The following is a 113,198-nucleotide window of genomic DNA, read 5'->3' on the forward strand; positions in this document are numbered from 1 at the left end:
CGGGGGGGGGGGGCGGCCAGGCACGGTGTGGTGGGGTGGGGGGGGGGGGGCCCCGGCGGCCCCCCCCCCGCCCCGGGGCCGCGGCCGGGGGGGGGGCCCCCCCCGCGCCCCCCCCCCCACGACTGGGCAGGCGTACGTTGTGATCCGGATAGGCTGAGGTTGCCTTAACGGAGTTTTGTGGACACCAACCGGGACAATCCGGAGCGGCAGGTGCGGTTGAGCTTCCTGGGCTGACCGGGATCGTCCAGCCGGGGCGTGCCGCCGGTTCTCCGTCCTGCGCGCGCTCGGACGGGGAGAGGGAGTGCGTGGCAGGGACCTCAGGGCGATCGGACGACCCTGCGACGGTCGCGGGAAGTCGCTGCTCGGGATGCGGCGTGAACTTCCCCCGGCTCGGCCTGCGGCAGGCGTGTGCCGCTTCCGCCGCTTCGCGGCCCGTCGGGTGGTGTGCGCACACCACCCGACGGGCCGCTCGCGTTCAGCGCGGGACGTGCCGGCCGGTCACCGCTTCGCGGCCAGTGAGCCGCAGTTGGTGCCGTTCTTGCCCGCGACCTCGCCGGAGATCTCGCCGCGCCACGTCACGCACAGGCCGCGGGCGTCGAGATACACCGGTCCCGCGTACGTGGTGAAGTACCCCGTGTCCGTGACCGTCGTGGTGGGCGAGGCGAAGCCGAGCGAGGCCGTCATGTGCACGGCCTTGCCGGGCTTGGTGCGGACGGTCACCACGCAGTTCTTGCCGGTGGCGGAGCTGTACGTGAGGAAGACCGTGCCCTGGGTGCCGATCTGGGCGGAGTTCACCACGGCGTAGCCGCTGCCGCAGGCCCCGTTGTACTGCGCGGCGGCGGCCTTCTTCGCCGAACCGGTCGGACGGGCGGTCGGCTCCGCCGCGGCGGCGGCCGGTGCGAGGACCATCGCCGCGCAGGCGGTGGCGGTGGCGGCGGCTCCGATGGCTGATACGCGTCGGATGTTGATCATGTTGTTTCCCCGGTTTCTCGTTCGGTCACTGCGCGACGCCTGGTCGGGCGCGCGGCTCCCCACTCTGCAGCTGTGGTGCGGGTCACACATCGTCAGACCGGCTGTGACGCGCAGGAGTTGTACCGTCAGCCCGCTGTTACGAATTCAGGACACAGCGGTGCGAGATCGTCTTTCGGGGAATCGGTGTTCCGCTCCGGCCCGGTGACCTCCGGACGCCCGCTCGGCCCCGCGGCGGGCTTCCCGAAGTCCCGCAGGGCGGATCCGGTGGCCGGGGCGCGATGCCGGTGATCGCCGTCATGTCCCGGCGCCACGACCCCGTACGCGGGCGACCGGACGCCGTCGTCGTCGCGGCCGGCGTCGCTTTCAGCCGGCGGTTCCGGCGGTCGTGCTGAAGGAGATCCAGACGTCGGGCGCCAGGTCCGGATGGTTCGGCACCGGTCTGCGCTCCTCGGTCCACGCGTCACCGGCGATCTCCGTGGCGACTCGGCGCCAGAACCGCACCGCGCCCCTGTTCGCATCCTGGAACGCGATCTCCCACGCCCCCGGATGCCGGGCCACGAGGTCCTGAGCGGCCTGCGTCCCGGCCCCCGCCCGACGGGCCCCGCGTACCACGAAGAAGCTGTTCATCACGCGCGTCCGACCGGTCAGACCGCGGACCACCGCGAACCCGGCGGGGCGGTCACCGCTCATCAGGAGATACGGCGCCCGGTCGGGGTCGGCGAAGGCCCGGTGGAGTCGTGTGTCCCGGAAGGACCCGTCGGGGGCGGGCAGTTCGCCCTCCACCTCCGACATGTCATGCCGGAACATCAGCCACAGGCGTTCGGCCACGGGTTTGTCGGCAGGTCCGGCGAGGCGCAGGGAGATGTCCGGCATGGGACTCCATGGTGAGGGCGGTCGGCTTCACCCGGAGACGAACTGACTCCGGGGGCGAGGAGGCCTCCCGGCCGATTCGGACTCCGGACCGGGAAGGCCGGTTGCTCAGGAAGAGTCTCACGCACCTGCGAGGGGCATGAGGGCGGTCGGGTCGCGACCGCATACGTACACGGGAGTGAGGTGCGGTCGCGCGGCCAGGGAACGGTAGGGGGAGGAGGCAGGCGTCCCCGCGGACAGGTCATCCGCCAGCTCATGGGCGCCGCGGTCCTCCGGTGCCCGCGTGCAGCAATACTGTGACGCAACGTGTCCACGGCATACGGGTACTTCAGGACATACCCCAGCTTCCAGGGTGGGTGGGACGCCCGGCCGAAGGGTCGGTTCCACGGACCGTTACGGTTTCGGGGATCCGGGTCCTTCGGCCTGTCCTGGAGGGTCCTTGGTCCCTTATCCGCCCCATACGCGCCCGTGGAGCATGTGAGCCATGAAGAAGACCAAAGCGGCATTGTGGGAGTTCCTGCAAGGTCTGGGAAAAACGTTCATGCTGCCGGTCGCGCTGCTGGCCTTCTGCGGCATCATGCTGGGCGTCGGCGCCTCGCTGTCCAGCGAGGCGGTGACCGACAACCTCACCTTCCTGCGCGGTGAGGGGTTCCACCTCGTCTTCACCTGGATGTCCAGCACGGGCCAGGTCGCCTTCAGGTTCCTGCCCGTGCTGTTCGCGATGGCCATCCCGCTGGGCCTGGCCAGGGAGGACAAGGGCGTCGCCGCCTTCTCCGGCTTCGTGGGCTACGCGGCGATGAACCTGGCGGTGAACTTCTACCTCACCGCGAAGGACGTCGACCTGGAGAGCGAGAAGGAGATCGCGCACTATGGGATCGCCGACGTCATCGGCGTCCCGTCCATCGACACCGGCTTGCTCGGCGCGGTCGTCGTCGGCATCATCGTCTCCCTGCTGCACCGGCGCTTCCGTACCCAGCGGATGCCCGACGCCTTCGCCTTCTTCGGCGGGCTGCGCTTCGTACCGATCGTCTCCGCCCTGGTCCTGAGCGTCGTCGGCCTGGTCATCCCGCTCCTGTGGCCCACGTTCAACAGCGGCATCAGCTCCGTCGGCCGCGCCATCGGCCACGCGGGCGTCTTCGGCCCCTTCTTCTTCGGCATGGGCGAGGTGCTGCTGCGCCCGGTGGGCCTGCACCACATCCTCGTCGCGATGTTCCGCTTCACCGACGTCGGCGGCTCCGGCGCGGTCTGCGGGGACCAGGTCAGCGGCGCGCTGAACATGTTCTACGCCCAGCTCAACTGCTCCGGCGCCCCCTCGGAGGCCGTCCGGGACGCGACCGGGTTCCTGGCCCAGGGCAAGATGGCCGTCTACCTCGGCGGCCTGCCGGGCGCCGCCCTGGCGATGTACCACTGCGCGCGGCGCACCATGCGCCCCGAGATCAAGGCCCTGCTGGTCTCCGGTGTGGTGGCCTGTGCCGTCGGCGGTGTGACGGAGCCTCTGGAGTTCCTGTTCCTGTTCATCGCGCCCTGGCTGTATCTGATCCACGCCGTCCTGGTCGGCCTGGGCTTCCTGGTCGCGGCCCTGCTCGGCGTCTTCATCGGCAACACCGACGGCAACGTCATCGACTTCCTCGTCTTCGGCGTCCTCCAGGGCACCACCACCAAGTGGTACCTGGTGCCGGTGATCGCCGCGATCTGGTTCGCCGGTTACTACTTCCTGTTCCGCTGGGCGATCCTGCGGTTCGACCTCAAGACCCCGGGGCGCGAGGACGATCCGGAGCCCGGGACCGAGAGCGCCGAGGCCCTCTCCGGCGAGGAGTCCGGGGCGTCCGGAACGCCCGACAGCGACTCCGCCGCGCCCGCCCCCGTGCTCGTGGCGGGAAAGTACGACGCGGCAGCGATCCTGGCCGCCATCGGCGGGCCGGAGAACATCACCTCCCTCGACAACTGCATCACCCGGCTGCGGATGACCGTCGAGGACGCCGACCGCGTCGACACCGACCGGCTGAAGAAGCTGGGCGCCGTCGGCGTGATGAAACTGGACGCGCACAACGTGCAGGTCGTCATCGGTCCCCAGGTGCAGTCCGTGAAGGACGCCATCGCCGAGCTGACCCCCGCCCGCTGAAGGCCCACGGGCGGCCGGGCTTTGGTGAGCGCGGTCGCCTCCCCACCCCCTGGATGAGGCAGTGATGACCACGTACGACTTCGACACCCCGGTGGACCGGCACGGCACCTGGTGCACCCAGTGGGACTACGTCGAGGACCGCTTCGGGGTGGCCGGTCTGCTGCCCTTCACCATCTCCGACATGGACTTCGAGACGGCCCCCGAGGTGCTGAGCGCACTGCGCGGCCGCCTGGAGCACGGGGTTCTCGGCTACTCCCGCTGGCGGCACGCCGACTTCCTCGGCGCCGTCACCGACTGGTTCGCGGTGCGGTACGGCGCCGAGGTCGCCCCGGAGTCCGTCGCCTACGCCCCGGCCGTGCTCTTCCAGGCGGGCGAACTGATCGACCTGTGGTCGGCTCCCGGTGACGGTGTCGTCGTGCACACGCCCGCCTACGACGCCTTCCCCCGGCTCGTCGGGGCCCGGGGCCGGGAGCTGCGGGGCTGCGCCCTCGACGACTGGACGGAGTTCGAGCGACTGATCGCCCTCCCCGACACCTCGGTGCTGCTGCTGTGCTCCCCGCACAACCCGACCGGGCACGTGTGGACCGAGGCCGAACTGGACCGGATGGCGACCCTGTGCGCCCGCCACGACACCGCGGTGATCAGCGACGAGATCCACGCCGACCTCGCCCACGTGCCGTTCTCCACCTGGGTGCGCCAGACGAACGGCCCCGGACGCTGGGCCGTCGTCACCTCCGCTTCCAAGTCCTTCAACATCCCCGCCCTCACCGGCTCCTACGGCATCATCGGGGACCCGCCGACCCTGGAGGCCTACCTCACCCGTCTGAAGGACGCCCACGGCCTGTCCTCACCGGCGGTGCTCGGCCTGGTCGGCCATGTCGCCGCCTACCGCTCCGGCGCACCCTGGCTGGACGAGTTGCGGGGCTACGTGCACGGCAACCTCCGCCTGGTCGCGGACCACCTGAACACGGCCTTCCCGGCCCTCGCCTGGCAGCCGCCGGACGCCGGCTACCTCGCCTGGATCGACCTGCGCCCGCTGGCGGTGGACGACGCGGCGCTCCAGCGCGAGCTGGTCGAGCGGGAGAGGACGGCCATCATGCCGGGCACCGCCTACGGAGCCCCCGGGTTCGTGCGCCTGAACGTCGGCTGCCCCCGGACGAAGGCCGAGGCCGGGGTACGGGCGCTGGTCTCGGCGCTGCGACGGCTCACGGCCTGAGGACCGGACCCACCGCGCCGGACACGGGCCGGGCCACCGGCCCCGGCCAGGCCCGCGCCCCGGCCCCGGCACGGGTGCCCGCAGTCACCGCCCGGGCCGCGCGCAGGGGAGCGAGCCGAGGCGGTCAGGAACCGGACTGCACGGGCTCCAGCCGGATGCTGAAGTGGCGCAGGATCGGTGACTGGGCTGTGACGCGGTAACCGCCCACCGACTGGGGGTTCTTGGCGATGTCCGCCAGGGTGGCGGCCACGTGGTCGTAGTGGCTCCGGGTGTAGACCCGGCGGGGCAGTGCGAGGCGTACGAGCTCGTAGGGCGCGGTCTTGACGGGGTTGCCGTGTTCGTCCTCCTCGCCGAGGTAGAGGGAGCCCAGCTCCGCCGAGCGGATGCCTCCGCGCAGGTAGAGCTCACACACCAGTGCCGTGCCGGGGTACTGGTGCGGGGGGATGTGCGGCAGGAGACGCCCTGCGTTGACATAGAGGGCGTGGAGGCCCGCGGGCTCCACGATGTCGACGCCGCTCTCACGGATGCGGGCGGCGAGGTAGGCGGCGATGTCGGCCCGCTCGGCGAGGTAGGCCGGTTCGGTGACCTCCAGGAGGCCGCGGGCCATCATGTCGAGGTCGCGCCCTGCCAGGCCGCCGTAGGTGGTGAACCCCTCGGTGGCGATGAGCAGGCCCCCGCACTTCTCGGCGAGTTCCGGGTCCTTGAGGCCGATGAAGCCGCCGATGTGGACGATGCCGTCCTTCTTCGCGCTCACCACACAGCCGTCCGCGAGCCGGAACGCCTCCTCGGCCACCTGGCGGGGGGTGCGGTCGGCGTAGCCGGGTTCGCGCCGGGTGACCAGCCAGGCGTTCTCGGCGAACCGGGCCGCGTCCAGGATGAGGGGGACTCCGTGGCGGCGGCACAGCTCTGCGGTCCGGTGCAGGTTCTCCATGGAGACCGGCTGTCCGCCGCCGCCGTTGTTGGTGACCGTCATCACCACGGCCCCCACGGGCGTCCGGTGCGCGTTGCGCAGCGCCTCTTCGAGCGCGACCAGGTCGATGTCGCCCTTGAAGGGATAGTCGCTGTCGAGGTCCTTCGCCTCCGCGCAGGGCAGGTCGTACGCGTGGCAGCCGGTCAGCTGGACGTTGGCGCGGGTGGTGTCGAAGTGCGTGTTGGACAGCACGCTCGCGCCGGGCGCCAGCAGCGAGGAGAACAGGATGCGCTCGGCGGCGCGACCCTGGTGCGTGGGCAGGATATGGGGGTATCCGGTGAGGGCGGAGACGACCTCATGCCACCGGTAGTAGCTGCGGCTGCCCGCGTAGGACTCGTCGCCGCGCATACCGGAGGCGAGCTGGTCCGCGGAGATCGCCCCGGTCCCCGAGTCGCTCAGCAGGTCGATGGTGACTTCGTCGGCACGCAGGTCGAAGGGGTTGTAGGCGACCCGCTTCAGCGCGGCCTCGCGCTCCTCCCTGGTGGTGAAGGCGATCGGTTCTACGACCTTGATGCGGTACGGCTCCACGTGTCTTCCTTCGGTGTAGTGGCGGCTGGGGCGTCCTGCGGCCCGGTACGAGGGGCGAGGTGCGCCGCGCCGGTGTGCGGGGAGGCGGGATCGGCCCGCGGGAACTGCTGCTGCGGCGGCCGGACGGAGTAGGCCTCGGAGGACAGGTAGGCGGTGATCCGGGGGGGCCGGTCCCGTTCGTACACGAGGGCGAGGTAGGCGATCAGCCCCACCCCCTCGGAGAGCTCTCGTCCGGTGAGGGCGCGCAGACTCCGGCCGAGGACCGAGGCGTCCATACCGAAGCGGGTCAGCAGGGCGGTCGCCCGCGCGAGGGCGGCCTCGTCGTCGCGGACGTAGTCGCGTACCGGGATGTGGAGGGTGAAACCGTCCGGGCGCGGCGTGCCGTCGGTGAAGGAGTGACAGGTGAGCGCGGGCCTCCGCAGAAGCCGCGGCGCGCCTGCCTCGCCCCATGCGGAAGGCGGGGACCCGGTCACCACGTGGAAGAAGTACCGGGTGTCCTCCGCCGCGGCACCGAAGCCGTGGGCGAGCGCCTGGGCGTCGTCGGCCGACATCCTCGGGTGGCGCACGTACACCTTGGTGCGCGGGGCGCTCCAGGCGCCCAGGTCCAGCGCGAGGAACGGGTATCCGGCCGCCTGCGGGAGCCGCGCGAAGGAGTCGCCGTATCCGAGCCGGCGCAACGCCTCCTCCACGGTGCGGGCGGCGTGCTCGGGTCCGGAGGCGGAGGGGTTCAGGTAGACCTTGACACCGGGAGCCTCCCCGGCGCGCAGGTCCAGGGCGTACCAGAGAGCCAGGGGTCCCTGGGCTCCGGCCGGGAAGAACAGGTCCTCCAGGGCATCGAGCCGGTCCGTTGCGAAGTTCCAGCGCTCGGCCATCGCCCGCACGGCCGCAAGCCCGGCGACGCCGTTCCCGCCCGGGGTGCCGTGGGCCCAGCCGGGTTCCACGAGCATCCGCAACGCCGGAGCCGCGTCGGGCGTGCAGGCCAGGGAGAACTCGACGGGGGAGTGGTCGTCGGCCAGGAAGCTGGGCGACGCCGGAGGCAGGGACAGCGGTCGCCGGACCGCGTCCCCCAGGGAGTCGAGCACGGCCTGCCCGCACCGTGCCGTATCCGACGCGCCCAGTCCCACCGTGGCGCCGAGCCGCCGGAGTTGGCCCAGTACGTGCTCGCCGACCGTCGTCCCGCCGGGTTCGGCCGACGGTATGCCGGGTTCCCGAGAGGTGGTCATGGCGTTCCCCCTGGTGCTCGATGCCGAAGGCGTCCGCCGGGGGCACCGCCACCGGTCCCGCCGGGAGAGGGGGCGGGATGCGGCCCGTCGGAGCGAGCGGGTATCCGGCCCTGGGGTCCGTCGGGACCGCGGTGCTCGCGCGAACCCCTTCTTCTCCCCGTGACACGCCGCTGACCAGGATGTCTGTCCCGGGAACAGGGCGCGGAGGTTGCGGGGTCCACTGCCTCTCCTTTCTCTTGTGTCACTCCGGACACTCCGCGCTGCTCTACCCCAGTTGTTGATCATTCATGCAAGTCGCCGCGACTCCTCGTGTCACCCACGTCACAGGAGGTTCGACGGCTACGAGCCCGTCAGCCACCTCACGAAGCTGCTCCAGCGTCCCGCCCTGGCACCGGTCGGCGAGGGTGCCGCGGCGGGGGCGGGGGCGTCGGGGAGGCGCGCCTGGCCGTAGTGCGACGCGTCCTGCGGCTGCGGCTGGGCCGGCGCGGGACGGGCCGAGACCGCCGAGAAGCGCACGGGCAGGGCGGTCAGAGCCCGGTTGAACGGACCGGGACGCCACACGAGGCTGTCCGCGGGGACGGCCAGCTCGACATCGGGCAGCGCGTTGAACAGCGCCTCCAGACCGGTCAGGGCGATGAGCCGGGCCGGTTCCTTCGAGGGGCACGAGTGCGGGCCCGCGCTCCAGGCGAGGTGCCCGCGGGTGTCGGCCCCCTGCTCCACCAGCGCCGCGTTGGCGGCACCGAAGGAGACCAGGACCAGCTCACCGGCGCGCACCTTGTCGCCGCCCACGTCCGCGTCGGCGACCGGGTAGTGCGGCGCGTAGTTGGACATCGGCGCGTTGCGCCACAGGGTGTCGTCCAGCGCCTTGTCGAACTGCCCGTTGCGCGCGTACTCCTCGTTGGTCAGCATCGTGTAGAAGCCGTTGCAGATCAGGTTGCCCTCCGGCTCGCCGCCCGCGCCGAGGAGCAGCACCAGCGTGTGCGCCAGCTCCTCGTCCGTCAGCCGGGAGTGATGCTGCATCAGGTAGGACGTGATGTCCTCGCCCGGCTGGGAGCGCTTCAACGCCACCAGTTCACCGACCGCCTGGAGCAGCACCCGGCTCGCCTGCTCGGCGTTGACCCCGTCGAACATGCCGGCGATGCCGAAGAGCACCCGGTCACCGATCTCCGCCGGGCAGCCGAAGAGCTCGTTGAAGACGTAGAGGGGGAGTTGCTGGGCGTAGTCCCTCAGCAGGTCGGCCGAACCGCGGGAGCTGAACTGGCTGATGAGGAACTGGGCGGCCTGGTTGACGATCTGGCTCAGCCGCCCGTTGCTCACGCGGGCGAACGACTCGGTGATGGCCTGACGCAGCCGCAGGTGCTCGGCGCCGTCGGTGAACATGCAGTTGGGCCGGTAGGCCAGCAACGGCAGGACGGGGCTGTCGGGGCTGATCAGGCCCTCGTTCAGCGCACGCCACCGCCGCGAGTCCTTGCGGAAGGTCGACGGGTCCTGAAGGAGATCGAGGGCGGCGCTGTAGTCCGTCACCAGGGTCGCCTCCACTCCGGGGGCGATGGTGACGGGAGCGGTCGGGCCGAACTGACGCATGTACGCGTAGTAGGCATGCGGGTTGGCCGCGAACTCCGGTGTATCCAGGGGTATGCGTGCACCGCTGCCGTGTGCCGGGCAGCCGGGTGGTGGTGCGGAGGGGGTTGTCATGCGTGCTCCAGAGAGGCGCGCTCTTGCAGGTAGCGGACCATAGTGATCAGTGCGTTGACGGACGACTTCTTGTCGCGCGCGTCGATGGTGACGACCGGGGTGTCGGGCAGCAGGTCGAGTGCTTCCCGAACGGCGGTGGGGGTGTGCTCCGTGCCGCCGTCGAACTTGTTGATGGCCACGGCGAAGTCGAGGCCGTAGCTCTCGACCAGGTCGATGACCTCGAAGCTGTCCGCCAGGCGTTCGGGGTCCACCAGGACGAGGGCGCCCAGCGCTCCCCGGGCCATGTCGTCCCACAGCTCGACGAACCGCTGCTGTCCGGGGGACCCGAACAGGTACAGCACGATGCGTTCGCTGAGGGTGAGGCGGCCGAAGTCCAGGGCGACGGTGGTCGTCGTCTTCCCCTGTACTCCCTTGAGGTCGTCCACGTTCTCCGAGAGGCTCGTCATCCGCTCCTCGGTCGACAGCGGTGCGATCTCGGAGAGCGAGCCGATCAGGGTGGTCTTGCCGACGGCGAAATGACCCACGACCAGGATCTTCACCGCGGTCTGCTGTCCGCCGCCGCGCACGTACGCGTCCTCAGACAGAGAGAGCCCGGAGACCATCGAGCACCTCCTGGAGGAGAGTTGAGCTGGCGAGGCGGGCTTCGGGAACCGGTGCGCGGGTCACGAGGTAGCCCCCCTCCGCGAGTGAACTGAGCAGGACCTTGACGACGCCCAGCGGCAGCTGGGAGTGCCCGGCGATCTCCGCGACCGACAGATAGCCGTTGGAGCACATCTCCATGACCTGCCGCTCCTCGGGGGAGAGGCGCTGGGGACGCTGCCGTTCGTCGGTGGCGGTCGTGACGAGGGTGATGAGGGAGAACGTGTCGTCATCAGGCAGGTCGCGCCCGCAGGTGATGACGTAGGGGCGTACTAATGCGCCGGTCTCGATCTCGGGCTCGGTGCGGTCGGAATCCGTCATGAGGTGACCGCGTCGTTGCGGAGGCCGGAGGACATCGCCTTGCCCAGCCGGCTGACGAGCTGCTGCATCCGGTAGGTGATGTCGCCCATGTCGACCTCGACGGAGGCCGCCACGGCCAGATAGGAACCGCCGCCCGCGGCGTTCAGGAAGACCCAGCCGCCGTCGAACTCGATCAGCGTCTGGCGCCAGGCCGTCCGTTCGTCACCGCAGAAGAAGCCGACGGACCGGCTGAGCGACTGGAGCCCGCTCACCGCGGCGGCCACCTTGTCGGCGTCGTCCCGGCCTATGTCCGCCGTGCGGGACATCTGCAGGCCGTCGGCGGAGATGAGGACCGCGTGCAGGGCGTGGGGAATCGCCAGCGCGTCCTCAAGCATCCAGGACAGGTCGTCGCTCACGGGGCATCGGTTCCTTTGTGTGAATCGGCTGGACTGGATGCGCGTTCGACGTCCGGTACCCCCGTGCTCCGGCCGTTGGCGGTGCCGCGCTGAAAGGCCCCCATGACCGCGACCCTGGACTCCGGCGACCGGGGCGGCGGCGGGGACGCGGCAGCGGTCTGGTTGTCCGGCACGAGTGCCATGCCGCGCTTGTTCCGCCGCTGGGGCAGCCCGTTGGGCGTCGTCGCGGGCATCGAACCGCGCGCCTCCGGCTGCGGAACATCCCCCGCGGAAGCGTCCGGGCGGCTGGGCTCCGGCATGTCGGTCAGCAGCTCCCTCGGTACCATCACCACCGCGCGGACACCCCCGTACGGAGAGGTCCCGTCGATGTTGACCGTGAACCCGAAGCGCGCGCACAACGCGCCGATCACCGCGAAACCGAAGGCCGGAGGGTTGCCGAGCTCGGAGACGCTCACCGTGGCGCCCCTGCTCAACAGGAGCGAGGCGTTGGTCTTCTCCTCCTCGCTCATGCCCACGCCTGCGTCGTCGATCACGACGCAGATTCCCTTGGGCACCGTCCGCACGTTGACCTCGACCGTCGAGGCCGGCGCCGAGTAGCTGGTGGCGTTGTCGAGCAGCTCGGCCACCGTCAGGGCGACCGGTTCGACGGCCCGGCTGGTCACCGCCAGGTCTATCTGCGACAGGACGTCCACCCGCTGGTAGTGCCGGATACGGCCCTGAGCCCCGCGGATCACGTCGTACAACGACGCCGCCTCCCGCTGTCGCCCGAGCCACCCGCCGCACAGCACGGCCACGGACTGCGCACGCCGGTTGAACTGCGCGTTCATGTGGTCGATGTCCAGCATGTCGCGCAGGACGGGGGAGTCGCCGTACTTCCTCTGCAGCCCGGCGATGGCCCGCTGCTGCTCCGCGGCGAGTCCCTGGAGCGTCTGCATCGCGGACTTGAGAACGGTGTTGGTGGCGTTCTCGGCCTCGGCCTTGGCCTGCCGGACCACTTCGGCGTAGCCGTTGCGCAGTTCCTCTATTCCGGCTTCGAGCTGGAAGCGGTTCTGCTGAAGCTGCCCCAACTCTCCCTCCACTCCCTGCTTCTGGCGGCGCAGCTCCCTGATCGTCTTTCTCTGACGGACAACAACCGTGGTGGCGACAGGGACGCCGGCAGCGAGCGCCCAGACTGTCGGATCCTGCCAAAAGTTCGTCATGTAACTCTCTTTGAGCGGCTGGAGCCCAGTTCCCGCAAGCGGTCTGGGCGGACCCTCGTCTGCGGGCAGCCTGCACCACTCGGAGGGCCCCCTGGCTGTAGCCATGCCAAGGAGAATGTTCACCGGGCATGTGCCGGAATCGTATCACCGGAAGATCAAGATGATCTGTCAAGTCAGCCACGCCATCGCACCCCCTTGGCGCAAAAGTGACGTTGCCGCCGGGCGTATCCGAGCGCCGAGCGTGACGAAGGGCCTGATCCGGGTCACGGACCGGCCGCGTGGGTCCCCGTGCCGCCCGGCCGCCTTTGGCCTACTCCCGCTTGCCGGATGCTCAACTCCTGTGTGGTACACGGGAGATGGGGTGTGGGAAATCTCGGATTTTCTCAACATTCGTGTCACCGCGGGCCCTGCCGCAGGGGTGGCGGTCAGCGCCGCGAAAGCGACTCCGGAGCCCGGTGGTCGGCACCGTCCCGCCCCCTCGCCGCTACCGGCGCGACGCGTGCCCGTCAGGCGGCCGTGGCCGGGAACCGCTGAGTCCGTCCCGCCCCGGGGGCCTGTTCTGACCGGTAAGGCCACCCTGACCTGCGACGGCCTGGGCGGACCGTCGGCGTTCCCGCCCACCGGCGGCACCGCGACCACCGCATCCGGGCCGAAGCGTCGTCGGGCGCATCCGTGTGACACACAATGGAAGCCGGTGCGGCGGCCGGTTACCCAGCTCTCCGCGTCCGGGCTCTCCGCGTCCGGCGTGGTCCGGGCCGGTCCGCCTGAGTCGTCGCGTGGTCCGATGTGGTGAAGGAAACTCTTGTGAACATGCCTCGCACTTTGATCGTCGGGGCCGGTATCTCCGGCCTGGCACTGGCCAAGGCTCTACTGGACCGCGGATTCCCGGTCGATGTCGTCGAGCGCCGTGCCGACGACGGACAGGCCTTGGGCGCAGGCCTCTACCTTCCGGCGAACGCCGTCCGCGCGCTCCAGGGCATCGGCGTGGGGGACGAGGTGGACAAGCGCGCGGAGCCCGTGACGCGGCAGAGCCTCCACGACCGGCATGGGCGTCCGCTCGCGGAGTTCGAAGTGAGCCGGATCTGGGGCGGGGTGGGCCGCTGTCTGGCGATCACCCGGGGCGATCTGCACGAGGTGTTGCGTACGGCCGTCGACGGCACCGTCGTCCGTCACGGCACCGAGCTGAGCTCGGTGGCAGAGGGCGGCACCGTGACCTTCGCGGACGGGACCACCGAGGCGTACGACCTGGTGGTGGGTGCGGACGGCATCCATTCCGCCGTGCGACGCTCCCTCTTCGGCGGGCCGGAACCACGCTTCCTGAACCAGGTGTGCTGGCGGTTCATCGCCGACGACACCGCGATACCGGGCCTCACCGACTGGACCGCGCGCCTGGGGAGCAACGGCCGGACCTTCCTGACCGTCCAGCTCGGCGGCGGCCGCGTCTACTGCTACGCCGACATCAACAGCTCCGGCACCACGGCTCCGGCCGGTGACTGGCGCGGGCTCTTCGCCGACTTCGGCGGGCCGGTACCGCACGTGCTGGAGCAGGGTGCCGACGCGCACTTCGCCGCACTGCACGAGAGCGAGAACACGGTCTGGACGCGTCCCGGTGCCGTCCTCATCGGCGACGCCGCCCACGCCTTCTCCCCCAGCATGGCCCAGGGCGGCGCGATGGCCCTCGAAGACGCTCTGGTGCTCGCCGACACGCTCACCACCGCACCCGACGTCACCGCGGCCCTCGCCGCCTTCACGACCCGCCGTGCCGAGCGGGTCGCCTGGGTGGTGTCGCAGAACCACCGACGCGACAGGACCCGCAACCTGCCCACCCCGCTGCGCAACGTGATTCTCCGCCGGGCCGGGGAGCGTCTTTTCCGGGCCAACCACGCGCCCCTGCACGCCCTGCCGTAGCCAGACCCGCAACGGCAGGGGGCCGGGGCGAGGGGCCCGGCGAGCGGAGAGGCGCCGACCCGTGCGGCGCGGCCCCCCGTTCGGGCGGGCGCCGCGCCGGTCCGCGGGTCCGGCCTCCGGGGCGCTCTACCCGGCAGCGGAGTCCAGGGCCATCGCGGTCTCCAACGGGATCAGCCGCGCGTTCTGGAGGGTGACGACCTCCCAGCGGTCGTTCTGCCACACGAGGACCAGGAGCTGCATGAAGCGGCGGCTGGATCGCTGCTCGTCCTCACCCGGCATCACCAGGGTGACGCGGTGGTGCACCACCGCCTCTCCCGGGCGGACGATCCGGGTGAACGGCACCTCGCTCCGCACCATCCGGGAGCCCTTCAGCACGGTGTCGAAGACCGGCTGGTTGAACGCGACGACTGCCGCGCGGCCGTGGTGAACGGTCCCCTCGAAATCCACCAGCACGATGTCGTCCGCGAAGTCGGCGGTGAACGCGGCGGCGTCCCCGTTGTTCCAGCCTTCGTTCATCCGGGCCGGGATGGTGCTCAATGCCTCGGCCGACTGTTCCATGGAAGTGCCTCTCCGTGTCCTGTACGTTCACCCGCCATCCTGGGCCGACGGGACGGGAGACGCGTTGTCCACCGGCGCACGGTTCTTGGACATCAGTGCCGTCGCGTTGTATCCGTAGGTGGCCTTGAACAGCCGGCTGAAGTGCGCCGGGTCGGTGAACCCCCACCCGGCGGCGACGGCCGCGACGGTTCGGCCGCTACCGGCCAGATCCGCGTGGCAGCGGGCCAGGCGCTCCCGGCGGATCAGGGCCGCCACCGTCAACGGCTGGTCCTCGAAGAGCTTGTGCAGGCGGCGCACCGAGATGTGGTGCGCGGCGGCCACCTTCGCCGGGCTGAGGTCCCGGTCGGCCAGCCGCGCGCTGATGAAGCCGGTGATCCGGGTGCGCAGCGCATCGTCCGGGACCGGGCGACGCGCCTGGCCCAGCCGGTCCGCCAGCGCGGCCGAGATCAGCTCGGTCACCGCCGCCGCCGACCGGTCCGCCTCCCCGGCGGGGAAGCCGTCCAGGGACCGCACCATGTCCCGGGCGAGGGAGAACACCAGGGCCGCGGGACCGCGGTCGCCGGGCACCCGGACCCCGGCCAGCCGCGCGGCGTCGTCCGGCCGCAGGCGCAGGGAGTCCCGCGGCAGCAGCAAGGTCACGTGGGTGGTAGCGGTGCTGGCGAAGCGGACGGGCCGCGCCGGGTCGATCAGGATCAGGTCGGCGGGCCCCAGCTCGGCGGTGCCTCGGCCCTGCTGAGCGCGCACCCGCCCCCGGGTCACCAGCTCGACCTGCCAGAGCGCGCTGTCGGCGGCGCGGGCGGACCGCTCGTCCCGGAAGCACTCGCCCGCCGGGGTCACCAGCTCCGCCATCCGCAGCGGTCCCAGCCGGCGGGTGACCACATCGGCCCGGAAGACCTCACCGGTGTGCCGCCCACCGCGCAGGGGCGGCAGACCGCTCGCCGCGAGGGTCTCCACGAAGGTGTCGACGGCGTTCATACGATGTCAGTGCCCGGCCCGCCGGTGCGGTGGGCGCTCCGGCGTGCGCGCCGTTCGGCCGCGTTCGTCATGTCCCACCTCATCCGTGTCCGGCAAAAGCCGGCCCGGCTTTCCCGGCCGACCCTACCGGCCTGGTGCCGCGCCCGTCGGGCCCCGCCCCACCGGCCCGGCGAAGCGAGAATCCGACGGGCAGGGCACGAGCTTCGACGGCCGGCCGCCCGCGACGCCTGGGCCCGGGGCCAGGTCAGCGGCCGGTCTCCGCTTCCTCCCGCGTCGCGAACTCCTCGCGTGCGCGTTCCACAGCGGGCATGTTCTGCGAGGCCCAGGCCAGCAGGACGTCGACGGGGTGCCGGAGGGTCTTGCCGAGGGGGGTGATCCGGTACCGGACCGCCACGGGGCGGACCGAGACGACCTCGCGTTCGATCACCCCGTTCCGTTCGAGCCGCCGCAGGGTCGCGGTCAGCGACTTCTGCGTGACCTGGGGGATGGCCCGGCGCAGTTCGTTGAAGCGGCACGGGCGTTCGCACAGCTCGTTGAGGACGCTGAGCGACCATTTGTCGAGGATCTGGTCCAGCAGTTCACGGTGCGGAGCGTCGATGCGGAGTTCGTCGTCGGTATCCACGGTGAAACCTGGTCTCGTTGAAGTGTCTTTCTCCTACTAGGTAGCTTATCGATACCTGTTGAGAAGGAGAGAACCCATGACCGTTCAGCACTTCACGCCGAAAGGCCTGCTGCAACCGGCCCCCTACCACCACGTCGCCGTGGGCACCGGGACGCGGCACATCCACGTCAGCGGGCAGGTCGCGCGCCTGGCCGACGGAACTCCGGTGGCACCCGGGGATCTGGCCGGGCAGGTCGCCCAGGCGCTGCGCAACACCGCCGTCGGGCTGGCGGGCGCGGGGGCGTCGTTCGCGGATGTGCTGCGTCTGACCCTCTACGTGACCCGGTGGAGCCCGGAGAAGATCGGCGACCTCATGGCCGGTGTGGAGGCCGTCGCCGAGGAGATCGGCCTCCCGCTCCCGATGCCCCCGGCCTCCCTCATCGGCGTCGAGTACCTCTTCGAGCCGGACGTCCTCGTCGAGGTCGAGGCGACCGCGCTCCTGGACTGACCCCTTCGAGGCGGACGCGGTCGGCACCGGCACGCGCCGAGCGGTGTTCGGCTGCCGCGCGGCCGCCCGCTCGGTGGTCACTCCGACGGGAAGGCGCGCGAAGCCGGGCGGTGCCCCTGCGGTCCGCTCCGGCTAGCGGCGTCGGTCCGGGCGCTGCGGCGCCTCGTCCAGGACGGTGGAGAACAACGCGTCCCGCAGGGCCACCTCACGAGGGTCGTCCCACAGGTGGAATCCGGCCCGGTTCATGGCGTAGGCGAAGCCGACGCCGGTGTCCGGATCGGCGAAGGCGAACGACCCGCCCAGGCCCATCGTGCCGAACGCCGTACCCGCGGAGGAGCCGAAACGGAACCGTGGCGACGGTTTCATGTAGCCGAGGGAGTAGGCGGTGTCGACCCGCAGCACCTGGTCCCGCGGTCCACCGCTCGGCGGCCGGGCCGTGCCGGTGAGGGCCCGCACCGTGCCCGCATCCAGCCCGAGGGCCCTGCCGCCGGTCGCGGCGTCGCCGTACAGCTTGGCGATGGAGCGCACCGCGCCGATGCCGTTGACGGCGGGGATCTCCAGCGCACGCACATCGGGGCGGTTGAACGCCTCGACCTTGCCCAGAGCCCGCGGGTTGCCGAACGCCCGGGTGGCGAGGCTGCGTGGATTGCTCAGGGCCAGCACGAACGGCAGAGGCATCTCGCCGATGTGCAGCAAGGTCTCGATGGTGGCGAAGCCGTGGATGTGCGCGATCCGGTCCGGATCCACGGTCGGTGGCAGCCCGATGTGGAACTCGGCGTCGAGCGGGGCGGCGATCTCCTCCGCGAAGTAGCGCCCCAGGCCGCGCCGACGAGGGTCGACGCGCCGGATCAGCTCGCTCTCGTAGTAGCCGAGGGACTGGCCGTGATAGCCGTGCCGTGTCCCGGGTGTCCAGGCCGGCCGCTGGGCGGCCAGCGCCGCGGACAGCACGGGCGGGTCCGCCAGGTCCGCGAGGCTCAGCGGGCGGTCGATCACCGGCAGTCCCGCCTGGTGCGAGAGCAGTTGGCGCACGGTGACATCGCCCTTGCCGGCCTCGGCGAACTCGGGCCAGTAGGCGGCCACCCGTGCGTCGTAGTCCAGCTGCCCGCGCGCGTGAGCGAGGGCGACGGCCAGTGACGCGACCCCCTTGGTGGTGGAGTACACCGGGACCAGCGTGTCCTCCTCCCAGGGAGCTCGGGACAGCCCGTCGCGGTACCCGCCCCAGAGGTCGACGACCTTGACCCCGTCCCGGTAGACGGCGCACGCGGCGCCGACCTCCCGGCCGTCGGCGAAATTTCGCCGGAACGCGTCCGCGACCGGACCGTAGCCCTCGTCCACCTCCCCTCGGACGAGTGCTGCCGGCACGTCGACGGTGAACACCATGTCTCAACCTCTCCAGGGCGGGCCGCAGATGGTGGCCGATGACACCCAGCCTGCCCGAACTCCGCCCGGCACGGGTTCGCGGACGGCGCTGGGAGGCCGCCCGGTGTGACATACAGCACCTTGCGCCGACTGTTCAACTGGGCGCCACCGAACCGTCGAAGGAGCTCAGCAGCGTTCGGCCTGGCCGAATACATCGCATCGAAGCTGGAGCAGTCATGGGCGCGGAAGAAGAGCAGAACCCCGTAGTGAGACGTGCGCTGCTGCGCGCCGCGGTCGCGGTGCCCGCGGCCGGTGCCGCCGGCATGGCCCTCTCCGGGCCGACGCCCGCACACGCGCAGCCCCGGGCGGCGGCCCGCGGTGGACGGTTCGACCCGCGGAGCCCGCGCTTCGCCCTGGCGGTCCTGCCGGACACGCAGTATCTCTTCGACGCCGACAGCGCCGATCCGACGCCGCTGCGCGAGACCTTCCGGTACCTCGCCGCCGAGCGGGCCTCGGCGAACATCGCGTTCATGACGCACCTCGGCGACGTCACCGAGCACGGCACCGAGGACGAGATCGAGCTCGCCGCCGACACCTTCCGCACCCTGCACGGCAAGGTGCCCTACAGCGTCCTGGCGGGCAACCACGACATCCGCTCCTCGACGGACGACCAGCGCGGCGACTCCGCCTACCTCGCCGCCTTCGGCCCCGCCCGGTACGCGTCCATGCCCACCTACAAGGGCGCCTCGCCCGACGGCTACAACACGTTCCACGTGCTGCCGGCCGGAGGCCGCGAGTGGCTCGTTCTCGCCCTCGACTGGCGGGTGTCGGACAAGGGGATGCGCTGGGCGCAGCAGGTGCTGGACACGCACCCCACCCTGCCCGCCGTCCTGACGACGCACGACATCGCCTGGGCCGACGGCGAGGGCCGTGCCACCCTCTCGGGCAACGGCGACCGCCTGTGGAACGGCCTGATCAAGGGCAACGACCAGATCTTCCTCGCCCTGGGCGGCCACAACTGGCCCCCGGGACGCACGGTCCTGACCAACGACTTCGACAACGATGTCCACGTGCACGTCACCAACTACCAGGACCGCTACTACGGCGGCGCGGGGATGATCCGCACCTACGGCTTCGACCTGGCGCGGGGCGTCATCGACGTGGAGACGTTCTCGCCCTGGTTCCTGTCCCGGGAGCCGCGGAAGCGGTCGGCCCTTGAGGCCGAGACCGTCGAACTCACCGGTGACGTGGACCGGTTCAGCCTGGCCGTCGACTTCGACGAGCGCTTCGCCGGCTTCGCCCCGATCCCGGTGCCCGCCCCCCGTCCGCCGTCGGCCGTCATGCCGCGCGGCACCCTCGCCTACTGGCGCTTCGACGCCACCGGCACCAGGGCGCCCGGAGCGGGCGGCACCCCCGTGGCGGACGGTGTCGTGATGCGGGACCTGTCCGGCAACGGGAACGACCTGACGGTCAGCCGGCTCCACGCGGGCGGGCCCGAGGCGCTGACCTGGTCCACGGACCACCACCTCGGCCAGCCCGCGCACGCCAGTATCCGATTCGACGGCGGCAAGAACCCCGACCGCGGCGCGATTCTGACCACCGGCGCCCGAGCGCCGCTCAACGCCGAGAAGTTCCCGCGCGGCTACACCATCGAGACCTTCATCCGGCTGCCCGAGCCCTTCGAGGGCGATCACGACTGGATGGGTGTCCTCAGCTGGCAGGGCCGCAGCGGTGACGCGGGCAAGACCACCGGCTGGTCCCCCCTGGAACCCACGTGCAGCCTGAACGTGTCGCCGGAGCGCTACCTCCAGTTCGTGGTCTACCCCCACCGCCAGGACGCCGACCCCACCTCCTGGAGCCACACGGTGCCCGTCGGCCGCTGGATGCACATCGCCGTGGTCAACGACGGCCGCCGCACCACGCTGTACGTGGACGGCTCGAAGATCGCCCGCAACCCCTCCCAGCCCTCGACCGGCATCGCCACCCTCGGCAAGCCCTTCGTTCTCGGAGCCACGTCCTTCGACGAGAGGTTCGGGCAGGGCTTCTACGGTTCGATGGGAGACACCCGCATCGTCGGACGGCCCCTGTCCCGCAGGGAGTTCCTGCTCCCCGCCGACTGAGCGGGGGGGGGGCGGGGGGCCGGACCGGCGGGCGGGGCGCGCGGCGGGCCGGGCGCGGGGGGCGGGTGAGGGGCGGGGGCGGGGGCCGGGGCCCCGCGCCCCCCCCCGGGGGGGCCCCCCCCCCGCCGGCGGGGGGGCGGGCCCCCCCGGGGCGGGGGGGGGGGGGGGGGGGGGGGGGGGGGGGGACCGGACCGGCGGCCGGGGCGCGCGTCGGTCCGGTCGCGGTGTGCGGTTCAGGCGCGGGGGCGGGTGCCGGAGACCGCGATCCGCCGGCCGTGCCGGGTGTGCGGGAAGTAGTCCCAGATCGCGTGGTGCTGCACGCAGCGGTTGTCCCAGAGCACCAGGGTTTTGGGCTGCCAGCGGACCCGGCAGTGCAGCAGGGGAGTGGCCGCGATGTGGCGGTAGAGCAGCGCCAGGAGGGCCTCGCTCTCCTGACCGGAGAGCTGCGGGATGTGGGAGGTGTAGGGGCCGTTGACGAAGAGCAGCCGCCGGCCGGTGTCCGGGTGCCGGACCACGACCGGGTGCTCGTTGCGCGGGACGTCGTACTCGGGCGGCGGGGTCTGGCCCGCCGTCTTCCACGGCATGGCCCCGTCGTGCACCGCCGTCAGCCCGTCCAGGAAGGAGCGGAACGCGGGCGAGAGCAGTTCGTAGGCGAGGTGCATGTTGGCGAACAGGGTGTCCCCGCCGCTTCCGCCCTCCGGGACGGTGGTGATGTGCAGCAGGGAGCCGAGCGACGGCTCCGGGTCGGCCGTGCCGTCGGCGTGCCAGCCGTTGCCCGCCACCATGCGCGAGTCCCGGTCCGCCCGGATCTCCAGGATGTACGGGTCGGAGCCCTCGGCCGGCAGGGAGACCGGGTGCAGGTCCCCGAAGAGCGACGCGAAGCGTTTGTGCTCCTCCGGGGTGATGTCCTGGTCGCGGAAGGCGAGCACGTGGTGGGTGAGGAACGCGTGCTTGATCTCCTTCTCCTGCTGCGGAGTCAGCTCGCGCGACAGGTCGATGCCGGAGACCTCCGCGCCCAGCAGGGGGGTGATCGGGGAGACGGACAGCGTCTCGTACGGTTCGGCGGGGCGGGTGGTCAGCCGCTCGACGGCTTCGCGTGCGTACTCTTCCACGGGGTTCCTCCAGGGCTGTTCGGTCGGTCGGAGTGTGGTCGACGCTCAGTCGGACCAGGCGGTGGGAGCCTGCGGCCCCGGCGCCGGGAGTGTCGTCCGGCCCTCGGACGCGTCGGGTGCGTCAGGCGCGCCGGGCGGGCCGGAGCGGAGGACGTGCGCGTCGATCGCGGCGGCCACCGTGCCGATGTGCGGTGGTGCGACCAGCGCGTAGTGGTCGGTGTCGGCCCGCAGGACGCGGGCCGACGCGGGCAGGTGCGGTGCCCAGTCGGCGGCCGTGGCAGGCCGGGGGGCCAGAGGCGCCACACCGGGGGAGGGCCGGGCCGCGAGCCACACCAGCGCGGGGGTGGCCGCCGGGAGGGGCAGCCGGTGTCCGGCCATCGCGGCGAGGTTGGCCCGGCAGCACCGGGCGAGCCGTTCGGCGTAGTCCCGTGCGCCGGAGCCGAGTTCCCGCCCGCGGTTGCCGGACAGCTCCCGGGCGAACACCGCCTCGATCTCGCGGTCGTCGTAGGCGGCGGCCCGCTCCCCGCTCCCCGGCGGTGGTGGGTCCAGCAGGTAGAGGCCGTGCGCCGGGACGCCGTCCCGTTCCGCGAGGGACGCCATGGACAGGGCCACCCACGCGCCGAACGACCAGCCGCCCAGCCGCAGACGGGTCGCGGGGTGCGGGAACGCGCCGCGCAGCGCGGCGAGGTAGTCCCGTGCGCGGTCCTCGACCGTCCGCACCGGGCCGCCCGGCCGGCGGAGCGCCGGGTCCGCGATCAGGCACACCGTCAGCCGGTCGTCCAGGAGGGACACCAACGGGCGGTACGCCTGGATGTCGCCGCCTATCGGGTGGACCAGGCACAGCACGTCGTGGCCGGTACCACGCTGCCAGACCTCCACCTCCACGGCCGAGGCGTCCCGGCCGGAGGGCGGGGCCGCGCCGAGGTGGTCCAGGATCTCGGTCAGGCTCACCCGGTGGCCCAGCCGGGACAGGTCCAGGTCGACGCCGTGCCGGATCTTCAGCTCGTCCACGAGCTCCAGCAGGGTCAGCGAGTCCGCGCCGAGGTCGTAGAGCGAGGCGCCGGGGTCGAGTTCCGTGACCCCGAGCAGCTGGGAGAGGTACGCCGAGACCTCCGCCGCCGTGTCGTCCCCGGCCTCGTGGCCCTGGCTCCGGGACCGCTGGTGCCGTGAGGCGGACACGGGCGGGCGCACGGGGTCGTAGAACCGGGCGGCCTCCCGCAGCGGGACGGTGCTGACCAGCAGGTGGGGGAGTTGCAGATCGAGCGCCTGGTCGAAGACCCCTACTCCCTCGGCAGGGGTCAGGGCCACCGTCAGGTGTGCCTGGTGGCGTTCGTCCCTCTCCAGCGCACCCCAGGCCATGCCGACCTCGCGCCAGGCGTCCCAGCCGATGACGCAGCGGACCGGCGGCTCGCCCGCCCCGTCCCCCTCGTACTGGGCGAACGCGTCCAGTACGCCGTTGGCCGCCGCGTAGTCGAACTGGCCCACCCCGCCGAACACACCGGACATGGACGAGCAGAGCACGATGTGCCCGGCCCCGTGCCGTTCGGCCAGCCGTTCGGCCAGCAGAGCACCGCGCAGCTTCGCCGCCACGGACCGGCCGGCGGCCGAGGCGTCCCGCCGGACCAGCAGGGCGCCCTGTGCAGTACCGGCCGCGTGCACGATGCCGGTCAGCCCGGCCAGATGGGGAGCGAGGCGGGTCGCGATCGCGTCCAGCCCCTCGTCCGCCAGGTCCGCCGTCACCAGGGTGACGCGGTCGGACCACGGGGCCAGCGCGGGCGGCAGCACCGCACGGCGGGCCAGCAGCACCACCCGGTTGCCCGGCTCGCGCAGCAGCCGGGCGGCCAGCGCCGTGCCGATGCCTCCGGTGCCGCCGAGGACCAGGTGGGTACCCCTCCCGAGGGGCGGCCCGGCGCTCTCGGCGGTGGGCGCCGGGTCCACGGGCCGCAGCTCGCGCCGCCACCAGAACCCGTCGCGCAGCGCCACCGGCTCCTCGCCGCCGCCGTCGCCGGTCAGCGCGGGCAGCCGGTCCGCCCAGCGGGCCGGATCGGCGCACGGCAGATCGACCCAGCGCGGCGCCCGCAGACCCAGCTCCTGGCGCGGGGTCGCGACCGCGCCCGCGAGCAGCCCCGCCTCCGGGCGGCTCACCGGGCCGGTGACGGCCTGGGCCCGTTGCGACAGCAGCAGCACCGAAGGGCGGGCCGCCTCCGGGAGGTCGGCGAGCGCCCGGCAGAGCGCCGCCACGGCGTCCAGGCAGACCCGGCGCGCGACAGCGAACGACTCCTCACCGACCGCGCCCGTGATCGCCAGCGGGAGCGCGTGCAGCCAGTCGCAGCCCGGCCCTCCGGCGGCGGTGACCTCCGCGAGGACGGCCGCGAGATGGCCGGTGTCGCACGGGTCGACCTGGTAGCCGTCGGCCAGCCGCGCGAACCGCGGACCCGGCCGCACCCGCACCACCCGGGCGTACGCGTCCTCCAGCGCACGCCACGCCCGCGGGTCGCTGTCCGGAGCGAGGACCAGCACCGCTGTCCGCCCGCCGGGTGCTCCGCCGGGCCGGGCGCGGCGGGTGCGTACCCACTGCGGCTGGTGCAGCCAGCGGTCGGCGGGCAGCCGCTCCGGCACGTCCGCCGCGGACTCCTCCGGTACGGAAGCGGCGGCCGCTCCGTCCTCGGGCGCAGGGGCGGCAACGGGGCGCGGGAGACCGTACTCGACCAGCTCCAGGGCGGGCGGGGGGAAGTCCCAGGGCGGCTGCGCCGGTCCCGGCTCCCACGCCACGTCCTGCCCGGCCGACCAGGCGCGGGCCAGCTCCGCAGGGCTCCGGGAGCCCGGCGCGACGGGCTCCCCGGGGCCCGGGGCCGCCGGGGGCGTGCCCGGGACGGGACGCGTGGCCAGGTCCCGCAGCCAGCGGACGGCGGACGGCGCGTCGGCGCAGACCTCGGCCGCCCGGTGGTCCAGCGCGGGCCGCCCCGCCTGGAGGTGACGCAGCACCGCGCGGTAGGCCTGAGGACGGGCGTCCAGGTACGCCGCGATCCGGGCGGCGTCCGTCCGCAGCGCGGCCGGTGACGCGGCGGACAGCACCAGGCACCCCGGGACCGCGCCCGCGGCGCCCGTCTCGGCTGTGCCGGGCTGTGCCGCCGCCCCGGTTTGCCCGGCCGGAGCGGCGTCGGGCGTTTCCAGGAGCAGGTGCGCGTTGGTGCCGCCGATGCCGAAGCTGCTCACCGCCGCCACACGCGGCCCCGGAAGCGGCCAGGGCTCGGCCTCGGTGGGCACGCGGAACACGTCGTCGATCGCGGGGTTCAGCCGGTCGAAATCGACCGTCGGCGGGACCGTCGCGTGGTGGACGGCGAGCACGGCGCGGACCAGTCCGACCACGCCCGCCGCCGCACCGAGGTGCCCGAGCTGGCTCTTGACCGACGACAGGGCCAGCCGCGAACCCGGGGCAAGGCCGTAGGCGCGGCGCAGGGCGTCGGCCTCGACCGGGTCGCCCAGCCGGGTGCCGGTGCCGTGCGCCTCCACGTACCCCACCTCGGTGGGGTGGCGTCCGCTGCGCTCCAGCGCGGTACGCAGCGCGGCCCGCTGTCCGGCCGGGGAGGGCGCGCTGTAGCCCTGCTTGTTCGAGCCGTCGTTGTTGATGCCGCTGCCGGTGAGGAGCGCGTAGACGGTGTCCCCGTCCCGGCAGGCGGCGGAGAGCGTCTTGAGCACGACGACGCCCGTCCCGCTCGCGCCGACCGTACCGGCCGCGTCCGCGCTGAAGGGGCGGCAGTGCCCGTCCGGGGAGAAGATGTGCTGCGGCCGGTAGGCGTAGCCCGCCGTCAGCTCCGGATCGATGAGGACGCCGCCCGCCAGCATCGCGTCGGCGTCGCCTTGGCGCAGCAGCCCGGCGGCGACGTGCACGCCCACCAGAGAGCTGGAGCAGGCGGACTGCACGGTGAACGCGGGTCCGGTGAGGCCGAGATGGTAGGCGGCCTTGGTGGCGAGGAAGTCCTTCTCCTGGTGCAGGGCCATCCGGAAGCCGTCCGGCAGCGCCGCCGGGTCCGCGTCGCGCAGGACGGCCCGGCCGTAGGTGTTCTCGCCGCAGGAGGCCACCACGCCCACCCGGAGACCGCCCGTGGCGCCGATGCCGGCGTGCGCCAGGGCCTCGACGGACGCCATGAGCAGGTGGCGCTGCTGAGGATCCATCAGCCGGGCTTCCCGCGGGCTGATGGTGAAGCGGCCCGCGTCGAAGGAGAGCATCCCGGCCGGCTGGCTGCGAGCGCCCACCAGTCCGTCGTCCGCCGCGAAGTGCTCGATGCCCCGGCCACCGGAGACGGTCAGCTGCCAGAAGGAGGCCAGGTCGTCCGCGCCCGGCAGGCGGACCGCCATGCCCACCACGGCGATCGGTTCGTCGGTCGGAGTGGACCCGGTCCCGGTCCCGGGCGGTTCGGCGGCGGCCGGTGTCTCCCCGGCCCCGGACGGGCCGCGGACCGGGACGGCGGCGGGCGCGGTGCCGCCCGATGCGGCCGGGGCCGGACCGGTGCGCCCCGCCACCAGCAGGGCGAGGGCGCGGATGGTGACCCGGTCGAAGAGGTCCGGGACGCCGAACGGGAGGTCGCCCTCGTCGGCGCAGCGCAGGTGGAAGCGCATCAGGTCCAGGCTGGTGGCGCCCGCGTCGAAGAAGCGCTGGTCCACGCCGATGTCCCGGCCGGTCGCGGCCGTGAAGAGCGCGGCGAGCCGGCGCTCCAGCGCCGACCCGGTCGGCGCGTCGGACGCGGCGCGCAGGTCGTGGCCGGGGGCGTTCGGGGCGGCCTGGCGGTCCAGTTTCCCGCTGGGCGTCCGGGGCAGCACGTCCACCCGCCGGAACCGGGAGATCCGGACGAACGACGGCAGGAGCTGGGCCAGATGGCGTTCCAGAGCCACCGGGTCGGGGTCGCTGCCGTCATGGGTCTGGAGGCAGGCCACCAGCCCGCCGTCGGTGACCGTGACCACCGCGTTGGAGACACCGGGCGACCGCAGCAGCGCGGCCTCCACCTCGCCCAGCTCCAGCCGTCGGCCGCTCAGCTTGACCTGGCCGTCCTCCCGCCCCGCGTAGTGCAGGAGCCCGTCCGCGTCGAACCGGGCCAGGTCGCCGCTGCGGTAGCACAGGCCCGCCTCGCGATCCTCCACGAACCGGGTCCGGTTGAGCTCGGTGTCGCCGAGGTAGCAGCGGGTGGCCATCGGGCCCCCGATCAGCAACTGCCCGGTCACACCGGTCGGCACCGGCAGCCCGGCGGCGTCGACGACCCTCAGCAGCGCCCCCGCCGCGGGCCGCCCGATGGCCGGCCGCGACGGCCAGCCGCGCGGGTCGCCCTCCAGGCACAGCGCCGAGACGACATGGGTCTCCGTCGGACCGTAGTGGTTGAACAGCCGGGCGCCCTCCAGCCCGGCGAACCAGCCGGTGATCGCCTCGGTGCACACCAGCTGCTCGCCAGCGGTCACCACGTCACGCAGCCGGGGCGGATGGATCGCGGACCGCACACCGTGCTCGGCGAGCAGCTGGAGCGCCACGTACGGCAGGAAGATCCGCTCCGCGCCCCCGACCGCCAGCTCCCGCAGCAGCGTGGGCATGTCCTGCCGCCACTCGGGCCGCACCAGCCGCAGGGAACCGCCCGTGCACAGGGTGGAGAAGATCTCCTGGAAGGAGACGTCGAAGGAGAGCATGGAGAACTGCTGGGTGACCGCGGCCCCGCCGAGACCCCCCTCCGTGGCCTGCCAGACCAGCAGGTCGCACAGCGTCCGGTCGAAGACCCGTACGCCCTTGGGGACACCGGTCGAGCCGGAGGTGAAGAGGGTGTACAGCGGTCGAAGACCATGGTGTGCCACTTCGGGGGCGGCCGGGGCGGCCTCGTGCGCGAGCTCCACCAGGTGGCGCGGCGGACCGGACGGCGCGAGCTCGTCCAGCGCGGCCACCCGGTCGGAGGTGAGCAGCACACAGACCGGGTCCGCCTGCTCCAGGACGTGCCGCAGCAACGTCCCGGGGTAGGCGGGATCGAGCGGTACGACGGTCAGGTTGAGCCGGGCCGCCGCCAGCAGGGCCACCACATGCTCCACCGAGGGTTCCATGTACAGGGCCGCCGCGGCGGGCGCGGCCGGGTCGGCGGGCAGCTGGCTGCGGAGCTCACCGGCGAGCGCGGCGGCCCGCGCGTCCAGCTCCGCGTAGGAGAGCGTGATCGGGCCGGACACCACCGCCGGGGCGTCCGGGACACGGGCCACCTGGCGGGCGAAGCCGTCCGCGACCGTCGTGAACCAGGGGGCGACCGGCGCACCCCGGCCGTGGTCGGGCAGCGCCCGCCGGTAGGGGCCGACCAGCGCCTTCAGCGTGGTCCCGGTCTCGTCGGCCAGGTGGTCCAGTGCCTGCCCGAACAACCGCTCCACGGCCTCGACCCGGTCGGCGCCGAAGTCCTCGCGGTGCTCCCACAGACACTCCAGCCCCTCCCCGCTCTCCAGCACCGACAGCGTCAGCGCACACTTGGCGCCCGGTGGAGCCAGATGGACGGGAGCGACGGCGCAGCCGGGCAGCCGCAGCGCGGAGAAGTCGGTGTTCTCCAGGACGAACAGGAAGTCGAACAGCGGGTCGCGGTCGGGCAGCCCCCGATCGGCCAGGGCATGGCCCAACGCCACCTCCTGCTCGTTCAGCACGCTCCGGATGCTCTCGGCGTGCCGCTCCAGCAGCACCCGCAGAGGCTCCTGTGCGTCCAGGGCGAAGGGCAGCAGCACCGTGTTGGCGAACATCCCGACCGTGGTGTCGAACTCGGGCCGGGAGCGGCCCGCCACCGGGGTGGCGATCAGCGGCCCGCCCTGCCCGCTCACGCCGTGCACGGCCCAGGCGAACGCCGACACCAGAATCTGGAACCGGGTCACCCCGAGCCGGGCCGCGAGCCGGTCCACCCGCGCGGTACGGACCGGATCGAGCGCGCTGCGGAAGAGCCGCGCGGTGCGCGGCGGTGGCCCGTCGGCCGGCTCCGGCGGCGACACCTCGGCCACGGTGCGGTAGTGGTCGAGCAGCCGCCGGCGACGGGCGGCGTAGCCGGGGCTTTCGTGCCACGCCCGCTGCCAGTGCGCGAACTCCGGGGTTCCCGGCCGGTAGGCCACCGGGGCGGTCGGCCGTCCCGCCGACAGGGCGGCGTAGTCCTCGGTGAGATCGCCGAGGAGCACCCCGATCGACCAGCCGTCGACGGCGATGTGGTGCAGGTGCAGGACGAGCAGGCCGCCGTCGGCGCCGGGGAGCCAGCCCGCGCGCAGCAGCCGGCCCCCGGAGAGGTCGAAGGCCGGGGCGCACAGCCGTCCGGCCGCGGCCTCGGCGCTCTCACCCTCCGCGGGGGCCGCTGGGACCCACGGGTCGTAGGGCTCGCACACCGTCTGGGTCAGCCCCCGCGGGGTGGCGGCGAAGCGGGTACGCAGGGCGGGGTGCCGCTCCACCAGGCGGCGCAGCGCGCCACGCAGCGCCGCCCGGTCGACGGTCCCCTCGATCCGGAAGGCGAGCGGGACGTCGTAGGAGCGGTCCTGGGGGTCCTGGCGGTTCAGCAGCCACAGGCGTTCCTGTTCGCTGGTGGCCGGTGCGTCGGCCCCGACCGGTCCGGGCACCGGCGGATGCCCCCCGGTCGTCGGCCCCGACGCGGCGACGGCGTCCGCGAGGGTGGCGAAGTCCGCTTCGAGCAGCAGCTCCTGCGGGATGTCCGCGCCGAACCGGCGCAGCAGCGCGAAGCGCAGCCGCAGACCCTTGAGCGAGTCCCCGCCGCTGGGTATCCAGCGGTCACCGGGGCGCAGCCCGCTGGTGCCGAGAACCTCCTCGGCCAGGTCCAGCAGCCGCCGCAGACCGCCGCCGGGGGAGAGCGGTTCGGCGGCGCCGGGGGCGGGCTCGCTCTCGCGCCAGGGCTGTTCGGCCCCCGCCAGCAGCGCCTCCTGGTCCACCTTGCCGTTGGCGGTCAGCGGCAGCGCGTCGATGAGGAACGTGTGGTGCGGGCGCATGTAGGCGGGCAGCGCGGCGGACAGCTGCCGCTGGTAGGCGTCGTGCGTGAGCGGGTCCCCCAGCACCAGGAAGGCCAGGAGTTCGGTGGAGCCCGACCCGGTGCGCCGGGGGCAGACGTGGGCGCGGCGCACCGCCGGGTGGGCGGCGATCCGCCGCTCCACCTCGCCGCACTCGATACGGAAACCCCGTACCTTGACCTGCCGGTCGGCCCGGCCCAGGTAGGTGATGAGGTTGTCGCCGCCGCGCCGCACCAGGTCCCCGGTGCGGTACCAGCGGGTGGGCCGCTCCTCGCGGTCCCCCGCCTCGGGTCCGGAGCCGAGGAAGCGCAGCGCGGTCTCCTCGGGGAGGTTGCGGTAGCCGAGCGCCAGCGCGGGCCCGGACAGCTGGAGCTCCGCCGGCTCGCCCGGTTCGGCGGGGCGGTCCCCGTCCAGGGTGCGCAGCCGTACGCCGGTGCCGGGCAACGGGACGCCGATGGGCACCAGATCGCCGTCGAAGTCCCGGGGGACGGGGTGGCAGAGGGCGAACGTCGAGGCCTCGGTGGGACCGTAGGCGTTGTACAGCACGGTGGGCGCCGCCGGGTTGTCCGCGTACCACCGCCGGATGGTCCGCGCGTCCAGTTGGTCCCCGCCGACCAGCACCTGTTCGGCCGTCGCGAAACAGTCGGGGACCGCGTCCACCACGGCGTTGAACAGGGCCGCCGTCACGAACAGCGTGTCCACCCGCCGCTCGCGCAGTTCGGCGGCGAGCAGGTCCGGGGCCCCGGCCGCGCGCTCGCCGACGATCACACAGGTGCCGCCGGTGAGCAGGGGCGTCCACACGTCGAAGCTGAGCGCGTCGAACGCCGGGTTGGCCAGACAGCCGAACCGGCGCCCCGGCCCCAGCGCGATGTACCCGGGCCGGGCCAGGCGCAGCACCCCGGCGTCCGTCACCTCGACGCCCTTCGGCTGTCCGGTGCTGCCGGAGGTGTAGAAGACGAAGCCGTTGCGCCCCGCTTCCACGGTGTGCGGCGTCTCCGGCGCTCCGCCGGGCCGGGTGAGCCGACCGGCTGCCAGCGCCACCACCCCCTCCGGAGCGGACGGCCGGGCCTCGTCGTCGTGGACGAGGACGCGCGCTGCGGAGTCCTCGACGATGTGCTGCTGCCGGTCCGGCGGGCTGAGCCGGTCCAGCGGGACCACGACCGCCTCGGCCAGCCGGATGCCGAGCATGACGCTCACCAGGCGCCAGGAGCGGGGCAGACGGACGGCGACCGCCTGGCCACGGGTCACGCCCGCCGCGCGCAGCCGCTCCGCCACCCGGCAGGCGCCGCGGACGAGTTCGGCGTAGTCCAGCACGGTGTCCCCGTCCTCGACCGCCGGGGCCCCGGGGGTGGACCGGGCCTGGGCGAGGACGGCAGCGGCCAGGGACGTGCTCATGTCGGCCGTGTGCGGGGGCAGGGAGGCGCCCATCACCGTGCCTCCGCCGGGCTCGTGCCGAGGGACCGGGGCCGTGGAGGCTGTGGGCCCGGTGACTCGGTACGCCCGGTGTGGTGGGCGAGTTCGGCCGTCAGGAGATCCGCCACCCGGGCCGCGCCCGCGCTCTCCAGAACCTCCCAGTGATCGCACTCCAGCGTCTCCACCCGGAAGTCGCCCGCCGCGCGGGACGCCCAGAACTCCCGCACCCGCGCGTTGAGCGGGGTGTCCTCACCGCCCGGCACCGCCTCGGCCAGGACCGTCCGGACCGGTGAGAGCACCGGGAGATGCTCGCGGGCGGTGAGCCGGTTGTGGTTGTAGATCCGGAAGTACCGCTCCACCTGTGCGTCCTCGATCCCCGGGTACATGCCGTTGAACCGCACGAGCTTGTCCCGGAACTCGGCCATGTCCACGCTGGTGATCCCGGCCCGCGCGCTCTCGTCGTCGGTGGCCTGGGTGTCGAGCAGCACGACGCTCACGTCCTCGCGTCCCGCCTCCGCCAGCAGCCGCCCCATCTCGTGGGCGACGAGCCCTCCGTAGGACAGCCCGGTCAGGACCACCGGGCCGCCGTCCAGCCCTCCCAGCAGCCGCAGATACGCCTCTGCCATCGCCGTGACCGAGGGCAGCGGCTCCTCCCCGGGGTTCACGCCGGGCGACTGCACGCCGTACACCCCGGCCGCCTCCGGCAGCAGTGCGACCAGCGGCAGGTAGCAGAACGCGGTACCACCCGCCGGGTGCACGCAGACGACCCGGGGACCGAGCCCGGCCCGGAACTCCACCACGCTGCCGGGCACCCGGTCACCGCCACCCTCGCGCACCAGACCGGCCAGTGCCTCGATGGTGGGGCGCAGCATGATCTCGGCCACCGGGACGCGACGCCCGAAGGTCTCGGTGACGGCGTGCGCGACCTTGATCGCGGAGAGCGAGGTGCCACCGATGTCGAAGAAGTTGTCGGTGATGCCGATCGCCGGATGCGGCAGGATCTCCCGCCATATCCGGTACAGCGCGTGCTCGACGTGGTCGCGGGGCGTCGCCGTGTTGACCTGGTCGGATCCCGTCTCCGCCGCCAGCCGCAGCAGTTCGGCGCGGTCGGGTTTCCCGCTGCGGGTCAGCGGCAGCTCGGGCAGTTCCACGAAGACCCCGGGGATCATGTAGTCCGGCAGCCGCCGGGCGAGCGCGGTACGCCAGCCGTGCACCCCGCGCGCCGGGGCGTCACCGAGCCCGATCCCGGCCACCAGCCGCTGCTGGCCGGCGGCGTCCTTCCCGGCCAGGACGATCGCCTCCCGCACGTCGGGGAGCGCGCCGAGCGCCGCCTCCACCTCGCCCAGCTCGATCCGGAAGCCCCGCAGCTTCACCTGGTCGTCGCCGCGTCCGACGTAGTGGGCCTGCCCGTCGGACAGACGGCGGGCCAGGTCGCCGGTGCGGTACACCCGCTCACCGGGGACGAACGGATCGGGCAGGAACCTCTCCTCGGTCAGCTCCGGGCGGCCCAGGTAGCCCCGCGCCAGCCCCGCTCCGCCGAGGTACACCTCGCCGACCACACCGGGCGGCACCGGCCGGAGCCGGGCGTCCAGCACGTACAGCCGGGTGCCGGGCAGAGGACGGCCGATGGGGCACGGCCCCTCCACCGGACGGGGATCGTAGTAGGCGGTGCTGTAGAGGGTGGCCTCGGTGGGGCCGTAGCCGAAGCAGACGCGCAGTCCGGGCAGCGCCCGCGTCATCCGGTGCAGCGCCGCCTCGGTGAGCGACTCCACCCCGGTCAGCAGGCGCCGCAGCCGCAGCCCGCGCAGCCGCTCCTCCGGCGCCTCGTCGATCCACCGTATGTACGCGGGCGGCAGGAACGCCTGCTCGACCCCGCCGCGGCGCATCCACTCCAGCACCTCCGCCGGGTCCGCGCGCAACTCCTCCGGCACGATGTGCAGTTCGCCACCGGTGGTCAGCGGCAGCAGCAACTCGTGCACCGAGGCGTCGAATCCGATGCTCGACCAGGCCGAGCCGATCTCGCCGGCGGGCGCACCCATCCGCTCCTGCCAGACCCGGAAGAGGTTCAGCACGCTGCGGTGCTCCACGGCCACCCCCTTGGGCCGGCCCGTGGAGCCCGAGGTGAAGAGCACATAGGCCAGCGCCCCCGGGTCGCGGTCCTGTGCGGGTGCCCGCACCCCGTCGGGGCTTTCCTCCTCGACCGCGGTCAGCCTCAGCCAGGTGTCCGGAAGCCCGGAGAGCTCTTGATCACTGAGGACCACCGGACAGTGAGCGTCCTGGACCATCCCCGCCAGCCGGTCCGCCGGGAGCGACGGGTCCAGCGGCAGATAGGCGGCGCCCGCCATCAGGACGGCCAGGACCCCCACGGCCAGCTCGACGTCCCGTCCCAGGTGGAGCCCGACCACCTCGCCCGGGCGCACGCCGCGCGTGACCAGGGCGTGCGCGAGACGGTTGGCGCGGCGGTCCAGGGCCGTGTAATCCAGCGACCGGAGCGCGCAGACCACGGCCGTCTGGTCGGGCCGCGCCCGGACCTGCGCCTCGAACAGCTCCACGATTCCGGAGGCACGGTCGAACGGCACCGGCGCCGGGGACGGCACGACAGCCTGGTCGGCGGTGTCGGCGGTGTCGGCGGTGCCTGTGGTGTCCGGGTCGTCGGCCGCGGCGGCGCCGCGCGGGTCCGGACGGAGCCGGGCGGGATCCGTCGCCGCGTCCCAGTCGGCGACGAGCTCACGCTGCTCGCTCTCTCCCATCAGCTCCACAGCGGCGATGTCCCGGTCGGGGTGACGGGCCATGTCCGCCAGGAGGCGGGCGAGGTGGTCCACCCAGCGGCGCACGGTGGCTTCGTCGAAGAGCGCCGTCGCGTAGTCCAGGCGGCCGACGAACCCGGCCTGCGTGTCGGTGACCGCCAGCGAGAGATCGAACTTGGCGGGGGAGTGGACCAGCGGCAGCGTGTCGGCCCGCACGCCGGGCAGATGCAGGAGGCCACCGCGCTCCGGCTGCCACGCCAGCATGGTCTGGAAGAGGGGCGAGCAGGACGCCGAACGCGGCGGGTTGACCAGCTCCACGATCCGCTCGAACGGCAGATCCTGGTGGGCCAGCCCGGCGCGGACCGCCGCCTTCGTGCGAGCCAGCGCCTCCGCCACCGTGGGCGAACCGGACAGGTCCACGCGCAGGGGCAGCGAGTTCACCAGAAAGCCGATGAACCCCGAGGCCCCCGCCCCGCGCCGATGGGCGACCGGAGTTCCGACAACGATGTCAGTGCTGCCGCTCAGCCGGTGGAGCAGGATGGCCCACCCGGTCAGCAGCGTCACGTACGGGGTGGCGCGGTGCTCGCGGGCCAGCGCACGCAGGGCCGTGCTGACCGCCGGGTCCAGAGTGAAGTCGATGTGCTTGCCGACGAAGCTCTGCTCGGGCGGCCTGGGACGGTCGGTGGGCAGGTCGATCGCCGCGGGAACCCCGTCGAGCGCCTGCTGCCAGTAGGTCTCCTGTGCTGCCAGACTGCCGTCCAGGACGGCTTCGCGCTGCTGGGCCGTGTACGCGGTGTACGCGCCGGTCACCGGGGGCAGGCCGGGCTCACCGCCGCGCAGCAGCGCCTCGTACACGATGCCGAGCTCGCGCATCATCACGTCCATCGACTGCCCGTCGTAGACGGCGTGGTGAAACGTCAGGAGCAGGGCGTGGCGCTCCGGCCCCAGCACGACGAGACGGCCCCGGGCCAGCGGCCCGACCGCCAGGTCGAACGGTGCGGAGGCCTCCTTTGACCGGGCGTTCGCGAAGGAGGCGTCAGGGTCCTTCGCACCCGTCAGGTCCTGCACGGTCAGGGCGTACGTACCACCTGGCGGGGCGATCCGCTGGAGGACCGTGCCCTCGGATTCCACCAGGGTCGTACGCAGCGCCTCGTGCCGGTCCGCCAGAAAGCTGAGCGCTTCGACGAGCACATCGGCGCGGACCGGGCCGTCCAGCGTGTGGCAGACCGACTCGTTGTACGCGGCCGCACCACCGGGCAACTGGGCGAGGAACCACAACCGCTGCTGGGCGAAGGAGGCCGGACTCGTCGGCGCTCCCGGTCCGCCCGCCGCCGCGTCCCCCACGGGTGTCGGTGCGGCAGGGGCGGATATGTCCGGTGAGTGGGGGAGCTGCACCTGGTGGTACCTGGCCTTTCGAGTCCGTACGTGTGAGGGGAGGACCCGTGGTGGTGGGCGCGGGAGGGCTCCGGTTCGTCGCCGCTCCCGGCGCGAGGCACTCACCACCGCGTCGGACCCCGGAGAGCCCGCGTTCCCGCGCGCCCGTCGCTGCGGTGAAGGCCTTGGGGATGCAGGCAGGTCACGGGCTGCGACGTGGAGCGTGCCGCTGTCGAGAAGTGATCCTTAATGAACAGGTGAGGCATGTCAATGGCGAGATTTCGTGCGGAGCCTGTCCGGATACATCCGCGACCGCGAACGGGGCCCGCCCCGCCGAGGGGGACGCACTGCGGCGAAAGGGTCCGGGCTCTGGCAAGAGGGTCCGGGCGCCGGGCCTCTGCCGAGGGTGGCCCTGTCCCTGCCGAAGGACGTGGGCGAAGTCCGCCAGCTCATCGAGGACGTCTTCGCCCCGCTTGACCGGTTCGAGCGTCCGTGAACGGCGCGTGGACACCCGCCCGGAGGCGGAGGCGGAGGGGCAGGCGGAGGTGCGGGGGCTCGGCTGCTTCCGGGCTGTCACCCCCGAGTGGTCCATGCCACCTCAAGGACCGGGCAGGTCGGTGGCATGGACCTCAGGAACACGCGTTCATCGTCGGTCGACCAGGTCGATCACGTACGCGGGTCAGTCCTCGATGTCGACGAACACCTGGGTGCCCTTGCTGCTGATGTCGTAGGCGGGATCGGCGGCTCCGTCGGGTGCCACTATGCCGATACCCACAGACATCTCACCTTCGAAGGTCATGAGGTGCCGCACCTCCAGCACCCGCTCGTTCGGGGCCGGAGAGGCGAAGTGGCTTTCCGGGTCGATGCCGATGAAGGCCACCCGGAGGAACTTGCTGCCCTTGATCTCGACCGGCTTGCCCTCCGGGCCGCTCAGTTCCTTCTCGTACGTGTCCAGATGCTCGGGCGCGGGAGCGTCGAACGTGAAGGTGACGCGGTCACCCTGCGCGGTGTCCGTCACCTTCACGTCCGTGACCTTCGGCAGTTGCGCGGCCTGCTCCTCTTCCCACTCCTCGCCCGACCGGCTGCTCGCGCTGCTCTGCGGCGTGGTGGAGGGCGCCGGGGACGAGGCGGCCGCGACGGGTTCGCTCTGCGTCTCCTTCGCCCCGTCGTCCTCCCCGCCGCCACACGCGGTCAGCGCCACCACCATCGTTGACGCCAGCGCCACGTTCGACCAACCAGCTATGCGTCGTACTCGCATGAAGCCCTGCCTCCCGGATTGCCCAACTCGTGCACACCACCTGCCCCTTGACCGTTCCTTTACTCGAACAGAAGTGAACTCGAACGCGCAAGGGCACTCAACACCGGCCACCCGAGAACATGCGCCCGCTGACGTCCTCGCCCGTACGGATCCGTACACGCGGCGCAGACCCTGATGGTCCCCGCCCTTCCTTCCGCTCAACTCCCGCTCAGCCCCCGCGGGTTCCGACACCACGGCGGGTTCCGGTCCGGCGCGGTGGTTCCCGGGTCGAGCGACGGTCGAGGTAGGTGGTCACGGGGGCCGCGGTGATCCCGTGGAGCACCACCGAGATCAGCACGGCGAAGACGACGACCGCCCACATCTCCCGTTCGTACCGGCCGAAATCGCCCTCGCCGCAGGCGTAGGCGAGGTAGAAGAACGAGCCGATGCCACGGATCCCGAAGAAGGCGGTGGCCGCGCGCTCGTGCGGGCGGCCGGGACCGCGCACCTGGGCCAGCCATCCCGACACCGGGCGGACGACCAGAAGCAGCAGCACGCCCACCGCCGCGCCCTGCCAGGTGAGTGCGGCCAGGCCGCCCGAGGCCACGCAGGCGCCCAGGGCGAACAGGAGCAGGGCCATCAGCAAGCGCTCGATCTGCTCGACGAAGGCGTGCATCACCCGCTGGTAGCCGTGGCTGTGCTCCGACTTGCGCAGGGCGCACGCGGTGACGAAGACCGCGAGGAAGCCGTAGCCGTGCAGGGCTTCGGTGAGGCCGTAGGCGAGGAAGGTCGCGGCCAGCGCGACGAAGCCCTCGCCCTGCTCGGCGAGCCGCAGTGACGTGGCCCGCGACCGGAAGAGCAGCCTGCCCAGCAGGAAACCCATGGCGAGACCCGCCGCGACGCCCACGCTGATCCGGACGAGGACGTCGCTCCAGACCCAGTGCACCATCCAGCCGCCGGTCCAGTCGTTCCCGGCGGCGGCCAGAGCGAGGGCCGCGAGGACGAAGGGGAAGGCCAGGCCGTCGTTGAGACCGGCTTCGCTCGTCAGGGCGAAGCGGACCTCGTCCTCGTCCTCCTTGTCGGCGGTCGGTTCTCCCACGCGCACCTCGGAGGCGAGGACGGGGTCGGTCGGAGCGAGGGCCGCGGCCACCAGGAGTGCCACGGAGACCGGCCAGCCGAGCAGCGCCCAGGCGGCGAGCGCCGTCGCCCCGATGGTCAGCGGCATCGCCAGCCCGAGGAGCCGCCAGGCCGCGGCCCACGAGCGGCGGCCGAAAGGGCGGTTGATGGCCAGCCCCGCCCCCATCAGCGACACGATCACGCAGAGCTCGGTGAGGTGGTGGACCCAGACCCGATCGGCGACCGGGTCGAACGCGGGCAGCGGCAGCGGTGTCAGGTAGAGGACGACCCCGGCGGCGAGGAAAACGATCGGCACGGACACCGGTAGCCGGGAGAGCAGCCGGGGCAGAGCCGCGGCGAGGAGAGCTCCGATGCCCAGGCACGTGTACACCGCGCCCTCGGTGGTTATCTGCACGGGCGAGTTCATCCTCCGAGTGATGGCGAGATCGGGCCCCGGGCAGCGGTTTCGCGCACACTGATCGGCGGGGTCTGCGCCATGTGTACCCCCGTGAGCAGGTTCAAACGAAGACGGAACCGATCTCGGGGTCCACGGCTCGGGCCGCCCGGCGCGACGGAGTGAATGGTGGGTGACTTTGGGCGTACGGCGCGCGTTCGCGGGAACCCCTGGGGAACCACCCCCTGACGAAGGAGCGCACCGTGTCGCAGGTTGAAGAGTCCATCGAGGTCAACGTGCCGGTCAGCGTCGCGTACAACCAGTGGACCCAGTTCGAGAGCTTCCCGCAGTTCATGGACGGGGTCGAGCGGATCGAGCAGCGTTCGGACACGCTCACCCACTGGAAGACGAAGATCGCCGGTGTCGAGCGGGAGTTCGACGCGGAGATCACCGAGCAGATTCCCGACGAGCGGGTCGCCTGGACCAGCGTCGGCGGGGAGGCCAAGCAGGCCGGCGTCGTGACATTCCACTACATCGACGGCAACACCACCAAGATCATGCTCCAGCTCGATCACGACCCCGAGGGCCTGGCGGAGACCGTCGGCGACAAGCTCGGCTTCGTCAAGCGGCAGGCCGTCGGAGACCTCAAGCGGTTCAAGGAGTTCATCGAGTCCCGCGGCGCCGAGACCGGCGGCTGGCGCGGCGGCGTCTGACGCCTGCACCCAACCCGCCCACCAGGTGCACCGTGACCCCGGAGAAGCCTCCGGGGTCACGGCTGTGATGCGGCTGTGCGGTGCCCGGCGCACCCGTCGGCCGGGCGGCCGGGCGGTGTCGGCGGCCCGGCGTACGGCATCGAGAGGCGATCGTCGTCGGCGAGCTGCTTTCCCGGTCCGGGAGAGGGCTGACGCGCGGGTCACCTCCCCTGGCGAGGCGGCGGGACCCTCGGCAGAAGTTCCCACAGCGGGCGGCCGCCGCTCGCCCAGGCCGCCAGGGTCCGCCGGTCGGCGAGATGCATACGCAGCTGGGCGGCGAGGGGTGCGCAGCGGGTGGAGAAGCGGCCGTTGGTGACGACGAGGACGATGTCGGCTCCGTAGAGCTGGCGGGCGGTGCCGTTGACGCGCTGGAGGTCGGGGGTGCCGACCGGGGAACCGCGGTCGCCGTCGCGGCGGTGCTTCACCTGGATGACCCAGGAGCGCCCCAGGGGATCGGTGGCCAGGACGTCGGCGCCGTTGTCCCCGGCCCCGCCGATCTGCCGGGCGTCCGTACACCCGTCGCGGCGCATCAGGTCACGGATCGCGTACTCGAAGTCGCGGTGGTGCAGGGCGTCCAGCTCGGAAAGCCCGTACCGTAGCGCCTGCTGCCGCACCCGGTCCCCCTCCTGCTGCTGACGGTACCGGTGCACCCATCCCGTCCCACCGACGGCAGCGAGCGCTCCGAGCACGATCAGCGCCCACCAGTTCACCAGCAGCCAGGCGATCACCGCCCAGATCAGCGCGAGTCCCGCGACGGCACCGAACCCGAACAGGAGCATTTCGGCGTCGCGGCGCTGCTGGCGACGTGGGCGGCGTCGGCGCGGGGGTGCGCCGCGGCGTACGGGACGCCGTGCCCCGGATCGGCGGCGAGGCGGTGGGCGGCGGTTGGCCATCGGGCGCGCTCCGGTTTCAGCGGGAGGATGCGGTGACGCCGGAGGCGAGCTGGCTCAGGAGGTCACCGATGCCCTCGCCCAGAGGGGTCGGGGCGATGACGATGCCGAGTGCGAGCACGATGACGACGGTCAGCTTCTCGTCGTTCCGGCTCCGGGACTCGGTGCGCCGACGCAGACGCAGCAGAACGATGACAGCGAGCAGCACTCCCACATTGATCGTCAGCACGTTCTGCCGCCCCCTGGTCACCCTTGGTCTCGTTTCGACTCCTCTGTGTATCCGCATCTCTTGATCCGCGCCGTACGGTTACCGAATGATGACGCAAAGAGACTGCTTGGCTGGATCCGCGAAGAAGGCGCGGGCGGGAGCGTCAGGGCTGACGGTGGCCGCGGGCCGGAGGCTCCTCTCGCGCGGCCCGGTTGTCAGGTCGCGCGAGAGGAGCCTCCGGCCCGGATCGGCACCCGGAACGAGCCTCAGGTGAAGTCGTCGGGCACGATGCGCATCTTCTCCGCGATACGGGCGAGGGCCTTCTGGTCGGTGGCGTTGAGGGAGTCGAGGACGAGACTCCGCACGGCGCGCAGGTGGGTGGGCGCCGCCCCGCGCACGATGTCGAAGCCCGAGTCGGTGAGCCGGGCGAGGGTGTAGCGCCCGTCGGCCGGATCGGGGCTCCGGACGACCCAGCCGCGCTGCTCGCATCGCTTGACGACGTTGGACAGCCGTGACAGTGATCCGCTGGCGAGGAAGGCGAGTTCACCCATTCGCAACTGGCGCTCCGGAGTCTCGGAGAGATGGCTGAGCACCAGGTACTCGAACAGGGTGATGCCGTGCCGCTCCCGCAACGGCGACTCCAGCTTGCCCGGCAGCAGCAGGACCAAGGAGATCAACCCCGTCCACGCCGCCTTCTCCTGCTCGTCGAGCCAGCGCGGCTCCTCGTCTCCCGCACGCTCCGCCATGTCGCTCACGCATCCTCCTCCCGGGTCTGCCCCGGTTCCCGAGCAGATCCTGTGATCACTTTGCGCTTGAAGTCATCGCCTGGTAGATTCACTTTACGCGTGAAGTTAAAGGATGGGCAACAAGCCCTGCGGACAGGAAGAGGGATCACCATGAGCACCGTCACCTTCGGCATCATTCCGGGCTACGGCGAGAAGCTGCACGCGGCCCTCGGCTACAGCGCGGCCGTTCGCGTCGACGACCGGGTCGAGATCTCCGGCCAGGCAGGGGTGGACGACGACCTGAACCTCCCCGACGCGCTGGAGGACGAGATCGTCCAGGCCTTCGAGAACGTGGAGCGCGCGCTCGCCACGGTCGGCGCGAGCTGGCCGGACGTCATCCACGTCAACTCGTACCACAAGGTCGCACCCGGGGAGGACGTCATCGGCGAGGACGTCAACCGCGTCATGGCCGAGCAGTTCCGTCTCCGCCTCGACGGCCGCGCGCCGATCTGGACCGAGACCGGAGTCACGGCCCTGGGCCTCGCCGGTATGCGGGTGGAGATCCGCGTCACCGCGATCGTCGGCTCCCGGAGCTGAGCGGACGCGGCACCGTGCGGGCAGCCGAACGGGGGTGCGGGCGCTGCGCCTTCACCCGCCCCCCCCGGGGGGGGCAGGGTCACCGGGGCCTAGGAGTGGCCGGGGCCCTCAGCGCAGAGCGCCGTTTCCAGGGCGGCGCGCAGGTCGTCGCTCTGCGCGTCCGGGCCGCCGGGGCCGAGGTTCACCATGATCGAGGCCTGCCGGCCGTCGGACGTGGCGCCGCCGGCCGTCTCGTAGCCGAGGAAGTCGCCGGTGTGGCCCCAGGAGACGCCGCCGCAGGGCAGCGGCCTGCTCTCCAGGCCGAGGCCGTAGCGTCGGCCGTCGTCGCCCCCGGTCGGCCGGGTCCGCCGCATCTCGCGCAGCTGGGCCGGGCGCAGCAGCCCGCCCCGGATCAGCGCGTCGAGGAACCGGTTGAGGTCGTTGCCGCTGGAGATCATCTCGCCCGCCGCGCCACCGATGGCCGGGTTGACCGCGGTGATGTCCTTGAGCGGCGCGTCCGCGCCGGGGCGTACGTATCCGCGGGGATGCGGTCCGGGGATGCGCGGGTCGGTGCCCGGTACGGAGGTGGCGTGCAGGCCGAGCGGTTCGATGACGCGCCGTCGGATCTCCTCGCCGTAGCCGTGTCCCGTCACCCTCTCGACGATCATGCCTGCCAGGAGATAGCCCGTGTTGGAGTAGCGCCAGCCGGTGCCCGGCTCGAAGTCCGGGCGATGGGCGAGGGCGAGGTTCACGAGGTCACGCGCATCGTGGTGGGCGAGCGGGTCGGCCACGATGTCCTGCGGGCGCAGGTGGGCCAGGAAGTCCGGTACGCCACTGGTGTGCTGGAGCAGTTGACGCACCGTGATGCGCCGTCCGTCGTTGCCGTGGCCGCGCACCACACCCGGCAGATAGCGCTCCACCGGCGCGTCGAGGGCCACGCGGCGCTCTCCCGCCAACTGGAGCACCACCGTCGCCACGAACGTCTTGGTCATGCTGCCGATCCGGAACCTGCTGTCGCCGCGTACCGGCACACCGCTGCGGATGTCCGCGACACCGCTCGTCAGGACCATGCCGCCACGCCGGTCACGTGTCTCGATGAGCGCGCCGGGGCCGCCGTCGACCGTGGTCAGACGGTGCAGGATCGCGCGCAGGCGGGCGTGGTCGCTGGTCCGGGCGGCGGCCGGGACGCTGTCGCCCGCGGCTGTGTCGTACGCGGTCGCCGCGCTCGCCCCGACGCCGATCACGACGGTGAGGGCGAGGGCCGCGGCGCCGAACGCGTGCCGGTGTCCGATCATGTCTGTTTCCCCGTTCGTGACAGCGGTGGGTGGGGCACACGGCGCGTAAGAGCCCCGCGCGGACTCGGCCCGCACGCCCTGTCCTCATGGTGGGCGAGCCGCACGGCTCCCGGCGATGGTGCGGTCACCCGGCCACGGGTGGGGTTACCCCCAGGCCTACCGCACGAAGTCGCTCCGGACCGGCCGCTCGCGGTCTCGGGGAACGGCGGTACGACCATCGGCGCGCCGCTTCAGTGGCCCTCCCACGCCACCCGGGGACGGCCTCACCGCGTGCCCCTGCCCCGGTGCGCCTGCCCTCAGGCCGGGCCCGGCGTCCGCGGTGAGCGGAGGACCAGGAGGGTGATCTCGCTGGGGGCGAAGACGCGGAAGGGCGGGCCCCAGAATCCGGTGCCGCGGCTGGTGTAGAGCAAGGTGCGCTCGCCGTGGCGGCTGAGGCCCGCGAGGGCCGGCTGGTCCAGGCGGACCAGGTGGTGGAAGGGCCAGATCTGGCCGCCGTGGGTGTGGCCGGAGAGCTGGAGGTCGACCCCGTGGGCCGCCGCGCGGTCGATGAACGCGGGCTGATGGGCGAGGAGCAGGACGGGCAGGTCCGGGTCGGCGCCCTGGAGGGCGCCGGGCAGGTGGGCGCGGTGGCCCGCCAGGCCGGAGGACTCGGCGGTGACGTCGTCGACACCGGCGACGACCAGGGTGTCGCCGCCGCGTTCGAGCAGCAGATGGCGGTTGCGCAGCGGCTCCCATCCCAGTTCGCCCATCAGGTCGACCCAGCCCTGGGCTTCGCTGTAGTACTCGTGGTTGCCGGTGACGTAGACACGGGCCCGGGTCGCCCGCACGGTGCCCAGCGGGGTGGCCTGCGCGCGACGGCGTTCGGCTGTGCCGTCCGCGATGTCGCCGGTGTGGCAGACCAGGTCGGCCTCCAGGGAGTTCACCGTCTCGCAGACCCGCGCCGACCAGCGGGCCCGGTCGAGCGGGCCGTAGTGGGTGTCGGTGATCAGGGCGACCCGGGTGCCGTCCAGACCGGCGCCCAGCCGGGGGAGTAGCACCTCGAGACGGCGTACGCGGGGCACACGCCGGGCCTCGGCGTACCCCCAGGCCAGCAGCACGGCGCTCACGCCGAGGACCGCCCAGGTGACGACACGCGCCCGGTCCTGGCCGTCGCCGACCCCGGCCAGTGCCAAGGCGGGCCGCAGCAGCACGCCGAGCAGGACGGACCAGGTGAACAGGACCCACACGGCGCCCAGCAGCGTGTCCCCGAGGATCGCCGCCCCGTCCCGCTGGCGGCGGCCGTGGCCGCGCGCCATCGCGAGCGGCATACCGACCAGGCCCAGCACGGACAGCGCGGTGCCCGCCAGCGCGACGGGAAGCGGCCAGCCCTGGCCCGTGTGCAGCAGGACCCAGCACGGCACGGCCCACAGCAGGACGGGGGCGACCAGCGGGAGGTAGCGCATGACGCGGTGGAGCCGGCTCGGTGGCGGTGCTCCGTCCGCCCCGCTCGCCGCGGATCGGATGTTGCCGGTCTCGGTCACGCGCTTCCCTTTCTGCGGTGCTGTCCGGCGGATCGTCCCGCCCACGGGGCGGGCCGGGGACACGGGCCCGCCTCCGTGGCCGTGGTCAGCCCGTGACACAGGTCCGATCCGCCGCCCGTCCCCCCTATTCTGCGCCGGACGCCGGACGCCGGACGCCGGACGCCGGACGGTTCGGCGCACGGCGGTCAAGGACACTGTGGCCCGGCACGGGCAACCGGCACCCGGCACCGGCGCCTGGCACCCCCGGGGGCTCAGCGGGCCGCGCCCACCGCCGTCGTCACCAGGGCCCGCACCTGGCGCACGATGTCCGACCGGTTGCGTTCGAAGTCCGGATCGGTGACGGCTCCCGTCGCCGGATCGCTGTTCTCCGCGCCGAACTGGAGGACCGGGGTGTGCAGATGGCCGCCGGGCAGCTTCGGCAGCCCGAGCCGGTCGCGCAGCAGGGTGGCCCGGTAGGCGATCTCGTTGGAGAGGTAGTCGCCGCCGCCCCCGGCCCGCGCGGCGGAACCGGGGGTGGGGCCCTCCGGCCTGGTCACCGGCTGGGTGGCGCCCGCCGGGACCTCGGTGACCTCGGTGTTGTCGTACACCGGGAAGCGGCCCGTGTCCGCTTCGGCCAGCTGACGGTACGGGAGGGTCGTGGAGGTCCACTGCGGCTGCGACGCGGGATCGGTCACCGGAACGGTCCCGGTGGAGGAGAGGTTCTCGTTGTCGGCGAACCCACCGCGCCAGGCCCCGTTGGTGCGCTCGACGTCGAACCGGCCCTGGCGGCCCTGGCTGACGGTGGTGAACAGGTCCAGGCGGGGCAGCTGCGGGGCGAGGGCCCGCTCGACGGCCCCCTCGGCGAAGTCCGTCCAGCGCACCGGGAAGACGACGGCCTCGATCCGGGCCGTACCCGTGGCGGTCCGCACCAGCGTGCCGTCCAGGGCGAGCACGCTCGCGCCCGACGGGTTGCCGATCCGCACGTCCCGGTCCAGCGTGAACGGGTCGAAGCCGGTGACGAGCACCCGCTTCACCTGACGGCCCCGGTAGCGGATGTCGTCCTGGCCGCGCGACGAGGTCTCCAGCGCCGAGAGCAGCGCCTCACGACGCCGGTCGTCGACTGCGAACCGCGGCTCCCAGGAACGCAGTTCGCGGCTCAGGGCCAGGCGTGCCCAGTACAGCGGTCGGTCGTCGCCCCGGCTCAGGTCGCCCGTCACAGGACCGCGGCCCTGGGCCCGGTCCACCGCGCGCCGCCACAGCGCCGAGCCGTGCCGGGTCACCGCCCGCTCCGCCTGCGCGTAGCCGCGGGAGCCCTCCAGGGCGCGGGCGAAGCGCGGGGCGAGCGCGTCGAACCCGCTGCGCCGCAGGATCTCCCGCGGGGCCGCCCGGTCGAGGCGCTGCTCCTCGACGGTCGTCCGCACGGGGCCGGAGGCGGGGGCGGCCGGGGACGCCGAGGCGGGCAGCGCGGAGCCCGTGAGGGCGAGCAGGAGCGTCACCCCGCCGATGCCGAGCCGGGTGATGGAGGGGAACTGGTGCCTCACGTGAGCCCTTTCGACGGAACGGTCGGTCCCGCGCAGTATCGCGCCCCCGGGGCGGAGGACGCCATGGGGGCAGCACTGTGCGGGTGGAGTCCGGCCCCGTGGCAGAGTGGCCGGCGAACCAGGCGGGGACCGTGCCCGGTCCCTCGGGGCCGGGCTGACCGGAGGGCGTGCTGACATGAGCGGGGAGCGGGACCGCTGGGCGGAGCTGACCGGAGGGCGGGCCGGGGAGGAGTACGCACGGCGGTTCGCGCGGCTGGCCGCGTCGGGCCAGGACGTGCACGGTGAGGCCGCCTTCTGCGCCGCGCTGCTGGAGCCCGGCGCCCGGGTGCTCGACGCGGGCTGCGGCACCGGCAGGGTCGCCGTCCGGCTCGCCGCCCTGGGGTTCCGGTGCACCGGTGTGGACGTGGACGCCTCCATGCTCGCCGTCGCCCGCCGCGAGGCACCCGGGCAGGACTGGTTCCTCGGCGACCTCGCCCGTACGGACACCCTCGGGCTGGAGCCGGACTTCGATCTGGTGCTCGCCGCCGGGAACGTCGTCCCGCTGCTGGCCGCGGGCACCGAGGCCGCGGTCGTCGGTCAGCTGTCGGCCCTGCTGCGGCCCGGTGGTCTGCTGGTCACGGGCATGGGACTGGACGCCGCGCACCTGCCCCTGCCCGAGCCCCCCTTCGGGCTCGCGGACTTCGACGCCTGGTGCGAGCGGGCCGGGCTCGTCCTGCGACGGCGTCACGCGACCTGGGACGGCGAGCCGTACGTTCCCGGGGGCGGGTACGCCGTCAGCGTGCACGCCCGCCCGGACGAGCGGTGACCTTCTTCCCGGACCGGTGAATTCCGGGAGCGCGGACCCATGAATTCCGAAAGTCCGGACGCGATGAGTTCCGGGAGCCCCGGAGACGATGAATTTTGGGAGTCCGGGTGCGATGAGTTCCGGGGGCCGGGACAGTCTGCCCGGGTATGAAGACGTACACGCTCACGACGGCCGATGCCGATCTCGTCCACGACGTCCACGGGCCGCTGCCCACGGCCGACGGGCGCCCGCCGCTGTTCCTGATCGCGCAGCCCATGGACGCCTCCGGATTCGCCGCGCTGGTGGCCCGTTTCCCCGAGCGGACGGTGGTCACCTACGACCCGCGCGGGCTCGGCCGCAGCGTCCGCAGGGACGGGCGCGACGACTACACCCCCGAGACGCTGGCCGACGACGCGCACGCCGTGATCGAGGCGCTCGGGGCCGGGCCGGTCGAGATGTTCGCCAGCAGCGGCGGAGCGGTCGTGGCGCTCGCGCTCGTCGCGAAGTATCCCGACGCGGTGACCGTTCTCGTCGCCCATGAGCCGCCGCTCATCACCCTCACCCCGGACGGCCCCGCCGCCGTGCGGGCCCGCGCCGCCCTCCGGGAGACGTACGAGCGGCGGGGCTGGGGCGCCGGGATGGCCGCCTTCATCGCGATGACCTCCTGGGAGGGGGAGTTCACCGACGCGTACTTCGCGCAGCCGGAGCCCGATCCCGCCACCTTCGGGCTGCCCGCCGGGGACGACGGGTCGCGGGACGACCCGCTGCTGTCCGACCGCTCCTGGGCGGTCACCGACCACCGGCCGGACGCCGGGGCGATCAACCGTGCCGCCACCCGGGTGGTGGTCGCCGTGGGGGAGGAGTCCCGCTCCGTCCTGACCGGGCGTACCTCCGACGCCGTGGCCGGGCTGCTCGGGCTGGCGGTGACCGTCTTCCCCAGCCACCACGGCGGCTTCGCCGACGGCGAGTTCGGCTACCCCGGCAAGCCGGACGAATTCGCCCACCGGCTGCGCGAGGTCCTCGACGGCGCCTCCTGAGCCCGCGGACCCGGGGCCGGGGCGCCCCGACCCGGGCCCGCGGCCGCCCGAGTGATCGTTCCGGGCCGGGGTAGCGAACAGGTATGAACACCGACAGAACAGTTCCCGCCCCCGCCGGATACGTCCAGCCAGAGATCGACGTCCCGGCGCTGACCGGGACGCTCGACGGCCCCTACGCCGGGATCCGCGACCTGGTCCGCGCCAACCTGGTGACGTACGCCTCGATCCTCGAGGAGGCCGAGGAGCTGTCGGTCGACGCGTACCGCGAGCGGGTGCGGGACATCGTGGTCGCGATGGCGCGGACGGGGCAGACCGGCATGGGGTTCCCCAAGGAGTACGGCGGGGGCGGTGACGTGGGGGCCTCCATCGCCGCGTTCGAGACCCTCGCCCTCGGCGACCTGTCGGTGCTGGTGAAGGTCGGCGTGCAGTTCGGGCTCTTCGGCGGGGCGATCCTGCACCTGGGCACCGAACGCCACCACGACGCCCATCTGCCGGACCTGGTCGCCGGGAGGCTCATGGGGTGCTTCGCGATGACCGAGACCGGGCACGGCTCCAACGTGCAGGCGCTCGGCACGGTCGCCCGCTACGACGCCGCCGCGCGGGAGTTCGTCATCACCACCGAGGGCGACCAGGCGCGCAAGGACTACATCGGCAACGCGGCCCGCCACGGCCAGCTGGCCGTGGTCTTCGCCCAGCTGGAGGTCGGCGGCACCGCAGAGGGCGTGCACGCGTTCGTCGTGCCCATCCGGGCCGGCGGGAAGCCCGCACCCGGCGTGTCGATCGAGGACGACGGGCGCAAGATGGGGCTCAACGGCGTGGACAACGGGCGGCTGCGCTTCGACGACGTGCGGGTTCCGCGCGAGGCGCTGCTCAACCGCTTCGCCGACGTCACCCCCGAAGGCGTCTACGAGAGCGCCATCGACAACCCCGACCGCCGCTTCTTCACCATGCTCGGCACCCTGGTGCAGGGCCGGGTCAGCGTCGGCGGCGCCGGGGTCAACGCCGCCAAGGTCGCCCTCGCCGTCGCCGTGAAGTACGCCCTGCGACGCAGGCAGTTCGCGGCCGGGTCCGACGGGGAGGAGCAGCTGCTCCTCGACTACGGGCTCCACCAGCGCCGCCTGCTGCCGCTCGTCGCCCGCACGTACGCCCTGCACTTCGCCCAGGACGTCGTCCGCGCGCAGCTCCACGACGTCTTCTCCGGCCCGGAGGGCGACCCGCAGGAACGGCGGCGGCTGGAGTCCCGGGCCGCCGGGACCAAGGCGCTCGGCACCTGGCACGCCACCCGGGTGATCCAGGAGTGCCGCGAGGCGTGCGGCGGGGCGGGCTATCTCGCGGTGAACCGGTTCGCCGCCCTCAAGGCCGACAGCGACATCTTCACCACCTTCGAGGGCGACAACCACGTCCTGTTGCAGCTCGTCGCCAAGGGTTTGCTCACCGACTACGCGAGCGAGTTCGAGGACCTGGACCAGCTGGGCATGGTCCGCCACGTCACGGGTCTCGCCGTCGAGACGGTCATCGAGAAGACGTCCGTCCACAAACTGCTGGAGCGGGTACGGGACCTGCTGCCCGGCGGTGACGAGTGGGACCAGGAGGCCGGGCTGCTCGACTCGGAGTACCACCTGGCCATGCTCCGCCACCGCGAGGAGCACCTGCTCGCCGGGGTGGCGCGCAGGCTCAAGGCCGGGGTCGACCGGAAGCGCGACCCGGGCGCCGTCTTCTCCGAGGTGCAGGACCACGTCATCGCCGTCGCCCGCGCCCATGTCGAGCGGCTGGTGCTGGAGGCGTTCGTCGAGAGGACGCGGGCGGTGCCCGAAGGCGGCAACAAGGTGGCGCTGGGCCTGCTGTGCGACCTGTTCGCCCTGTCGACGATCGAGGCGGACCGGGCGTGGTTCATGGAGCACGGGCGGCTGACCGTGCAGCGTTCCAAGGCGATCACCCGCGAGGTGAACGACCTCTGCCGCAAGATCCGGCCGCTGGCGGGCGACCTCGTCGACGCCTGGGGGATCCCGGACGCGCTGCTGCGCGCCCCGGACCTGGTGGGCGGGCCCTGAACCCGGCGACGGCCGCGGCCCCGGGCCCGCCCCGGGGTCAGCCGGTGAACAGCTGGGTGGCCTTGCGGACCAGCTCGTACAGCCCGTAGGCGAGCGGGAGCCCCACCCACAGCCAGGTGAAGGCGATCAGCGGCCGCAGACTCCTCGCCGCGGGGGCGTCAGGCGGACTCGGCCTGCCGGTGGTGGACATCGGACGCTCCCTTCCGCGCCGTCACGGCGTCGAGATGGTGGGACGGATGCACGGGACGGACCAGCTCGTTGGCGACGAAGCCGACCGCCAGCAGGCCCATCATGATGAGGAGGGACGTGCTGTACAGGTCGGAGCCGTCCTTCCCGGCCGCCTCCTGCCGGTCGGCGATCCAGTTGACGATGAGCGGCCCGAGGACACCGGCGGTGGACCAGGCCGTGAGCAGCCGCCCGTGGATCGCCCCGACCTGATAGGTGCCGAACAGGTCCTTGAGGTAGGCGGGGATCGTCGCGAAGCCGCCGCCGTAGAAGGAGAGGATGACCAGCGCGCACAGGACGAACACGGGTTTGGAGGAGCTGCCCACCAGCGCGATGAGCGCGTACATCAGGACGCCCGCGCCGAGGTAGACGCGGTAGATGTTCTTCCGCCCGATCAGGTCGGAGGTGGAGGACCAGCCGATGCGGCCCGCCATGTTGGCCGCCGACAGCAGGGCGACGAAACCGGCGGCCGCCGTCACCGACACCGGGGTGGACGTGTCCGCGAAGAAGTCCCTGATCATCGGCGCGGCCTTCTCCAGGATGCCGATGCCCGCGGTGACGTTCATGCAGAGCACCACCCACAGCAGCCAGAACTGCGGGGTGCGCAGCGCCTGGCGCGCCGACACCTGGGGCCCGGCGGAGGCGGCGGGCCGGCCGTTGGCCCCCTGTTCCCCGGTGCTGGGCCGCGGCACCCGCACCAGCAGGACGCCGAGCAGCATGAACACGGCGTAGCTCAGCCCGTGGACGAGGAAGGCCAGGGCGATGCCCTCGCCGTCGCTGCCGAAGGACTCCAGCATCTGGGCCGACCAGGGCGAGGCGATCAGCGCGCCGCCGCCGAACCCCATGATGGCGATGCCCGTGGCCATGCCGGGCCGGTCGGGGAACCACTTGATGAGCGTCGAGACGGGGGAGATGTAGCCGATGCCGAGACCGATGCCGCCGACGAAGCCGTAGCCGAGGACGATCAGCCAGAACTGCCCGGTCGCGGCGCCTGCCGCGGAGATCAGGAAGCCGGAGGAGAAGCAGACGAGGGCGACCGTCATGGCCCAGCGCGGTCCGCGGCGCTCGACGAGCGTCCCGCCGAAGGCGGCGGAGAGGCCGAGCATGACGATGCCGAGCTGGAAGGGCAGCGCGCTCTGGGTGCCGCTGAGGCCGAGCGCGTCCTCCAGCGGCGGTTTGAACACGGACCAGGCGTAGGCCTGGCCGATGGAGAGGTGGATCGAGAGGGCGGCGGGCGGAACCAGCCAGCGACTCCAGCCCACGGGGGCGATGGGGGGACTCATGGGTCCCCAACCGTACTGAGCCGGATTCCGGTTGAGAAGGTCGTTGGTCAATCTTTCACCGTGTGCGTCTGACGTGCGCGGCGCGGACCTTCCCGCCGGGCTGACCGGCGGGAAGGTCCGCGCTCCGGGTGGCGGACCGGGTCAGACCGCCGACCAGCCGTCGTCCACGGGCAGCACCGCGCCGTTGACGAAGGACGCCGCGTCGGAGGCCAGCCAGACGATTGCGGCGGCCTGCTCCTTTGCCGACCCCACGCGCCCGGTGTTCGCGCCGATCAGGCCCCGGACGACGGAGGGGCCGTGCGCGTCCGGGCGGACATCGACACCCATGCCGGTCGCGGTGGGGCCGGGCGCGACCAGGTTGGCCCGCACGCCCTGCCCGCGGTACATCACCGCCAGGTTCCTCACCAGCCCGGTGACGCCGTGCTTGGCCGCGGTGTACGCGGCACCGGCCGCGCCGCCGCGCAGCCCCGCCTCGGAGCCGGTGAAGACCAGGGACCCGCCGCCCGCGGCCAGCATGTGCGGCAGGACGGCACGGGTGAGGAGGAAGGGGGCCGTCAGATCGACCCGCAGCACCCGCTCCCACTCGGCGTCGTCGGTCTCGTGGACCGCCGACATCCGGTCCATCACCCCCGCGTTGTTGACCAGGACGTCGATCCCGCCGAACTCCGCCACCGCCTGCTCCACCAGGAGGTCCACCGTCCGCTGCTCGGCCAGGTCGCCGACCGCCGTCAGGGCGACGCCCCCGGCCGCGGTGATCCGGCGTACGGTCTCCTCCACTCCGCCCGCGTCCAGGTCGGCGGCGAGGACGCGGTCCCCCTGGGCGGCGAAGGCCAGGGCCGCGGCGCGGCCGATACCGGACGCGGCCCCGGTGACGATCACCCCGCGGTACGGGCGGGCGGCGGCACCCGGGCCGGGGTCGGCTGCGTTCATGGTGGTGTCCTTGCTGGTGGTGGGGGAGTGGGACGGGGCCGAGCGGAGCGGTCCGGATCAGGCGCGCGGGGCGGTCCTGGCCCGGAGCACCTCCGGCAGGGACTTCTCCCGCCACTGGTCGAGGAGTTCGTGGAACGCGACCGCCCCGTGGGGGTAGGCGGTGGGGCCGTTGGGCCTGCCGCGGCCCTCCCGGTTGTAGTAGCCGGGGGTGCACTCGGCGTGGAACCAGGCGTGGTCGGGCGCGCCCTCGGCCAGGACGGCGATCCAGGCGTCCTCGGTCTCGGGGGAGGGCTCGATCAGGGCGTCCTCGGCTTCGGCGGCCGCGACGAGGGCGGCGGCGTGGACGGCCTGCTCGTCGAGGATGTGGCTGAAGTTGACGCTGCTGGCGTTCTGGAGGGTCCCCAGCTGGATGAGGTTGGGGAAGCCGTTGGTGGTGAAGCCGTGCAGCGTACGGGGGCCCTGCCGCCGCCACCGGTCGAGCAGCTGGACGCCGCCCCGGCCGCGTACCGGGAGCTTGCCCGAGTGGATGCCGGAGGTGCCGACGTTGAACCCGGTGGCGAAGATCAGGCAGTCCAGTGCGTACGTGGTGCCGCCGACGACGACCCCGTGCTCGGTGACGCGCTCGATGCCGTGGGTGTCCGCGGTGTCGACCAGGGTGACGTTGTCCCGGTTGAACGCCGGGTAGTACAGGTCGGAGAACGTGGGCCGCTTGCAGGCGTAGCGGTACCAGGGCTTGAGCTTCTCCGCGATCTCCGGGTCCGCGACGCTCCGCTCGACCCGGTCGCGCAGTTCGTTCATCTTGGCGGCGTCGGCGGCCTCGTAGGCGGCTTCGAACGCCTGCGGATCGCCCTGGCGCCGGAAGCTCGGCAGGAGCTTCTCCAGCAGACCCGCCGAGGTGGTCCAGCGGTCCGCGACGAGGTCCCGCTCGACGCTCTCGCCGGAGACGATGCGCAGGTAGTTCTCCCGCCGTTCCCGGGCCCAGCCCGCACGCCCGGCGCCCACGTCCTCCGGGGCGGTGCGGCGGTTGGCGCGCTCGTCCACGGTGGAGGGGGTGCGCTGGAAGACGTAGAGGTGCCCGGCGTCCTGAGCGAGCATCGGGATGACCTGGATGCCGGTGGCGCCGGTCCCGACGACCCCCACGCGCTTGTCCGCCAGGCCGGTCATGCCGCCCTCGGGGGTGCCGCCGGTGTAGGCGTAGTCCCACCGCGAGGTGTGGAACGTGTGGCCCGTGAAGTCCTCGATGCCGGGGATGCCGGGAAGCTTCGGGTCGGTGAGCGTACCGGTGGCGCTGACGACGTAGGCCGCCCGGAAACCGTCGCCGCGATCCGTGGAGACGAGCCAGGTCTCCGACGCCTCGTCCCAGGTCAGAGCGGTGACTCCGGTGGAGAACAGGGCGTCGTCGTAGAGGTCGAAGCGGCGTGCCACGCGCACCGCGTGGCGGCGGATCTCGTCCCCGGGGGCGTACTTCCACTCCGGGACGTAGCCGGTCTCGTCGAGCATCGGCAGGTACACGTGGGACTCGACGTCGCAGTGGACGCCCGGGTAGCGGTTCCAGTACCAGGTCCCGCCGAAGTCTCCTCCCTTCTCGACGATCCGGACCCGGGCGATCCCGCGCTGCCGCAGCCGGGCCCCGGTGAGGACCCCGCCGAACCCGCCGCCGATCACGGCCACGTCGACCAGGTCGTGGACCGGGGCGCGGTCGGTCGGCCCCTCCGTGTACGGATCGTCCGCGTAGTAGCCGAACTCGGCGTCGGCGTCCCGGTACTGGGCCGTGCCGTCGGGCCGGACGCGCCGTTCGCGTTCCTGCCGGTAGCGCTCCCGGAGCGCGGCGAGGTCGAGGGGGGCGGGGGCATGAGGAGGCGTCATGTGGGGTCCTCGGTCGGGGCGGTGGGGGCCCTGGACGGGCGGTCGTCCGCTACGGTAACAAGTACCGGACAGTGGTGTCCGGTTAAGGGTGCGGTGGTACGGCGGTATCCGGCCAGAGGCCTGCGCCCCCTCCGCCGCGCTCCGGACCCCGGCCCGGCGAACCCGTCCCCGTGAACAGGAAGAGTGACCCCCTCATGCAGCGACCACCGGCCCGGTCCCTTTCCGCACTCCTCGCGATCGGCGTGCTGATCCTGACCGGATGCGGCACACAGAGCGGCGACCCGGGCGAAGAGGCGGCGGCCGCCTCCCCGGGGCGGACGATCACGGCCCAGAAGTTCATGCGACTGACCCAGCCGCATGCCGAGACCGGGATGACCCTGCTGGAGGGGCCGGTGTTCGGCGAGGACGGCGGTCTCTACGTCGTCGACGTCACCGCGCCCGAGGGCAAGCCCAAGGTCATGCGCGTCGACGTCCGGAAGAAGACGTCCCGCGCGGTGCACACCGATGGCCGGGGGGCCTACACCTCGGCCCAGTTCAGCCCGCACGACGGGCGGCTCCACCTCAGCGACTTCGTGCACGGCGAGATCGTGAGCCTGGCCCCCGGCGGTGGTGACCCGCGGACCGTCTTCTCCGGTGATGTCGACGGGGCGCCGATGAACCCCGACGACATCGCCTTCGACCAGCGGGGCAACCTCTACGTCAGCGACTCGCGCGGCCTGTCGGAGGGCGAGGCGCACGGACGCGTGGTCCGGATCGACCGCGAGAGCGGCAAGGCCACGGTTCTGGCCGAGAACCTGGCCGCGCCGAACGGGATCAGTTTCGACGACGAGTACCGCGGGCTGTGGTTCAGCGAACTCACCGAGAACCGGATCTCCTACCTGAGCCTCGACAAGGCGGGCGCGGTGGAGTCCCGGCACACCGCCATCCGCGTGGACGGCGGGATCGCCCAGACCGACTCGATCGCCGTGGACGCCGACGGCAATCTCTACCAGGGGCTGCACGGCCGGGCGGCCATGGTCGTCTACGACCGGCACGGTGAGCGGCTGGCGACGGTCGAACTCCCCGCGCGGACCAAGGGCCTCAAGTCCGCGACGAACGTGGCCATCACACCCGGCGGGACCAAGGCCTACATCACCGTGAGCGGTCCCGCCGGAGGCTACCTCTACACCTTCGACGCGCTCGCGGAGGGCACCCGCCAGTCCAACGGCGGCTGAGGACGGCGACCGGAGGGCGGGCGGGCCGTGGAACGGCCGACCCGGTCCGCCGGTCACCCGATGATCCCGCCCGGCGCTCCCGGCGGACGGGCCGCGCCCCCACCGGGGCCCGGCGGAGGGGAGACCTCCGCCGGGCCCACGGCGGCCGACGGCCGCCCCGGGCCCGGTCGGCGCTCAGTCGGTGAAGGCCCGGACCGGCCCCACCTCGACGCCGAGCAGCCGCCAGGCGGCCAGCGCCCTCAGTTCCCGGTCCGCCCGGGTGGGGCCGATCACGGCGGCGGAGACCATGGCGACGGAGAGCCCGAGGTCGTCCCCCGCGCCGAGCCGGTGCTCCGCGGGGAGATGCCGTCGCAGGGCGCGCTCCACCCGCGCGGACAGGCCGAGAGCGTACGCGCGGATGTCCGCCGAACGGCTGCCCACCCGCTCGGCGTGGAGGAGGCCGATGAACGCCGCCGAGTCGGCCAGGTGCCACGTCAGCACCCCGAGCACCCCGGCGAACGTCGCGTCCGCGTCCTCGGCCGCCCGCTCGACCTGCCGCACGTTCTCCTCCAGCACCGCGGCCACCGCCGCGGTCCGGTCGGGGAAGTGCCGGTAGAGGACGCCCTGCCCGACCCCGGCCCGCCGGGCGATCGCCGAAAGCGGGGCTTCCAGGCCGTGCTCGGCGAAGACCTCCCGGGCGGCGGCGACGAGAGCGGACCGGTTCCGGGCGGCGGCTCTCGGCCCGTCGTTCGCGGGCCGTCGCCCCTGCTGCTCGCTGTCCTCCACCACCCCGGCAGCGTACCGGCAGGGGCACCCGCCCCGGCCGGGCCCGCAGGGGGCGCTACTTCTTGATGCCGTGTCGGGCCGCCCAGTCGTACGCGACGTCCTCGGGGTCCTTCTTGTCCTTGTCCACCAGGCGGTTCAGCTCGGTGAGGTCCTTCGTCGTGAGGACCGAGCCGAGGCGGGCCAGCGCCTTGCGTACCGCCGAGTCGGCGGTGCGGTCGGCGATGAGCGGGACGACGTGCTGGCCGGGGATCAGGTTCTTGGGGTCGGTGAGGACGACCCATCCCTCGGCGGTGATGTCGGTGTCGGTGGTGAAGAGGTTGGCCACGTCCACGTCGCCCTTCCTGAGCGCGCCCTTGACCAGCGGACCGGAGGAGTCCAGGGACTTGAACTCCTTGAACTCCACGCCGTACACGTCCTTCAGGCCCACCGATCCCACCGTGCGCTTCTTGACCTCGGGCGCCGCGCCGATGACCAGCTTGCCGTTGTGCTTCGCCAGGTCGGCCAGCGACGTCAGACCGTAGCGGTCGGCGGTCTCCCGGGTGACGGCGAAGGCGTCGGAGTTCTCGGCCTCGCCGTACGGGAGGATCTGGAGGCCGGACGGCAGGACCACGGCGAGGGCGTTCTGCATCTCGCCCTCCTCGGTGGCCGTGGAGTCCGCGTCGAGGTAGTGCAGCAGCGCGCCCTGGTATTCGGGCAGGAGGTCGATGTCACCTCCCTTGAGCGCCGGGATGAGGATCTCGCGGGTGCCCAGGTTGGGGCGGACCGTGGCCTTCACCCCGGCCGCTTCGAGGGAGGCGGCGTAGAGGTACCCGAGCACCTGGTTCTCGGTGAAGTTGGCGGTGCCGATGGTGACGCCGCCCTCGCTGGAGCCGCCGCCACCGCCGCCGGACCCCTGCCCGTCGAGGGAGGTGATGCCGCTGCTGCAGGCGGCGAGCGCGGGGACGGTGGCGGCGGCGACGAGCCCGCCGAGGAGAGTCCTGCGGTTCATGGTGCGTGCTCCTAGGAGGACGTGGCGGGGCGGTGGCGGAAGAGGACGCGCTGGAGGGCGGAGAGCGCGAGGTCCAGGGCGACGGCGACGACGGCCACGAGCACGGCGCCGCCGAGCACCTGGACCAGGTCGCGCTGGGCGAGCCCGTCGAAGACGTACCGGCCGAGCCCGCCGAAGGAGACGTACGCGGCGATGGTCGCCGTCGCGACGACCTGGATGAGCGCGAGCCGCAGCCCGGTCATGATCAGCGGGAGCGCGAGGGGCAGTTCGACCTGGAGGAGGACCTGGTGCCGCCGCATCCCCTGGCCGCGCGCCGCGTCCCGCACCTCGGGGTCGACGGCCCGCATCCCGGCGTAGGTGTTGGTGACGATGGAGGGTACGGCGAGCGCCACGAGGGCGATGTAGACGGGCCACATCGACAGGCCGCTCGCCAGGAACACCAGGACGACGAGCCCGACCGTGGGCAGCGCCCGCCCGAAGCTGGACAGGTTGATGGCGAGGAACGCGCCGCGCCCGGTGTGCCCGATGAGCAGGCCGACGGGCAGGGCGATGGCGGCGGCCACGAGGGTGGCGAGCAGGGAGTACTCGAGGTGTTCGGCCAGGCGGTGCCCGATGCCGTCGGAGCCGGACCACTGGTCGCCGCTGACCAGCCAGGCGCCGAGGTTCTTGAGGAGTTCGTACATGAGGTCAGGCCCTCCGCTTCGGCCGACGGGTCCAGGGGGTCAGGACGTACTGGAGGGTCACGAGCAGGGCGTCCGCGACGAGGGCGAGGAGCAGGGTCAGGACGACGCCGGCGATGACGGGGGTGGGGAAGTTGCGCTGGAACCCGTCGGTGAAGAGCTGCCCGAGCCCGCCGTCACCGATGTACGTCGCCACGGAGACCAGTGAGATGGCCATCACCGTGGCGATCCGCACCCCCGCCATGATCACCGGGAGGGCGAGGGGGAGTTCGACGGTGAGCAGGGTGCGCAGCGGCCGGGTGCCCATGGCCCGCGCGGCCTCCTTGGTCCTCGCGGGGACCGAGTCGAGCCCTTCGACGGTGTTCCGCAGGAGCACGACGAGTGTGTAGACGGTCAGCCCGATCACGGTGGTGGTGCGGGTGAGTCCGCTGACCGGCAGGAGGAGCACGAAGACGGCGATGGACGGAATGGTGAACAGGACGTTCGACAGGCCGAGGAGCAGACCGCGCAGCCGGGGCACGCGGTGCGCGAGCACGGCCAGCGGGAGCGAGACGAGCAGGCCGAGCAGGACGGCGGAGAGGGCGGCCTGGAGGTGGGACAGGGTCAGGGCGGTCAGATCGTCGGTGTGGTCGGCTATCCACGACCAGTCGACGCTCACGCGGCCACCGTGCCCGCCCCGTCGGCGCCGCCCGTGCCCGCCTCGCCCGGGTGTGCGGCGCCGGTGCGCGCCCGGCTGTGCACCTGCCCCGCGCGGTCGTGGACGTCCTCGCGGGAGGTGACGCCGGTGAGGACGCCGTCCGCGTCGACCCGGGGGAGGAGACCGCTCGGCGCGGCGATCGACTCGTTGAGCGCCGACAGGAGTGAGTCGGTGTCCCGCAGCGGACGCGCCGGTATCTCCGTGTCCGTCTCCCCGTCGCGCCAGGCCAGTGGCTTGCGGGCGGCGTCCAGCGTCAGCCGCCAGCGGCCGCCCTCGGGGGCGGGCCCCTGGGCGACCCCGGCCAGCGTCGTCAGGGACAGCAGCTTGAGGTTGCGTTCCGCGCCCAGGAAGTCCGCGACGAACGCGTCCGCGGGGCGGGCCAGCAGTTCGGCGGGGGCGGCGCACTGGACGAGGTGGCCGCCGGTACGGAAGACGGCTATGCGGTCGCCGAGCCGTACGGCCTCGTCCATGTCGTGGGTGACGAAGACGATGGTCTTGTCGAGCTCTCTTTGAAGACGCAGCAGTTCGTCCTGGAGCTGGGTGCGGACCACGGGGTCCACGGCGCCGAACGGCTCGTCCATCAGCAGGACCGGCGGGTCCGCGGCGAGCGCGCGGGCCACGCCGACCCGCTGCTGCTGGCCGCCGGACAGCTGGTGCGGGTACCGCTTCCCGGCGTCGGCACTCAGGCCCACGGTCTCCAGCAGCTCGCCCGCCCGCGCCCGCGCCTTCCGGCGGCCCCAGCCGAGCAGCAGCGGTACGGTCGCGATGTTGTCCAGGACCGTGCGGTGCGGGAAGAGCCCGGCCTGCTGGATGACGTAGCCGATGGAGCGGCGCAGTTCGGCGGCGTCCTGGTCCTGGATGTCCTTACCGCCCACCCGGATCGTCCCGGAGGTCGGCTCGACCATCCGGTTGATCATGCGAAGCGTCGTCGTCTTGCCGCAACCGGAGGATCCGACCAGGACGGTGACGCCCCCTTCCGGCATGTCGATCGTGAGGTCGTGCACCGCGGTCGTGCCGTTCGGGAAGCGTTTGTGGACCTTGTCGAATTGGATCATGAGGAGTCCCTTGCCCGGCTGCATATCATCATGCAGAGTTCTCGCTGACTGAATAGCTTGTCAATAGGTGGTCGTCACCCGGGTGTAAATCCCCGGTGACGCATGGCCATGGAGCAAGACTCCGCGTCTGGTTGAGGAGGAATCGCGAATGATGTCGTCTCATATCGTGGACGGAGTGGTCGACGGCAACGGCGCGGTCGTCGTCCTCGACGGGCGCGGGCTGATGGTCGCAGACGTCGTACGCCTGGCCGAATCCAGCGCCCGGCCCGTCGCCTCGGCGGACGGGATGAAGCGTCTGGAAGCCTCGTGGAGCGCCGCGCGGGAGATCGCCTCCTGGGGCCGCGTCTACGGGCGTTCCACCGGCGTCGGCGCCAACCGGAACGAGTCCGTACCGACGGAGGCGGCCGCGGATCACGGCCTGCGGCTGCTGCGCAGCCACGCCGGGGCGATCGGTGAGGAGCTGCCCGCGCGGGAGGTCCGGGCCATGCTCGCCGTCCGCGCCAACCAGCTCCTCGCGGGCGGCGCCGGCCTTCGCCCGACCGTCGTCACCGCGCTCTGCGAGGCTCTGGCGACGGGCGTCTTCCCGAAGGTCAACGAGTTCGGCTCGGTCGGCACCGGCGACATCGCCGCCCTCGCGCAGATGGGCCTCGCCCTCGCGGGCGAACACCCCTGGCAGGGTGTGGGGGCGGCCCCCGAAGCGCAGCCCCTCGACAACAACGACGCCCTCGCCCTGATCAGCAGCAACGCCCTGACCCTCGGTCAGTCAGCGCTGGCGCTGCACGAGTTGCGCGGACTGATCGCGGCCACCCAGGTGGTCGCGGCGCTCTCCCTGATGGCGATCGACGGCTCGTACGAGGCGTACGCGCTGCCCGTCCACGAGGCGCGGCGGCACAGCGGCTCGTACGCGGTGGCGGAGCGGATGAGGCTGCTGCTCGGCGCCCCCGACCGCCCCACACCCCCGCTCGGCCGGATCCAGGACCCGTACGGCTTCCGCTGCGTGCCGCAGATCCACGGACCCGCGCGGGACGCGGCGGAGGCGCTCGAAGGTGTCCTCGCGGTCGAGATCAACGCGGCCGCCGAGAACCCCCTCATCTCGGTCGACGACATGGCCGCCTACCATCACGGCGGCTTCTATCTCGCCCAACTGGCCCTGTCCCTGGACCACTTCAGGCTCGCGGTGACACAGGTGGCGCGGCTGTCCACCTCGCGCCTCTCCTCGCTCAACGAACCGGGCTTCACCCGGCTGCGGCCCTTCCTCGCGGACGGCGAACCGGCGTCCTCGGGCGTGATGATCCTCGAATACGCGGCCGGGGCGGCCCTCGGCGACCTGCGGGCCTTCTCCGCGCCCGCCTCGCTCGGCCACGCGGTGCTCTCACGCGGGGTGGAGGAGCAGGCGAGCTTCGCCTCGCTGGCCGCCCGCCAGACGCTGCGGGCCGGTGAGGCGTTCCGGTTGGTGGTGGCCTGCGAACTGGTGGCCGCCGTACGGGCGTTGCGCCAGCGCGAACTGCGCCTCGACCCGCAACTGCCGGTCGGCCGCGCCTTCGAGCTGGCGTGCTCGGTGCTCGACCCGGAGCCGGCCGACCGGCCGCTGACGGACGATGTGACGGCGGCGGCTGGCCTGCTCCACCACTTCGCCGCGTTCTGAGCGGTGCCCCGCCCGGCTCCGGGGTGAGGACAGGGGCGTCGGGCAGCGGGCCCGGCGTCCACGGCTCAGTGGTCGTCCCAGTGCCCGTCGTGCTCGGCGTGCCGGTGGCCGTCGTGGATGTAGTCCACGTGGTCCTCGTGCGGGACGGCGACGTGACCGCAGTCCTGGCCGTGGCGGTGGTCGTGGCCCTCGTGCGCCGCGTGTCCGGCGGTTTCGCACTCGTCCACGTGGTCGCCGTGCACCCGGTGCAGATGGTTGTCGTGCACGTAGTCGACGTGGTCCGCGTGGGGCACCGCGACGTGCCCGCACCCGGGGGCGTGCTGATGGGTGTGGTCGGGGTGGGGGCGGTGCTCCGTGGAGGTGGACATCGGCGGGGCTCCTTCGGGGGCTGGGGAGATGCTCGGTCCGGCCGAAGGAACGACGAACTGCCCCTTGCGGCTTATGCGGCATTTTACCGGTGGCCGTCCCGGTATTCCTGGGGGAATCACCGGCCGTGCCTCCGCCTCTTCCCCGCTGCCGGGCTGCGTCCTCTCCCGTCGCTGGTTAGCGTGATCGCGACGACCGGTGTGGCCGCTCGACGACCGGTGCGGTGACTCGACGCGAGGGCGACGGGGAAGGCGGGACGCGCTCCTGCCGACGGCTCCCACGTTTAGCCCCGCCGTTCGTGGTCACTCCAGTACGGCGACGCGAGCCACCGGAGCCGAGCGGTTCGAACCGCGCCCGGATCCGGTCGTGCGGACGGAGGAGGAGTCGTCCGGAGGCGTCGGAGCGAGGCCGCCCCGGCGTGGAACGACTGGTGATCACGGAGGAGGACACGATGCGTGACGTACGCAGGCTCGTGCGGGCCACGGTCCACAAGGCCCGTGGCATGGCCGTGGAATCGGACGGCAAGGCCCTCGGTGACCCCGCCCGCAGGGCCCGGGGCCGCCGTCAGCGGGAAGAAGCAGGCCGGCGGCCGCGGCGGCGCCGACCCGACGAGACCCCCGGCCGTTGAGCGGGCCACGGGTACGCCTGCCCGAGGACGACAGCGGCCTCCCGGCGCGGCAGGCCCCGCCGGTCCCCCACGACGCGGCCGAACGGCCCGGGGGACTCATGTGCCTGCCGGGCGTCTACCGCCCCCAGACCGACACCCTGCTGCTCGCCGCCGCCCTGGGACGTGAGGGGGTCGGCGCGGGCATGGACGTCCTGGACCTGTGCACCGGAAGCGGGGCACTGGCCCTGCACGCGGCCCGGCTCGGCGCCCGCGTCACGGCCGTGGATATCAGCCGCCGGGCCGTCGCCTCGGCGCGGCTGAACGCGGCGCTGGCCCGGCTGCCCCTGACCGTACGGCGGGGAGACCTGCTCCGCGCCCTGCCGGGTCGAACCTTCGACGTCGTCATCAGCAACCCCCCGTACGTGCCCGCGCCCGGACCGGTGGTGCCCCGGTACCGGGCGGGCCGGTCCTGGGACGCGGGGCTGGACGGCCGGATCGTCCTGGACCGCATCTGCGCCGACGCCGCCGCCGCGCTCCGCCCGGACGGGCTGCTGCTCCTCGTGCAGTCGGGGCTGAGCCGCCCCGACGAGACCCTGCGCCGGCTCTCCGGATCGGGGCTGACGGCCTCGGTGACCGACCGGGTCTCCATCCCCTTCGGCCCCGTCACCCGGGGCCGGTCCGCCTGGTTGCGGGCCCGGGGCCTGCTCGCGGACGACCTGGACAGGGAGGAACTGGTGGTGATCCGTGCCCGCAAAAGATGACAGGCCGCGACGGGTGGTGGTGAACCGGGACGGCCCGATCCTCGTGGAAGGACCCGTCGAGGTCGTGGACGAGGACGGCACGACGACCCGGTCCGACCGCTTCGTGACCGCGATCTGCACCTGCCGCCGCAGCCGTACCCACCCCTGGTGCGACACCAGCCACCGCCGCCGCAAACCCGCCGCCGAACCGTCCCGGTCCGGCCCGGACGACCGGGAACGGCCGACGGGCGAGGAGGGACCCCGACCATGACGACGACCCCCGCCACCGATCCGCTGAGCCACGCCGCGTCCCCGGTGCTCCCCTCCGCGCGCGGGCCCCTGAGCGAGGCCGTCCTGGCCGTGCTGGCGGGCCGCGCGACCGCACTGCCCGCCACCGGCGTCGTCCGCCGCGCCGACCCGTACGGCGATGATCTGCACCTGCTCCTGTACGTGCTGTACGAACTGCACTACCAGGGGTTCGACGGCACGGACGAGCGTCTGGAGTGGGATCCCGCGCTCCTCACGGTGCGCGCCGCCGCCGAGGACGTCTTCCTGGACGCCCTGCGCCACGACGGCGGAACGGGCGGGCAGGACGTGTCCGCGACGGTGGCGGCGCTCCTGGTGGAGCCCGTGGGCGACGACGGGCACGGCGTCAGCCACCACCTCCAGCGGCAGGGGGAGCTGTGGCAGCTGCGGGAGTACGCCGCCGTGCGCTCCCTGTACCACCTCAAGGAGGCCGATCCCCACCTGTGGGTGGTGCCCCGGCTGCGCGGGCGGGCGAAGGCGGCGATGGTCGCGGTGGAGTTCGACGAGTTCGGGGCGGGCCGGGCCGAGGATGTCCACGCACGGCTCTTCGCCGACCTCATGGCCGACCTCGGCCTCGACCCGCGGTACGGCCGCTACCTGGACGCGGCCCCCGCGGAGGCGCTGGCCACGGTCAACATGATGTCCCTGTTCGGGCTCCACCGGCGGTTGCGGGGCGCGCTGGTCGGGCACTTCGCCGCCGTGGAGATCACCTCGTCCCCCGGCTCCCGGCGCCTCGCGGCGGCGCTGCGCCGGGTGGGAGCGGGCCCCGCGGCCCAGCGGTTCTACGACGAGCACGTGGAGGCCGACGCGGTCCACGAACAGGTGGTGCGGCGCGAGGTGATCGGCGGGCTGCTGGCGGACGAACCCGGGCTGGCGGGCGACCTGGTGTTCGGCATCGAGGCCACGGAACACCTGGAGGACCGCCTCGCCGGCCATCTGCTGGCGGCATGGCGCGCCGGGCGCACGGCACTGCGGACACCGCTGACGGACACGCCCTGACCCGACGCTCACCGCCGCCCGGGTGTTTCACCTCGTACGTCGTGGGAACCCGGCGCCCGGCCGACGCGGGCACACCCGCGAGGGCGACAGCAGACGAACGCGACGACGAAGGGGAGCGGCACTGTGCGTGCACTCACTTACCAGGGAAAGCGCGACGTCCGGGTGGAGACCGTCCCCGACCCCCGGATCCAGGACCCGACGGACATCATCGTCTCGATCACGTCCACCGGCATCTGCGGTTCGGACCTCCACCTCTACGAGGTGCTGGGTCCCTATCTCGACCCGGGCGACATCCTCGGTCACGAACCGATGGGCGTGGTGGAGGAGGTCGGGGCGGAGGTCACCGCGGTGGCGCCGGGCGACCGGGTCGTCATCCCCTTCAACGTCTCCTGCGGGCACTGCCACATGTGCGGGCACGGGCTGCACTCCCAGTGCGAGACCACGCAGGTGCGCGCGTACGGAACCGGCGCCTCCCTGTTCGGCTACACCAAGCTCTACGGGCAGGTCCCCGGCGGGCAGGCGGAGTATCTGCGGGTGCCCTTCGGGAACGACCTGCCGATCAAGGTCCCGCACGGCCCGGCCGACGACCGTTTCGTCTTCCTCTCCGACGTCCTGCCCACCGCCTGGCAGGCCGTGGAGTACGCGGACATCCCGCCCGGCGGCAGCGTCACCGTCCTCGGCCTCGGTCCGATCGGCGCGATGGCCGCCCGGGTCGCCCTGCACCGCGGTGCCGGACTCGTCATCGGCGTGGACCGTGTCCCCGAACGGCTCGACCGCGTCAGCGCGTACGGCGCCACCTGCCTGGACCTCCGCCGCCACGACGACGACCTCGGCGACGTCGTCCGCGACCTCACGGACGGGCGCGGTACGGACGCGGTGATCGACGCGGTGGGCATGGAGGCCCACGGCTCGTCCGTCGCCCAGGCGGCCCACGCGGCGGTCGGCCTGCTGCCCGACGCGGTCGGACGGCGCGTGATGGACAAGGCGGGAATCGACCGGCTCGCCGCCGTGCACACCGCCATCGACCTGGTGCGCAGGGGCGGCACGATCTCCATCTCCGGCGTGTACGGCGGCTCTGCCGACCCGCTGCCGCTGCTCACCCTGTTCGACAAGCAGATCCAGTTGCGCATGAGGCAGGCCAACGTCAAGCGCTGGGTCGACGACCTGCTGCCGCTCCTCGTCGACGGCGACCCGCTGGGCGTCGACTCCTTCGCCACGCACCACCTGCCACTAGAGGAGGGCCCGCAGGCCTACGAGACGTTCCAGAAGAAGGCCGACGGCATGATCAAGACCCTGCTCATTCCCTGAACCGACCCGGCACCGCCTGCTCGCCCGGCGGCACGTCCCCGACAGCGGGGCGGCCGCGGGAGAGCCGCCGTCAGGCGTCCAGGAGGGCGCCGTCCCGGATCTGCCGGCAGGACTGGCTGATCAGCCGGGAGACGTGCATCTGCGAGATGCCCAGTTGCTCGGCGATGCTCAGCTGGGTCATGTCCTCGAAGTAGCGGAGGTAGAGAATGGTCCGCTCGCGCTCGGGAAGCCTGCCCAGACCGGGCTTGGCCGCCTCGCGGTCCACCGCGACGTCCAGGGCCCGGTCGCAGGAGCCGAGCCGGTCCGCCAGCGGGGCGCCGCCCTCGGCTCCGGCGGGCTCGGCGTCCAGCGACAGCGCGCTGTAGCTCTCCAGCGCCTCCAGACCCAGCAGCACGTCCTCCTCGCTCAGCTTCGACTCGGCCGCGATCTCGGCGGTGGTGGGGGTGCGGCCGCCGAGCCGCTGGGCGAGATCGCGGCGGGCGAGGCGGACCTGGTTGCGGAGGTCCTGGACGCGGCGCGGCACGTGCACGTCCCAGGTGTGGTCCCGGAAGTGGCGCTTGAGTTCACCGGTGACCGTGGGCACCGCGTACGTCTCGAACGCCTTGCCGCGCTCGGGGTCGTACCGGTCCACCGCCTTGACCAGGCCCATCGCGGCCACCTGGCGCAGGTCCTCCAGGGTCTCGCCCCGGTTGCGGAAGCGGGAGGCGAGCCGGTACGCCATGGGGAGCCAGGCGCAGATCGTCTCGCCGCGCAACACCTCCCGCTCCGGTCCGGCGGGAAGAACGCGCAGTCTGCGGAACGCCTCGTCCGTGGCGGGGGATTCCCGGTCAGGGGGCGGGCGGTGAGCTGTGGGGCCCTGCATGAGAGATCACTCCTCGACGACGATGCGTTGTGCGGTCGCCGCAGGAGGATGAGGGTCGGACAGATCGCGACCCGTGTCTCCCACGGTCGCGCCTCATGTCCGAAGCACAAAAGTGCTCATACCCGGTCTGATCACCGCCAAACGCAGAGCAGTGCGGTGCTCGCTCATGCGTTTGATTCGCGGTGGTCGCCGATCGGGAAGGACCACTCCGCTGGGCCGCCTGCCCGGTCCCGGGCCGCTGAAACGGGGGAGGGTCCGGGCGGCGGTTCCCGGCGGCGGGCGGAGCCGGGACAGGGCGCCGGGTCCTGGCCGCGAGGGGTGTCGCCGGGGGTGTTCTGTGCCCCTCGTGCCCGGCCGCCGGGCCGCCGGTCCGTCGGTCAGCTCCGGCGGAAGGGGCTGTCCTCCAGCCGGGAGAGCAGGGCGGCGACGTCCTCGTAGACCGCCCCCGCCCCCGCCCGCTCCAGGTCGGCGCGGGGGATACCGCCGGACAGCAGCGCCACCGCCGGCACCCCGGCCCGCTTCGCCGCCTCCATGTCCCAGACGGTGTCGCCCACGAACACCGAGTCCTCCGGGTCGGCTCCCACCAGACGGCAGGCCAGCCGCACGGGCTCGGGAGAGGGTTTGCCCGCCTCGACGTCGTCCGAACTCGCCGTGGCCGAGATGGCCGCGTCCGCGTCCACGGCCCGGCGCAGCGCCGTCAGTTCCGCCCCGCTCGCCGAGGTCGCCAGCACGACCTGCCAGCCGCGCCCGGCGAGCGTGCGCAGCAGGTCACCCGCGCCCGGGAAGGCCGGGAGGCGGTCGAAGTACGTCGCGTAGAGCACCGTGTGGGCGGAGCTGATGGCGGAGTCCTGGTCGCGGTCGCGGCCGGGGCCCAGCAGCCGCTCGATCAGATCGCCGGAGCCCAGGCCCACCGCCCGGTGGATGGCGGGCATCGGCACGGAGTGTCCGGCCTGCCGGAACGCCTCCCACCACGCCACCACGTGCAGGTGGTTGGTGTCGGTGAGGGTGCCGTCCACGTCGAAGATCGCCGCGCCCGTCATGCTGCCCGCTCTCCCGCCCGGTCCTGGAGCTACCGGAGCCCGGGGGCGTCGTCCTCGTCCACGATGTGCACGGCCGCCTCCTCGGCGGACGCGGCTCCGCCGTCGATGCCGACGTCCTCGGCGAACGCGTCGGTCCGCTTCCCGGTCGGGTCGTCGGCCTCGGTGAGCCGCCCGGCTCGCGGGTCACGCTCGCTCCGCTCCAGAGGTTCGCCCTCGCCGCCGGTCAGATCGCCGATGCCGTCGCCGGGGAGCGGGGTCACATCCGCGGTTTCCTGCGCGAGCCGCTGATCGAGTGATTCGCCCTGCTGTTCCTCGGCCGCCGTCGTACCGAATTTGTCCACGGCCAGCGGTCGTTCGGGAGGGGAGTAGCCCTCTTCCAGCTGATCGTCCAGGGTCCGTTCGCCGAGTGCGTTCTGCATGTCGAGATCGTCGTTCGGCGCTTCCTGGCCGTCGTCGTCCTGCGGCTGGTAGACATCGTCTCCGCGTGCCTCTGCGGGCATGGTGCGATTCCTCTCTGAACTTCCGGTGGTCAGTGCCCGAGGGCCTTTCGGAGTTCTTCCTTGTTCATCGACGAACGGCCGTCGATGTTCTTCTTCCTGGCCTCTTCGTACAGCTGGTCCCTGGTGGGGCCCTGGGCGCCCCGGTGCGAGCGTTCTCCGCCGCGCTGATAGGCGGACTTCTTGTCCCGGAGGGACGTTCGGCTCGCCGTTTTCGCCTCGCCGGACCGGGCCCTCTCCTTGTTCACGGTGCGAGCGGCGATTTCTTTCGCCCGTCCTTCGGGAACGCCCCGCTCCTCCTGGCTTTCCTTGATGTGCTCGTACTGCCGCTCGCGCTTCTTGTTCGATCCCGCCGGCATGGTCCGTTTCCTCTCCTCGCTCCGGCACCTCCTGGCTCTCACGCTAAAGGGCGGCGCCGACGGCTGCTTTCCGAACCGGTCGGCGCCTGAGTTCCGCGCACGCCGCAAACCTGTGGTCAGGAGTACCCCCGGTGAGGGCGGTAAACATGTCCCGGTGCGCGGAGGAGCGCACCGCGGGGTCGAAGGAGACTTCGCGCCGATCGCAGCGGCCACGAGGAGGCCGGGGCTCCGTCGGCAGACGGGCCGGGCCTCAGGGACGGGGGCGCAGCGGCGGGCCGGTGTGCGGGGCGCCGCCGGTGATCCCGCCGACCAGTTGCGTGCACAGCTCGCGGAGCTTGACGTTGCGGTGCTGCGAGGCGGTGCGCAGGATGGTCAGCGCCTCCTCGGACGAGCAGCGGCGCTGCCCCATGACGATGCCCGCCGCCTGGTCGATCACGGTGCGGGACTGGAGGGCGGCCTGGAGGTCGGAGGTGAAGGTCTGGGCGTCGGCCAGCCTCTGGGCCAGGGCGATGGCCCCGGTCGCCTGGGCGGCGAGGGCGCGCAGGGCGCCGAGATCGGAGTCCGCGAAACCCCGGTTCTTGGGCGAATAGAGGTTCAGCGCCCCCGCGGTGTGCGAGTGGCTCGCGATCGGCAGCGACAGCGACGAGAGCGTTCCGGCGGCGACGGCGAAGGCGGGGTAGCCGTTCCACCGCTCCTCCTCGCGCATGTCGCTCACACTGACCTCGTGCCCCTCGCGCAGCGCCTGTAGGCACGGCCCGTCGTCCTGCCCGTACTGCGCCTCGTCCAGCGCCGGCGCGCTGACACCCGCACTGACCACGGTCAGCGGCCGGTGCTCCCGTTCCAGCGTGATGCCGCAGCCGTCGGCCGCCGGGGCCAGCGCCAGGGCGCTCTCGGCGAGCACCTGGAGAAACGCGTCCAGGGTGGCGGTGTCCAGGAGCAGCGAGAGCAGGTCGGGGGGCTGGGGGGTGAGGGCGTCTTCGTCGGGCATGGTCGTTCCCTTCCCCGATTCGGGTTCATGACCCAGCATGGCACCTCCCGGACACCGGTGCGCCGACCGCGAAGGGGCCCGCGACCGCCCGCCGCCGACGGCGCCGCGGCCCGGAAAAGGGAGGGTGTCTGGGGCGCCGCCTTGGGCAGGATCAGTCCCGAGGTCAGGAAGCGGCCGCGTTCATCAGCCCTGCTTCCGTGGAGTGACCATGTTCCTGCTCAGCTACCAGCTCGACGACGCGCACCTGGTCGTCGAGCTGGACGAGGTGGTCGACCTGGACAACGAGGCGGCGGTCGAGCGCGAGTTGGTCCGGCTGCTGCCGTGCTGCGGTCCACGCGCGGTCATCGTCGACGTCATCACCCCCCTGCTCACCGCGCGGGCGCTGGGTCTCCTGCTGCGGGTCCGCGGCCAGGCCGGTGACCGGGGGGTGTCGATGGCGGTGGTGGCCCGGCACGCCGTCGCTCGTACGGTGCTGAGCGGCGCCGGGCTCGACCGCGTCCTGCGGGTCGCCCGCAGCCTCCCGGGGGCCGAACTGCGCGCCCGGGGATGCAGACCCCGGGCCCGGACGGGTGAGGCGTCGAGGCGTCAGGAGGGGCCGGGCGCGCCGCCCCCGCCGGTCCGGCCTTCGGGGCGGGTGAGCGGTCCGCACGCCCCCACGTCGCTGCCGCGCTATCCGCGCGGGCGCTGAGAAGGCCCGACCACGGCGGCGGGATGCGTACCCGAGAGGGCATAATGAACGGCTGGAGGTCAGGAAACGGCCCGTGTTGTCCCTCCCTGCCTCCGTGGAGTTTCCCGTGAACCTCTGTTCCCGCCGTCGCGCTGCCGTACGGGCCCCGGCCGCCGCCTTCTCCTGTCACGTACGCACCCCCGGCCATGCGGCCGGAGCGGGTGCCGTTCGCGGTGGGCCCCTGCGGACCGGTCTGCCCGCGGCCGCCGGTCCGCCCACGGGCGCGCGTGTGCCGGCTCCCCGGCGGGCCCCTTCCCCCGACGCCTGACGTCCCGCCGCCACGCGCCCGGCGCACCCCGTGGTTCGCCCGTGCGCCCGTGGCGGTCCGCCCTGTTCCAGCGGCGAGACCGCGCCGCTCAGCTTCGCCCCGCCCTGCTCCGGGCGCGGGTCACCGCCCAGAACGAGATGAAACATGACTGACAGGCCCGTGGCCGAGGCACCGGACGCGACTGCCCTGCTCCTGGACGCGACGTCGTTGGACGAGTTCCTCCAGGCTCTCGCCCGCAGTGCGACGGCCTTGGTGGAGATGGCCGACGGATGCGGTGTCACCCTGGAGCGGCAGGGCCGTCCGGTCACCGTGTCCAGCGTGGGGGCCACCGCCACGAAGCTGGACGAGGCCCAGTACGGCCAGGACGACGGCCCCTGCCTCCAGGCGATGCGCACCGGCCGCGAGGTCAGTGTGCCGGACACGCTCCGGGAGAGCCGCTGGGCCGGCTACCCCGCCTACGCGGCGGTCTGCGGCGCCCGCTCCTCCCTGTCGCTCCCCATCGCACCCCACAGCCACACGGCCGGAGCGCTCAACCTGTACGCACCCGTTCCCCACGCCTTCGACAAGGCCGACATGGCGGGGCTGCGGCTGCTCACCGCCCAGGCCACCGGGGCCATCGCACTGGCCCAGCGCATCGCGGACACCGAGGAGTTCGCCGCAGACCTGGAGGCCGCCCTGCGCTCCCGTACCGTCATCGACCAGGCGGTCGGGGTGGTCATCGGCCAGCAACGGTGCAGCCCGGACAAGGCGTTCGAGGTGCTGCGCACGGCGTCGCAGCACCGGAACGTCAAACTGCGCGACCTCTGCGCCGAGTTGATCGCCAGCATCACCGGTGAGGTGCCCCCCGAGGGCCGGATCCAGCCGAGGAGCTGACCCCGCCCCGCCCGCCGCCCGCCCCGGGCACGCCGGAAGGAGGCGGGCGACCGGGGCGCCGTCGGCTCAGGGAAGGGGCGTGCCGCCGGTGGCGTTCATGATCTCGCCGGTGACGAACGAGGCGTTCGCCGAGGCGAGGAAGACATAGGCGGGTGCCATCTCGGCGGGCTGCGCGGGACGGCCCAGCGGGCTCTGCTTCCCGAACTCGGCCGTGTCCGGCAGCGTGGCCGGGATGAGCGGCGTCCACACGGGGCCGGGGGCCACCGCGTTCACACGGACACCGTCAGCGGCGAGCATCTGGGCGAGGCCCTGGGTGAAGGTGACGATCGCCCCCTTCGTCATCGCGTAGTCCAGCAGGTGCGGGCTCGGCTTGTACGCCTGGACGGAGGTGGTGTTGATGATCGAGCCGCCCGCCGGGATGTGCGGCAGCGCGGCCTTGCACAGCCAGAACATCCCGTACAGGTTCGTGCGCACCACCCGGTCGAACTGCTCGGTGGAGATGGCGGAGATCCCGTCGGGCTGGGACATCTGGTACGCCGCGTTGTTGACCAGGATGTCGATGCGGCCGCCCTCGGCGACGGCCCGCTCCACGAGCGCGCGGCACTGCTCCTCCTCCCGGATGTCGCAGGCGACCGCCACGCCCTTGCGTCCGGCCTCCTCCACCAGGCGGACGGTCTCCCGGGCCTCCTTCTCCTCCTCGGGAAGGTGGGTCAGCACCACGTCCGCGCCCTCTCGCGCGAAGGCCAGGGCGACGGCGCGGCCGATGCCCGAGTCGCCGCCGGTGATCAGCGCCCTGCGGTCGGTGAGCAGGCCGCTGCCCCGGTAGGAGTCCTCGCCGTGGTCGGGCGGGGGGTCCATGGGGCCGGTCCAGCCGGGGTGGGCCTGGTCCTGCTGCGGGAAGTCGGGGCGGGGGTGGAGGTGGTTCGGGTCCTGGGGCTCTTCGTGGCTGGTCACGGTGTGCCTTCCTGGTCTGCGGACCGGTGGCGGACGGGGGCGACCGGGGCCCGGCGGACCGCGGTGCGCCGGGCCGAGTGCCCCTGTGCGCGTGACCGAAACACCCCCTTCCGTGCCGTCATCACTGGGGGTGACGCCGCCGGACCCGGGTGAGTCGTGTCTCACCCGCGGGCCGCGGCTTGTCTATGAAACAAGTTGCATAGCAGGATCGCGGTATGGCCCTCGACCACGCGATTCTCGTCTCCCTGCTGGAGAAGCCCGGCTCCGGCTATGAGCTGGCCCGGCGGTTCGAGCGGTCCATCGGGTACTTCTGGACGGCCACCCACCAGCAGATCTACCGCGTACTGGGGCGCATGGAGGCCGACGGCCTGCTCCTCGTCCGCGAGGTGCCCCAGCAGGGGCGTCCGGACAAGAAGGAGTACTCCGTCACCGACGGGGGGCGGGGCGTGCTCGCCCAGTGGCTGCACAAGCCGATCGAACCGGAGAGCCTGCGCCACGATCTCGCCGTCAAGATCAGAGGCGCCGCCTTCGACGACCCGGCCGCCCTGACCGCCGAAGTCGTACGCCACCGGCAGGCGCACCGGGACCGGCTCGCGCACTATCTCGCGGGCCAGGTCCGCGACTTCACCGGCCCCGAGGCCCCGGCACCGCCCGACGCCGGGCAGGAACTCCAGCACGTCGTCCTGCGCGGCGGCATCGCGTACGAGCGCATGACCATCGCCTGGCTCGACGACGTGCTCGACACCCTGCACCGGCTCGCGGCGGCGGGACCGGACGCCTGACCGGGGCGCCGCGCCCGCCACCTCGTACCACCCACGCAACCCTCACCCTCCCGGAAGGCACCCGCCATGGCCGCGTCCGCGTCCCTCCTGTTCAACCCGCACACCTACGACCCCGGGCACTTCGACCCGGAGACCCGCAGGCTGCTGCGCGCCACCGTCGACTGGTTCGAACAGCGGGGCAAGCGGCGGCTGATCGAGGACTACCGCTCCCGTGCCTGGCTCGGCGACTTCCTCGACTTCGCCGCGAGGGAAGGCCTGTTCGCCACCTTCCTCACCCCCGCCTCCGCCGCGGGCGGTGAGAACCAGCGCTGGGACACCGCCCGCATCGCCGCCCTGAACGAGATCCTCGGCTTCTACGGGCTCGACTACTGGTACGCCTGGCAGGTGACCATCCTCGGCCTCGGCCCGGTCTGGCAGAGCGACAACGCCGACGCCCGCGCCCGTGCGGCCGAACTCCTCGGCCAGGGAGAGGTGTTCGCCTTCGGTCTCTCCGAGAAAGCGCACGGCGCCGACATCTACTCCACCGACATGCTGCTGGAGCCGGACGGCGAGGGCGGCTTCCTGGCCTCCGGCTCCAAGTACTACATCGGCAACGGCAACGCCGCCGGTCTCGTCTCCGTCTTCGGCCGCCGCACCGACGTCGAGGGGCCCGACGGGTACGTGTTCTTCGCGGCCGACAGCCGCCACGACGCCTACCACCTGGTGAAGAACGTCGTCGACTCCTCCAAGTACGTCAGCGAGTTCCGTCTCACCGGCTACCCGGTGGCCCCCGCCGACATCCTGCACACCGGCCGTGCCGCCTTCGACGCCGCGCTCAACACCGTCAACGTCGGCAAGTTCAACCTCTGCACCGCCTCGATCGGCATCTGCGAGCACGCGATGTACGAGGCCGTCACCCACGCGCACAACCGCATCCTCTACGGCCGCCCCGTCACCGCCTTCCCGCACGTGCGGCGCGAGCTGACCGACGCGTACGTCCGGCTCGTCGGGATGAAGCTGTTCAGCGACCGCGCCGTCGACTACTTCCGTTCCGCCGGGCCCGACGACCGCCGCTACCTGCTCTTCAACCCGATGACGAAGATGAAGGTGACCACGGAGGGCGAGAAGGTCATCGACCTGATGTGGGACGTCATCGCCGCCAAGGGCTTCGAGAAGGACAACTACTTCGCCCAGGCGGCCGTCGAGATCCGGAGCCTGCCCAAGCTGGAGGGCACGGTCCACGTCAACCTCGCGCTGATCCTGAAGTTCCTCCGCAACCACCTGCTGAACCCCACCGGCCACCCCGCCGTCCCCTCCCGCCTCGACGCGGCCGACGACGGGTTCCTGTTCCGGCAGGGACCGGCCCGGGGCCTGGGCTCCGTGCGCTTCCACGACTGGCGGCCCGCCTTCGACGCGTACGCCCGGGTGGCGAACGTCGCCCGCTTCCGCGAGCAGGCCGACGCCCTGTGCGCGTTCGTCGGGACGGCCGCCCCCGACGAGGAGCAGAGCCGCGACCTGGACCTCCTGCTCGCCGTCGGGCAGCTGTTCGCCCTGGTCGTCCACGGTCAGCTCATCCTGGAGCAGGCCCGGCTGACCGACCTGGACGAGGACCTGCTGGACGAGCTCTTCGCCGTCCTCGTACGCGACTTCTCCGCGCACGCCGTCGACCTGCACGGCAAGGACTCCGCCACCGCGGACCAGCAGGACTGGGCGCTCGGCGCCGTACGCCGTCCCGTCGTGGACACGGACCGCTCGGCGCGGATCTGGGAGCGCGTCGAGGCGCTGTCCGGGGCCTACGAGATGGCGCCCTGACCACCCCCGCGCCTCCGGGGCCCGGCTCCGCTCCGTTCGCGAGCCGGGCCCCGCGCGGTCCGGGCCGGCCGTCCGCTTACCGGAGCGTCCGGCCGCGATCCGTCCGCGCCGCCCTCCGCCACCTGTGTCATCCTCCACCCGGCCCGCCCCGCGGACTCCGGCCGAGGACGCGGGGACCGCTCAGGCCGTACCCGGAGTGCGCCCACGCGGCAGGAACAGCACCGAGTTGACGTAGCGCTCCCGGCGCGGTGCGAAGGCCCGGTGCAGCAGCCCCCGGTGCACCAGGTGCTCGGTCCGCCGCTGGTGGGCCACCAGGTCGAACCCGGCGAGCGGGACCCAGTCGCGATCCGGCAGGACCCAGCCCGCGTAGCCCTGAGCGGTCAGCGTGCCGATCACCGGCTCGACGGGGCCGAGCCGGCTCTCCAGCTCGATCAGCAGCGCCGGGCTCTCCCGGCGCAGCAGCTCCGCCGCGCCGCGCAGCGCGGCCGCCTCCCCGCCGTCCACGTCCATCTTCACGAAGCCGACCCCGCTCAGCCCCAGGCCGTCGACGGTGACCGACGGCACGTCCACACTGTGGGCGTGGATGTCGCGGCGGGCCAGCGAGGAGACCCCCCGGTCGCCCTGGTCGCCCTCCGGGAACCACAGCTGGACCGTGCCCTCCCGGTCGGTCGCCGCACCCTGGACCACCCGGACGTTCGACGGCAGCGTCCGGCGCAGATGCTCGGCCAGATGCGGCACGGGCTCCACCGTCACCACCCGCTCGCAGCGCGCGGCGAGCCGCCGGGACCACGGGCCGTACCAGCCCCCGATGTCGAGGGCGACGCCTCCCGGCGGGCAGAAGTCGGCGAGCCGCCGCAGCTCGGGCTCGAAGCGCGGATACAGGGCGACGGCGGCGGACCCCACCAGCCGGCCGGGCAGCCTGGCCGCCACCGCCGCGGCGAGCGTGGTCACGTGGCCGAGGCCTTCAGCGAGGAGAGGAACCGCTCGTGGTCGACGGCGTCGACCTTTCTGCCCGAGGAGGGCAGGAGCTGCGGTATCCCGTCCACGATCGGGTAACTCAGGCGCAGCCGCCGGTTGTAGAGCGCCCCCTCCTCCGGGAGCAGGACCAGCGGCCCCTTGTCGAGCGGGCAGGCCAGCAGGGCCAGCAGCGGATCGTCGGGACGCATCTGTGGGCTCCTCGGTGTCGTCGGGGCGAAGCGGCGGAACGTACGAGCAGGGATCAGGAAGCCGCGGCGGGCGGCGGGTCGTGGCGCGGCATGGCCAGCAGGACCGTCAGGGCCAGCGCCGTCCCCGCCACCCGCAGGGTCAGCAGCAGCGGGTCCTCGGGCAGGCTCTCACCGAACGCGAGCGTCCCCAGCACCGCCGTGAACAGGCACGTCACCGTCGTGCACACCGGCACGATCAGCGAGGCCCGGCAGCGTTGCAGGGCCGCCTGGGACATCACCAGACCGGCCACCGCGGTGAACAGCAGCAGGTACGGATAGGGCGAGGTCAGCAGCGACAGCGCCGCCTCACCCAGATCGGTGCTGGTCAGGCGGCTGGACGTGCCCTTGATCGCCAGGGAGCTGACCCCGTAGAGCAACCCCACCGCCACCCCGTAACCGATGCCGCTGGTCGGCACCCGGTGCCGCTTGGCCGCCCGGCTCTCCACCCGTACGTACAGCCAGACGCCCGCCGCCAGCGCGGGCACGCACACCAGCAGCACCAGCATCCACGGGGCCCCGCCGCTTACCGCGTCCTCGCCCTCGCGCACCGAGGCGACCACCATCAGCAGCGCCAGCAGCACCCCGCCCAGCGCGTAGCGCTCGCGGCCCGAGGACTCCTCGCCGAGCACCGCCGACGACAACAGCAGGAGCAGCACCAGACCGGAGACGAAGATGCCCTGGGCGGCCGCGATCGGCAGCGCCCGGTAGACGATCAGCTGGGCCCCGAACCCGGCCGCCAGCGCCAGCGCACCGACCATCCACAGCGGGCTGGTCAGCAGCGTCCGCACCACGTGCAGCGGCCGGTCGGCGGAGAGCGCGGGCAGCGAACCGAGCGCCCGCTTCTCCACCACGAACCCCACGCTGTACAGCGCGTTGGCCACCAGCGCCGCGCCCACACCCCACCACATCGCGCTACCTCCGCCGGGCGTGGGCCAGCAGGATGGACGCCGCCCCCGGGACCGAGCACGCCGCCCGGTCCAGCAGCCGCAGCGGCTTCGGCACCCCGTGGAAGGGCGCGCCGGTGATCCGGACGTCCGCGAATCCGGACGCGGTCAGGAACGAACGCAGCGCACGGGCGGTGTACAGGCGCAGATGGCCGACCACCTCGGAGCCCGGCCTGCCGTGGATGCCGCGCAGGCTGACCTCCGAGAACACCGGCTGCACCCCCGCCAGCAGCAGCGCCCGGTTGTACCAGGCGGCCAGGTTGGGGGTGGACAGCATCAGATGGCCGCCGGGGCGCAGCACGCGCCGCAGCTCGTCCATCGCCTGGTCCGGGTCGACCAGATGCTCTAGGATCTCGCTGAACAGCACGGCGTCCGCGCAGCCGTCGGCCAGCGGCAGCCCGCCGTGCTCCAGTTCGCCGCGCACCACGTGGCCCATCCGGGGGCGGGCCCGGCGCAGGGCGTCCTGCGACCAGTCGATGCCGATCAGCCGGTGCCCGGCGAGGACCGGGGCAGCCGTGGCCGCCGCCGTACCGTCACCGCAGCCCACGTCGACGATCACCTGGCCGGGCGCCTCCAGCGCGTCCGCCAGCAGCCGGGCCTGCCGCCTGGTGCGCCCGTCGCCCGAGGCGACGGGGACCGCCGGGTTCTCGTAGAAGTCCCGCAGCCCGGGGGAGGGGGAGGTCGCGCTGGTCATAGGGCCTCCGAGGACGTCGCGGCCAGGTGCCGGGTGAACAGGTCCAGCAGGGCCGCGCCGTCGCTCCGCCCCAGCAGGGTGCGCGACCAGCGCAGGGCCAGATGCAGCCGGCCGTCCGTGGACGCCGTGGTGAAGGTCAGTCCCCGGGGCATCCGGGCGGGTGCGGAGAACCACACCGCGCTCGCCCGGCCGGCGTCACCGAAGTCCAGCGGGTAGGGGATCCGGCCGATGTTGCTCAGCAGGGTCGTCGAGGTCCATGGACCGGCGACCACCCGCAGCCCCCGGGTGAGGGCGCCCCGGGCCGCCACCGGCAGCACGGGTGCGGTCAGCAGGCCCGCGCCTCTGCCCAGTTGCGGGCGCGGCTGGGCCTTGAGTGCCCGGGTCCGCTCGGCGGTCGCCCGCAGCAGAGCCGCCACGTCCGTCCCGGGCGCCACCTCGGCCGCGGTGAAGCCGACCTCCACCAGCCGGGTCCCGTTGCCGATCGGCATCTCGGGGCCCCGGGTGCGGTCGTCGACCGGCATGGTGATCCGCAGCGGCCGCCGGCCGGCCCCCGGCGCGCCCTGCGCCCGGTTCCAGTCGGCCACCGTCAGCGCGGTCGCCACCATCAGCTGGTCGTTCACCGTGTACGGCGCGCCGGACTCCCGGCGGGGGACCGGGAGTTCGGCCAGCAGCATCGCGTTGCCCGGCTGAGGGGCGTGCCCCGGGGAGCCCGGTGCCACCTGGGCGGGCCGGGCCAGCGCCGGGGTCCCGGAGCGCCGGAGCCGAGGGGCCGCCGCCGGTCGGGCCGGGGCGGGCGACGGCGGGGTGGGCGACATGCCGTAGACCTCCGCGGCCGTCGCCGCCAGCCGCAGGCACGCCGGACCGTCCAGGGCGGTGTGGTGCACGGTGAACAGCAGCACACAACCCTCCCGGTCCGGCTCGCGGACCACGTCCAGCCGCAGCGGCGGCGAGGCGGTCAGCGCCGGGGCGCGGTCCAGCGCCCCGGTCCGCGCCCGCTCCAGGGCTCCGGGCGCGCACGGCGGGAAGGAGACCGGGTCGGTGTCCGGTCCCTCGGTCAGCTCCCACTCGTAGCGGCGGGCCAGCGGCCCCCGGGGCCGCTCCCGCATCAGCGCCCGGGGGTGCCGGGCCAGCGCGGTGGCGAACGCGGAGCGCAGCCGTTCCTCGTCGACCCGGCCCGGCAGATGGATCTCGATGTGCACCGTGCTCGGCTCGGCGTCCTGCGCGCAGTGCCGGGCCACCTCGTCGACGACCGGGAACGGCACCCGGGCGGGGCGCCCAGGCGACCGGCCGCCGCCCGGGGCCCGCTGGTGCTGAACGGTCGCCATCAGGCGTCCTCCCCCTTCGTCGGGTGCCTGCCATCGGCGGACAGCGTCCGGCCCGAGGGCGGGGCGGGCTGCGCCGGGAGCTGGACCGTCGGCCGGTCGCCGTCCGCCGGGACCGGCTCCGCCGTGCCCCGGCCGCCGCGGAGCGCCCGCCTGCCGAGCGGCTCCCGGCCCACCGTGACCAGTGCGGCGAACAGCCCGATCAGGGCCAGCAGTTGAGCGGTGGCACCGAAGGCGCCCGCACCCGTGGTCGTACTCTCCCCGGTGCCCACCGCGGCGACAACCCCCGCGGCGGCCATCGCCGCGAACGCGACCGGAACGAGCAGCCGCGGCCGGAAGTGCGCCAGGACGGCGAGCAGCGGTACGGCCACCGCGACCGGACCCGCGATCACCACCCCGACCAGGCTCAGGGCGACCGTGCCCAGGATCAGCCCCGGACCCGGCGGCGCCGGCTGCTCCTCCTCCCCGTCCCGGCCGGAGCCCTTGCGGCCGACGAGGGCGAGCACCACGAGCGCCAGGAAGAGCACACCCGCGCCGATCAGGCCCCACCGGTAGAGGGTGGCCGGTTCGTACTCCAGGGTGACCGTGCCGCCCCCGCCCTCGGGCACCAGCCAGGCCTGCTGCCACCCGTCGATCCGCAGCGGCGTCAGCTCCTTGCCGTCCAGGGTGGCCTTCCAGCCCTTGTTGTGGTTCTCGTGGATCTGGAGGTAGGCGGCCTCGCCCGCTCCGACCTCCACGGTCCGCCGGTCGCCCTCACCCTGCTCCATGTCCACCGTGCGCGGCGTCGCCGCGGCGGCCTCGGTGGCGCCGTTGCTGAGCGTGACGTCCGTGATCGCCAGCGGACCCTCGTCCCCCGCCTGCACGGTGGTGGACGAGGCGGCCAGCTCGACCTTGCTGCCGTCGGTGCACAGCGACACGTCGATGGGCCTGCGCTGGGTCAGATCCCGCACCCGGCCCTCGGCCCTGGTCTCCAGGTACGTGCCGCCGACGGAGAGGACGGGTCCCTTGCCGCAGGGCAGGCTGAACCTCTGGTCCGGCTTCGGCTGCGGCGACCGGAACTCCTCCAGCGCCGGGATGTAGACCTCGCTCAGCCCGACCGGCAGCTGCAACTGGCCGTCGGCCACCGGGTTGTGGACGGTCAGCGGAGCCGTCTTGGAGATGGTGATGTCCATCCGGTCGGTGTTGACGGGCGAGAAGCGGGCCATGCCGTTCTCGTCCACCGAGGCCACCGCCGTACCGTCCGGCGAGCTGATCTGGACCTGCTCGGCACGGGCCGACAGACCCCCGGCCGCGGCGAACACGATCTCCCCGACCGGCCGCTTCTCGGGCCACTTCAGACGCAGTACGGGGCGCTCGCCCGCGATCCACGCCGTGGTGAGGTCGCCGTCGGTGAGGTTGCGGGGGCTGAGGTTGGTGCCCAGCCGCGCCGTGGAGTCGGCGGTCACCTCGATCTTGTCCCGCTCGCCCGTCAGGTCGAACAGCAGCTTGTCGAGGGCCTCGCCGGGCACCGGCAGGGCGGTCGCCGCGACCGTGTAGTCGCCCGCCTCAGGAGCGGTGAACTGGCGGCCCAGGCCCACCTCGGCCGCCACGGACGACAGGCCGCCCGGGTCGCTGCCCCGCCGCAGCGAGAACACCGTCGAGTCGGCGCCCTCGCGCGGCGCGTCGTTCGGCAGCTCCAGCATCCGGGTCACCTGCACCCCCGGGACGGCGATGTCGCTGAACCCGGCCCCGGTGAGCCCCGGGCGCCCCTGCTGGGACTCCAGGATCGTCACCTTCAGCCAGGCCGCCTGCCCGGCGGGCGCCGCCACCTGCTGCGCCGAACCGTCGGTCCGCAGCGGGCTGTCCTTGGAGCCCTGGTCGGTCTCCACCCGGATCACCGTGGCCGCCGCCCGGACGTTGCCGCTGGGCAGCGGCGTCACCTGGATCGAGGCGGGGATGTCCGTCGGGGTGGAGAAGTCGACCCGCACCCACTCGTCCTTCGGCGAGCCGGGAGAGCCCTCCGCCCAGCCGGTCGCCGGGTTGCCGTCGAAGGCGTTGACCGGGTCGTACTGCGGCAGATGGAAGAGCCAGTTGCCCACCGAGGACGCGCTGACCGACTTCGCCCCCCGGATCACCGCCGTCGTCTGGTGGTCCGCCCCGGACGTCGGCAGGATCTGCCGCGGCTCACGGCCCGGATCCTGCGCCGACTCCTCGGCGTTGCGCTCGCCCGAGGTGTACGTGTACGAGGTGTTGGAGTTCACCAGGCCGAACCGGGTGTCGGCCCGCCGCAGCCCGTCGCCCGCCGCGTACAGCGACGGCCGTCCCAGACCCGGATGCGCGTCCCCGGCGAGCACGGTGGGCCGCCCCTCGACGGCGCCGCTCGCCGACAGCGGCAGCAGCGACTCGGGGCCGCCGCTCACCACGGCGGTCGAGGCGACCGGAGTGGCCGTCGCCCGCCCGGGGCGTTCGGTCCCCTCCGGCGGCGCGTAGATCTCCACGGCCCGCTGGCGCGGGTACAGCCCCTCGACCTGCACGGGGGTGTCGGCCGCGATCCGGCCCGCGGTCATCACCGGCCCGTAGCCCTTGACCCGCTCGTAACCGGACGCCTCCAGGGTGCGCTTGACCGTGGTGGACGGGACGTAGCCCAGCTGGTCCGGGTCCAGGTCGTTGCGGACGACCACGTAGTGCAGCCCGGCCCGGTTCAGGTACGCGGAGAGCCCGGGGACCTCGCCGCCGGAGGTCAGCGCCTGCTCGACGGCGTCCATCGCCCGCCGGTTGCCGGGCGTGCCGAAGGGAACGTAGTCACGCTGTGCGTAGGGCGAGTCGGCCAGTACGTCCAGCGGCTGGTCGATGGGGGAGCCCCAGGTGTAGATACCGTGCGCGGTCGCCGGGACCACCAGCGCGCGGTCGTCCGGCGAGTTCTCCTTGAGCCAGCTCCCGGTGGAATCCCAGTAGTCGGGGACCTTCTGGAACGAACCCGTCTGGAGGATGGAGCCGTTGAGGTACGGCCACGCCAGACCCGGCAGCACGATCACGGCGGCGACCACCGGTGCCAGACGCCGCATCCGCGCCGGGTCCGGGCCCCGGCGGGCGGCGGCCACGGCGGCGACGGCGGTGATGTGCGCCAGCCCCAGGGCCAGCGCCAGCGCCAGGCCCGTCTGGAACTTGTAGATGTTCCGGAACGGCACCAGCCAGGTGTCCAGCCAGTCCTGGACGGTGCCGTGGAACAGCCCGCCCAGCGCGCCGCCGTACCCGGCGAGCGTCACGAGCGCGACGGACAGCACGGTCAGCACCAGCCAGCGGCGCTCGGGCAGATCCCGCCGGGCCAGCCCCGCCAGCCCCAGGGCGGCGGCGAGCGCCGAGCCCAGGATGGTGACGGTCGAGCTCGCGACGGTCCACCCGGCCGGCAGCCAGGGCTCACCGAAGTTGAGATAGCCCACCCAGTTGCCCGCGCCGCGCAGCGCCTCGGTCGCCGACATGGTCGTCGTCGTGGTGTACGAGGACTCCACGTACGGCATGAAGTTCTCGCCGAAGGTCCCCAGCAGCAGCAGCGGGACGATCCACCAGGCGGTCGCCATGATCACGCCCGGTATCCACCACAGCAGCAGCCCGCGCTTGCGCGGACCGCCCGGCCGCGCCAGCAGATACAGCCCCACCGGCAGCAGCGAGGCCAGCGTGGAGGCCGCGTTGACCCCGCCCATCAGCGGGATCAGCAGCGCGGAGCGGACGGCCGCGATGCGCGGGGTGAGACGCGGGTCGGTCAGCGGCAGCAGCACCCACGGCAGCAGGGCGCCCGGCAGCGCCGCGGCCGACGTGGAGCCCACCACGATGGTGTAGGTCGGCCACAGCGCGTAGACGACCGCGGCCAGCAGCCGGCTGGAGGACGAGCCCACCCGCAGCCGCTCCGCGAGGCGCAGCGCGCCCCAGAAGGCGGTCGCCACGATGAGCGACAGCCACAGCCGCTCGGCCAGCCAGGTCGGCACCCGCAGCAGTTCGGCGGTGCCGTAGTACGGCAGCATCGGCACGAGGTAGCCGATGTACTGGTCGGCTATCCCGCCGAACCCCGAGCGGCTGTGCCACAGCTCGCCCAGGTCGCCGAGGAACCGGCCCGGCGCGGTGACGACGCCCAGCTTGGTGTCGAACGTCATCCGGCCGGGCGACACCGCCAGGAAGGCCAGGAAGACGGCGGCCCAGAACCCCAGGAGCCAGCGCCGGGAACGCGCCTGCGGCGGGCCGTCGGCGGGGACGGAGGGCTCGGGGCCCGGACCGTCCGGGGCCGCGGGCCGGGGTGGGTGGACAGCGCTGGTCATGAACACCGCCGGAGAATGAGGAGGAGGTTCCAGGTGGCGAACTCCCGCAGGACGGGAATGCGCGGCACGAGCTGGGGAAGGACGGGCCAGTAACGGGAGCGCGCGGAAACCACGGTCACGTCACTGCGGCTTCGGACATGGCGCAGCGTCTCGCCCACGCCGATCCGGAAGAGGTTGTCGCCGAGGCGGTGCTTGGCGGGACGGCCGGTGCGCCGCTCGTAGCGGCTCCGGGCGCGCTCGGCGCCCAGGTAGTGCCACGGCGCCCACTCGTGGCCGCCCCAGGGGGAGTGCCAGTTGGTGAAGGAGACGTAGATCAGCCCGCCCGGCCGGGTCACCCGGGCCATCTCGCTGAGAAAGGTGTGCGGGTCGGCCACGTGCTCCAGCACGTTGGACGAGAAGCAGACGTCGGCCGCTCCGTCGGCCAGCGGCAGCAGATACCCGTCGGCGACCACGGTGTCCGCCCGCTCGCCGGGGCTCAGCTCGGCCGTGTCCGGTTCGAAGAGGTAGCCGTGCGCGCCGCGCCGGCGGAACTCCCGGGTGAAGTAGCCGTCGCCGCCGCCGATGTCCACGACGACCTTGCCCCGGACCGGACCGTGCCGCTCCACCTGGTCCGCGGCGTCGCGGGCCAGCAGGGTGTACGCCGTCGCCGGGTCACCCTGCTCCCGCATGAAGGCACGGAACAGGGCGGCCGAGCGCCGGAAGGAAGGGTCTTTCACGCGTTCGCACCGATCGCCGGGGCGCTCACGCCGCTGGTCGCCTCGGCGGCGACCGCCAGGAACTGCCGGACGCTGCTGGTCCACCGGAACGCGGCGGCCCGCTCCCGGGCGGCCTTGCCCATCGCCTCGCGCCGCTCGTCGTCCAGGGCCAGCGCGCACCAGGCGGCGGCGAAGGACGACGCGCCCGGGGCGAGGATGCCGGTGACGCCGTCCTCGACGGAGTCGCGCAGCCCCGGTACGTCGAAGCCCAGGGTCGGGGTCGAGCGCGCGCCGGCCTCCGTGACGACCAGCCCCCACCCCTCCACGGCCGCCGGATGCAGCAGCATCCACGACGCGCAGAGCAGCCGGTGCTTCTCCGCCTCGGTGACGTGACCGGCGAACTCCACGCCCTCACCGGCGAGCCGCTCCAGGCGGGCCCGCTCGGGTCCGTCGCCGACGATGACGAGACGGCCGCCGGTGACCGGCCGGACCCGCTCCCACAGCTGGAGCAGCAGATCGATGCGCTTGTAGTCGACGAGCCGGCCCAGCGCCACGAACAGCGGGGTCCCGGACCGGTCGCCCTGCGGGCTCGGCTCCTCGACGCCGTTGTGCACCACCCTGATCCGGTGGTCGGGCACGCCCAGCTCGCGCAGGGCGCCCGCCGTGGACGGGGACACCGCGATCATCAGGTGGTCGCGGTAGGCGCGGGACAGCGCCCAGTGCTCCAGCCGCCGCCCGGCCCGCGCCACGGGCAGGGGGAACCGCATGTCCCACAGGTCTGTGTGCACATGGTTGACCAGGCACACGGTGGGACCGCGGTGCCACAGGGGCGCGAGATACGGCATGCCGTTGCAGACCTCGACCAGCAGGTCGCAGTCCCCGACCTGCCGGGCGAAGGCGGACCGCGCACCGAGGTAGTGCCCCAGGCTTCCGCCCGCCGACACGACGCGGTAGGACCTGCGGGCGGCCTGGCCGCCGCACAGCAGGGTGACGTCGTGGCCCTGCTCGGTGAGGCCCGAGGCGAGCCGGTCGATCAGCAGCTCGGAGCCGCCGGCGGCCGGGTTGCCCAGGTCGCGGTGGGCGAGGAAGACGATGCGTCGCGGGGCCGCGGGGACCCTGGAGGATGCCGGGCCCTGACCCTGGCGCGTGACTGCATCGAGCAGTGGGGGAGGTACGTGCTGGGGCATGGGCGCTCCAACTCGGCTCGGGGTGCGGGGACTCGGGGATGAGCGGAAAGAGGGGGGAGGGTATCCGCGGAGGGGTCAAAAGACAGGGGAGGGGGCGGGACGGGGCGGGGATCGCGAACGAAAAGACGGGACGGAAAAAGGAAAGACCGGGGGGCCGTGCTCTGGTGGGGATAGACAGTTTTCGGCACGGGTTACCGCCCGGCTACTCACCGGCGCAACAACTTGCGGGTAACTCAGGTGTGCGTACTCGTCATCAGGTGAGTGTTCCGGGTCTCCGGCTGCTCCCGGCGGCCCCGGACGACGAGGACGACCCCCACGGCGGTGAGTACGAGCCCGAGCCCGGCCGCCCCGGCCGGGGCGCTCTCCCCGAGCATCGCCAGCCGGTCGCTGTCCGCCGAGGCCAGCTCGACCTGCTTCTTCTGGGTCGCCTCGGTGAACTCCACCCGCTCGCTCTCCAGCAGCACCACCGCGTCCTTCTTGGAGCCGGGCGCGCGCAGCGTCTTCTTCGGGCCGATCGCCGCGTTGATGATCCGGCCGGTGCGCCGGTCCACGACCAGCTCGATGCCGCTGTTGGCGTACCACTCCTCGGCCAGTACCTGGGGGGTGTTCTTCCGTCCCACGAGGACCCCGGGAACCTGCCGCACACCGGTCCTGGTGGGCTCGACCTCGCCCTTGAACACGTAGCCGGAGTAGCCCTGGATCTTCTTCTCGCCCTCGAAGGAGAGCCGCACCACACCGCCGAGCGTGCTGTCCCACCAGCGGTAGGCGCGCTTCTCCACGTCGAAGGGGAACTTCAGGTACGCCTCCCCGTCGAAGGCGGGGCTCTCCTCGCAGCAGTGCACCGGCTCGTTGGTGGTCCGGTCTGTCACCCAGCGCTCCAGCGTCCACTGGAGGGCGTCACGGGGATCGGACGCGGGCAGCGTGCTGTCGTGGTCGACGGAGGTCGACACGTCCCAGACGGCGTTGCCGCTCTTCTCGCTGTCGGCCACGTCCCCGCGCACCTGCCGGGTGATCGTGATCGTCTCACCGTCGACCGTCTCGACCTCACCGGTGTCGAAGTAGCTGCCGGTACCGGTGAAAACGGTGGTGGTGTCGGTGTCTATCGGGGTGCGCTTGGCATGCGGCTGGACATACCAGACGAGCAGGGGTGCGAGAACGAGCAGAAAGACCCCCGCCCCCAGCAGAACGAGCGAGAGGGGTGAAGCATTGCGGCGCATCCGGGCACTCCTGGGTCGAAATCTCTTCGCGGAGGTGCACGGGCCCCGGGCCGGTCAGCCCTTGAATCGCGTGAACAGTAAGCAAGGCCTTGACGAGATGTCAATGACCTGTCGACACTGTGTGCCAGCCGGAGGGGCCCGGCTCACGGGGCGGGGATCGCCTTCAGCAAGGAGCTGACCCGACCATGCGCAGATTCATCGCCGCTCTTGTCACCGCGACCGCGGGCGCGGCGCTCGCCGTAGGCGCGGCGTTCGGTGTCGTGGCACTGCTCGACGCCACCCCCGACCAGCCCAACACGCCGCTGATCAGCTACGACACCGCCCCGGCGGCCCCGTGACGCGCACGGCCTGGCAGGAGGTGCCCCGGTCCCAGCTGGACCGGTTCGCCGCCATCGCCCTGTCCGAGGCTCCGGAACTCGCGCAGACGATCCTTCGGGCGATCCGCCGGGACTACCCCTACCTCCACCTGGTCGAGGACGACTCCGGGGAGCCCTTGGCCCTGGTCGGCATCCGCCGCGCCATCGAGGGGTTCGTCGACAATCTCACCTCCGGCGCGCACCCCCGGGTGCCGCCGGAGATGTTCCAGGAGTTCGGGCGGGGCGAGGGCCTGGAGGGCCGCAGCCTCGACTCGCTCCAGGCGATCTACCGCTTCGGCGTCCGGCTCACCTGGCGCAGGCTCGCCGAGATCGGCCAGCAGGTCGACATCCCGGCACCCGCCATGTACGAGCTGGCCGAGTCGGGTTTCGAGTATCTGGACGGTCTCGTGGAACAGTCGGTACGGGGCTACGCCGAGGCGGCCGCCCGGCGCGCCAGCGAACGCCTCCGCCTCCAGCGCCAGCTGATCGAGATGCTGCTCATGGAGCACCGCGTCGAATCGAGCAGGACCCTGGCCGAGCGGGCCGCCCGGATCGGCTGGGAGCTCCCCGAGACGATCGCGGTGGGCGTCCTCATCCGCCCCGCCCGGGAAGCGGTCGCCCCGGCGGTCGGCCAGGGCATCCTGCTGGAGATGGAGAGCGAGCAGCCGCGCATCGTCATCCCGGACCCGGAGACGGCGGGCCGGGCGGAGACCCTGCGCCGGGCGACCTCCGGCTGGTCGGGGGCGATCGGCCCGCCGGTCCCGCTGGCGGCCGCCGCGACCTCGCTGCGGTGGGCGGAGACCGCGGTCCAGCTGATCAAGAAGGATCTGCTGCCGCAGGGCGAGGTGCTGCACTGTACCGAGCGCATGGAGGAGCTGGTGCTGCTGCCGGCCCAGGAGCTGATCGACGCCTCCGCCCGCCGCTGCCTGGCTCCGCTGGACGGCATGAGCCCGACCCAGACCCGGCGGCTGGCCGAGACCCTGCTCGCCTGGATCGAGACCCCCGGCGGCGCCCCCGACGTGGCCACCCGGCTCGGCATCCACCCCCAGACGGCCCGCTACCGGCTGCGGCAGATCCGAGAGCTGTGGGGCGACGCCATCGACGAACCGGACCAGCGCTTCGAGATGCTGCTGGTGCTCCGCGCCCAGCGGCTGCGCGGCGACCTGGCCCCGGTCCAGGACTGAGGCCCGGACCGGGGCCGTACCACCCGGGGGCGGCTCAGACCGGGGTGACGTACGCCCCGGAGATCCCGCCGTCGACCAGGAAGTCCGTGGCGTTCACGAACGAGGAGTCGTCGCTGGCCAGGAACGCCACGGCGGCCGCGATCTCGGTCGGCTCGGCGAACCGGCCGACCGGGATGTGCACCAGCCGCCGCGCCGCCCGCTCCGGGTCCTTCGCGAACAGCTCCTGGAGCAGCGGGGTGTTGACCGGCCCCGGGCAGAGCGCGTTCACCCGGATGCCGTCGCGGGCGAACTGCACGCCCAGCTCCCGCGACATCGCCAGCACCCCGCCCTTGGACGCGGTGTAGGAGATCTGCGAGGTGGCCGCGCCCATCCGGGCCACGAACGAGGCCGTGTTGATGATGGAGCCCCGGCGCTGGGCGCGCATGTAGGGGATGGCCGCCTTGCAGCACAGGTACACCGAGGTCAGGTTGACCTCCTGCACCCGCCGCCAGGCCTCCAGACCGGTCTCCAGGATGGAGTCGTCGTCGGGCGGCGAGATACCCGCGTTGTTGAACGCGATGTCGACCGAGCCGTAGGTGTCGGACGCGGCCCGGAACAGGGCGTCCACCTGCTCGGCGTCGGTGACGTCGGTCCGGACGAAGAGCCCGCCCGCCTCCTCGGCGGCGGCCTTGCCGTGCTCCTCGTCCACGTCGGCGCAGACGACATGGGCGCCCTCGGCGGCCAGCCGCCGCACGGTGGCCAGGCCGATGCCGCTGCCGGCTCCGGTGACGACGGCGGTGCGGCCGACCAGGCGGCGGCAGACGGAAGAGGTGTCGGTCATGGTGCTCAGGCCTCCGTGCTGATGAAGACGTTCTTGGTCTCGGTGAAGGCGGCCAGCGCGTCGGGGCCGAGTTCACGGCCCAGACCCGACTGCTTGTAGCCGCCGAAGGGGGTCGCGTAGCGCACGCTGGAATGCGAGTTGACGGAGAGGTTGCCCGCCCGCAGGCCCTGGCCGACGCGGAGCGCCCGGCCGACGTCCCGGGTCCAGACCGAGCCCGCGAGGCCGTAGTCGGTGGCGTTGGCGAGGCGTACGGCGTCCGCCTCGTCGGTGAACGGCAGCACCACCGCCACCGGACCGAAGACCTCCTCCAGGGCCACCGGGGCGTCGGGGGAGACCCCGGCGAGCACGGTCGGCGGATACCAGAAGCCGGGCCCCTCGGGCGCCTTGCCGGTATGGGCCCGTACGCCGTCGGCGCCCCGGGCCCCGTCGACGTACCCCGCCACCCGCTCCCGCTGGACGGCCGAGATCAGCGGGCCCATCTGGGTCCGCTCGTCGGAGGGGTCGCCCACCACCACGGCGGACACCGCGGAAAGGAGCAGCTCCAGGAACCGGTCGTACACGGACCGCTCGACCAGGATCCGGGTGCGGGCGCAGCAGTCCTGGCCGGCGTTGTCCAGGAAGGACATCGGCGCGGCCGCCGCCGCTGCCGCCACATCGGCGTCGGCGAAGACCACGTTGGGGCTCTTGCCGCCCAGCTCCAGGGTGAGCCGCTTCACCCGCTCCGCGCACCGGGTCATGATGTGCTTGCCCGTCCGGGTGGAGCCGGTGAACACGATCTTCGCGACGCCGGGGTGTTCGACCAGGGCGCTCCCGGCGACCGGCCCCTCACCGGGCAGCACCTGGAAGAGCCCTTCGGGAAGACCTGCTTCCAGGGCGAGTTCGGCCAGTCGCAGCGCGGTCAGCGGGGTCGTCTCGGCGGGTTTGAGGAGCACGGCGTTGCCTGCCGCGAGCGCCGGGGCCAGGCCCCAGGCGGCGATCGGCATCGAAAAGTTCCACGGTGCGATGACCCCGACGACGCCGAGCGGCTCCAGGACCGTGAAGTCGATGCCGCCCGCGACCGGGATCTGCCGCCCCAGCAGCCGTTCCGCCCCGCCCGCGCTGTAGTCGAGGAGGTCGCGGACGTTCCCGGCCTCCCAGCGGGCGTTGCCGAGGGTGTGACCGGCCTCGCGGACCTCCAGCCCGGCCAGTTCCTCGATGTGCTGGTCGACGGTGGCGGCGAAGCGGCGCAGCAGCCTCGCCCGGTCGGCGGGCGCGGCGGCCGACCAGGAGCGCTGGGCCGCGGTGGCGCGGGTGACCGCCGCGTCCACGTCGGCCGCCGTGGACGCGGGGACGGTGGCGATGACCTCGGCGGTCGCCGGGTTCAGGACATCCAGAGTGGACTGTGACACGTACGGACCTCGATCGGGGAGCGGGGTGTGGTCAGAGGCGTTCGAAGGAGCGGCGCAGCTCCCAGTCGGTCACCGCCGCGTCGTACGCGGCGAGTTCGACCCGGGCCATGTTGAGGTAGTGCGCCACGACCTCCTCGCCGAACGCCTCCCGGGCGATGGGACTGGCCTCCCACAGCTCGGCCGCCTCGCGCAGCGTCGTCGGGACCTGCTCGTAGTCGGCGGTGTACGCGTTGCCCGTACAGGCCTCCGGCAGCTCCAGCCGGTGCTCCACCCCGTACAGCCCGGCGGCGATCAGTCCGGCCACGGCGAGGTAGGGGTTGACGTCGCCGCCGGGCAGCCGGTTCTCGAAGCGCAGGGAGCGCCCGTGGCCGACGACCCGCAGGGCGCAGGTGCGGTTGTCGACGCCCCAGGCGACGGCGGTGGGGGCGAAGGAGCCGGGCTGGAAGCGTTTGTAGGAGTTGATGTTGGGGGCGTAGAGGAGGGAGAAGTCCCGCAGGGCGGCCAGCTGACCGGCCAGGAAGTGCCGCATCAGCTCGGACATGCCGTCCGGCCCGTCCCCCGCCATCGCGTTCTCGCCGTCCTCGTCGGTGAGCGAGAGGTGGATGTGGCAGGAGTTGCCCTCGCGCTCGTCGTACTTGGCCATGAAGGTCAGCGAGTAGCCCTCCTGGGACGCGATCTCCTTGGCGCCCGTCTTGTAGACGGCGTGCTGGTCGCAGGTGGTCAGCGCCTCGTCGAAGCGGAAGACGATCTCGTGCTGTCCCGGATTGCACTCGCCCTTCGCGGACTCGACGGTCAGCCCGGCCTCCTGCATCTCGTTGCGGATGCGGCGCAGCAGCGGTTCGATCCGGCCGGTGCCGAGGATCGAGTAGTCGATGTTGTACTGGTTGGCCGGGGTCAGCCCGCGGTAGTCGCGGTCCCAGGCCTCCTCGTAACTGTCCCGGAAGACGATGAACTCCAGCTCCGTGCCCACCTGGGCGGAGTAGCCGAGGCCGGCCAGCCGGTCGAGCTGGCGGCGCAGGATCTGGCGGGGCGCGGCGACGACCGGGCTGCCGTCGTGCCAGGCGAGGTCCGCGACGAGCAGGGCCGTGCCCTCGTGCCAGGGCACGGGGCGCAGAGTGGCGGGGTCGGGGACCATGCCGAAGTCGCCGTAGCCGCTCTCCCAGGAGGACATGGCGTAGCCCTCGACGGTCTGCATCTCGGTGTCCACGGCCAGCAGGTAGTTGCAGCCCTCGGTGCCGTGCTCCAGCACCTCGTCCAGGAAGAAACCGGCCGCGAACCGCTTTCCCTGAAGCCGTCCCTGCATGTCGGGGAAGGCCAGCACCACGGTGTCGATCGACCCGTTCGCGACGCCTGAGCGGAGCTCGTCGACGCCGAGCGGGGGTGTGCGGTCTGCCACGGGATGCCTCCTTGGGGGAACCGGGAGGCATAAGGTATGACAGAGAACCATTGCTTGGGAAGGGAATCCGTCAATGGTCACGAGGGGAAGCGCCGACGGCACCCGTCCGGCCGCGGCGGTGACGGCGGCGGGGCCCGGCGCGGCGCCCGGCGGGCCGGACTCCCTGCTGCGCCCGGTCCGCGCGGGCAACGGCTTCGAGGAGGCGCTGGAGCAGGTCCTCCAGCTGCTGCGCCTGGGTCTCGTGCCGCCCGGTGAACGGCTGCCGTCCGAACGCGAGCTGTCCCAGCGGCTGCGGATCAGCAGGGTGACCCTGCGTGAGGTCCTCAAGGTCCTCCAGGACCAGGGCATGGTCGAGAGCCGCCGCGGCCGCTACGGCGGAACGTTCGTGCTGCCGCGCTCCGCCGCCCCCGACGAACTGCGCCGCCGCGTCGCCGCCCTGGACGTCGAGGACACCCTGCGTTTCCGCGAGGTCCTGGAGGCCGGAGCCGCCGGCCTGTGCGCCGGAGGGCTCGCGGCCGACGGCCGCAGAAGGCTGCGGGCGGCGCTCGACGCCACGCGGGGCGCCCGGCTGGAGGACTACCGCCGCCAGGACACCCTGCTCCACCTCACCCTCGCCGACCTGTCCGGCTCCCGCTCGCTCGCCGCCCAGTACGCGTCCGTCCGGGCCGCCCTCAACGAACTCCTCGACTGCATCCCGCTGCTGGTGCGCAACCTGGAACACTCCCAGCGCCAGCACACGGCCGTCGTCGAGGCGGTGCTGGACGGGGACGCGGACGCGGCGCGCGCGGCGATGCGCGAACACTGCGGGGGCACGGCGGCGCTGCTGCGCGGCTTCCTGGTCTGAGGCGGCCCGGGGCGCGCCGCGGTCATCCGTAACCACTCTTTAACGCACGCCCCTTGCGCAGACCTCGGGCCTTCCACAAAGGTGTGCCGACGAACCTTTGATCGACGCTTGGCCACGCAGGCCCATCGACGGAGTCGACAGACATCTGGAGCGCTCATGGCTCAGGGAACCGAAACACCCGCAGGCCCACCCAGTGACGCAAATTCGGGTGCGCCCAAGGACTCCGGCGGCACCGAAGCGTATCTGCACCGCCGGACTCTGCGCCGGGGCAGCGCGGGCTGGCTGCTGCTGACCGGGCTCGGCGTCGCCTACGTCGTCTCCGGCGACTTCTCCGGCTGGAACATCGGCCTGTCCGAGGGCGGCTTCGGCGGACTCGCCGTGGCCATGGTCCTGATGGGCGTCATGTACGCCTGTCTGGTCTTCGCCCTCGCCGAACTCTCCGCCATCCTGCCCACCGCGGGCGGCGGTTACGGCTTCGCGCGGCGGGCGCTCGGCACCTGGGGCGGCTTCCTCACCGGGACGGCCATCCTCATCGAGTACGTCCTCGCCCCGGCCGCCATCTCGCTCTTCATCGGCGACTACGTCGAGTCGCTCGGCCTGTTCGGGCTCACCTCCGGCTGGCCCGTCTACCTCGCCTGCTTCGCGCTCTTCATCGGCATCCACCTCTGGGGCGTCGGCGAGGCGCTGCGCTTCAGCCTGGTGGTGACCGCCATCGCGGTGGCCGCCCTGCTGATCTTCGCCGTCGGCGCGTTCACCGAGTTCGACGCGGGCCGCCTGAACGACATCCCGGTCGACACCACCGCCTTCGGCTCCTCCTCCTGGCTGCCGTTCGGACTGCTCGGCATCTGGGCCGCCTTCCCCTTCGGCATGTGGTTCTTCCTCGGCGTGGAGGGGGTGCCGCTCGCCGCCGAGGAGGCCAAGGACCCGGTCCGCTCGATGCCCAAGGCGCTGGCCATCTCGCTCGCCGTGCTGGTCTTCCTGGCCCTCATCACCTTCGTCTCCGCCACCGGGGCCCAGGGCGCCGACGCCATCAAGGAGGCCGGGAACCCGCTCGTGGTGGCCCTCCAGGGCGACGGCGAGCCGACAGCGCTGAGCACCTTCGTGAACTACGCAGGGCTCGCCGGACTGGTCGCCTCCTTCTTCTCGCTGATCTTCGCGGGCTCCCGGCAGCTGTTCGCCCTGTCCCGGGCGGGCTACCTGCCGCGCTTCCTCTCCCTCACCAACCGCCGCAAGTCCCCCTACCTCGGCCTGCTGATCCCCGGCGTCATCGGGTTCACGCTCGCCGCCTGGAGCGGCAACGGCGGGCGGATGCTGAACGTCGCCGTCTTCGGCGCCACCATCAGCTACGCCCTGATGGCGCTCTCCCACATGGTGCTGCGCCGCCGCGAGCCGGACCTGCCGCGCCCCTACCGCACGCCCGGCGGCGCGGTCACCTCGTCGGTGGCGTTCGCTCTGGCATGCTCGGCCCTGGTGGCGACCTTCCTGGTGGACCGGGACGCGGCCTTCATCGCGCTCGGCGTGTACGCGGTCGCACTGGCCTACTTCGCCTTCTACAGCCGCCACCGCCTGGTCGCGGGTGCCCCGGAGGAGGAGTTCGCCGCCCTGGCGGAGGCGGAGGCGGATCTCTCCCGCGACTGAGCCCCCGCCGTCGACCGACACCGCACCCCACGAGGAGCCCGCCCCATGTCCCGGCCCGTCATCGGCATCAGCACCTACCAGGACCCGGCCCGCTGGGGGGTGTGGGAGATGCCCGCGGTGCTGCTGCCCGCCGCCTATCCGCGCCTGGTGCGGGCGGCGGGCGGGCTCGCGGTGCTGCTGCCGCCCGACGAGGCGGGGGGTGCGGCGGGGGAGGTGGTCGCCGCCCTGGACGGGCTGGTCATCGCGGGCGGCGCGGACGTCGAACCGGCCCGCTACGGCGCCGCCCCCGACCCCCGTACCGGCCCCCCGTCCCAGGCCCGCGACGCGTGGGAACTGGCCCTGATCGGGGCCGCGATCGAACAGCGGGTCCCGGTCCTCGGCATCTGCCGCGGTATGCAGCTGCTCAATGTGGCCCGCGGCGGCACCCTGCACCAGCACCTGGACGACCACACCGGCGGCCTCGGGGTCTTCGGCAGCCACCCGGTCACCCCGGTACCGGGGACGGTGTACGCGCGAGCCGTCCCGGAGACGGCCATGGTGCCCGCCTACCACCACCAGGCGGTGGACCGCCTGGGCGCGGGGCTGGCCCCCTCCGCCCACGCCCCCGACGGCACGGTGGAGGCGCTGGAACTGCCCGGACACGAGAGCCTGGTGCTCGGCGTCCAGTGGCACCCCGAGATGAGCGAGGACACCCGGGTCATGGCCGCCCTGGTCGAGGCGGCCCGCCACCGCTCCCGCGCGGCCCGCGCGGAATCAGGGGCACCGGTCGCCCCCTCCTGACGTGCCCGTCAGGAACGGGCGCCGGGGAGAGGCGGCCCGGCGGGGGCGTCCTGGCCGGGACCGGAGAAACCCGGAGCGGAGAAGCCGGGGCGGCCGAAGTCGGGGCCCGCGAACGTGGGCGGGGTGAAACGGGCGGTCCGGCCGGCGGGCGCGGCGGGCGCGGGCGCGATCGCCCCGGCCGGGTCAAGGGCGGCGGCCGCCCCGGTCAGCTCCTGGCGGAGGTAGGGCCGGATCGCCTTCTCCCGCAGGGCCTTGAGCCAGGCGTCGCGGGCCTGGTCCAGGGCGGGGGAGCCGGTGGGTGCGGCGGGCGGGCCTTCCGCCGACTGCCCCGCCGCCGTGCGGTACAGGGCGACGATCCCGACCACGGAGGCGGCGGCCGCGACCGCCACGCTGATCCAACCGACGCCGACGAGGGTTCCCGCCAGCGCGGGCAGGCTCCCGGCGAGGCGCAGTCCGTAGCCGAGGAGCAGGAAGGTGGCCGCGGCGACAGCGGCGAGGACCGGCGTCAGCACCCCGAGCACCGCGAGCACTCCGGCCCCCGGGCGCTCCTGCCCGCCCGGCCCGGACAGCGGTGTCCCGGCGTCCCGCCGTGCGCCCGGCAGCTCCCCTCGCAGCGCCGCGAAGCGCCGGTACTCGGCCTCGGCCGCGGCCGCCGTGAGCGGGGCCGCCGCCAGCGCGCGGGCGCGCAGCCGGGCGGCGGACGCCCCCGAGCGGTCGAGCAGCTGCCGGATCTCCGGGGAGCCGATGACCTCGTCGAGCGCGTTCGCGTAGGCGGCTCTGTCCTCGTCCCCGAATTCCCCGAGTCGGGGAGGTCTGCCCATGATGTCCCTCGGTCGATGCGTCGCTATGTCGATAAGTGCGGGTGTGTGGTGCGGCGCTCCGGCCCGGGAGGGACCCGGGCCGGAGCGGATGGAGCTACAGGTGCTGCGCGACCGCGGGCATCAGGTCCTGGAAGGTGCGCCCGTCCGCCGCCGCGCCGATGGCGGTCATCTGCCAGCCCGAGCCGGACCGCTGGACCTTGGCCATGATCTGGGCCGTGTGGCGTCCGCCGCCGGTCAGGGTGTAGCGGGCCAGCTCCTGGCCGGAGCTCTCGTCGACCAGCCGGCAGAAGGCCGCCTCGACCTCCTCGAAGGTCTGGCCGGTGAAGGAGTTCACCGTGAAGACGATCTGGTCGACATGGGCGGGCACCCGGCGCAGGTCGACGACGATGGACTCGTCGTCGCCGCCCTGGCCCGCTCCGCCCACCCGGTTGTCCCCGGTGTGCTGGACCGAGCCGTCGTCGCTGGTCAGGTGCTGGAAGAAGACCACGTCCTGCGGCTGGCCGCCCGCGAAGAGCACCGCCGAGGCGTCCAGGTCGATGTCACGGGCGGTCAGCTTGGCCAGGAAGCCCTTGCGGGGAGCGGACTTCCAGCCCAGCCCCATCCGGACGACGTCGAGTTCGCCGCCGCCGGACTTGGTGAGACTGACCTGCTGGCCCTTGGTGAGATTGATCGTCATGGATTCCGCCTTCGGTGCCGGATGCTGGGTGGCTTCGGTTCGGTTGGGACGCGCGCGGCAGGAGAGCCGGGGCTCAGAGGCCGACGCCGAAGTCGGCGACGATACCGCTGAGGCCGGAGGCGTAACCCTGCCCGACCGCGCGGAACTTCCACTCCGCGCCGTGCCGGTACAGCTCGCCGAAGACCATGGCCGTCTCGGTGGAGGCGTCCTCGCTGAGGTCGTAACGCGCGATCTCGGCGCCGCCCGCCTGGTTCACCACCCGGATGTAGGCGTTGCGCACCTGCCCGAAGCTCTGCCCGCGGCCCTCGGCCTCGTGGATGGAGACCGGGAACACGATCCTGGCGACGGTCGCGGGCACCGTCGAGAGGTCGACCTTGACGATCTCGTCGTCGCCCTCGCCCTCACCGGTGAGGTTGTCCCCGGTGTGCTCGACCGACCCGTCGGGGCTCTTGAGGTTGTTGTAGAAGACGAAGTGCTCGTCGGACAGGACCTTGCCCGCCTCGTCGCAGAGCAGCGCGCTCGCGTCCAGGTCGTAGTCGGTGCCGGTCGTCGTCCGGACGTCCCAGCCGAGGCCGACGAGGATCGCGGTCAGCCCCGGGGCCTCCTTGCTCAGCGAGACATTTCCGCCCTTGGCCAGACTCACGCCCATGCTGTTCTCCCTCTGTACGGTGACGGGTGGATAAAATCTACAGCACTGTAGATTTTCCGGGCCAGGGCCGCCCGGAGTCACCGCACGGAACCGGCCGCCGGTGGCCCGGTCCCGCGGAGGCTGGATACGATTCTCCGATGCCCGCCCGGCGAACCGCCGGACCGGGCGGAGCGACGGGAACAGGGGGCCGGGCCGTGGGCGCCGAAAGAGCCGGTGATGAGCGCGAGACGCCTGCCCGCAGGCGGGGCCAGGGCGAGCTGGAGGCCCAGGTGCTGTCGGCGCTGGGCGAGGCCAGTGAGCCGGTGACCGCCACCTGGGTGCTGGAACGGCTCGACGGCGGCCTGTCCTACAGCACCGTCATCACCATCCTCACCCGGCTCCACGCCAAGCAGGCCGTCACGCGGTCCGGGCCGGGACGCCCGGTGCTGTGGCAGCCCGTGGCCAACGAGGCGGATCTCGCGGCCCTGCGGATGCGCCGACTGCTCGACAAGCAGAGCGACCGCGACGCGGTGCTCTCCAGCTTCGTCTCCGTGCTGTCCTCCCACGACGAGGAACTGCTGCGGTCCCTCCTCGCGGAAAGCGGCCCCGGCGACTCCGCCGCCCCGCACGCGCCCGCGGACCGGCCGGAGGGCTGACGATGGGCGTCTTCGTCTTCCTGCCGCTTGTCCTCCCGCTGTCCGCCCTGCCCATCGCCCGCCTCGCCGAACAGCACCTCCACCCCCGCCGCGCCGCCCGGCTGCTGACCACCGTCGCGGTGATCCTCGCCTCGTGCTCGCTGGTCTGCCTCGGGCTGCTGGTGGTCGTCGGCACGGCCCAGCTGCCCGGCAACCCGCTGCCCGACGGCTGGTCCGACGACGAGGTCCGCGAGGCCGTGCCGCACGACGCGTTCGCGGGGAAGGCGTCCATCGTCGCGCTCGTCGCCGTGGCGGCGGCCTGCGGCTTCACCGTCCACCGCCACTACCGCTTCCGGGCCCGCGCGCACCGGGCGCTCGCCGGTCTGCCGTCCGGCGGCGGCGATGTCGCCGTGCTCCGCGACACCGTGCCGTACGCCTACGCCCTGCCCGGATCCCCCGGGCGGGTGCTGGTCTCCACCGGGATGCTCGCCTCCCTGGAACCGGCCGAGCGCCGCGCGCTGTTCGCCCATGAGCGGGCCCACCTGGCGGGCCGCCACCACCGGCTACTGCTGGCGACCCGGCTGGCCGGATGCGTCAACCCGCTGCTGCGGCCCCTGCTCGCGGCCCTGGTCTACTCCACGGAGCGCTGGGCGGACGAGGAGGCGGCCCGCGCCACGGGCGACCGCAGGCTGACCGCCCGCGCCGTCGGCAAGGCGGCGCTCGTCTCCCGCCCGGCGCCCTCCGGCGGCCCGGCCTTCGCCGCGTTCGCCGCTACGGGGCCGGTGCCGCGCCGGGTGGCCGCGCTCCTCGGCCCGGTGCCCTCGGACCGGGGCTGGCCGCCCGCCCTCACCCGGGCCGGGGCCGCCGCGCTCGTCGCCGCGGCCGGGACGACCGTATCGGCGCTGTCCGCGCTCAACGCGTCGGTGGCGCTGTTCCTCGCCCTGGAGGCGGCGACACCGCTGTAGGCGCCGCGCGGCCTGCGACAGTCCCCGCGCCCAAGAGCGGCCTGCGACAGTCCTCGGGCTCACGAAACGGCAACGCGGTCGCTCAGCGTGTCCGCACCGTCGCCCGGCGTCCGTGGTGGCGTACGGTTCCGGCCACGGTGGCCACCCCCCGAACAGGCTGTCTACTCCGCTGTAGAGTTCATGGACCGCACGCCCCATCGTGGACGGAGCCGGAAGCGCACCGGCGCGGCGGAGCGGGCGATGCCCCTCCACACAATGGCTGGAACCCCCAGCCGGACAGGAGCCACGCGTTGTCTGCCAGTACGGGCCCCTCGGGGCCTGACCTTCGCCCCCCGGGGCCTGACGTCCACCGCACCCCGCCGGCCACCGCGGCCGCGGACCGGGCCGACCGTCGCGGCTGCGGGGAGGGTGCCCGGTGATCGCCGCCCTGCTCGGCCTGTTGGCCGTCCTCGTCCTCACCGTCGGCACCGGCTACTTCGTGGCGCAGGAGTTCGCCTACGTCTCCGCCGACCGCCTCACCCTCTCGCGGCAGGCCGCGGCCGGTGACAAGCGGGCCGCCCGCGCCGTGAAGGTGCTGGAGCGCCTGTCGTTCATGCTGTCCGGCGCCCAGCTCGGCATCACCGTCACCGGGCTCGTCGTCGGCTTCCTCGCCGAACCGTCCGTCTCCCAGCTGCTGCGCCCCGCCCTCAGCGGCACCGGCGTGCCCGACGGCGTGGTCTCCGGCCTCTCCGTGGTGCTGTCGTTCGTGGTGGCGACCTTCATCCAGATGGTGCTGGGCGAACTCGCCCCCAAGAACCTGGCCCTCGCCATCCCGGAGCGGATGGCGAAGTCCCTGGCCGTCTCCACCCTGATCTACCTCCGCGTCGTCGGCCCGGTGATCCACATCTTCGACAGCGCCGCCAACCGGCTGCTGCGCCGGATCGGCATCGAGCCCGTCGAGGAACTGCACCACGGCGCCACCCTGGAGGAGCTGGGCCACCTCATCGGTGAATCCCACGAGCAGGGCGAGCTGCCCGCCGCTACCGCCGAACTGATGGACCACGCCCTGGAGTTCTCGGAGCGCACCCTGGGCGAGGTGATGGTCCCGCGCGCCGACGTCGTCTTCGTCCGCCGGGACGCCATGGCCGCCGAGGCTGTCGAGCTGATCGCCCGCCACGGCCACTCCACCTACCCGGTGCTCGGCGACCACCCCGACGACCCCGCCGGGGTCCTCGGCGTACGGGAACTGATGCGGCTGCCCGCCGCGGACGTCGGGCGCACCAGCGTCGGCTCGCTGGCCCGCGACCCGCTCCTGCTGCCGGAGCTGCTGAAGCTGCCGGCCGCCGTGACACAGATGCGTGAGCGCGACGACGAGTTCGCCGTCGTCCTGGACGAGCACGGCGGCGTCGCCGGGATCGTCACCTACGAGGACATCGCCGAGGAACTCGTCGGCGACATCGCGGACGAGACCGACACCGTCGTGGAACTCGCGGTGGCCGACGGCACGGGCTGGATCGTGGACGCGGGCCGCCGCCTGGACGAGATCGAGGAGGCCACCGGGGTCGAGCTGCCGAAGGAGAGCGAGGACTACGACACCCTGGCCGGACTCATCATCGACCGGCTCGGCCGCTTCCCGACCGTGGGGGACCGGCTGACCGTCTCCGGCGTCGGGATCGCCGTCCGCTCGCTCGACCGGCACGTCGCCGAGTACGTCCGCATCGAACAGGAGCCGCAGGCATGAGCTTCCCCCTGGCCCTCTTCGTGACCGTCCTGCTGCTGATCGGCAGCGGGTTCTTCGTCGCCGCCGAGTTCGCCCTGGTCGCCGCGAAGCGCCACCGCATGGAGCAGGCCGTCGCCGCCGGGCAGCGCGGGGCGAAGGCGGCGCTCGCCGGAATGCGCGAGCTGTCGCTGATGCTCGCGGGCGCCCAGCTCGGCATCACCATCTGCACCCTGGGCCTCGGCTCGGTGTCCAAGCCCGCCATCTCGCACGAGCTGGACCCGCTGCTGGAGAAGCTCGGGCTGCCCGCGGCCCTCAGCTACGGCGTCGCCTTCGCGCTGGCCATGATCGTCGTCGTCTTCCTGCACATGGTCGTCGGCGAGATGGCGCCCAAGTCCTGGGCCATCGCCCACCCGGAGCGCTCCGCGATGCTGCTGAGCCCGTCCTTCCGGGCCGTGGTCAACGCCGTACGGCCACTGATCCGGGTGATGAACTGGATCAGCAACGGCCTGGTACGGATGTGCCGGGTCACCCCGCGCGACGAGCTGACCTCGGTGCACAACCGGGACCAGCTCACCCACCTCATCGAGGAGTCCGAGCGGCTGGGACTGATCAGCAAGGGCGACTCCGGCCTGATGACCCGGTCGCTGACCGAACCGCAGGCCCCGGTCTCCGCCGTCCAGATCCCCGCCGAGCGGATCGCCACCGTCCCCGCCGGCGCGGGACTCGACGAGGTCCTGGCCGTCGCCTCCGGCGCCGACCGCACCCGCCTGCTGGTCCGGGACGGGGAGCGGGTCCTCGGATCGGTGCACGCCCGCGACGCCCTGGTCGCCCGCGCCGGGGGCCGGACCGTCCTCGCCCGGGACCTGGCCCGTCCGGTCCCGGAGCTGGGCCCGGAGGAGACCGCCGCCCACGCCGTGGAGCAGCTGCGCGAGCGGCGCGCCACCATCGCCGTGGTCCGCGACGCGGACGGGCGGCTCACCGGACTGGTCAGCCTGGACGACCTGCTCGCCCGGCTGCTGCACCCGCCGACGGCCGCCTGACGGACGCGCCGGCGCCTCCCGGGCGTCGGCGGCTACCGGTCCCCGCGCTCGGTCGCCTCCCCGCGGATCACGTGGGGGGACGGCCGGGCGGCGTCGTGCGGGGCCTCGTGGGCGCGGGCCTGGGCCCCGGGAGCGGCGCGCGAGGCCTCGTGCTCCTTGAGGGCGCGCTTCTCGCTCTTGAGGATGCGCGCGGCCTTCCCGGCCGAGCGCACCAGGTCGGGAAGCCTCTTGATGCTCAGGACCACCACGATCACGAGAAGTACAAGGGCGAGCTCGCCGATCCCCAACATGGCTGCTGCTTTCTCTGGAGCGGTCTACGACGAAGGCAATCTACAGGGCTGTAGAGGATCCGTTCGCGGCTTCCCCGGTCAGGCTGTCCGGGCAGCCTCCTCGCCGACCCGGCGGTCCCCGGCGTCGAGACGCACTCCCGGCTCACAGGGCGCCGGTGCCCCCGTGCCTCAGCGCTTCCGCCGTGCCGCCCCCGGGGCCGGGACCAGCCGGAAAGCGGTGTTCAGGAGGTGGTCGACGGCGTCGCGTGAGGGGGTGTCCGTGAGGTTGGTGAGCAGCCGGGCCAGCGCGTCGAGGAGGAACGGCGAGCCCATGACGTACCGGTTGAGCACCGGCTGGAACCCCGACCGGCTGAAGAGCACGTCGGCCGCGGTGTTGCCGAGGCGGTAGTAGCGGCCCCAGCGGCGGTTCATCTCCACCGGGTAGCCGCGCAGCACCTGTTCGCGGCGCGGCCCCTCGGGGTGGGCCAGGGCGAGCGCCGCGGTCTCGGCCGCGACCTCGCCCGCCTCCATGGCCTGGGCGATGCCCTCGCCGTTCCAGGGGCTGACCATGCCGCCGGAGTCCCCGACGAGCAACAGGCCCCGCGCGTACAGCGGATGCCGGTTGAAACCGAGGGGCAGGGCGGCGCTGCGGACGGGCCCCCGGGCGTTCTCCTCGCGCAGCCCCCACTCCTCGGGGGTCCGGGCCAGCCACTGGTCCAGGGTGGCCCGCAGGTCCGCCGTGCCGTGGCGGCGGTGGGGCAGCGCCCCCAGCCCGACGTTGACCCGGCCGTCGCCCATCGGGAAGATCCAGCCGTATCCGGGGAGATACGGGCCTCCGCCCGGGAAGCGGAGGTCGGCCCACAGCTCCAGGTACTCCTCCTGGGAGCGCTCGGGGCTGTGGTAGTAGCGGCGGGCCGCCGTGGCGATCTGCCGCCGGGGGTCCCGCTCCAGCCCCATCGCCAGGGCGAGCCGGGCGGAGGCCCCGTCGGCGGCGACCACCACGGGCGCCCGGAAGTCGCGTGGTTCCGGTGCGCGGCCCGCGTCCGGGACCGCGGCGACCCCGGTGATCCGGCCCGCCCGGTCGGTGAGCGGCCGTTCCGCCTTCCAGCCGCTGTACAGCCGGGCCCCGGCGGCCACCGCGTGACGCGCGAGGATGTCGTCGAAGTCGTGGCGGCTGCGGGAGAGCCCGAAGTCCGGGAAGCGGCCCAGCGCGGGCCATTCGATGTGCACCCGGTGCCTCCCGGCGATCCACCGCATCCCGCGCGAACGCGTCCAGCCCGGTGCGGAGATGTCGACGCCCATCCGGATGAGCTGGTGCACGGCCCGGGGCGTCAGCCCGTCGCCGCACACCTTCTCGCGGGGGAAGCGGGCCTTCTCCAGCAGGATCACATCGACTCCGGCCCGCGCCAGGTGGAAGGCGGCCGACGAGCCAGCCGGTCCGGCCCCCACCACGATGACCTGGGCGTCCTCTCCCGAGCCGGAGACCTCCCGTACCTCCGCCGTCGCCGGGTCCGGTGGCAGATCCCGCATCGCAACCCCTTCTTCCGTCGGCTGTCGCTCTGGCCGGGGCGGCGGCCCCGGGCCACATCATCGGCCAGGACGGCCCGGGACGGTACCCGGCCTCCGCCCCGGCCCTTGTCTCCCACGCCCGGACCCGTGCGTTCACTGACATATGCCGGATACGTATGCCGTTCGGTATCCGGTCTGTACCAAGTTATTGACGGCTCTTGCGGCACTCCCTTAAATCAAGAATTGAAATATCCGCCCGAGGTGTCCGCCCCAACCGTTCACCTCTCGGCGTAGACCTGTCATGCACACGTCCCCACACGTGAAGTGATGTGATGACCATGTACTCCTCGTCCCCCATGACGAGCCGCCGCTCCCGCCACCGTCGCGGCGCCCTCTACGCGGCCTCGCTCCTCTGCTGTTCCGCGCTCCTCGCCACGCTGCCCGGCGGGGCGTCCGCCGCCTCCGGTTCCGCGTCCCCGGCCTCCGGGCCCGGCACGAAGGCCGTCGTCTTCGAGGACAACTTCGACGGTGCGGCGGGCTCCGCCGTGGACGGCGGCAAGTGGCAGACCGAGACCGGCGACAACGTCAACAACCACGAACGGCAGTACTACACGCCCGGCAACGACAACGCCGCGCTCGACGGCCAGGGCAATCTCGTGATCACCGCCCGGAAGGAGAACCCGGGCAACTACCAGTGCTGGTACGGAAGCTGCGAGTACACCTCGTCCCGGCTCAACACCTCCGGCAAGTTCGCCGCCGCCTACGGCCACGTCGAGGCCCGCATCAAGATCCCGCGCGGACAGGGCATCTGGCCCGCGTTCTGGATGCTCGGCGACGACTTCGGCAACGTCGGATGGCCCGCCAGCGGCGAGATCGACATCATGGAGAACGTCGGCTTCGAACCCGGCACGGTCCACGGCACCCTGCACGGCCCCGGGTACTCCGGCGCGGGCGGCATCGGCGCCGCCTACACCCTGCCGAACGGACAGGCCTTCGCCGACGACTTCCACACCTTCGCCATCGACTGGGCCCCGGACTCCATCACCTGGTCCGTCGACGGCAACGTCTTCCAGCGCCGTACCCCGGCCGACGTGGGCGGCAACCCGTGGGCGTTCAACAAGCCCTTCTTCCTGATCCTCAACCTCGCGGTCGGCGGCTACTGGCCCGGCGACCCCGACGGCTCCACCCAGTTCCCGCAGCAGATGGTCATCGACTACGTCCGCGTGACCACCGGCGACTGACGGCCCGCCCGTCAAGGGCCCCGGCCCCCCGAACTGTGGACGGCGGCAGAGGTGCTCCTGCCGCCGTCCACCCCCGCCGCCACGACCCGGAGCGGCGCGGCACCTGGCTTCACACTGCCGCCGTCGCCCGGAGGGGGCAGGTTGACGACAGGTCCTAGCATGATCCGTATGGAACAGCGAACACTGGGCAGGACCGGCCGTGACGTCTCGGTCGTCGGACTGGGCACCTGGCAGCTGGGGGCCGACTGGGGCGAGGTGGCCGAGAGCGACGCCCTCGGCGTCCTCGACGCGGCGGTCGAATCCGGCGTCACCTTCTTCGACACCGCCGACATGTACGGCGACGGCCGCAGCGAACAGCTCATCGGCCGCTATCTCACGAGCCGCCCCGACGCCGGCGTCTTCGTCGCCACCAAGATGGGCCGACGCGCCGAACAGCTGCCGGAGAACTACGTCCTGGACAACTTCCGTACCTGGACCGACCGTTCCCGCGCCAACCTCGGCACCGACAGGCTCGACCTGGTGCAGCTGCACTGCCCGCCCCCCGCCGTCTACGCCTCCGACGCCGTCTACGACGCCCTGGACACCCTGGTCACCGAGGAGCGGATCGCCGCCTACGCGGTGAGCGTGGAGACCTGCGCCGAGGCCCTCACGGCCATCGCCCGGCCCGGCGTCGCGAGCGTCCAGATCATCCTCAACCCGTTCCGCCTCAAGCCCCTGGACGAGGTGCTCCCGGCGGCGGCCGCGGCGGGCGTCGGCATCATCGCCCGGGTCCCCCTGGCCTCCGGCCTGCTCTCCGGCCGGTACACCAAGGACACCGTCTTCGCCCCCGAGGACCACCGTACGTACAACCGCCACGGCGAGGCCTTCGACCAGGGCGAGACGTTCTCGGGCGTCGACTACGCGACCGGGCTCACCGCCGCCGCCGAGTTCGCCGAACTCGCCCCCGCGGGAGCCACCCCGGCCCAGACCGCGCTCCGCTGGATCACCCAGCAGCCCGGCGTGACCAGCGTCATCCCCGGGGCGCGCACCGCCGCACAGGCCCGCGCCAACGCGGCCGCGGCCTCCCTGGAGCCGCTGCCCGGAGCGACACTGGACGCCGTGCGCGAGCTGTACGACCGGTCGATCCGGCCGCAGGTCCACGACCGCTGGTGAACCGGGCCCGGTGAACCGCCGGGCGGGTCAGTCGTCCCGCCCGTCGTCCTCGCCCTGCTGCCGCCCGGCCCCCTGTTCGTGCCGCGCGCCGTCGCCGACGTCCTCCGCCGCCCCGGAGGGCGTCGGCGACGGCCCCGGAGTCCCGGCGGAGCTGGAATCCGGGGAGAACAGGACCATCCCCAGATACACGGCGGCCAGGAACGTCGCCGTCCCCGCGATGGCACTGGCCACCCGCGGGCGCCTGCGGATCGCCTCCCGGGTACCGCGGCGGCGGGCCGGGACGGAACGCGTGGAGGTGCCGCGTCTTCGGCCCGTGGGCTGCGGAAGCCGGCTCCGGCCCGGAGGCTGGGGAAGCCGGTAGGTCGTGGGGCCGACGGGCGTGGCGGGGGCGGGTGACGCGGTGCGGGACGGCGCCCGCGCCGGAGCACGGCCGGAGGCGCGGGGTGCGGCGGGCGCCGGTGGCGGAAGCGCCTCGGGCCGCCCGCGCCAGGCGTCGGTCCGGAACCAGTCGGCGACCTGCTGGGCGGTGGGCCGCTCCTCGGGCCGCTTGGCCAGCAGGCCCAAGAGGTACGCGTCGAAGGCGGCGGAGATGTCCACGCCCCGCTGCCGCAGCGGGACCGGCGGGGTGTCGACATGCAGATAAAGCGTCGCGGTCGCCGTGTCCGAGCGGAACGGCGGCTGTCCGAGGAGCAGGTGGTAGATCACGCAGCCCAGCGCGTACATGTCCGACGCGGAGTCGGCGGTACGGCCGAGGGCGCGCTCGGGGGCCAGGTAGAGGCTGGTGCCCACGATCTGACCGGCCGTCGTCAGAGCGGTCGAGGGGTCGTCGACGAACTGGGCGATGCCGAAGTCCCCGATCTTCACCGAACCGTCCACGTCCAGCATCAGGTTGCCCGGCTTGATGTCCCGGTGGACGATGCCCTGCCGGTGCGCGGCGGCGAGCCCGGCCGCCGCCTGCCCGGCGATCCGGGCGACCTGCTCGGGGTGGACGCGCGCCTGGGCGGCCAGCAGGTCACCGAGGCTCTGCCCCTCGACCAGCTCCATCACCAGGAAGAACCGGTCCTCCCAGGCGCCGAAGTCGAACACGGCCACCAGGTGCGGGTGGCTCAGCCGGGCGGCGGTCTGCGCCTCCAGCCGGAAGCGGGCGGTGGAGGAGGCGTCCACCTGATCCCCCAGCAGCAGCTTCACGGCCACGGCGCGGCCCAGCACCTCGTCGGTGGCCCGCCACACCTCGCCCATGCCGCCACGGCCGATGGGGGACACCAATCGGTACCGACCAGCTACCAGCACCTGCACACCTCACTCGAAGGGCGGCCCGCTCCGCCGTTCGGCCCGCCCGGGCCCCGGGCGTCCTCGGCGGGGGCGAAGGACATGATCAGGATATCGGTCCGCAGGACCCCCGATCGCCCCGACGGACCTTTCACCGGGCACATCTGACGCCCCGGCACCTCCTCCGGCGGGGGGTCCGCCGCCACCACCGCGCCCGGAGCCCTGGTCAGCCACGCAGCCAGCGGAAGGCGGCCTCGGCGGTGAACGCGGACTGCCCGCCCGCGAACAGCAGACCGGCGGCGGCGAACACGGGGTCGGACGCGGCCTCCGGCACGTACGGCACGGCGACGCACCGCATGCCCGCGGCGTGCGCGGCCGCCACCCCCGGCGCGGCGTCCTCCAGCACCACGCAGTCGCCCGGCTCCGCCCCCATCCGCCGGGCCGTCTCCAGGAACACGTCCGGCTCCGGCTTGCCGCGGGCGACCTCCTCGGCGGAGACGTACAGCGGGATGTACGCGCCGAGCCCCGTGACCGCGAGCACCGCCTCGATCGCGGCCCGGGACGAACCGGAGGCCACCGCCATCGGCACCCCGGCGGCCGACAGGCGCTCCACGAAGACCCGCATCTGCGGGAAGACCTCCGTCGAGGCCGTGGCCAGCTCCAGGTACAACGCGTTCTTCCCGGCGAGGAGTTCGTCGACCGGGGCGTCGATCCCGTACTCCGCGCGCAGGATCTCCAGCGTCTCGCGGGTGCCGGTCCCGATGAACCGGCTGTGCTCCGCCCACCCGAAGTCCCGCACCCCGTGGCGGGCGAGCAGCCGCCGCCCCGCCTCGTAGTAGTTCGGCTCGCTGTCGACCAGCGTCCCGTCCAGGTCGAAGATCACGTGGAGGGGTGCGGGAGCGGCGGGCGGGCCGTCGGGGCCGGGGGAGGACTGCGGTGAGGTCATGGCCCCAGGATGCCTCCGCCGGGCCCGTCGCCCGTGACCGGCCCGGCCCGGGTCAGCCGGGACCGGACGCGGGCCGGTCCTGGCCGCCCGCCGCCCGGCCCACGGACTCCACCAGCGGCAGCACCCGGTGGGCGACCCGCTCGCGCAGCGCCACGTCCGTCCGCGTCCTGACGACCCCCGGCAGCTGGATCAGCCGCTGGATCACGTCCTCCAGATGACCGTTGTCCCGGGCGACCACCCGGGTCAGGAGGTCGCCGCCGCCCGTCGTCGAGAACGCCTCGATGATCTCGGGCACGGCTGCCAGCGCGTCGCCCACATCGACCAGATGCCCCTGGGTGACCTCCAGGTGGACGAAGGCGAGCACCGGGTGGCCGAGCGCGGCGGGGGAGAGCACCGGGCCGGTGCCCGTGATCACGCCGTCCCGCTCCAGCCGGTCCAGCCGGGCCTGGAGCGTGCCGCGGGCCACGCCGAGGATGCGGGCGTACTCCCGGACGCTGGTGCGCGGCTGCTCGATCAGCAGGCGCAGGATCCGGGTGTCGAGAGCGTCGACCGCCATGATCGGCAGATCCCCTTTCCGGGTCGTCCCCGCGGGTCCCGGCCCCGACCGCCCGAGCCCTTTCGCCCGACTCTACCCAGGCCGCCCGTACCGGGGCGCTCCGCGGCCGGGCCGACGGGGCGCGGGCCCGCTCGCATACGGCCCGCTTCCCGGCCCTCGCCGTGGCACGGGGCGCCGTGACCCGTGCTGGTGGTCCGTTGGCCTGCCGCTGGTCGGCCGAAGGTCGTGAGGGATGGGCCATTGGCGCAGCAGTGGCGGTCTCGTTTGATCCATGGGCCCGGGAGATGCTGCAATGGTCACGTCGATGGCGCTGCGGATCTCCGCGGCGCCTTTTTCATGCGAGTTCTGCGGTGACGCGGAAGGGGCGGAAGCGTGCTGAAGAGGGTGTTCGTGGCGCCGGACCCGGGCCGGGTACGGCTGCGCTTCGCCTCCCGTGCCGTGCTCGGCATCAGCCTCGCGGTCGCGCTGTGCGGCCTGGTGGGGCACTCCCTCACCGCCGCCATCACCGGCGGCCTCGCGGCGCTCCTCGCCCTCTTCACCGTCGCGGACCCGGACGTCCGCGCCCAGGGCGTGACCACCGCCCTGCTGCCCGTGGCCGGATTCCCCGTCCTCGCGCTCGCGAGCGCGCTGCACGACGCCCCGCTGCTCCGGGACCTGGCCTTCCTCGCCGTGATCGGCGCGGGGGTCTTCGCCCGGCGCTGGGGACCGCGCGGGAACGCTCTGGGGATCTTCGCGTTCATGATGTTCTTCGTCGCCCAGTTCCTGCACGCCACCCCCGCCCAGTTGCCGCACCTCCTCGGCGCCGTCGCCCTCGCCCTTCTGGTGTCCTCGACGGTCCGCTTCGGGCTGTGGTGCTTCGAACGCCGCTACCCGGCCGCGGCTGTCCCCGCTCCGGCGGGCGGACGGGGTCTGGGGCGGGCGACGACCCGCCAAGCGCTCCAGGCGACCGCGGCGTGCGGGTTCGCCCTCGCAGTGGGACAGGTGCTGTCGCAGGACCGCTGGTACTGGGCGGTCGGGACGGCCTGGTGGATCTTCGTGAACACCGCGTCACGCGGCGAGACCCTGGTGCGCGGATTCCGCCGCGTTCTGGGCACCGTCCTCGGAGTACCCGCCGGACTGCTCATCGCCGTCCCCCTGCGAGGAGACCTCACGAGCACGGCGGTCCTGGTGGCGGCCTGCGTGTTCGGGATCTTCTACACGGCCGCCGTGTCGTACTCCTGGATGATCTTCGCGGTCACGTTGATGATCTCCCTCCTCTACGGCCTGCTCGGCGTCCTGGACCCCGCCCTGCTCGCGCTGCGCCTGGTGGAGACCGGGGTCGGGGCGCTGGGGGCCGCCCTCGCCGTCCTGGCGGTGCTCCCCGTCACCACGCACGCGACGACCCACGCGTGGATCCAGCGCGCCCTGAGCTGCGTCCACACGTGCACCGCGCAGGCCGCCGCCCGTATCGCCGGAACCCCGGGGGCCGATCCGGAGCCCCACATCGCGGAGCTCGAAGCCCTGCTCGGGCGGGTACGGCTCTCCCTCGCGCCCCTGGTCCACCCCCTCAACCCGCTCCGCGCCCGGAAGGCGCGCGCCCGCAAGGTGCTGGACCTGCTCGACGACTGCGCCCGGGAGGTCCGCAGCCTGGCTCTGGTCGCCGCCGACCCCGACGCCTCGCACGACGTCCGGCTCTCGGCCGCCTGCTGGCGGGTCCAGTCCGCGGTCGAGATCCTCACGACGACACGGCCCGGCGCGCTCCCCGAGGCGCCCGCCCACACCACGCGCTCCCCGGGCACGGAGCCCGCGCTGACCCACCTCCACGACCTGGAGCGCGCCCTCGCCGAACTCGTCAGCCCCCTCAGCCACGCCCCGTACGCGCCCGCCGCCAACGCCTGAGGACACCGGCCTCAACGTCGCCGTTCTCCGTGCGCGTCCCGGGCACGAACGCATCGCGGAGCCGCGGACGCCCACGGTCCCGGGCCGGTCGGGCCGGGCGCTACCTGCCCGTGTGCAGCGGGGTGCCCACCGCGAGCTGTTCCGGGGCGAGACCCAGGGCCTTGGCCGCCGTGGCGCCCACGTCGGCGAGGCTGGCCGCGTCGGGTAGCAGTTCCGCGCCGTCCTCGCCGGGGCGGTGGATGAGCACCGGGACGTACTCCCTGGTGTGGTGCGCGTGGCCGATGGCCGGGTCGTTGCCGTGGTCCCCGGTGACGATCAGCCGGTCACCGGGGGCCGCCAGCAGCGCCACGAGCCCGGCCAGCCCCGCGTCGACCTGTTCCAGGAGCCGCCCGTACCGGGTGGCGTCCTGCTGGTGGCCCGCCAGGTCGGTCTCCTGGACGTTCGCGACGACCAGGGCGTCGCCGTCGGCCCGTACGGCCTCCAGCGTGTCCGCCAGGACGTCGGAGGTGGCCACGGCCGGGCGGTGGGTCGCGGCCTCGCACACCAGGATGTCGGCGGCCTTGCCGACCAGGGTGACCGGGATACCGGCCCGTGCCGCCAGCTCGGGGAGCTGACGGGTGTGGTCCAGGGGCGCGCCCAGGTGCTGGACGCGCAGGCCCCCGTTGCGGTAGAAGCCGGTGGCCGGGGTGTCCAGCCCCACGGTCCCGCCGTCCCCGGGCCGGACGAAGCGGGGGAGCGGCCCGTCCGCGTGACCACCGACCGCGATGACTCGGGCGACCGGCGCCACCTCGCGCACGGTGCGGGCGATCGCGAGGATGCCGCCCGGCCCCTCGAAGGGCAGGTCCTCCAGCGCGCCGGAGGCGTTCCAGTTGATACCGGGGTCGGCCTCCAGGTTGTCGTGCACGAGGACCGTCCCGTCGACGACGAGCAGCGGTCCGCCGTCGAGCCGCTCCGTGCGGTGACCGGCCGCCGTCAGCGCCCGGGCCACCTCGTCCAGGTGGTCGGCGAGCCGGGCGACGGCCACCCGGCTGAAGTCGGCCCCCATCATCGTCTGGTGGCCCGCGAACGTGTCCGCGCCCGGATAGCCGAGTGCCGCCCGGCCCGCCGCCACCGGCAGCCCGGTTCGCCGGGCCAGGTCCGGATGGGGGTGGACCAGGCCGAGGCCGAGGGCCTCCAGCACGGGCAGGCGCAGCGGACGGCCCAACGCGGTGCGGGCGTGGTCGAGGACGTGCCCGCAGGTGTCGGCGCCGAGGTCGCCGGGGCGCAGCACGCCCGCGTCGGGCATGGCGCCGATGCCGAACCCGTCGATGACGACGATGACGGTCCTGGCCATGAGGTGCTCCTTACAGGGCCCGGCCCTGGGCGTCGTAGAGGCCGCTCAGCCGGGGGGTGCCGGAGGAGAGGCCGGAGACGACGGCGACGGTCGAGCGGGTGACGAAGATCTGGGTGCGGAAGGCGAGCAGCGCGGTGTCCCCGGCACGGAGGTCCGTGCCGTCGGCGGGTGCGTCGAGCAGCCGGTAGTAGTCGATGTTCCGGGCGGGCGCGTCCCGGACGCCGAGGCGGACGCCGGTCCGGGGGAGGAGGGCGCTGCGGATGAGGGAGCGGGCGTAGAAGCCGCCGCCGAACAGGGCGGGGCGGCCGTCGTCGAGGGTGTGGGCGACCTCGGTGACGTAGACGTAGGCGGGCTTCTCGGGCTGGGCCGGGTCGAGGGCGTGCAGGGGAGTGGTGCCGGTCAGCGCGTGGCCCGGCTCGCCATGGGTGGCCCCCCGCTCGGCGAGGAGCGGGAGGGCGGCGGCCGACGTGGCGCTGGGGGCGCTCAGTTCGAGGTCGCGGTGGCCGCGGGCGGCGAGCACCTCGCGCGCCTTGACCGCCAGGTCGAAGCTGGGGGTGGCCGTGGGCAGGCCCGTGACGGCGTCGCACAGGACGCAGGGGAAGGCGGTCACCCCCGCGATCCGGAGGGAGTCCAGGGCCTCGGCCCGCTCGGCGAAGGCGTCCAGGCGCTCCAGCGGGACGCCGCCCTCCTGCCCGGGGTAGACGGTGCCCTCGGCCCCCTCGACCCGGATCAGGACGTCCTGCACCCGGCCCGCCTGGCGTGCGGCCTCCGCCACGGCGCGCGCGTTGGCCAGGTCGAAGACCGTGACCCGTTCGGGCCGCAGGGCGAGGACGCCGGGCAGCGCCCGCCGGGGGATCTGGCTGAGGTGGCCGACGTTCCCGAGCAGGGCCCCCGCGGCGTGCAGGGTCCGCGTCTCGCCGACGTCGATGGCGGCGGCGCGCGGGATGTGCCGGGCGACGGCCCGGATCAGCTCGGGGTTGCGGCCCAGCTGCTTCACGACGAACCAGAGGCCCACGCCCACGCGTTCGGCCGCCCCGGCCAGCAGCGCCGCGTTCTCCTCGACGGCGTCGAGGTCCATGACATAGGTGTCCGGCGGGATGCGGCCCCGCTCGTGCAGGTCGGCCGCGGCGTCGACGAGCCCGGGATTGCGGTGGAGCAGGGTGTCGAGAAACACGGTCAGCGGTCCTTCGGTTCGTTCAGGGCGGCGAGCGAGCGGCGCAGGATGTCGATCACGAGATCCGCCCCGGCCCGCATCGGGTTGACGCGTACGGTCCACTCCGCCAGCTCCGGGGCGTCGGCCAGGGAGGAGCTGGACATCCGGTAGAAGAGCGGGGTGATCTCGTAGCGGGAGTTGGAGCCGACGGGGTAGGGCGCGGCCCCGAACCGCGCCGCGACAGCCGGGAGCCCGGCGGCGAGGGGACGGTCCAGGCGGATCAGCAGGCAGCGGTCCTGCGCGTTGGCGATCCGCACCTCGGCGACCCCGTCCACCTCCCCGGCCGCGAGCCGTTCGGCGACCTCGGAGCTCACCCGGGACTGCACGGCCCACATCACCGGGACGTGGGTGAGGGCGCGCAGCGCGTCCAGCGCCTGATGCCCCTGGACCTGGCCGCCTCCGGAGTAGTTGTCCTCGCGGACCCGTGCGACGAGGTCCGCAGCCCCGACGACGGCGCCGACCCCCTCGGGCCCGTGCAGCTTGAACAGGGAGAAGCACGAGGCGTCGGCGCCGAGTTCGACCCCGGCCGCCGGGGTGCGCAGGACGGCGTAGTTGTCGTCGACGACGGTGCGCACTCCGGCCGCCCGGCAGGCGGCGATGACCTCGGCCGGGTCGTAGGAGTCGCCCAGCCGCTGCCGGGTGTGCTGGACGAAGGCCCACCGCGGCCGGCCGGAGGCAAGCGCGTCACGCACCTCCCGCGGATCGTTGAAGTCCGCCGCCACCGTCCGTACGCCGAGACCGCGCAGGGTGTCCTCGGTGGTCCGGTACACCGGGGCCCGGTGGATCAGCAGCTCGTCGCCCGGCCGTACGGCCCCGGTGAGCGCGGCCCGGATGGCGCCGGTGCCCGCACCCTGGACGAGGGCGGCCTCCTCGGCGCCGAAGAAGTCCGCGAGGACGGCCTCGACACGGGCCGTGGTGCGCGGTCTGCCGAGTCCGGGGACGACCCCCGCGTCGGCCGCGAGGAGTTGCTCGCCCTCGAAGTGCGCGGCGGTGGCCTCCAGCAGCCGGAACTGCCGGGCGACGGCGTCCTGAAGACCGACGGTCGCCAGCGGGAAGGTCTCGGGCAGTACGGGGGGCTTCACGTCAGTTCTCCTCCACGTTCGCGCCGGTCAGGAACCGCAGTGGGTTGCGGCGGGTCAGCAGGTCGATGAGGTCCTCGTCCGCGCCCGCCGCCCGGAACGCCGGCAGGAACTCCTCGAAGAGGTGTCCGTAGCCCTGGCCGCCCTCGCCGCGCAGATAGCCGTGGCGGGAGATGTCGCAGCTGAGCAGGGCCCGGTCGCCGTGGCCCGCCTCCACCAGGGCCGACAGCAGCCGCAGCCGTGTCGCGTCGCTCTGGTAGGACTCCTTGCCCACGGTGTCGAAGGCCACGTACGCGCCCCGCTCGGCCAGCTCCCGGTGCACCCCGGGGTCCGCCAGCAGGTCCTGGTGGCCGACGCAGATCCGCCCGGCGGGCAGCCCCTCGCCGGTGAGCAGGTCCAGCTGGGCGAGGCCGCCCCGGCCGAGCTGGGCATGGGTGGCGAGGGACAGCCCGGTGGCGATGGCGGCCCGGCCGGCGGCCCGCAGCACCTTCGTCTCGGAGGGCGTCGGTACGTCGCCGTGGCTGCCGATCTCGCCGAGCACCCCGGGGCGGACACCGGTGGTCCCGACACCCTCCTCGATCTCCCGG

97 protein-coding genes (1 of these 97 running past the window's edge) are annotated in these 113,198 nt (G+C 73.2%); 33 read left to right on the forward strand and 64 right to left on the reverse strand.

Annotated elements, in window-relative coordinates; translation table 11 throughout:
• Positions 1-498 precede the first annotated feature (498 nt).
• Both ACIRRU_RS24570 and ACIRRU_RS24575 read right to left on the reverse strand, forming a co-directional pair.
• Positions 499-972, reverse strand: a complete 474-nt coding sequence (locus tag ACIRRU_RS24570; protein ID WP_403683913.1) for a spore-associated protein A — start codon at positions 970-972, stop codon at positions 499-501.
• Positions 973-1,335: 363 nt separating this feature from the next.
• Entirely contained in the window at positions 1,336-1,845 is a 510-nt protein-coding gene (locus ACIRRU_RS24575) for a GNAT family N-acetyltransferase (protein WP_403683915.1), read from the reverse strand.
• Positions 1,846-2,326: 481 nt separating this feature from the next.
• Between ACIRRU_RS24575 and malX the strand changes: the two genes are divergently transcribed.
• Positions 2,327-3,964, forward strand: a complete 1,638-nt coding sequence (malX, locus tag ACIRRU_RS24580; RefSeq protein ID WP_403683916.1) for a maltose/glucose-specific PTS transporter subunit IIBC — start codon at positions 2,327-2,329, stop codon at positions 3,962-3,964.
• Positions 3,965-4,028: 64 nt separating this feature from the next.
• Entirely contained in the window at positions 4,029-5,180 is a 1,152-nt protein-coding gene (locus ACIRRU_RS24585) for a MalY/PatB family protein (protein ID WP_403683917.1), read from the forward strand.
• A 124-nt stretch (positions 5,181-5,304) separates the two neighbouring features.
• Here ACIRRU_RS24585 and ACIRRU_RS24590 read toward each other — a convergent pair whose 3' ends face one another.
• The 7 genes from ACIRRU_RS24590 to ACIRRU_RS24620 all read right to left on the reverse strand — a co-directional run bounded on the left by ACIRRU_RS24590 (position 5,305) and on the right by ACIRRU_RS24620 (position 12,150).
• A complete protein-coding gene (locus ACIRRU_RS24590) occupies positions 5,305-6,678 on the reverse strand; it encodes a tryptophanase (RefSeq protein ID WP_403683919.1) in 1,374 nt (457 codons plus the stop codon).
• Positions 6,651-7,901, reverse strand: coding sequence for a tryptophan dimethylallyltransferase family protein (locus ACIRRU_RS24595; RefSeq protein ID WP_403683921.1), 1,251 nt, complete (start codon positions 7,899-7,901; stop codon positions 6,651-6,653). Before ACIRRU_RS24595 ends, ACIRRU_RS24590 begins: the two co-directional genes overlap by 28 nt.
• 339 nt (positions 7,902-8,240) lie before the next feature.
• Positions 8,241-9,596 (reverse strand): cytochrome P450, encoded by a 1,356-nt coding sequence (locus ACIRRU_RS24600; RefSeq protein ID WP_403683923.1) that lies wholly within the window; start codon positions 9,594-9,596, stop codon positions 8,241-8,243.
• Positions 9,593-10,198 (reverse strand): ATP/GTP-binding protein, encoded by a 606-nt coding sequence (locus tag ACIRRU_RS24605; RefSeq protein WP_363204174.1) that lies wholly within the window; start codon positions 10,196-10,198, stop codon positions 9,593-9,595. The genes ACIRRU_RS24600 and ACIRRU_RS24605 overlap by 4 nt, the downstream gene beginning before the upstream one ends.
• The gene (locus ACIRRU_RS24610) at positions 10,173-10,556 is read right to left on the reverse strand and encodes a DUF742 domain-containing protein (RefSeq protein ID WP_363204173.1); all 384 of its coding nucleotides are present in this window, start codon (positions 10,554-10,556) and stop codon (positions 10,173-10,175) included. Before ACIRRU_RS24610 ends, ACIRRU_RS24605 begins: the two co-directional genes overlap by 26 nt.
• Complete coding sequence (locus ACIRRU_RS24615) at positions 10,553-10,951, reverse strand: roadblock/LC7 domain-containing protein (protein ID WP_363204172.1); 399 nt, start codon at positions 10,949-10,951, stop codon at positions 10,553-10,555. Before ACIRRU_RS24615 ends, ACIRRU_RS24610 begins: the two co-directional genes overlap by 4 nt.
• On the reverse strand, positions 10,948-12,150 hold the full coding sequence (locus ACIRRU_RS24620) for an ATP-binding protein (RefSeq protein ID WP_403683925.1): 1,203 nt from the start codon (positions 12,148-12,150) through the stop codon (positions 10,948-10,950). The genes ACIRRU_RS24615 and ACIRRU_RS24620 overlap by 4 nt, the downstream gene beginning before the upstream one ends.
• 810 nt (positions 12,151-12,960) lie before the next feature.
• On the opposite strand from ACIRRU_RS24620, the gene ACIRRU_RS24625 reads away from it, so the two are divergent.
• On the forward strand, positions 12,961-14,058 hold the full coding sequence (locus ACIRRU_RS24625) for an FAD-dependent monooxygenase (protein WP_403683927.1): 1,098 nt from the start codon (positions 12,961-12,963) through the stop codon (positions 14,056-14,058).
• A 126-nt stretch (positions 14,059-14,184) separates the two neighbouring features.
• Here the strand turns inward: ACIRRU_RS24625 and ACIRRU_RS24630 are convergent, their stop codons facing one another.
• The 3 genes from ACIRRU_RS24630 to ACIRRU_RS24640 all read right to left on the reverse strand — a co-directional run bounded on the left by ACIRRU_RS24630 (position 14,185) and on the right by ACIRRU_RS24640 (position 16,213).
• Positions 14,185-14,616 carry an SgcJ/EcaC family oxidoreductase gene (locus ACIRRU_RS24630; protein ID WP_403683929.1) on the reverse strand — a complete coding sequence of 144 codons (432 nt, stop codon included), beginning with the start codon at positions 14,614-14,616 and terminating at the stop codon, positions 14,185-14,187.
• 27 nt (positions 14,617-14,643) lie between these two features.
• Entirely contained in the window at positions 14,644-15,591 is a 948-nt protein-coding gene (locus ACIRRU_RS24635; RefSeq protein ID WP_403683931.1) for a helix-turn-helix domain-containing protein, read from the reverse strand.
• 244 nt (positions 15,592-15,835) lie between these two features.
• Positions 15,836-16,213, reverse strand: a complete 378-nt coding sequence (locus ACIRRU_RS24640; RefSeq protein ID WP_363204167.1) for a helix-turn-helix domain-containing protein — start codon at positions 16,211-16,213, stop codon at positions 15,836-15,838.
• A gap of 76 nt (positions 16,214-16,289) precedes the next feature.
• On the opposite strand from ACIRRU_RS24640, the gene ACIRRU_RS24645 reads away from it, so the two are divergent.
• Positions 16,290-16,700, forward strand: a complete 411-nt coding sequence (locus tag ACIRRU_RS24645) for a RidA family protein (RefSeq protein WP_363204166.1) — start codon at positions 16,290-16,292, stop codon at positions 16,698-16,700.
• A 132-nt stretch (positions 16,701-16,832) separates the two neighbouring features.
• Here the strand turns inward: ACIRRU_RS24645 and ACIRRU_RS24650 are convergent, their stop codons facing one another.
• Complete coding sequence (locus tag ACIRRU_RS24650) at positions 16,833-18,080, reverse strand: serine hydrolase domain-containing protein (protein ID WP_403683933.1); 1,248 nt, start codon at positions 18,078-18,080, stop codon at positions 16,833-16,835.
• Between the two features lie 215 nt (positions 18,081-18,295).
• On the opposite strand from ACIRRU_RS24650, the gene ACIRRU_RS24655 reads away from it, so the two are divergent.
• The gene (locus tag ACIRRU_RS24655) at positions 18,296-20,179 is read left to right on the forward strand and encodes a LamG-like jellyroll fold domain-containing protein (RefSeq protein ID WP_403683935.1); all 1,884 of its coding nucleotides are present in this window, start codon (positions 18,296-18,298) and stop codon (positions 20,177-20,179) included.
• Positions 20,180-20,412: 233 nt separating this feature from the next.
• Here ACIRRU_RS24655 and ACIRRU_RS24660 read toward each other — a convergent pair whose 3' ends face one another.
• The 5 genes from ACIRRU_RS24660 to ACIRRU_RS24680 form a co-directional block, all read right to left on the reverse strand.
• The gene (locus ACIRRU_RS24660; RefSeq protein ID WP_403683937.1) at positions 20,413-21,291 is read right to left on the reverse strand and encodes a TauD/TfdA dioxygenase family protein; all 879 of its coding nucleotides are present in this window, start codon (positions 21,289-21,291) and stop codon (positions 20,413-20,415) included.
• Between the two features lie 45 nt (positions 21,292-21,336).
• Positions 21,337-30,684: an SDR family NAD(P)-dependent oxidoreductase gene (locus ACIRRU_RS24665; protein ID WP_403683939.1), complete on the reverse strand. Its 9,348-nt coding sequence runs from the start codon at positions 30,682-30,684 to the stop codon at positions 21,337-21,339.
• 32 nt (positions 30,685-30,716) lie between these two features.
• Positions 30,717-34,844 (reverse strand): amino acid adenylation domain-containing protein, encoded by a 4,128-nt coding sequence (locus ACIRRU_RS24670; RefSeq protein ID WP_403683941.1) that lies wholly within the window; start codon positions 34,842-34,844, stop codon positions 30,717-30,719.
• A 658-nt stretch (positions 34,845-35,502) separates the two neighbouring features.
• A complete protein-coding gene (locus ACIRRU_RS24675; RefSeq protein WP_403683943.1) occupies positions 35,503-36,081 on the reverse strand; it encodes a hypothetical protein in 579 nt (192 codons plus the stop codon).
• A 208-nt stretch (positions 36,082-36,289) separates the two neighbouring features.
• A complete protein-coding gene (locus ACIRRU_RS24680) occupies positions 36,290-37,591 on the reverse strand; it encodes a cation:proton antiporter (protein WP_403683944.1) in 1,302 nt (433 codons plus the stop codon).
• A 242-nt stretch (positions 37,592-37,833) separates the two neighbouring features.
• On the opposite strand from ACIRRU_RS24680, the gene ACIRRU_RS24685 reads away from it, so the two are divergent.
• Positions 37,834-38,283, forward strand: a complete 450-nt coding sequence (locus ACIRRU_RS24685) for an SRPBCC family protein (RefSeq protein ID WP_403683946.1) — start codon at positions 37,834-37,836, stop codon at positions 38,281-38,283.
• A gap of 200 nt (positions 38,284-38,483) precedes the next feature.
• On the opposite strand, the gene ACIRRU_RS24690 is transcribed toward ACIRRU_RS24685, so the two are convergent.
• From ACIRRU_RS24690 to ACIRRU_RS24700, 3 genes are all read right to left on the reverse strand, one after another.
• Positions 38,484-39,101 carry a restriction endonuclease gene (locus ACIRRU_RS24690; protein WP_403683948.1) on the reverse strand — a complete coding sequence of 206 codons (618 nt, stop codon included), beginning with the start codon at positions 39,099-39,101 and terminating at the stop codon, positions 38,484-38,486.
• Positions 39,102-39,231: 130 nt separating this feature from the next.
• Complete coding sequence (locus ACIRRU_RS24695) at positions 39,232-39,441, reverse strand: hypothetical protein (RefSeq protein ID WP_403683950.1); 210 nt, start codon at positions 39,439-39,441, stop codon at positions 39,232-39,234.
• Between the two features lie 245 nt (positions 39,442-39,686).
• Positions 39,687-40,166 (reverse strand): MarR family winged helix-turn-helix transcriptional regulator, encoded by a 480-nt coding sequence (locus ACIRRU_RS24700; protein WP_403684095.1) that lies wholly within the window; start codon positions 40,164-40,166, stop codon positions 39,687-39,689.
• A gap of 150 nt (positions 40,167-40,316) precedes the next feature.
• On the opposite strand from ACIRRU_RS24700, the gene ACIRRU_RS24705 reads away from it, so the two are divergent.
• On the forward strand, positions 40,317-40,742 hold the full coding sequence (locus ACIRRU_RS24705; protein ID WP_403683952.1) for a Rid family hydrolase: 426 nt from the start codon (positions 40,317-40,319) through the stop codon (positions 40,740-40,742).
• An 89-nt stretch (positions 40,743-40,831) separates the two neighbouring features.
• Here the strand turns inward: ACIRRU_RS24705 and ACIRRU_RS24710 are convergent, their stop codons facing one another.
• From ACIRRU_RS24710 to ACIRRU_RS24720, 3 genes are all read right to left on the reverse strand, one after another.
• Positions 40,832-42,016, reverse strand: coding sequence for a serine hydrolase domain-containing protein (locus tag ACIRRU_RS24710; protein ID WP_403683954.1), 1,185 nt, complete (start codon positions 42,014-42,016; stop codon positions 40,832-40,834).
• Between the two features lie 296 nt (positions 42,017-42,312).
• Positions 42,313-43,536 (reverse strand): metallophosphoesterase, encoded by a 1,224-nt coding sequence (locus tag ACIRRU_RS24715; protein WP_403683956.1) that lies wholly within the window; start codon positions 43,534-43,536, stop codon positions 42,313-42,315.
• A gap of 251 nt (positions 43,537-43,787) precedes the next feature.
• Positions 43,788-45,056, reverse strand: a complete 1,269-nt coding sequence (locus ACIRRU_RS24720) for a pyroglutamyl peptidase (protein ID WP_403683957.1) — start codon at positions 45,054-45,056, stop codon at positions 43,788-43,790.
• 175 nt (positions 45,057-45,231) lie between these two features.
• Between ACIRRU_RS24720 and ACIRRU_RS24725 the strand changes: the two genes are divergently transcribed.
• From ACIRRU_RS24725 to ACIRRU_RS24735, 3 genes are all read left to right on the forward strand, one after another.
• Positions 45,232-45,861, forward strand: a complete 630-nt coding sequence (locus tag ACIRRU_RS24725) for a class I SAM-dependent methyltransferase (RefSeq protein WP_403683959.1) — start codon at positions 45,232-45,234, stop codon at positions 45,859-45,861.
• Between the two features lie 146 nt (positions 45,862-46,007).
• Positions 46,008-46,877: an alpha/beta fold hydrolase gene (locus ACIRRU_RS24730; RefSeq protein ID WP_403683961.1), complete on the forward strand. Its 870-nt coding sequence runs from the start codon at positions 46,008-46,010 to the stop codon at positions 46,875-46,877.
• An 83-nt stretch (positions 46,878-46,960) separates the two neighbouring features.
• Entirely contained in the window at positions 46,961-48,928 is a 1,968-nt protein-coding gene (locus ACIRRU_RS24735; protein ID WP_403683963.1) for an acyl-CoA dehydrogenase, read from the forward strand.
• A 37-nt stretch (positions 48,929-48,965) separates the two neighbouring features.
• Here the strand turns inward: ACIRRU_RS24735 and ACIRRU_RS24740 are convergent, their stop codons facing one another.
• The 4 genes from ACIRRU_RS24740 to ACIRRU_RS24755 form a co-directional block, all read right to left on the reverse strand.
• A complete protein-coding gene (locus tag ACIRRU_RS24740) occupies positions 48,966-49,118 on the reverse strand; it encodes a hypothetical protein (protein ID WP_363204151.1) in 153 nt (50 codons plus the stop codon).
• Positions 49,087-50,436, reverse strand: a complete 1,350-nt coding sequence (locus tag ACIRRU_RS24745) for an OFA family MFS transporter (RefSeq protein ID WP_403683965.1) — start codon at positions 50,434-50,436, stop codon at positions 49,087-49,089. Before ACIRRU_RS24745 ends, ACIRRU_RS24740 begins: the two co-directional genes overlap by 32 nt.
• A 141-nt stretch (positions 50,437-50,577) precedes the next feature.
• Positions 50,578-51,366 (reverse strand): SDR family NAD(P)-dependent oxidoreductase, encoded by a 789-nt coding sequence (locus ACIRRU_RS24750; protein WP_403683967.1) that lies wholly within the window; start codon positions 51,364-51,366, stop codon positions 50,578-50,580.
• Positions 51,367-51,423: 57 nt separating this feature from the next.
• Positions 51,424-53,232 (reverse strand): flavin-containing monooxygenase, encoded by a 1,809-nt coding sequence (locus tag ACIRRU_RS24755; RefSeq protein ID WP_403683969.1) that lies wholly within the window; start codon positions 53,230-53,232, stop codon positions 51,424-51,426.
• Between the two features lie 194 nt (positions 53,233-53,426).
• Between ACIRRU_RS24755 and ACIRRU_RS24760 the strand changes: the two genes are divergently transcribed.
• Positions 53,427-54,446: an SMP-30/gluconolactonase/LRE family protein gene (locus ACIRRU_RS24760; protein ID WP_403683971.1), complete on the forward strand. Its 1,020-nt coding sequence runs from the start codon at positions 53,427-53,429 to the stop codon at positions 54,444-54,446.
• 174 nt (positions 54,447-54,620) lie between these two features.
• On the opposite strand, the gene ACIRRU_RS24765 is transcribed toward ACIRRU_RS24760, so the two are convergent.
• From ACIRRU_RS24765 to ACIRRU_RS24785, 5 genes are read right to left on the reverse strand one after another with little or no spacing between them, the layout of a single operon-like run.
• The gene (locus ACIRRU_RS24765) at positions 54,621-55,214 is read right to left on the reverse strand and encodes a TetR family transcriptional regulator (protein WP_403683973.1); all 594 of its coding nucleotides are present in this window, start codon (positions 55,212-55,214) and stop codon (positions 54,621-54,623) included.
• 52 nt (positions 55,215-55,266) lie between these two features.
• Complete coding sequence (locus tag ACIRRU_RS24770) at positions 55,267-56,199, reverse strand: ABC transporter substrate-binding protein (protein ID WP_403683974.1); 933 nt, start codon at positions 56,197-56,199, stop codon at positions 55,267-55,269.
• Positions 56,200-56,210: 11 nt separating this feature from the next.
• Positions 56,211-56,882, reverse strand: a complete 672-nt coding sequence (locus tag ACIRRU_RS24775) for an ABC transporter permease (RefSeq protein WP_403683976.1) — start codon at positions 56,880-56,882, stop codon at positions 56,211-56,213.
• A 4-nt stretch (positions 56,883-56,886) separates the two neighbouring features.
• Entirely contained in the window at positions 56,887-57,537 is a 651-nt protein-coding gene (locus ACIRRU_RS24780) for an ABC transporter permease (protein ID WP_363204143.1), read from the reverse strand.
• Complete coding sequence (locus tag ACIRRU_RS24785) at positions 57,534-58,655, reverse strand: ABC transporter ATP-binding protein (protein WP_403683977.1); 1,122 nt, start codon at positions 58,653-58,655, stop codon at positions 57,534-57,536. Before ACIRRU_RS24785 ends, ACIRRU_RS24780 begins: the two co-directional genes overlap by 4 nt.
• A gap of 127 nt (positions 58,656-58,782) precedes the next feature.
• On the opposite strand from ACIRRU_RS24785, the gene ACIRRU_RS24790 reads away from it, so the two are divergent.
• Positions 58,783-60,276: an aromatic amino acid ammonia-lyase gene (locus ACIRRU_RS24790; RefSeq protein WP_403684097.1), complete on the forward strand. Its 1,494-nt coding sequence runs from the start codon at positions 58,783-58,785 to the stop codon at positions 60,274-60,276.
• 65 nt (positions 60,277-60,341) lie between these two features.
• On the opposite strand, the gene ACIRRU_RS24795 is transcribed toward ACIRRU_RS24790, so the two are convergent.
• A complete protein-coding gene (locus tag ACIRRU_RS24795; RefSeq protein ID WP_403683979.1) occupies positions 60,342-60,644 on the reverse strand; it encodes a hypothetical protein in 303 nt (100 codons plus the stop codon).
• Between the two features lie 416 nt (positions 60,645-61,060).
• Here ACIRRU_RS24795 and ACIRRU_RS24800 point away from each other — a divergent pair, with 416 nt between their 5' ends.
• The 5 genes from ACIRRU_RS24800 (at position 61,061) to ACIRRU_RS24820 (ending at position 64,602) form a co-directional block, all read left to right on the forward strand.
• On the forward strand, positions 61,061-61,270 hold the full coding sequence (locus ACIRRU_RS24800) for a hypothetical protein (protein ID WP_403683981.1): 210 nt from the start codon (positions 61,061-61,063) through the stop codon (positions 61,268-61,270).
• Positions 61,267-62,010: a HemK2/MTQ2 family protein methyltransferase gene (locus ACIRRU_RS24805; protein WP_403683983.1), complete on the forward strand. Its 744-nt coding sequence runs from the start codon at positions 61,267-61,269 to the stop codon at positions 62,008-62,010. Before ACIRRU_RS24800 ends, ACIRRU_RS24805 begins: the two co-directional genes overlap by 4 nt.
• A 13-nt stretch (positions 62,011-62,023) precedes the next feature.
• Entirely contained in the window at positions 62,024-62,260 is a 237-nt protein-coding gene (locus tag ACIRRU_RS24810; protein WP_403683985.1) for a CDGSH iron-sulfur domain-containing protein, read from the forward strand.
• Positions 62,257-63,294: an iron-containing redox enzyme family protein gene (locus ACIRRU_RS24815; protein WP_403683987.1), complete on the forward strand. Its 1,038-nt coding sequence runs from the start codon at positions 62,257-62,259 to the stop codon at positions 63,292-63,294. The genes ACIRRU_RS24810 and ACIRRU_RS24815 overlap by 4 nt, the downstream gene beginning before the upstream one ends.
• Before the next feature lie 123 nt (positions 63,295-63,417).
• Positions 63,418-64,602 (forward strand): alcohol dehydrogenase catalytic domain-containing protein, encoded by a 1,185-nt coding sequence (locus ACIRRU_RS24820; RefSeq protein ID WP_403683989.1) that lies wholly within the window; start codon positions 63,418-63,420, stop codon positions 64,600-64,602.
• Positions 64,603-64,672: 70 nt separating this feature from the next.
• Here ACIRRU_RS24820 and ACIRRU_RS24825 read toward each other — a convergent pair whose 3' ends face one another.
• The 5 genes from ACIRRU_RS24825 to ACIRRU_RS24845 all read right to left on the reverse strand — a co-directional run bounded on the left by ACIRRU_RS24825 (position 64,673) and on the right by ACIRRU_RS24845 (position 68,348).
• Positions 64,673-65,464, reverse strand: a complete 792-nt coding sequence (locus ACIRRU_RS24825) for a SigB/SigF/SigG family RNA polymerase sigma factor (RefSeq protein ID WP_403683991.1) — start codon at positions 65,462-65,464, stop codon at positions 64,673-64,675.
• A gap of 377 nt (positions 65,465-65,841) precedes the next feature.
• The gene (locus ACIRRU_RS24830; RefSeq protein ID WP_403683993.1) at positions 65,842-66,504 is read right to left on the reverse strand and encodes an HAD family hydrolase; all 663 of its coding nucleotides are present in this window, start codon (positions 66,502-66,504) and stop codon (positions 65,842-65,844) included.
• Between the two features lie 29 nt (positions 66,505-66,533).
• Positions 66,534-67,004 carry a DUF5709 domain-containing protein gene (locus ACIRRU_RS24835; RefSeq protein ID WP_403683995.1) on the reverse strand — a complete coding sequence of 157 codons (471 nt, stop codon included), beginning with the start codon at positions 67,002-67,004 and terminating at the stop codon, positions 66,534-66,536.
• 29 nt (positions 67,005-67,033) lie between these two features.
• Positions 67,034-67,360, reverse strand: coding sequence for a plasmid stabilization protein (locus tag ACIRRU_RS24840; protein ID WP_403683997.1), 327 nt, complete (start codon positions 67,358-67,360; stop codon positions 67,034-67,036).
• Between the two features lie 250 nt (positions 67,361-67,610).
• The gene (locus ACIRRU_RS24845; RefSeq protein WP_403683999.1) at positions 67,611-68,348 is read right to left on the reverse strand and encodes a GAF and ANTAR domain-containing protein; all 738 of its coding nucleotides are present in this window, start codon (positions 68,346-68,348) and stop codon (positions 67,611-67,613) included.
• A gap of 208 nt (positions 68,349-68,556) precedes the next feature.
• Here ACIRRU_RS24845 and ACIRRU_RS24850 point away from each other — a divergent pair, with 208 nt between their 5' ends.
• Positions 68,557-69,036 carry an STAS domain-containing protein gene (locus tag ACIRRU_RS24850; RefSeq protein WP_403684001.1) on the forward strand — a complete coding sequence of 160 codons (480 nt, stop codon included), beginning with the start codon at positions 68,557-68,559 and terminating at the stop codon, positions 69,034-69,036.
• Positions 69,037-69,487: 451 nt separating this feature from the next.
• Positions 69,488-70,216 carry a GAF and ANTAR domain-containing protein gene (locus ACIRRU_RS24855; RefSeq protein ID WP_363204131.1) on the forward strand — a complete coding sequence of 243 codons (729 nt, stop codon included), beginning with the start codon at positions 69,488-69,490 and terminating at the stop codon, positions 70,214-70,216.
• Positions 70,217-70,282: 66 nt separating this feature from the next.
• On the opposite strand, the gene ACIRRU_RS24860 is transcribed toward ACIRRU_RS24855, so the two are convergent.
• On the reverse strand, positions 70,283-71,170 hold the full coding sequence (locus ACIRRU_RS24860; RefSeq protein WP_403684004.1) for an SDR family oxidoreductase: 888 nt from the start codon (positions 71,168-71,170) through the stop codon (positions 70,283-70,285).
• Positions 71,171-71,385: 215 nt separating this feature from the next.
• Between ACIRRU_RS24860 and ACIRRU_RS24865 the strand changes: the two genes are divergently transcribed.
• Both ACIRRU_RS24865 and ACIRRU_RS24870 read left to right on the forward strand, forming a co-directional pair.
• Entirely contained in the window at positions 71,386-71,952 is a 567-nt protein-coding gene (locus tag ACIRRU_RS24865; protein WP_403684005.1) for a PadR family transcriptional regulator, read from the forward strand.
• Positions 71,953-72,018: 66 nt separating this feature from the next.
• Complete coding sequence (locus tag ACIRRU_RS24870) at positions 72,019-73,743, forward strand: acyl-CoA dehydrogenase family protein (RefSeq protein ID WP_403684007.1); 1,725 nt, start codon at positions 72,019-72,021, stop codon at positions 73,741-73,743.
• 180 nt (positions 73,744-73,923) lie between these two features.
• On the opposite strand, the gene ACIRRU_RS24875 is transcribed toward ACIRRU_RS24870, so the two are convergent.
• From ACIRRU_RS24875 to ACIRRU_RS24915, 9 genes are all read right to left on the reverse strand, one after another.
• Positions 73,924-74,694, reverse strand: a complete 771-nt coding sequence (locus ACIRRU_RS24875) for an FkbM family methyltransferase (RefSeq protein WP_403684009.1) — start codon at positions 74,692-74,694, stop codon at positions 73,924-73,926.
• Complete coding sequence (locus ACIRRU_RS24880) at positions 74,691-74,909, reverse strand: Trm112 family protein (RefSeq protein ID WP_403684010.1); 219 nt, start codon at positions 74,907-74,909, stop codon at positions 74,691-74,693. Before ACIRRU_RS24880 ends, ACIRRU_RS24875 begins: the two co-directional genes overlap by 4 nt.
• 53 nt (positions 74,910-74,962) lie before the next feature.
• A complete protein-coding gene (locus tag ACIRRU_RS24885) occupies positions 74,963-75,856 on the reverse strand; it encodes a hypothetical protein (protein WP_403684012.1) in 894 nt (297 codons plus the stop codon).
• Positions 75,857-75,860: 4 nt separating this feature from the next.
• Entirely contained in the window at positions 75,861-76,586 is a 726-nt protein-coding gene (locus tag ACIRRU_RS24890) for a class I SAM-dependent methyltransferase (RefSeq protein WP_403684013.1), read from the reverse strand.
• On the reverse strand, positions 76,583-77,911 hold the full coding sequence (locus ACIRRU_RS24895; RefSeq protein WP_403684015.1) for a condensation protein: 1,329 nt from the start codon (positions 77,909-77,911) through the stop codon (positions 76,583-76,585). The genes ACIRRU_RS24890 and ACIRRU_RS24895 overlap by 4 nt, the downstream gene beginning before the upstream one ends.
• Positions 77,911-82,197 carry an alpha-(1->3)-arabinofuranosyltransferase family protein gene (locus tag ACIRRU_RS24900; RefSeq protein ID WP_403684016.1) on the reverse strand — a complete coding sequence of 1,429 codons (4,287 nt, stop codon included), beginning with the start codon at positions 82,195-82,197 and terminating at the stop codon, positions 77,911-77,913. The genes ACIRRU_RS24895 and ACIRRU_RS24900 overlap by 1 nt, the downstream gene beginning before the upstream one ends.
• Entirely contained in the window at positions 82,194-82,913 is a 720-nt protein-coding gene (locus ACIRRU_RS24905; RefSeq protein ID WP_225052452.1) for a class I SAM-dependent methyltransferase, read from the reverse strand. The genes ACIRRU_RS24900 and ACIRRU_RS24905 overlap by 4 nt, the downstream gene beginning before the upstream one ends.
• The gene (locus ACIRRU_RS24910) at positions 82,910-84,079 is read right to left on the reverse strand and encodes a glycosyltransferase family 4 protein (RefSeq protein ID WP_403684018.1); all 1,170 of its coding nucleotides are present in this window, start codon (positions 84,077-84,079) and stop codon (positions 82,910-82,912) included. Before ACIRRU_RS24910 ends, ACIRRU_RS24905 begins: the two co-directional genes overlap by 4 nt.
• A 233-nt stretch (positions 84,080-84,312) precedes the next feature.
• Positions 84,313-85,296: a DUF3068 domain-containing protein gene (locus ACIRRU_RS24915; RefSeq protein WP_403684019.1), complete on the reverse strand. Its 984-nt coding sequence runs from the start codon at positions 85,294-85,296 to the stop codon at positions 84,313-84,315.
• A 185-nt stretch (positions 85,297-85,481) separates the two neighbouring features.
• Between ACIRRU_RS24915 and ACIRRU_RS24920 the strand changes: the two genes are divergently transcribed.
• Positions 85,482-85,634 carry a hypothetical protein gene (locus ACIRRU_RS24920; RefSeq protein WP_363204118.1) on the forward strand — a complete coding sequence of 51 codons (153 nt, stop codon included), beginning with the start codon at positions 85,482-85,484 and terminating at the stop codon, positions 85,632-85,634.
• On the forward strand, positions 85,631-86,836 hold the full coding sequence (locus ACIRRU_RS24925; protein ID WP_403684021.1) for a helix-turn-helix domain-containing protein: 1,206 nt from the start codon (positions 85,631-85,633) through the stop codon (positions 86,834-86,836). Before ACIRRU_RS24920 ends, ACIRRU_RS24925 begins: the two co-directional genes overlap by 4 nt.
• Before the next feature lie 34 nt (positions 86,837-86,870).
• Here the strand turns inward: ACIRRU_RS24925 and ACIRRU_RS24930 are convergent, their stop codons facing one another.
• Genes ACIRRU_RS24930 through ACIRRU_RS24940 form a run of 3 tightly spaced genes read right to left on the reverse strand, consistent with a single transcriptional unit; the run spans position 86,871 to position 90,440 of the window.
• On the reverse strand, positions 86,871-87,656 hold the full coding sequence (locus ACIRRU_RS24930; protein ID WP_363204116.1) for a 3-oxoacyl-ACP reductase: 786 nt from the start codon (positions 87,654-87,656) through the stop codon (positions 86,871-86,873).
• Positions 87,657-87,661: 5 nt separating this feature from the next.
• Positions 87,662-89,044 carry an aldehyde dehydrogenase family protein gene (locus ACIRRU_RS24935; RefSeq protein WP_403684024.1) on the reverse strand — a complete coding sequence of 461 codons (1,383 nt, stop codon included), beginning with the start codon at positions 89,042-89,044 and terminating at the stop codon, positions 87,662-87,664.
• A 31-nt stretch (positions 89,045-89,075) separates the two neighbouring features.
• The gene (locus tag ACIRRU_RS24940) at positions 89,076-90,440 is read right to left on the reverse strand and encodes a glutamine synthetase family protein (protein WP_403684026.1); all 1,365 of its coding nucleotides are present in this window, start codon (positions 90,438-90,440) and stop codon (positions 89,076-89,078) included.
• A 73-nt stretch (positions 90,441-90,513) separates the two neighbouring features.
• Between ACIRRU_RS24940 and ACIRRU_RS24945 the strand changes: the two genes are divergently transcribed.
• The 3 genes from ACIRRU_RS24945 to ACIRRU_RS24955 all read left to right on the forward strand — a co-directional run bounded on the left by ACIRRU_RS24945 (position 90,514) and on the right by ACIRRU_RS24955 (position 93,702).
• Entirely contained in the window at positions 90,514-91,284 is a 771-nt protein-coding gene (locus tag ACIRRU_RS24945) for an FCD domain-containing protein (protein ID WP_363204113.1), read from the forward strand.
• 156 nt (positions 91,285-91,440) lie between these two features.
• Positions 91,441-92,922 carry an ethanolamine permease gene (eat, locus tag ACIRRU_RS24950; protein WP_403684028.1) on the forward strand — a complete coding sequence of 494 codons (1,482 nt, stop codon included), beginning with the start codon at positions 91,441-91,443 and terminating at the stop codon, positions 92,920-92,922.
• 45 nt (positions 92,923-92,967) lie between these two features.
• On the forward strand, positions 92,968-93,702 hold the full coding sequence (locus ACIRRU_RS24955; RefSeq protein ID WP_403684030.1) for a gamma-glutamyl-gamma-aminobutyrate hydrolase family protein: 735 nt from the start codon (positions 92,968-92,970) through the stop codon (positions 93,700-93,702).
• Between the two features lie 8 nt (positions 93,703-93,710).
• Here the strand turns inward: ACIRRU_RS24955 and ACIRRU_RS24960 are convergent, their stop codons facing one another.
• The 3 genes from ACIRRU_RS24960 to ACIRRU_RS24970 all read right to left on the reverse strand — a co-directional run bounded on the left by ACIRRU_RS24960 (position 93,711) and on the right by ACIRRU_RS24970 (position 95,848).
• Complete coding sequence (locus ACIRRU_RS24960; RefSeq protein WP_403684032.1) at positions 93,711-94,523, reverse strand: hypothetical protein; 813 nt, start codon at positions 94,521-94,523, stop codon at positions 93,711-93,713.
• Positions 94,524-94,617: 94 nt separating this feature from the next.
• Entirely contained in the window at positions 94,618-95,199 is a 582-nt protein-coding gene (locus ACIRRU_RS24965; RefSeq protein ID WP_363204109.1) for a TerD family protein, read from the reverse strand.
• A 73-nt stretch (positions 95,200-95,272) separates the two neighbouring features.
• Positions 95,273-95,848: a TerD family protein gene (locus ACIRRU_RS24970; RefSeq protein ID WP_403684034.1), complete on the reverse strand. Its 576-nt coding sequence runs from the start codon at positions 95,846-95,848 to the stop codon at positions 95,273-95,275.
• A 194-nt stretch (positions 95,849-96,042) separates the two neighbouring features.
• Between ACIRRU_RS24970 and ACIRRU_RS24975 the strand changes: the two genes are divergently transcribed.
• From ACIRRU_RS24975 to ACIRRU_RS24990, 4 genes are all read left to right on the forward strand, one after another.
• Entirely contained in the window at positions 96,043-96,483 is a 441-nt protein-coding gene (locus ACIRRU_RS24975; protein WP_403684036.1) for a BlaI/MecI/CopY family transcriptional regulator, read from the forward strand.
• Between the two features lie 2 nt (positions 96,484-96,485).
• Positions 96,486-97,427 (forward strand): M56 family metallopeptidase, encoded by a 942-nt coding sequence (locus tag ACIRRU_RS24980; protein ID WP_403684038.1) that lies wholly within the window; start codon positions 96,486-96,488, stop codon positions 97,425-97,427.
• A 415-nt stretch (positions 97,428-97,842) separates the two neighbouring features.
• A complete protein-coding gene (locus ACIRRU_RS24985) occupies positions 97,843-99,147 on the forward strand; it encodes a hemolysin family protein (protein WP_403684040.1) in 1,305 nt (434 codons plus the stop codon).
• Complete coding sequence (locus ACIRRU_RS24990; protein ID WP_403684042.1) at positions 99,144-100,166, forward strand: hemolysin family protein; 1,023 nt, start codon at positions 99,144-99,146, stop codon at positions 100,164-100,166. Before ACIRRU_RS24985 ends, ACIRRU_RS24990 begins: the two co-directional genes overlap by 4 nt.
• 32 nt (positions 100,167-100,198) lie before the next feature.
• Here ACIRRU_RS24990 and ACIRRU_RS24995 read toward each other — a convergent pair whose 3' ends face one another.
• Both ACIRRU_RS24995 and ACIRRU_RS25000 read right to left on the reverse strand, forming a co-directional pair.
• Positions 100,199-100,456: a twin-arginine translocase TatA/TatE family subunit gene (locus tag ACIRRU_RS24995; protein WP_403684044.1), complete on the reverse strand. Its 258-nt coding sequence runs from the start codon at positions 100,454-100,456 to the stop codon at positions 100,199-100,201.
• 168 nt (positions 100,457-100,624) lie between these two features.
• The gene (locus ACIRRU_RS25000) at positions 100,625-101,965 is read right to left on the reverse strand and encodes a geranylgeranyl reductase family protein (protein WP_403684046.1); all 1,341 of its coding nucleotides are present in this window, start codon (positions 101,963-101,965) and stop codon (positions 100,625-100,627) included.
• 311 nt (positions 101,966-102,276) lie between these two features.
• On the opposite strand from ACIRRU_RS25000, the gene ACIRRU_RS25005 reads away from it, so the two are divergent.
• Both ACIRRU_RS25005 and ACIRRU_RS25010 read left to right on the forward strand, forming a co-directional pair.
• Positions 102,277-103,185, forward strand: coding sequence for a family 16 glycosylhydrolase (locus tag ACIRRU_RS25005; RefSeq protein WP_403684048.1), 909 nt, complete (start codon positions 102,277-102,279; stop codon positions 103,183-103,185).
• 159 nt (positions 103,186-103,344) lie between these two features.
• On the forward strand, positions 103,345-104,337 hold the full coding sequence (locus ACIRRU_RS25010) for an aldo/keto reductase (protein ID WP_403684050.1): 993 nt from the start codon (positions 103,345-103,347) through the stop codon (positions 104,335-104,337).
• Between the two features lie 27 nt (positions 104,338-104,364).
• On the opposite strand, the gene ACIRRU_RS25015 is transcribed toward ACIRRU_RS25010, so the two are convergent.
• From ACIRRU_RS25015 to ACIRRU_RS25025, 3 genes are all read right to left on the reverse strand, one after another.
• Positions 104,365-105,576, reverse strand: a complete 1,212-nt coding sequence (locus ACIRRU_RS25015; protein WP_403684099.1) for a protein kinase — start codon at positions 105,574-105,576, stop codon at positions 104,365-104,367.
• A 256-nt stretch (positions 105,577-105,832) separates the two neighbouring features.
• Positions 105,833-106,552 (reverse strand): HAD family hydrolase, encoded by a 720-nt coding sequence (locus ACIRRU_RS25020; RefSeq protein ID WP_403684052.1) that lies wholly within the window; start codon positions 106,550-106,552, stop codon positions 105,833-105,835.
• Positions 106,553-106,604: 52 nt separating this feature from the next.
• Positions 106,605-107,108, reverse strand: a complete 504-nt coding sequence (locus tag ACIRRU_RS25025; protein ID WP_403684054.1) for an Lrp/AsnC family transcriptional regulator — start codon at positions 107,106-107,108, stop codon at positions 106,605-106,607.
• 372 nt (positions 107,109-107,480) lie between these two features.
• On the opposite strand from ACIRRU_RS25025, the gene ACIRRU_RS25030 reads away from it, so the two are divergent.
• The gene (locus tag ACIRRU_RS25030) at positions 107,481-108,986 is read left to right on the forward strand and encodes an FUSC family protein (protein WP_403684056.1); all 1,506 of its coding nucleotides are present in this window, start codon (positions 107,481-107,483) and stop codon (positions 108,984-108,986) included.
• 100 nt (positions 108,987-109,086) lie between these two features.
• On the opposite strand, the gene ACIRRU_RS25035 is transcribed toward ACIRRU_RS25030, so the two are convergent.
• The 4 genes in view from ACIRRU_RS25035 to ACIRRU_RS25050 are tightly spaced (at most 10 nt apart) and all read right to left on the reverse strand, a layout consistent with a single transcriptional unit that may run on beyond the window.
• On the reverse strand, positions 109,087-110,319 hold the full coding sequence (locus tag ACIRRU_RS25035) for a phosphopentomutase (protein WP_403684058.1): 1,233 nt from the start codon (positions 110,317-110,319) through the stop codon (positions 109,087-109,089).
• A 10-nt stretch (positions 110,320-110,329) separates the two neighbouring features.
• Complete coding sequence (locus ACIRRU_RS25040; protein WP_403684060.1) at positions 110,330-111,493, reverse strand: alanine racemase; 1,164 nt, start codon at positions 111,491-111,493, stop codon at positions 110,330-110,332.
• A gap of 2 nt (positions 111,494-111,495) precedes the next feature.
• Complete coding sequence (locus tag ACIRRU_RS25045) at positions 111,496-112,614, reverse strand: aminotransferase class V-fold PLP-dependent enzyme (RefSeq protein WP_403684062.1); 1,119 nt, start codon at positions 112,612-112,614, stop codon at positions 111,496-111,498.
• 1 nt (position 112,615) lies between these two features.
• A protein-coding gene (locus ACIRRU_RS25050) for a phosphotriesterase (RefSeq protein WP_403684063.1) crosses the window boundary here: on the reverse strand, positions 112,616-113,198 show its 3' portion. Its footprint extends 374 nt past the window's final position; only the last 583 of its 957 coding nucleotides appear in the window; its start codon lies off the right edge, out of view; its stop codon occupies positions 112,616-112,618.

It is taken from the genome of Streptomyces sp. NPDC101181, assembly GCF_044767975.1.
Classification (GTDB): domain Bacteria; phylum Actinomycetota; class Actinomycetes; order Streptomycetales; family Streptomycetaceae; genus Streptomyces.

Bases quoted from the DNA above. Each gene is read 5' to 3' on its own strand.
- ACIRRU_RS24570 (WP_403683913.1), bottom strand. From the start codon at position 972: ATGATCAACATCCGACGCGTATCAGCCATCGGAGCCGCCGCCACCGCC.
- ACIRRU_RS24575 (WP_403683915.1), bottom strand. From the start codon at position 1,845: ATGCCGGACATCTCCCTGCGCCTCGCCGGACCTGCCGACAAACCCGTG.
- malX (WP_403683916.1), top strand. From the start codon at position 2,327: ATGAAGAAGACCAAAGCGGCATTGTGGGAGTTCCTGCAAGGTCTGGGA.
- ACIRRU_RS24585 (WP_403683917.1), top strand. From the start codon at position 4,029: ATGACCACGTACGACTTCGACACCCCGGTGGACCGGCACGGCACCTGG.
- ACIRRU_RS24595 (WP_403683921.1), bottom strand. From the start codon at position 7,901: ATGACCACCTCTCGGGAACCCGGCATACCGTCGGCCGAACCCGGCGGG.
- ACIRRU_RS24600 (WP_403683923.1), bottom strand. From the start codon at position 9,596: ATGACAACCCCCTCCGCACCACCACCCGGCTGCCCGGCACACGGCAGC.
- ACIRRU_RS24605 (WP_363204174.1), bottom strand. From the start codon at position 10,198: ATGGTCTCCGGGCTCTCTCTGTCTGAGGACGCGTACGTGCGCGGCGGC.
- ACIRRU_RS24610 (WP_363204173.1), bottom strand. From the start codon at position 10,556: ATGACGGATTCCGACCGCACCGAGCCCGAGATCGAGACCGGCGCATTA.
- ACIRRU_RS24620 (WP_403683925.1), bottom strand. From the start codon at position 12,150: ATGACGAACTTTTGGCAGGATCCGACAGTCTGGGCGCTCGCTGCCGGC.
- ACIRRU_RS24625 (WP_403683927.1), top strand. From the start codon at position 12,961: ATGCCTCGCACTTTGATCGTCGGGGCCGGTATCTCCGGCCTGGCACTG.
- ACIRRU_RS24630 (WP_403683929.1), bottom strand. From the start codon at position 14,616: ATGGAACAGTCGGCCGAGGCATTGAGCACCATCCCGGCCCGGATGAAC.
- ACIRRU_RS24635 (WP_403683931.1), bottom strand. From the start codon at position 15,591: ATGAACGCCGTCGACACCTTCGTGGAGACCCTCGCGGCGAGCGGTCTG.
- ACIRRU_RS24645 (WP_363204166.1), top strand. From the start codon at position 16,290: ATGACCGTTCAGCACTTCACGCCGAAAGGCCTGCTGCAACCGGCCCCC.
- ACIRRU_RS24650 (WP_403683933.1), bottom strand. From the start codon at position 18,080: ATGGTGTTCACCGTCGACGTGCCGGCAGCACTCGTCCGAGGGGAGGTG.
- ACIRRU_RS24655 (WP_403683935.1), top strand. From the start codon at position 18,296: ATGGGCGCGGAAGAAGAGCAGAACCCCGTAGTGAGACGTGCGCTGCTG.
- ACIRRU_RS24665 (WP_403683939.1), bottom strand. From the start codon at position 30,684: ATGAGCACGTCCCTGGCCGCTGCCGTCCTCGCCCAGGCCCGGTCCACC.
- ACIRRU_RS24675 (WP_403683943.1), bottom strand. From the start codon at position 36,081: ATGCGAGTACGACGCATAGCTGGTTGGTCGAACGTGGCGCTGGCGTCA.
- ACIRRU_RS24690 (WP_403683948.1), bottom strand. From the start codon at position 39,101: ATGCTCCTGTTCGGGTTCGGTGCCGTCGCGGGACTCGCGCTGATCTGG.
- ACIRRU_RS24700 (WP_403684095.1), bottom strand. From the start codon at position 40,166: ATGGCGGAGCGTGCGGGAGACGAGGAGCCGCGCTGGCTCGACGAGCAG.
- ACIRRU_RS24705 (WP_403683952.1), top strand. From the start codon at position 40,317: ATGAGCACCGTCACCTTCGGCATCATTCCGGGCTACGGCGAGAAGCTG.
- ACIRRU_RS24710 (WP_403683954.1), bottom strand. From the start codon at position 42,016: ATGATCGGACACCGGCACGCGTTCGGCGCCGCGGCCCTCGCCCTCACC.
- ACIRRU_RS24725 (WP_403683959.1), top strand. From the start codon at position 45,232: ATGAGCGGGGAGCGGGACCGCTGGGCGGAGCTGACCGGAGGGCGGGCC.
- ACIRRU_RS24730 (WP_403683961.1), top strand. From the start codon at position 46,008: ATGAAGACGTACACGCTCACGACGGCCGATGCCGATCTCGTCCACGAC.
- ACIRRU_RS24735 (WP_403683963.1), top strand. From the start codon at position 46,961: ATGAACACCGACAGAACAGTTCCCGCCCCCGCCGGATACGTCCAGCCA.
- ACIRRU_RS24740 (WP_363204151.1), bottom strand. From the start codon at position 49,118: ATGTCCACCACCGGCAGGCCGAGTCCGCCTGACGCCCCCGCGGCGAGG.
- ACIRRU_RS24745 (WP_403683965.1), bottom strand. From the start codon at position 50,436: ATGAGTCCCCCCATCGCCCCCGTGGGCTGGAGTCGCTGGCTGGTTCCG.
- ACIRRU_RS24750 (WP_403683967.1), bottom strand. From the start codon at position 51,366: ATGAACGCAGCCGACCCCGGCCCGGGTGCCGCCGCCCGCCCGTACCGC.
- ACIRRU_RS24755 (WP_403683969.1), bottom strand. From the start codon at position 53,232: ATGACGCCTCCTCATGCCCCCGCCCCCCTCGACCTCGCCGCGCTCCGG.
- ACIRRU_RS24760 (WP_403683971.1), top strand. From the start codon at position 53,427: ATGCAGCGACCACCGGCCCGGTCCCTTTCCGCACTCCTCGCGATCGGC.
- ACIRRU_RS24770 (WP_403683974.1), bottom strand. From the start codon at position 56,199: ATGAACCGCAGGACTCTCCTCGGCGGGCTCGTCGCCGCCGCCACCGTC.
- ACIRRU_RS24775 (WP_403683976.1), bottom strand. From the start codon at position 56,882: ATGTACGAACTCCTCAAGAACCTCGGCGCCTGGCTGGTCAGCGGCGAC.
- ACIRRU_RS24785 (WP_403683977.1), bottom strand. From the start codon at position 58,655: ATGCAGCCGGGCAAGGGACTCCTCATGATCCAATTCGACAAGGTCCAC.
- ACIRRU_RS24790 (WP_403684097.1), top strand. From the start codon at position 58,783: ATGTCGTCTCATATCGTGGACGGAGTGGTCGACGGCAACGGCGCGGTC.
- ACIRRU_RS24795 (WP_403683979.1), bottom strand. From the start codon at position 60,644: ATGTCCACCTCCACGGAGCACCGCCCCCACCCCGACCACACCCATCAG.
- ACIRRU_RS24815 (WP_403683987.1), top strand. From the start codon at position 62,257: ATGACGACGACCCCCGCCACCGATCCGCTGAGCCACGCCGCGTCCCCG.
- ACIRRU_RS24825 (WP_403683991.1), bottom strand. From the start codon at position 65,464: ATGCAGGGCCCCACAGCTCACCGCCCGCCCCCTGACCGGGAATCCCCC.
- ACIRRU_RS24830 (WP_403683993.1), bottom strand. From the start codon at position 66,504: ATGACGGGCGCGGCGATCTTCGACGTGGACGGCACCCTCACCGACACC.
- ACIRRU_RS24835 (WP_403683995.1), bottom strand. From the start codon at position 67,004: ATGCCCGCAGAGGCACGCGGAGACGATGTCTACCAGCCGCAGGACGAC.
- ACIRRU_RS24840 (WP_403683997.1), bottom strand. From the start codon at position 67,360: ATGCCGGCGGGATCGAACAAGAAGCGCGAGCGGCAGTACGAGCACATC.
- ACIRRU_RS24845 (WP_403683999.1), bottom strand. From the start codon at position 68,348: ATGCCCGACGAAGACGCCCTCACCCCCCAGCCCCCCGACCTGCTCTCG.
- ACIRRU_RS24850 (WP_403684001.1), top strand. From the start codon at position 68,557: ATGTTCCTGCTCAGCTACCAGCTCGACGACGCGCACCTGGTCGTCGAG.
- ACIRRU_RS24855 (WP_363204131.1), top strand. From the start codon at position 69,488: ATGACTGACAGGCCCGTGGCCGAGGCACCGGACGCGACTGCCCTGCTC.
- ACIRRU_RS24865 (WP_403684005.1), top strand. From the start codon at position 71,386: ATGGCCCTCGACCACGCGATTCTCGTCTCCCTGCTGGAGAAGCCCGGC.
- ACIRRU_RS24870 (WP_403684007.1), top strand. From the start codon at position 72,019: ATGGCCGCGTCCGCGTCCCTCCTGTTCAACCCGCACACCTACGACCCC.
- ACIRRU_RS24880 (WP_403684010.1), bottom strand. From the start codon at position 74,909: ATGCGTCCCGACGATCCGCTGCTGGCCCTGCTGGCCTGCCCGCTCGAC.
- ACIRRU_RS24885 (WP_403684012.1), bottom strand. From the start codon at position 75,856: ATGTGGTGGGGTGTGGGCGCGGCGCTGGTGGCCAACGCGCTGTACAGC.
- ACIRRU_RS24890 (WP_403684013.1), bottom strand. From the start codon at position 76,586: ATGACCAGCGCGACCTCCCCCTCCCCCGGGCTGCGGGACTTCTACGAG.
- ACIRRU_RS24895 (WP_403684015.1), bottom strand. From the start codon at position 77,911: ATGGCGACCGTTCAGCACCAGCGGGCCCCGGGCGGCGGCCGGTCGCCT.
- ACIRRU_RS24900 (WP_403684016.1), bottom strand. From the start codon at position 82,197: ATGACCAGCGCTGTCCACCCACCCCGGCCCGCGGCCCCGGACGGTCCG.
- ACIRRU_RS24910 (WP_403684018.1), bottom strand. From the start codon at position 84,079: ATGCCCCAGCACGTACCTCCCCCACTGCTCGATGCAGTCACGCGCCAG.
- ACIRRU_RS24915 (WP_403684019.1), bottom strand. From the start codon at position 85,296: ATGCGCCGCAATGCTTCACCCCTCTCGCTCGTTCTGCTGGGGGCGGGG.
- ACIRRU_RS24920 (WP_363204118.1), top strand. From the start codon at position 85,482: ATGCGCAGATTCATCGCCGCTCTTGTCACCGCGACCGCGGGCGCGGCG.
- ACIRRU_RS24930 (WP_363204116.1), bottom strand. From the start codon at position 87,656: ATGACCGACACCTCTTCCGTCTGCCGCCGCCTGGTCGGCCGCACCGCC.
- ACIRRU_RS24945 (WP_363204113.1), top strand. From the start codon at position 90,514: ATGGTCACGAGGGGAAGCGCCGACGGCACCCGTCCGGCCGCGGCGGTG.
- eat (WP_403684028.1), top strand. From the start codon at position 91,441: ATGGCTCAGGGAACCGAAACACCCGCAGGCCCACCCAGTGACGCAAAT.
- ACIRRU_RS24955 (WP_403684030.1), top strand. From the start codon at position 92,968: ATGTCCCGGCCCGTCATCGGCATCAGCACCTACCAGGACCCGGCCCGC.
- ACIRRU_RS24960 (WP_403684032.1), bottom strand. From the start codon at position 94,523: ATGGGCAGACCTCCCCGACTCGGGGAATTCGGGGACGAGGACAGAGCC.
- ACIRRU_RS24965 (WP_363204109.1), bottom strand. From the start codon at position 95,199: ATGACGATCAATCTCACCAAGGGCCAGCAGGTCAGTCTCACCAAGTCC.
- ACIRRU_RS24970 (WP_403684034.1), bottom strand. From the start codon at position 95,848: ATGGGCGTGAGTCTGGCCAAGGGCGGAAATGTCTCGCTGAGCAAGGAG.
- ACIRRU_RS24980 (WP_403684038.1), top strand. From the start codon at position 96,486: ATGGGCGTCTTCGTCTTCCTGCCGCTTGTCCTCCCGCTGTCCGCCCTG.
- ACIRRU_RS24990 (WP_403684042.1), top strand. From the start codon at position 99,144: ATGAGCTTCCCCCTGGCCCTCTTCGTGACCGTCCTGCTGCTGATCGGC.
- ACIRRU_RS24995 (WP_403684044.1), bottom strand. From the start codon at position 100,456: ATGTTGGGGATCGGCGAGCTCGCCCTTGTACTTCTCGTGATCGTGGTG.
- ACIRRU_RS25000 (WP_403684046.1), bottom strand. From the start codon at position 101,965: ATGCGGGATCTGCCACCGGACCCGGCGACGGCGGAGGTACGGGAGGTC.
- ACIRRU_RS25005 (WP_403684048.1), top strand. From the start codon at position 102,277: ATGACCATGTACTCCTCGTCCCCCATGACGAGCCGCCGCTCCCGCCAC.
- ACIRRU_RS25010 (WP_403684050.1), top strand. From the start codon at position 103,345: ATGATCCGTATGGAACAGCGAACACTGGGCAGGACCGGCCGTGACGTC.
- ACIRRU_RS25015 (WP_403684099.1), bottom strand. From the start codon at position 105,576: ATGGGCGAGGTGTGGCGGGCCACCGACGAGGTGCTGGGCCGCGCCGTG.
- ACIRRU_RS25020 (WP_403684052.1), bottom strand. From the start codon at position 106,552: ATGACCTCACCGCAGTCCTCCCCCGGCCCCGACGGCCCGCCCGCCGCT.
- ACIRRU_RS25025 (WP_403684054.1), bottom strand. From the start codon at position 107,108: ATGGCGGTCGACGCTCTCGACACCCGGATCCTGCGCCTGCTGATCGAG.
- ACIRRU_RS25035 (WP_403684058.1), bottom strand. From the start codon at position 110,319: ATGGCCAGGACCGTCATCGTCGTCATCGACGGGTTCGGCATCGGCGCC.